The sequence below is a fragment of the Streptomyces aureocirculatus genome (assembly GCF_000720475.1).
Taxonomy (GTDB): Bacteria; Actinomycetota; Actinomycetes; order Streptomycetales; family Streptomycetaceae; genus Streptomyces; species Streptomyces aureocirculatus.
Genome location: NZ_JOAP01000028.1, coordinates 1 through 115,343, shown reverse-complemented (window position 1 = coordinate 115,343; position 115,343 = coordinate 1). Strand labels below are relative to the sequence as shown.

At 71.0% G+C, this 115,343-nt stretch carries 100 protein-coding genes, 5 tRNA genes and 5 pseudogenes (1 of these 110 running past the window's edge); 33 read left to right on the top strand and 77 right to left on the bottom strand.

What is annotated here, in order from left to right:
• The 5 genes from IG78_RS0125190 to IG78_RS0125170 all read right to left on the bottom strand — a co-directional run.
• Positions 1-221: the beginning of an ABC transporter permease gene (locus tag IG78_RS0125190; RefSeq protein WP_030567029.1), read on the bottom strand. It extends 592 nt beyond the left edge of the window; only the first 221 of its 813 coding nucleotides appear in the window; it begins with the start codon at positions 219-221; its stop codon lies beyond the left edge, outside the window.
• On the bottom strand, positions 221-1,150 hold the full coding sequence (locus IG78_RS0125185) for an ABC transporter permease (RefSeq protein ID WP_030567028.1): 930 nt from the start codon (positions 1,148-1,150) through the stop codon (positions 221-223). Before IG78_RS0125185 ends, IG78_RS0125190 begins: the two co-directional genes overlap by 1 nt.
• Entirely contained in the window at positions 1,147-2,292 is a 1,146-nt protein-coding gene (locus tag IG78_RS0125180; RefSeq protein ID WP_030567026.1) for an ABC transporter ATP-binding protein, read from the bottom strand. The genes IG78_RS0125185 and IG78_RS0125180 overlap by 4 nt, the downstream gene beginning before the upstream one ends.
• 60 nt (positions 2,293-2,352) lie before the next feature.
• The gene (locus tag IG78_RS0125175) at positions 2,353-3,597 is read right to left on the bottom strand and encodes a polyamine ABC transporter substrate-binding protein (protein WP_030567024.1); all 1,245 of its coding nucleotides are present in this window, start codon (positions 3,595-3,597) and stop codon (positions 2,353-2,355) included.
• Between the two features lie 81 nt (positions 3,598-3,678).
• Positions 3,679-5,184: a gamma-aminobutyraldehyde dehydrogenase gene (locus IG78_RS0125170; RefSeq protein ID WP_030567022.1), complete on the bottom strand. Its 1,506-nt coding sequence runs from the start codon at positions 5,182-5,184 to the stop codon at positions 3,679-3,681.
• Positions 5,185-5,391: 207 nt separating this feature from the next.
• Here IG78_RS0125170 and ybiA point away from each other — a divergent pair, with 207 nt between their 5' ends.
• From ybiA to IG78_RS0125150, 4 genes are all read left to right on the top strand, one after another.
• Positions 5,392-5,976: a riboflavin biosynthesis intermediates N-glycosidase gene (ybiA, locus tag IG78_RS0125165; protein ID WP_051852949.1), complete on the top strand. Its 585-nt coding sequence runs from the start codon at positions 5,392-5,394 to the stop codon at positions 5,974-5,976.
• 180 nt (positions 5,977-6,156) lie between these two features.
• On the top strand, positions 6,157-7,212 hold the full coding sequence (locus tag IG78_RS0125160; protein ID WP_030567018.1) for an adenosine deaminase: 1,056 nt from the start codon (positions 6,157-6,159) through the stop codon (positions 7,210-7,212).
• A 391-nt stretch (positions 7,213-7,603) separates the two neighbouring features.
• Positions 7,604-8,365, top strand: a complete 762-nt coding sequence (locus IG78_RS0125155; protein ID WP_078965493.1) for a glycerophosphodiester phosphodiesterase — start codon at positions 7,604-7,606, stop codon at positions 8,363-8,365.
• Between the two features lie 173 nt (positions 8,366-8,538).
• Positions 8,539-9,732: a serine hydrolase domain-containing protein gene (locus IG78_RS0125150; RefSeq protein WP_030567015.1), complete on the top strand. Its 1,194-nt coding sequence runs from the start codon at positions 8,539-8,541 to the stop codon at positions 9,730-9,732.
• 126 nt (positions 9,733-9,858) lie between these two features.
• Here the strand turns inward: IG78_RS0125150 and IG78_RS0125145 are convergent, their stop codons facing one another.
• The gene (locus IG78_RS0125145; protein WP_030567013.1) at positions 9,859-10,605 is read right to left on the bottom strand and encodes an SDR family NAD(P)-dependent oxidoreductase; all 747 of its coding nucleotides are present in this window, start codon (positions 10,603-10,605) and stop codon (positions 9,859-9,861) included.
• Between the two features lie 190 nt (positions 10,606-10,795).
• On the opposite strand from IG78_RS0125145, the gene IG78_RS0125140 reads away from it, so the two are divergent.
• The gene (locus tag IG78_RS0125140) at positions 10,796-11,410 is read left to right on the top strand and encodes a TetR/AcrR family transcriptional regulator (RefSeq protein ID WP_030567011.1); all 615 of its coding nucleotides are present in this window, start codon (positions 10,796-10,798) and stop codon (positions 11,408-11,410) included.
• Between the two features lie 198 nt (positions 11,411-11,608).
• On the opposite strand, the gene IG78_RS0125135 is transcribed toward IG78_RS0125140, so the two are convergent.
• The 3 genes from IG78_RS0125135 to IG78_RS0125120 form a co-directional block, all read right to left on the bottom strand.
• Positions 11,609-12,799 carry a polyamine ABC transporter substrate-binding protein gene (locus IG78_RS0125135; RefSeq protein ID WP_030567009.1) on the bottom strand — a complete coding sequence of 397 codons (1,191 nt, stop codon included), beginning with the start codon at positions 12,797-12,799 and terminating at the stop codon, positions 11,609-11,611.
• Positions 12,800-12,997: 198 nt separating this feature from the next.
• Positions 12,998-15,961, bottom strand: coding sequence for a hypothetical protein (locus IG78_RS50645; protein WP_037686158.1), 2,964 nt, complete (start codon positions 15,959-15,961; stop codon positions 12,998-13,000).
• A 415-nt stretch (positions 15,962-16,376) separates the two neighbouring features.
• Positions 16,377-17,825: a gamma-aminobutyraldehyde dehydrogenase gene (locus IG78_RS0125120; RefSeq protein ID WP_030567007.1), complete on the bottom strand. Its 1,449-nt coding sequence runs from the start codon at positions 17,823-17,825 to the stop codon at positions 16,377-16,379.
• A gap of 156 nt (positions 17,826-17,981) precedes the next feature.
• Between IG78_RS0125120 and IG78_RS0125115 the strand changes: the two genes are divergently transcribed.
• From IG78_RS0125115 to IG78_RS0125090, 6 genes and pseudogenes are all read left to right on the top strand, one after another.
• A complete protein-coding gene (locus tag IG78_RS0125115) occupies positions 17,982-18,491 on the top strand; it encodes an Lrp/AsnC family transcriptional regulator (protein WP_030567005.1) in 510 nt (169 codons plus the stop codon).
• Positions 18,476-19,858 (top strand): aspartate aminotransferase family protein, encoded by a 1,383-nt coding sequence (locus IG78_RS0125110; RefSeq protein WP_030567003.1) that lies wholly within the window; start codon positions 18,476-18,478, stop codon positions 19,856-19,858. The genes IG78_RS0125115 and IG78_RS0125110 overlap by 16 nt, the downstream gene beginning before the upstream one ends.
• Positions 19,859-20,121: 263 nt before the next feature.
• Positions 20,122-20,811 (top strand): annotated as a pseudogene (locus tag IG78_RS0125105) (ABC transporter ATP-binding protein); the annotation flags it as partial.
• Positions 20,812-21,062: 251 nt separating this feature from the next.
• Positions 21,063-22,232, top strand: coding sequence for a hypothetical protein (locus tag IG78_RS0125100; protein ID WP_030566999.1), 1,170 nt, complete (start codon positions 21,063-21,065; stop codon positions 22,230-22,232).
• A 168-nt stretch (positions 22,233-22,400) separates the two neighbouring features.
• Complete coding sequence (locus IG78_RS0125095; RefSeq protein WP_030566997.1) at positions 22,401-22,805, top strand: VOC family protein; 405 nt, start codon at positions 22,401-22,403, stop codon at positions 22,803-22,805.
• Between the two features lie 37 nt (positions 22,806-22,842).
• Positions 22,843-23,973, top strand: a complete 1,131-nt coding sequence (locus tag IG78_RS0125090) for an LOG family protein (RefSeq protein WP_030566995.1) — start codon at positions 22,843-22,845, stop codon at positions 23,971-23,973.
• A 137-nt stretch (positions 23,974-24,110) separates the two neighbouring features.
• Here the strand turns inward: IG78_RS0125090 and IG78_RS0125085 are convergent, their stop codons facing one another.
• The 10 genes from IG78_RS0125085 to rpsB all read right to left on the bottom strand — a co-directional run bounded on the left by IG78_RS0125085 (position 24,111) and on the right by rpsB (position 35,179).
• Complete coding sequence (locus tag IG78_RS0125085) at positions 24,111-24,911, bottom strand: maleylpyruvate isomerase family mycothiol-dependent enzyme (protein WP_030566993.1); 801 nt, start codon at positions 24,909-24,911, stop codon at positions 24,111-24,113.
• An 80-nt stretch (positions 24,912-24,991) separates the two neighbouring features.
• The gene (locus tag IG78_RS0125080) at positions 24,992-26,128 is read right to left on the bottom strand and encodes an ABC transporter ATP-binding protein (protein WP_225882206.1); all 1,137 of its coding nucleotides are present in this window, start codon (positions 26,126-26,128) and stop codon (positions 24,992-24,994) included.
• Positions 26,128-27,738: an ABC transporter permease gene (locus IG78_RS0125075; RefSeq protein ID WP_030566989.1), complete on the bottom strand. Its 1,611-nt coding sequence runs from the start codon at positions 27,736-27,738 to the stop codon at positions 26,128-26,130. The genes IG78_RS0125080 and IG78_RS0125075 overlap by 1 nt, the downstream gene beginning before the upstream one ends.
• A gap of 107 nt (positions 27,739-27,845) precedes the next feature.
• Positions 27,846-28,925 (bottom strand): thiamine ABC transporter substrate-binding protein, encoded by a 1,080-nt coding sequence (locus IG78_RS0125070; RefSeq protein ID WP_030566987.1) that lies wholly within the window; start codon positions 28,923-28,925, stop codon positions 27,846-27,848.
• 246 nt (positions 28,926-29,171) lie between these two features.
• Positions 29,172-30,278, bottom strand: a complete 1,107-nt coding sequence (gene rlmN, locus IG78_RS0125065) for a dual-specificity RNA methyltransferase RlmN (protein ID WP_030566985.1) — start codon at positions 30,276-30,278, stop codon at positions 29,172-29,174.
• Between the two features lie 80 nt (positions 30,279-30,358).
• Positions 30,359-31,489, bottom strand: coding sequence for a phosphatidate cytidylyltransferase (locus tag IG78_RS0125060; protein WP_078965489.1), 1,131 nt, complete (start codon positions 31,487-31,489; stop codon positions 30,359-30,361).
• A 67-nt stretch (positions 31,490-31,556) separates the two neighbouring features.
• A complete protein-coding gene (gene frr, locus IG78_RS0125055; protein ID WP_030566980.1) occupies positions 31,557-32,114 on the bottom strand; it encodes a ribosome recycling factor in 558 nt (185 codons plus the stop codon).
• Positions 32,115-32,271: 157 nt separating this feature from the next.
• On the bottom strand, positions 32,272-33,030 hold the full coding sequence (gene pyrH, locus IG78_RS0125050; RefSeq protein ID WP_030566978.1) for a UMP kinase: 759 nt from the start codon (positions 33,028-33,030) through the stop codon (positions 32,272-32,274).
• A 228-nt stretch (positions 33,031-33,258) separates the two neighbouring features.
• A complete protein-coding gene (gene tsf, locus IG78_RS0125045) occupies positions 33,259-34,095 on the bottom strand; it encodes a translation elongation factor Ts (protein ID WP_030566976.1) in 837 nt (278 codons plus the stop codon).
• Positions 34,096-34,249: 154 nt separating this feature from the next.
• Entirely contained in the window at positions 34,250-35,179 is a 930-nt protein-coding gene (gene rpsB / locus IG78_RS0125040; RefSeq protein ID WP_030566975.1) for a 30S ribosomal protein S2, read from the bottom strand.
• Between the two features lie 267 nt (positions 35,180-35,446).
• Between rpsB and IG78_RS42650 the strand changes: the two genes are divergently transcribed.
• Entirely contained in the window at positions 35,447-36,121 is a 675-nt protein-coding gene (locus tag IG78_RS42650) for a peptidoglycan DD-metalloendopeptidase family protein (protein WP_037686151.1), read from the top strand.
• A gap of 171 nt (positions 36,122-36,292) precedes the next feature.
• Here IG78_RS42650 and IG78_RS0125030 read toward each other — a convergent pair whose 3' ends face one another.
• The 17 genes and pseudogenes from IG78_RS0125030 to IG78_RS0124950 all read right to left on the bottom strand — a co-directional run bounded on the left by IG78_RS0125030 (position 36,293) and on the right by IG78_RS0124950 (position 49,940).
• Positions 36,293-36,850 (bottom strand): TetR/AcrR family transcriptional regulator, encoded by a 558-nt coding sequence (locus IG78_RS0125030; RefSeq protein ID WP_030566972.1) that lies wholly within the window; start codon positions 36,848-36,850, stop codon positions 36,293-36,295.
• A 187-nt stretch (positions 36,851-37,037) separates the two neighbouring features.
• Positions 37,038-37,877, bottom strand: a complete 840-nt coding sequence (gene whiG / locus IG78_RS0125025; protein WP_037686150.1) for an RNA polymerase sigma factor WhiG — start codon at positions 37,875-37,877, stop codon at positions 37,038-37,040.
• A gap of 302 nt (positions 37,878-38,179) precedes the next feature.
• Entirely contained in the window at positions 38,180-39,556 is a 1,377-nt protein-coding gene (dprA, locus tag IG78_RS0125020) for a DNA-processing protein DprA (RefSeq protein WP_107054999.1), read from the bottom strand.
• Positions 39,553-41,172: a YifB family Mg chelatase-like AAA ATPase gene (locus IG78_RS0125015; RefSeq protein WP_030566965.1), complete on the bottom strand. Its 1,620-nt coding sequence runs from the start codon at positions 41,170-41,172 to the stop codon at positions 39,553-39,555. Before IG78_RS0125015 ends, dprA begins: the two co-directional genes overlap by 4 nt.
• Positions 41,172-41,564, bottom strand: coding sequence for a YraN family protein (locus IG78_RS0125010; protein WP_107054998.1), 393 nt, complete (start codon positions 41,562-41,564; stop codon positions 41,172-41,174). The genes IG78_RS0125015 and IG78_RS0125010 overlap by 1 nt, the downstream gene beginning before the upstream one ends.
• A gap of 108 nt (positions 41,565-41,672) precedes the next feature.
• A complete protein-coding gene (locus IG78_RS0125005; protein ID WP_003965949.1) occupies positions 41,673-41,981 on the bottom strand; it encodes a DUF2469 domain-containing protein in 309 nt (102 codons plus the stop codon).
• Positions 41,982-42,036: 55 nt separating this feature from the next.
• Positions 42,037-42,528 (bottom strand): NUDIX hydrolase, encoded by a 492-nt coding sequence (locus IG78_RS0125000; RefSeq protein ID WP_030566961.1) that lies wholly within the window; start codon positions 42,526-42,528, stop codon positions 42,037-42,039.
• Positions 42,529-42,622: 94 nt separating this feature from the next.
• Positions 42,623-43,405 carry a signal peptidase I gene (lepB, locus tag IG78_RS0124995; protein WP_030566952.1) on the bottom strand — a complete coding sequence of 261 codons (783 nt, stop codon included), beginning with the start codon at positions 43,403-43,405 and terminating at the stop codon, positions 42,623-42,625.
• Positions 43,406-43,530: 125 nt separating this feature from the next.
• Positions 43,531-44,442 carry a signal peptidase I gene (gene lepB, locus IG78_RS50640; protein ID WP_030566950.1) on the bottom strand — a complete coding sequence of 304 codons (912 nt, stop codon included), beginning with the start codon at positions 44,440-44,442 and terminating at the stop codon, positions 43,531-43,533.
• Positions 44,432-45,507: pseudogene (gene lepB / locus IG78_RS42645) on the bottom strand (signal peptidase I); the annotation flags it as partial. The pseudogene lepB (IG78_RS42645) and the gene lepB (IG78_RS50640), both read right to left, overlap by 11 nt.
• Positions 45,500-46,222 (bottom strand): signal peptidase I, encoded by a 723-nt coding sequence (gene lepB, locus IG78_RS0124980; RefSeq protein ID WP_030566948.1) that lies wholly within the window; start codon positions 46,220-46,222, stop codon positions 45,500-45,502. The gene lepB (IG78_RS0124980) and the pseudogene lepB (IG78_RS42645), both read right to left, overlap by 8 nt.
• 69 nt (positions 46,223-46,291) lie before the next feature.
• Positions 46,292-46,642, bottom strand: a complete 351-nt coding sequence (gene rplS, locus IG78_RS0124975; protein WP_016638799.1) for a 50S ribosomal protein L19 — start codon at positions 46,640-46,642, stop codon at positions 46,292-46,294.
• Between the two features lie 186 nt (positions 46,643-46,828).
• Positions 46,829-47,650 carry a tRNA (guanosine(37)-N1)-methyltransferase TrmD gene (trmD, locus tag IG78_RS0124970; protein WP_030566945.1) on the bottom strand — a complete coding sequence of 274 codons (822 nt, stop codon included), beginning with the start codon at positions 47,648-47,650 and terminating at the stop codon, positions 46,829-46,831.
• Positions 47,650-48,321 (bottom strand): ribosome maturation factor RimM, encoded by a 672-nt coding sequence (gene rimM / locus IG78_RS0124965; RefSeq protein ID WP_078965487.1) that lies wholly within the window; start codon positions 48,319-48,321, stop codon positions 47,650-47,652. Before rimM ends, trmD begins: the two co-directional genes overlap by 1 nt.
• 84 nt (positions 48,322-48,405) lie before the next feature.
• On the bottom strand, positions 48,406-48,645 hold the full coding sequence (locus IG78_RS0124960; protein WP_030361979.1) for an RNA-binding protein: 240 nt from the start codon (positions 48,643-48,645) through the stop codon (positions 48,406-48,408).
• A 2-nt stretch (positions 48,646-48,647) separates the two neighbouring features.
• Positions 48,648-49,082, bottom strand: a complete 435-nt coding sequence (gene rpsP / locus IG78_RS0124955) for a 30S ribosomal protein S16 (protein WP_030566940.1) — start codon at positions 49,080-49,082, stop codon at positions 48,648-48,650.
• 255 nt (positions 49,083-49,337) lie between these two features.
• The gene (locus IG78_RS0124950; protein ID WP_030566938.1) at positions 49,338-49,940 is read right to left on the bottom strand and encodes a hypothetical protein; all 603 of its coding nucleotides are present in this window, start codon (positions 49,938-49,940) and stop codon (positions 49,338-49,340) included.
• A gap of 612 nt (positions 49,941-50,552) precedes the next feature.
• Between IG78_RS0124950 and IG78_RS0124945 the strand changes: the two genes are divergently transcribed.
• Positions 50,553-51,413, top strand: a complete 861-nt coding sequence (locus tag IG78_RS0124945; RefSeq protein ID WP_051852945.1) for a class I SAM-dependent methyltransferase — start codon at positions 50,553-50,555, stop codon at positions 51,411-51,413.
• Positions 51,414-51,435: 22 nt separating this feature from the next.
• On the opposite strand, the gene ftsH is transcribed toward IG78_RS0124945, so the two are convergent.
• The 6 genes from ftsH to nsdA form a co-directional block, all read right to left on the bottom strand.
• Entirely contained in the window at positions 51,436-53,367 is a 1,932-nt protein-coding gene (ftsH, locus tag IG78_RS0124940) for an ATP-dependent zinc metalloprotease FtsH (protein WP_030566934.1), read from the bottom strand.
• A 340-nt stretch (positions 53,368-53,707) separates the two neighbouring features.
• Positions 53,708-55,270: a signal recognition particle protein gene (gene ffh, locus IG78_RS0124935; RefSeq protein WP_030566931.1), complete on the bottom strand. Its 1,563-nt coding sequence runs from the start codon at positions 55,268-55,270 to the stop codon at positions 53,708-53,710.
• A 512-nt stretch (positions 55,271-55,782) separates the two neighbouring features.
• On the bottom strand, positions 55,783-58,326 hold the full coding sequence (locus IG78_RS0124930; RefSeq protein WP_030566929.1) for a [protein-PII] uridylyltransferase: 2,544 nt from the start codon (positions 58,324-58,326) through the stop codon (positions 55,783-55,785).
• Positions 58,316-58,654 (bottom strand): P-II family nitrogen regulator, encoded by a 339-nt coding sequence (locus IG78_RS0124925; RefSeq protein WP_005311372.1) that lies wholly within the window; start codon positions 58,652-58,654, stop codon positions 58,316-58,318. Before IG78_RS0124925 ends, IG78_RS0124930 begins: the two co-directional genes overlap by 11 nt.
• Positions 58,651-60,015: an ammonium transporter gene (locus tag IG78_RS0124920; protein ID WP_030566926.1), complete on the bottom strand. Its 1,365-nt coding sequence runs from the start codon at positions 60,013-60,015 to the stop codon at positions 58,651-58,653. Before IG78_RS0124920 ends, IG78_RS0124925 begins: the two co-directional genes overlap by 4 nt.
• Positions 60,016-60,249: 234 nt before the next feature.
• Entirely contained in the window at positions 60,250-61,728 is a 1,479-nt protein-coding gene (gene nsdA, locus IG78_RS0124915; RefSeq protein ID WP_030566923.1) for a transcriptional repressor NsdA, read from the bottom strand.
• Positions 61,729-62,632: 904 nt separating this feature from the next.
• Here nsdA and IG78_RS0124910 point away from each other — a divergent pair.
• Positions 62,633-63,268: pseudogene (locus tag IG78_RS0124910) on the top strand (bifunctional DNA primase/polymerase); the annotation flags it as partial.
• 96 nt (positions 63,269-63,364) lie between these two features.
• Here IG78_RS0124910 and ftsY read toward each other — a convergent pair.
• The gene (gene ftsY / locus IG78_RS0124905) at positions 63,365-64,594 is read right to left on the bottom strand and encodes a signal recognition particle-docking protein FtsY (protein ID WP_030566920.1); all 1,230 of its coding nucleotides are present in this window, start codon (positions 64,592-64,594) and stop codon (positions 63,365-63,367) included.
• A 227-nt stretch (positions 64,595-64,821) separates the two neighbouring features.
• On the opposite strand from ftsY, the gene IG78_RS0124900 reads away from it, so the two are divergent.
• Together IG78_RS0124900 and IG78_RS0124895 are read left to right on the top strand one after the other, a co-directional pair.
• Positions 64,822-66,282, top strand: coding sequence for a purine-cytosine permease family protein (locus IG78_RS0124900; protein WP_030566918.1), 1,461 nt, complete (start codon positions 64,822-64,824; stop codon positions 66,280-66,282).
• A gap of 86 nt (positions 66,283-66,368) precedes the next feature.
• On the top strand, positions 66,369-67,340 hold the full coding sequence (locus tag IG78_RS0124895; protein WP_030566916.1) for an LLM class flavin-dependent oxidoreductase: 972 nt from the start codon (positions 66,369-66,371) through the stop codon (positions 67,338-67,340).
• A 121-nt stretch (positions 67,341-67,461) separates the two neighbouring features.
• Here the strand turns inward: IG78_RS0124895 and IG78_RS0124890 are convergent, their stop codons facing one another.
• The 4 genes from IG78_RS0124890 to IG78_RS0124875 all read right to left on the bottom strand — a co-directional run bounded on the left by IG78_RS0124890 (position 67,462) and on the right by IG78_RS0124875 (position 74,139).
• Positions 67,462-68,889 (bottom strand): sugar porter family MFS transporter, encoded by a 1,428-nt coding sequence (locus IG78_RS0124890; protein ID WP_030566914.1) that lies wholly within the window; start codon positions 68,887-68,889, stop codon positions 67,462-67,464.
• Between the two features lie 244 nt (positions 68,890-69,133).
• On the bottom strand, positions 69,134-72,976 hold the full coding sequence (locus IG78_RS0124885; protein WP_030566912.1) for an AAA family ATPase: 3,843 nt from the start codon (positions 72,974-72,976) through the stop codon (positions 69,134-69,136).
• A 292-nt stretch (positions 72,977-73,268) separates the two neighbouring features.
• Positions 73,269-73,472 (bottom strand): hypothetical protein, encoded by a 204-nt coding sequence (locus tag IG78_RS0124880; protein ID WP_030566910.1) that lies wholly within the window; start codon positions 73,470-73,472, stop codon positions 73,269-73,271.
• 385 nt (positions 73,473-73,857) lie between these two features.
• Positions 73,858-74,139 carry an acylphosphatase gene (locus IG78_RS0124875; protein WP_030566907.1) on the bottom strand — a complete coding sequence of 94 codons (282 nt, stop codon included), beginning with the start codon at positions 74,137-74,139 and terminating at the stop codon, positions 73,858-73,860.
• 161 nt (positions 74,140-74,300) lie between these two features.
• Between IG78_RS0124875 and IG78_RS0124870 the strand changes: the two genes are divergently transcribed.
• Positions 74,301-75,398, top strand: coding sequence for a CAP domain-containing protein (locus tag IG78_RS0124870; protein ID WP_030566905.1), 1,098 nt, complete (start codon positions 74,301-74,303; stop codon positions 75,396-75,398).
• Positions 75,399-75,474: 76 nt separating this feature from the next.
• On the opposite strand, the gene IG78_RS0124865 is transcribed toward IG78_RS0124870, so the two are convergent.
• Positions 75,475-76,065: a flavodoxin family protein gene (locus tag IG78_RS0124865; RefSeq protein WP_030566903.1), complete on the bottom strand. Its 591-nt coding sequence runs from the start codon at positions 76,063-76,065 to the stop codon at positions 75,475-75,477.
• 141 nt (positions 76,066-76,206) lie between these two features.
• Here IG78_RS0124865 and IG78_RS0124860 point away from each other — a divergent pair, with 141 nt between their 5' ends.
• Positions 76,207-76,608, top strand: a complete 402-nt coding sequence (locus IG78_RS0124860; protein ID WP_030566901.1) for a winged helix-turn-helix transcriptional regulator — start codon at positions 76,207-76,209, stop codon at positions 76,606-76,608.
• Here the strand turns inward: IG78_RS0124860 and mutM are convergent.
• The 9 genes from mutM to IG78_RS0124815 form a co-directional block, all read right to left on the bottom strand.
• Positions 76,584-77,465, bottom strand: coding sequence for a bifunctional DNA-formamidopyrimidine glycosylase/DNA-(apurinic or apyrimidinic site) lyase (gene mutM / locus IG78_RS0124855; RefSeq protein ID WP_030566899.1), 882 nt, complete (start codon positions 77,463-77,465; stop codon positions 76,584-76,586). The two genes, IG78_RS0124860 and mutM, sit on opposite strands and share 25 nt — an antisense overlap.
• 306 nt (positions 77,466-77,771) lie before the next feature.
• Positions 77,772-78,593 carry a ribonuclease III gene (gene rnc, locus IG78_RS0124850; protein ID WP_199813297.1) on the bottom strand — a complete coding sequence of 274 codons (822 nt, stop codon included), beginning with the start codon at positions 78,591-78,593 and terminating at the stop codon, positions 77,772-77,774.
• Positions 78,594-78,600: 7 nt separating this feature from the next.
• A complete protein-coding gene (rpmF, locus tag IG78_RS0124845; protein ID WP_030361955.1) occupies positions 78,601-78,774 on the bottom strand; it encodes a 50S ribosomal protein L32 in 174 nt (57 codons plus the stop codon).
• 2 nt (positions 78,775-78,776) lie between these two features.
• Complete coding sequence (locus IG78_RS0124840; RefSeq protein ID WP_037686173.1) at positions 78,777-79,457, bottom strand: YceD family protein; 681 nt, start codon at positions 79,455-79,457, stop codon at positions 78,777-78,779.
• 161 nt (positions 79,458-79,618) lie between these two features.
• A complete protein-coding gene (locus tag IG78_RS0124835) occupies positions 79,619-80,806 on the bottom strand; it encodes a F0F1 ATP synthase subunit B (protein ID WP_030566892.1) in 1,188 nt (395 codons plus the stop codon).
• Between the two features lie 60 nt (positions 80,807-80,866).
• On the bottom strand, positions 80,867-81,346 hold the full coding sequence (gene coaD, locus IG78_RS0124830; RefSeq protein WP_037702926.1) for a pantetheine-phosphate adenylyltransferase: 480 nt from the start codon (positions 81,344-81,346) through the stop codon (positions 80,867-80,869).
• A gap of 26 nt (positions 81,347-81,372) precedes the next feature.
• Positions 81,373-81,978, bottom strand: coding sequence for a 16S rRNA (guanine(966)-N(2))-methyltransferase RsmD (gene rsmD / locus IG78_RS0124825; protein ID WP_030566889.1), 606 nt, complete (start codon positions 81,976-81,978; stop codon positions 81,373-81,375).
• 178 nt (positions 81,979-82,156) lie between these two features.
• Positions 82,157-84,382, bottom strand: a complete 2,226-nt coding sequence (gene recG / locus IG78_RS0124820) for an ATP-dependent DNA helicase RecG (RefSeq protein WP_030566887.1) — start codon at positions 84,380-84,382, stop codon at positions 82,157-82,159.
• Between the two features lie 465 nt (positions 84,383-84,847).
• Positions 84,848-86,566, bottom strand: a complete 1,719-nt coding sequence (locus IG78_RS0124815) for a DAK2 domain-containing protein (protein ID WP_030566885.1) — start codon at positions 86,564-86,566, stop codon at positions 84,848-84,850.
• A 303-nt stretch (positions 86,567-86,869) separates the two neighbouring features.
• On the opposite strand from IG78_RS0124815, the gene rpmB reads away from it, so the two are divergent.
• On the top strand, positions 86,870-87,055 hold the full coding sequence (gene rpmB, locus IG78_RS0124810) for a 50S ribosomal protein L28 (RefSeq protein WP_030195073.1): 186 nt from the start codon (positions 86,870-86,872) through the stop codon (positions 87,053-87,055).
• Positions 87,056-87,153: 98 nt separating this feature from the next.
• Here the strand turns inward: rpmB and thiD are convergent, their stop codons facing one another.
• Positions 87,154-87,984: a bifunctional hydroxymethylpyrimidine kinase/phosphomethylpyrimidine kinase gene (gene thiD, locus IG78_RS0124805; RefSeq protein WP_030566882.1), complete on the bottom strand. Its 831-nt coding sequence runs from the start codon at positions 87,982-87,984 to the stop codon at positions 87,154-87,156.
• Positions 87,981-88,952: a thiamine-phosphate kinase gene (locus IG78_RS0124800; protein ID WP_030566880.1), complete on the bottom strand. Its 972-nt coding sequence runs from the start codon at positions 88,950-88,952 to the stop codon at positions 87,981-87,983. The genes thiD and IG78_RS0124800 overlap by 4 nt, the downstream gene beginning before the upstream one ends.
• 215 nt (positions 88,953-89,167) lie before the next feature.
• Here IG78_RS0124800 and IG78_RS0124795 point away from each other — a divergent pair, with 215 nt between their 5' ends.
• On the top strand, positions 89,168-89,401 hold the full coding sequence (locus tag IG78_RS0124795) for an Lrp/AsnC family transcriptional regulator (RefSeq protein ID WP_016642988.1): 234 nt from the start codon (positions 89,168-89,170) through the stop codon (positions 89,399-89,401).
• 20 nt (positions 89,402-89,421) lie between these two features.
• The gene (locus IG78_RS0124790) at positions 89,422-89,919 is read left to right on the top strand and encodes a DUF3515 domain-containing protein (RefSeq protein WP_037686147.1); all 498 of its coding nucleotides are present in this window, start codon (positions 89,422-89,424) and stop codon (positions 89,917-89,919) included.
• 144 nt (positions 89,920-90,063) lie between these two features.
• Here IG78_RS0124790 and IG78_RS0124785 read toward each other — a convergent pair whose 3' ends face one another.
• The 3 genes from IG78_RS0124785 to IG78_RS0124775 form a co-directional block, all read right to left on the bottom strand.
• Positions 90,064-91,254: a D-alanine--D-alanine ligase family protein gene (locus tag IG78_RS0124785; protein ID WP_030566876.1), complete on the bottom strand. Its 1,191-nt coding sequence runs from the start codon at positions 91,252-91,254 to the stop codon at positions 90,064-90,066.
• Positions 91,255-91,388: 134 nt separating this feature from the next.
• Complete coding sequence (locus IG78_RS0124780; RefSeq protein ID WP_030566874.1) at positions 91,389-92,399, bottom strand: NAD(P)H-dependent glycerol-3-phosphate dehydrogenase; 1,011 nt, start codon at positions 92,397-92,399, stop codon at positions 91,389-91,391.
• Positions 92,396-93,226, bottom strand: coding sequence for a lysophospholipid acyltransferase family protein (locus IG78_RS0124775; protein ID WP_037686144.1), 831 nt, complete (start codon positions 93,224-93,226; stop codon positions 92,396-92,398). The genes IG78_RS0124780 and IG78_RS0124775 overlap by 4 nt, the downstream gene beginning before the upstream one ends.
• A gap of 222 nt (positions 93,227-93,448) precedes the next feature.
• Between IG78_RS0124775 and cofC the strand changes: the two genes are divergently transcribed.
• Both cofC and IG78_RS0124765 read left to right on the top strand, forming a co-directional pair.
• Positions 93,449-94,093 carry a 2-phospho-L-lactate guanylyltransferase gene (cofC, locus tag IG78_RS0124770; RefSeq protein ID WP_030566870.1) on the top strand — a complete coding sequence of 215 codons (645 nt, stop codon included), beginning with the start codon at positions 93,449-93,451 and terminating at the stop codon, positions 94,091-94,093.
• A gap of 81 nt (positions 94,094-94,174) precedes the next feature.
• Complete coding sequence (locus IG78_RS0124765; protein WP_030566868.1) at positions 94,175-94,378, top strand: hypothetical protein; 204 nt, start codon at positions 94,175-94,177, stop codon at positions 94,376-94,378.
• 167 nt (positions 94,379-94,545) lie between these two features.
• On the opposite strand, the gene IG78_RS0124760 is transcribed toward IG78_RS0124765, so the two are convergent.
• From IG78_RS0124760 to leuC, 4 genes are all read right to left on the bottom strand, one after another.
• Complete coding sequence (locus tag IG78_RS0124760; protein WP_030566866.1) at positions 94,546-95,253, bottom strand: HU family DNA-binding protein; 708 nt, start codon at positions 95,251-95,253, stop codon at positions 94,546-94,548.
• A gap of 182 nt (positions 95,254-95,435) precedes the next feature.
• Complete coding sequence (locus IG78_RS0124755) at positions 95,436-95,672, bottom strand: SCO5555 family protein (RefSeq protein WP_030566864.1); 237 nt, start codon at positions 95,670-95,672, stop codon at positions 95,436-95,438.
• 290 nt (positions 95,673-95,962) lie between these two features.
• Positions 95,963-96,559 carry a 3-isopropylmalate dehydratase small subunit gene (gene leuD, locus IG78_RS0124750; protein ID WP_030566862.1) on the bottom strand — a complete coding sequence of 199 codons (597 nt, stop codon included), beginning with the start codon at positions 96,557-96,559 and terminating at the stop codon, positions 95,963-95,965.
• Positions 96,560-96,565: 6 nt separating this feature from the next.
• Positions 96,566-97,990, bottom strand: coding sequence for a 3-isopropylmalate dehydratase large subunit (gene leuC / locus IG78_RS0124745; RefSeq protein ID WP_030566860.1), 1,425 nt, complete (start codon positions 97,988-97,990; stop codon positions 96,566-96,568).
• A 176-nt stretch (positions 97,991-98,166) separates the two neighbouring features.
• On the opposite strand from leuC, the gene ndgR reads away from it, so the two are divergent.
• The gene (ndgR, locus tag IG78_RS0124740; protein WP_030566859.1) at positions 98,167-98,883 is read left to right on the top strand and encodes an IclR family transcriptional regulator NdgR; all 717 of its coding nucleotides are present in this window, start codon (positions 98,167-98,169) and stop codon (positions 98,881-98,883) included.
• A gap of 177 nt (positions 98,884-99,060) precedes the next feature.
• On the opposite strand, the gene IG78_RS0124735 is transcribed toward ndgR, so the two are convergent.
• The 6 genes and pseudogenes from IG78_RS0124735 to IG78_RS51600 all read right to left on the bottom strand — a co-directional run.
• Positions 99,061-99,133, bottom strand: a tRNA-Glu gene (locus IG78_RS0124735).
• A 22-nt stretch (positions 99,134-99,155) separates the two neighbouring features.
• Positions 99,156-99,227 (bottom strand) — tRNA-Gln (locus IG78_RS0124730).
• Positions 99,228-99,251: 24 nt separating this feature from the next.
• Positions 99,252-99,324: transfer RNA gene (locus IG78_RS0124725), tRNA-Glu, on the bottom strand.
• 62 nt (positions 99,325-99,386) lie between these two features.
• Positions 99,387-99,459 (bottom strand) — tRNA-Glu (locus IG78_RS0124720).
• 41 nt (positions 99,460-99,500) lie between these two features.
• A tRNA-Gln gene (locus IG78_RS0124715) sits at positions 99,501-99,572 on the bottom strand.
• 87 nt (positions 99,573-99,659) lie between these two features.
• A pseudogene (locus IG78_RS51600) lies at positions 99,660-99,749 on the bottom strand (HAD family hydrolase); the annotation flags it as partial.
• Positions 99,750-99,842: 93 nt separating this feature from the next.
• On the opposite strand from IG78_RS51600, the gene IG78_RS0124710 reads away from it, so the two are divergent.
• On the top strand, positions 99,843-100,118 hold the full coding sequence (locus IG78_RS0124710) for a type II toxin-antitoxin system RelE family toxin (protein WP_030566857.1): 276 nt from the start codon (positions 99,843-99,845) through the stop codon (positions 100,116-100,118).
• A gap of 123 nt (positions 100,119-100,241) precedes the next feature.
• On the opposite strand, the gene gltX is transcribed toward IG78_RS0124710, so the two are convergent.
• From gltX to IG78_RS0124695, 3 genes are all read right to left on the bottom strand, one after another.
• Positions 100,242-101,732 (bottom strand): glutamate--tRNA ligase, encoded by a 1,491-nt coding sequence (gene gltX / locus IG78_RS0124705; RefSeq protein ID WP_030566855.1) that lies wholly within the window; start codon positions 101,730-101,732, stop codon positions 100,242-100,244.
• A complete protein-coding gene (locus tag IG78_RS0124700; RefSeq protein WP_030566853.1) occupies positions 101,725-102,531 on the bottom strand; it encodes a fumarylacetoacetate hydrolase family protein in 807 nt (268 codons plus the stop codon). The genes gltX and IG78_RS0124700 overlap by 8 nt, the downstream gene beginning before the upstream one ends.
• Before the next feature lie 138 nt (positions 102,532-102,669).
• Complete coding sequence (locus IG78_RS0124695) at positions 102,670-102,849, bottom strand: hypothetical protein (protein ID WP_030566851.1); 180 nt, start codon at positions 102,847-102,849, stop codon at positions 102,670-102,672.
• Between the two features lie 571 nt (positions 102,850-103,420).
• Here IG78_RS0124695 and IG78_RS0124690 point away from each other — a divergent pair.
• From IG78_RS0124690 to IG78_RS0124655, 8 genes are all read left to right on the top strand, one after another.
• A complete protein-coding gene (locus IG78_RS0124690) occupies positions 103,421-107,551 on the top strand; it encodes a sensor histidine kinase (RefSeq protein ID WP_030566849.1) in 4,131 nt (1,376 codons plus the stop codon).
• Positions 107,552-107,560: 9 nt separating this feature from the next.
• A complete protein-coding gene (locus IG78_RS0124685; RefSeq protein WP_016641908.1) occupies positions 107,561-107,974 on the top strand; it encodes a roadblock/LC7 domain-containing protein in 414 nt (137 codons plus the stop codon).
• Between the two features lie 148 nt (positions 107,975-108,122).
• Positions 108,123-108,530, top strand: a complete 408-nt coding sequence (locus tag IG78_RS0124680) for a DUF742 domain-containing protein (protein ID WP_030566846.1) — start codon at positions 108,123-108,125, stop codon at positions 108,528-108,530.
• Entirely contained in the window at positions 108,511-109,113 is a 603-nt protein-coding gene (locus IG78_RS0124675) for a GTP-binding protein (protein WP_030566844.1), read from the top strand. Before IG78_RS0124680 ends, IG78_RS0124675 begins: the two co-directional genes overlap by 20 nt.
• Before the next feature lie 341 nt (positions 109,114-109,454).
• Positions 109,455-112,778 carry a nitrate- and nitrite sensing domain-containing protein gene (locus tag IG78_RS0124670; protein ID WP_030566842.1) on the top strand — a complete coding sequence of 1,108 codons (3,324 nt, stop codon included), beginning with the start codon at positions 109,455-109,457 and terminating at the stop codon, positions 112,776-112,778.
• Between the two features lie 10 nt (positions 112,779-112,788).
• Positions 112,789-113,202: a roadblock/LC7 domain-containing protein gene (locus IG78_RS0124665; RefSeq protein WP_030361925.1), complete on the top strand. Its 414-nt coding sequence runs from the start codon at positions 112,789-112,791 to the stop codon at positions 113,200-113,202.
• A gap of 62 nt (positions 113,203-113,264) precedes the next feature.
• Positions 113,265-113,933: a DUF742 domain-containing protein gene (locus IG78_RS0124660; RefSeq protein WP_051852944.1), complete on the top strand. Its 669-nt coding sequence runs from the start codon at positions 113,265-113,267 to the stop codon at positions 113,931-113,933.
• Entirely contained in the window at positions 113,914-114,498 is a 585-nt protein-coding gene (locus IG78_RS0124655) for a GTP-binding protein (RefSeq protein WP_030566837.1), read from the top strand. Before IG78_RS0124660 ends, IG78_RS0124655 begins: the two co-directional genes overlap by 20 nt.
• A gap of 193 nt (positions 114,499-114,691) precedes the next feature.
• On the opposite strand, the gene IG78_RS0124650 is transcribed toward IG78_RS0124655, so the two are convergent.
• Entirely contained in the window at positions 114,692-114,886 is a 195-nt protein-coding gene (locus tag IG78_RS0124650) for an acyl-CoA carboxylase subunit epsilon (protein ID WP_030566836.1), read from the bottom strand.
• A gap of 59 nt (positions 114,887-114,945) precedes the next feature.
• Positions 114,946-115,343 (bottom strand): annotated as a pseudogene (locus IG78_RS46255) (carboxyl transferase domain-containing protein); the annotation flags it as partial.

Below are 115,343 nucleotides of genomic sequence, written 5' to 3'. Positions count from 1 at the left end.
CTCAGCGAGAGCGATCCGCACATGTCGGCGACACCGCAGGGATCTTTCCAGGCGTCCGTCGAGAACTCCTGCCAGGAGTAGTTGAAACGGCCCTTCGGCTTGTTGAAGGAGAAGACCGTGACGACGACATTGGGAAGCAGGAGATAGCCGAGCGTGCCGAGCCCGGCGAGCACGACGAGGTTCCTGCGCAGCCAGCGGAAAAGTGCCGAGAAGACGGCCATCAGACGAGATCCTCCGTCCCCGACTTGCGGATGTAGAAGGTCACCATGAACAGGATCGCGGCCATGAGGATGAAGGAGAGCGCGGCGGCCGTCGGGTAGTCCAGGATGCGCAGGAACTGCGTCTGGATGACGTTGCCGACCATGCGGGTGTCGGTGGAGCCGAGCAGGTCGGCGTTGACGTAGTCGCCCGCCGCCGGGATGAACGTGAGCAGGGTGCCGGAGACGACGCCCGGCATGGACAGCGGGAACGTCACCTTGCGGAAGGTGGTGGAAGGACGGGCGTACAGGTCGCCCGCGGCCTCGTGCAGCCTGCCGTCGATGCGCTCCAGGGAGGTGTAGAGCGGCAGGATCATGAACGGCAGGAAGTTGTACGTCAGACCGCAGACCACCGCGAGCGGGGTGGCGAGGACCCGGTCCCCCTCGGTGGCGCCGAGCCAACTGGTGACATCCAGGATGTGCAGGCTGTTCAGGGCGCCGACGACCGGGCCGCCGTCGGCGAGGATCGTCTTCCACGCGAGGGTCCGGATGAGGAAGCTGGTGAAGAACGGCGCGATGACGAGGACGAGGATCAGATTGCGCCAGCGGCCCGCGCGGAACGCGATCAGATAGGCCAGCGGATAGCCGAGCAGCAGACACAGGACGGTGGCGGCGCCCGCGTACAGGACCGAGCGCAGGAACTGCGGCCAGTAGTCGCCGAGCGCGTCCCAGTAGGTGGCGAAGTGCCAGGTGACCTTGTAGCCCTCTTCGAGGGATCCGGTCTGCACGGACGTCGACGCCTGGTAGACGAGCGGCAGCGCGAAGAACACCAGCAGCCAGAGGATGCCGGGAAGCAGCAGCCAGTAGGGGACGAGACGGCCGCGCCTCGGAGGCTTGGCGGCGGGCGGCGCCGCCTCGTCGGCGGGGGCCGGTGCCTTGCCGGATACGGTCACGCGTCCTCCTCGACCTTCTCGACGCCCGCAGCGGCATCCTGGTCGGCGTCGAGGCCGAAGGTGTGCGCGGGGTTCCAGTGCAGGACGACGTCGGCGCCCGGGGCGAGCCGGGAGTCACGCTCGATGTTCTGCGCGTACACCTCGAACGCGTCGCAGACCGGGCTTTCGACGACGTACTGGGTGGAGACGCCGATGAAGCTGGAGTCGGTGATGCGGCCGGTGATGCGGTTACGGCCGTCGGGGATCGCGCCCGCGTCGTCGGCGTGCGTGAGCGAGATCTTCTCCGGGCGTACGCCGGCCAGGACGGTGCCGCCGGTGGTGGCGGGCGCCGTACAGCGCGCCCTGGGCAGCGTCAGCTTCCCGCCGCCCGCCTTCAGGACCACGTCCTCGCCGCTCACCGCGGCCACCTCGGCCTCGATGAAGTTGGAGGTGCCGAGGAAGTTGGCGACGAAGGTGGTGCGCGGGTTCTCGTACAGGTCGGCGGGCGCGCCCTGCTGCTCGACGCGGCCGCCGTTCATCACGGCGACGGTGTCGGCCATCGTCATGGCCTCCTCCTGGTCGTGCGTGACGTGTACGAAGGTGATGCCGACCTCGGTCTGGATGCGCTTGAGTTCGAGTTGCATCTGGCGGCGCAGCTTGAGGTCGAGGGCACCGAGGGGCTCGTCGAGGAGCAGCACCTCGGGGTGGTTGATGAGGGCGCGGGCGACGGCGACGCGCTGCTGCTGGCCGCCGGAGAGCTGGTGCGGCTTCTTCCTGGCCTGCTCGCCGAGCTGTACGAGGTCGAGCATCTCGCCGACCTGCTTCTTCACCGACTTGATGCCGCGCCGGCGCAGACCGAAGGCGACGTTCTCGAAGATGTCGAGGTGCGGGAAGAGCGCGTACGACTGGAAGACCGTGTTCACGGGCCGCTTGTACGGCGGCAGCGCGGTGACGTCCTGCTCGCCGAGGCGGACGGTGCCGGCGCTCGGCTCCTCCAGGCCCGCGATCATGCGCAGCGTGGTGGTCTTGCCGCATCCGGAGGCGCCGAGCAGCGCGAAGAACGAGCCCTGGGGCACGGTGAGATCGAGCGGGTGCACGGCCGTGAAGGAGCCGTAGGTCTTGCTGATCCCGGTCAGGCGGACGTCGCCGTTGGTGTCGGTCATAGGTTCTTCCCAGAAGTGGTGGCGGACGGGACGGCGGGAACGGCGAGGGGCAAGGCCCGCTCAGGAGCCGGTCAGCCTGGCGAACTTGCGCTCGTACGCGGCCTCTTCCTCGGGGGTGAGGGAACGGAACGCGTGCGACCGCGCGGCCATGGCCTTGTCGGGCAGGATCAGCGGGTTCGCGGCGGCCTCGGGATCGAGCTTCGCCAGCTCGCCGCGGACGCCGTCCACGGGGCACACGTAGTTGATGTACGCGGCGAGGCGGGCGGCGGGCTCCGGCTCGTAGTAGTAGTCGATGAGCCGCTCGGCGTTGCGCTTGTGGCGCGCCTTGTTGGGGATCAGGAGGTTGTCCGTGGAGGTGATGTAGCCGCTCTCCGGGATGACGAACTCGATGTCGGGGTTGGCGAGCTTGAGCTGGACGACGTCACCGGCCCAGGCCACGCACGCGGCGAGGTCGCCCTTGTCGAGGTCGGCGGTGTAGTCGTTGCCGGTGAAACGCCGTATCTGCTTCTTGTCGACGGCTTTCTGCAGTCGGGCGACGGCCGCGTCGAAGTCGTCGTCGGTGAACTTCGCCGGGTCCTTGCCGAGGTCGAGCAGGACCATCCCCATGGTGTCGCGCATCTCGGAGAGGAAACCGACGCGCCCCTTCAGCTCGGGCTCGTCGAGGAGCTGCGACACCGACGTGATCTTCTCCCCGCCGGTCGCCTTCTTGTTGTAGGCGATGACCGCGGAGATACCGGTCCAGGGGTAGGAGTAGGCGCGCCCCGGGTCCCAGTCCGGGGAGCGGAACTGCGCGGACAGGTTGGCGTAGGCGTGCGGCAGTTGGGCGGGGTCCAGTTTCTGCACCCAGCCGAAGCGGATGAGGCGGGCGGCGAGCCAGTCGGTGACGCAGATCAGGTCGCGCCCTGTGTCCTGGCCCGCGGCGAGCTGCGGTTTGATCTTCCCGAAGAACTCGTTGTTGTCGTTGATGTCCTCGGTGTACTTGACCTCGATGCCGGTGCGCTCGGTGAACGCGTCGAGGGTGGGGCGCCGTTTCTTCTTGTCGACGTCCATGTACTCGGTCCAGTTGGAGAAGTTGACGCGCTTCTCCTTGGCGGAGCGGTCGTCGGCGGCGATGCCGCCCTCGCCCTTTCCGGCGGCGGGGATTCCGCAGGCGCTCAGCGCCCCGAGTCCGCCCGCTGCGAGCAGACCGCCGCCCGCGGCACGCAGCACCGAACGGCGGCCGGGCGCGGCGCGGCCGCCGCCCGGGCCCCGGTGCACGGCGGCCGCCCGGGCCGGGTACAGGCTGTCTGGGTCGTGACTCTCCATGCGCGTGGTTGCCCTTCCGGGAGGGTGAGCGGGCGGGCGCCGCCGGTCGCGCGGCGTCCGCTTCCGCGGCCGATCGGCCGACTAACGGTCCCCGAAGACGGTGCGGTGCCAGTCCTTCCTGGCCACCGCGGTGTTGTCGAACATGACGTGCTTGATCTGCGTGTACTCCTCGAAGGAGTAGGCGGACATGTCCTTGCCGTAGCCGGACGCCTTGTATCCGCCGTGCGGCATCTCGCTGAGGATCGGGATGTGGTCGTTGACCCACACACAGCCCGCCTTGATCTCGCGGGTCGCGCGGTTCGCGCGGAAGACGTCCCGCGTCCACGCCGAGGCGGCGAGGCCGTAGGGGGTGTCGTTGGCGAGCCGGATGCCGTCCTCGTCGGAGTCGAAGGGCAGCACCACGAGTACCGGGCCGAAGATCTCCGCCCGCACCACCTCGCTGTCCTGGGCGGCGCCCGCGATGAGCGTGGGCTCGTAGTACGCGCCGGGGCCCTCGGGCGCCCGGCCGCCGGTGACCACGCGCGCGTAGCCGCGGGCCCGGTCGACGAAGCCGGCGACGCGGTCACGGTGCGCGTGCGAGATGAGCGGGCCGAGGTCGGTCGCCGGGTCGAAGGGGTCGCCGAGCCGCACCGTCGCCATCAGGTCGGCGACGCCCGCCACGAAGGCGTCGTACAGGGGCCGCTGCACGTACGCGCGCGTGGCGGCCGTGCAGTCCTGGCCGCTGTTGATGAGCGCACCGGCGACCGCTCCGTGCACGGCGGACTCCAGGTCGGCGTCGTCGAAGACCACGAAGGGCGCCTTGCCGCCGAGCTCCAGGTGGAGCCGCTTGACGGTGGCGGTGGCGATCTCGGCGACGCGCTTGCCGACCCCCGTGGACCCGGTGAAGGAGGTCATGACGACGTCCGGGTGCCCGACGAGGTGCTCACCGGCTTCCCTGCCCGCCCCGGTGACGACGTTGACGACGCCGTCGGGGATCCCGGCGGCGGTGGCGGCCTCGGCGAAGAGCAGGGACGTGAAGGGGGTGAGCTCGGAGGGCTTCAGGACGATGGTGTTGCCGGCGGCGATGGCAGGCAGGACTTTCCAGGCGGCCATCTGGAGGGGGTAGTTCCAGGGCGCGATGGAGCCGACGACGCCGATCGGTTCCCTGCGGATGTACGAGGTGTGGTCGCCGCCGTCGTACTCGCCCGCCGACTGGCCCTGGAGGTGCCGGGCCGCGCCCGCGAAGAAGGCGGTGTTGTCGATGGTCCCCGGCACATCGAACTCGCGGCTCAGCTTGATCGGCTTGCCGCACTGCAGGGACTCGGCCCGCGCCAGCTCATCGGCGCGTGCGGAGAGCTCGGCGGCGAAGCGGTGCATGGCGTCGGAGCGCTCGCCGGGGCTCGCCGCCGCCCAGTTGCCGTAGGCGTGCGCGGCCGCTGCCACGGCGGCGTCCACGTCCTTGGGGCCCGCCAGCTCGTACGTGAGGACCTCTTCGCCCGTGGCCGGGTCGACCACCGCGTGGGTACGGCCCGACGTGCCGGGGGTGAGGCGTCCCGCGATGTGCTGGGCGCCGGCCGCGAACCGGTCCCGCGCCTGGAATGTGTGCATGACGCTCTCCTCCGCCGACCGCCCCGTCCCGGGAGGACCGGCGTCGTTCCAGATCGATTTGAGTGCCGATCCTGGCAGAGGGCCGATAGTCCAACAAGTGATTCCGTAGTTGCCATTTGGTTACGCGACGGAATCTGTCGACCAGGTGTCGAGTCGGCATGGAAAAGCAGGGACGGAATGTCAGTGGTGCGTGTCAGGGTGGCGTGCATGAACGACAAGGCGCCTTCTTCGGCTTCGGACACGGCGGAGATTCGCTCGGTGGAGGCACTGCTCTCCGCGCGGCAGGCGGGACGGCGGCTGAAGCCGCTGTATTTCTGGGGGCACACTCCGCGCCGTGACGGCTCGCTCGGCCCGAGCTGTTTCAGCCAGTGGTGGCCCTCCCCCTTCACGTCCGACGGCGTCACCTACGCCACGGCCGAGCACTGGATGATGGCGGCGAAGGCCCGCCTCTTCGGCGACACGGACGCCGAGCGTGCGGTGCTCGCGGCACGCACCCCCGCCGAGGCGAAGCGGGCGGGGCGCCTGGTGCGGGACTTCGACGAGACGGTCTGGGCCCAGGAGCGGTTCGAGGTCGTGGTCGAGGGTTCGCTCCTGAAGTTCGCGTCGGACGACGCACTCCGCACCTGTCTCGCCGCCACCGGCGACCGCCTCCTGGTGGAGGCAAGCCCCCTCGACCCGGTCTGGGGGGTGGGCCTGGCCGCGGACGACCCCGCCATCGAGAACCCGGAGACCTGGCGGGGCTCGAACTTGCTGGGCTTCGCCCTGATGGAAGCGAGAGCCCGCCTGAGCTGATCCCTTGCATGCGCAGGCCGCCGCCCCCCTGTGGGCAACTGGTCCGCCAGGGGCGAGGGGGTACCTCCCTGCTCGGGGGCAGGGTCACCCCAGGGACCAGAACCCCGCGTCCTACGATGACCCCGACCCCCAGGTGGGTCACCGATCAGCCGATCACACCGCGTTCCCGGGGAGGAACCCATGCCCGACAACCCGCCACCGCCCGCCGCGCAGGCGCAGGCCTTCATCGCAGGCCTGCCCAAGGCCGAACTCCACGTCCACCACGTCGGCTCCGCCTCCCCTCGAATCGTCTCCGCCCTCGCCGCCCGCCACCCCGACTCCAAGGTCCCCACGGACATCGAGGCACTCGCGGACTACTTCACGTTCACGGACTTCGCCCACTTCATCCAGGTCTACCTCTCCGTGGTGGACCTGATCCGCACCCCGGACGACGTCCAGCTCCTCACCTTCGAGGTGGCCCGCGAACTGGCCCGGCAGAACGTCCGCTACGCCGAGCTGACCATCACCCCCTACTCCTCCACCCGCCGCGGCATCGAGGAGCGCGCCTTCATGGCGGCCATCGAGGACGCCCGCAAGGCCGCGGCGACGGAGCTCGGTGTGGTGCTGCGCTGGTGCTTCGACATCCCGGGCGAGGCCGGGCTCGAAGCGGCCGAGGAGACCGTGCGCCTCGCCACCACCGACGGCGTCCGCCCCGAAGGCCTGGTCTCCTTCGGACTCGGCGGCCCCGAGATCGGCGTACCGCGCCCGCAGTTCAAGCCGTACTTCGACCGGGCCATCGCCGCGGGCCTGCATTCGGTGCCGCACGCGGGTGAGACCACGGGCCCCGAGACGGTATGGGACGCCCTGACGCATCTGCGCGCCGAGCGCATCGGGCACGGCACCAGCTCCGCCAAGGACCCGAAGCTCCTCGCGCACCTCGCCGAGCACCGCATCCCCCTGGAGGTCTGCCCGACCTCGAACATCGCGACCCGCGCCGTCACCACCCTCGACGAGCACCCGATCAAGCAGTTCGCCGACGCGGGCGTCATCGTCACCGTCAACTCCGACGACCCGCCGATGTTCGGCACGGACCTCAACACCGAGTACGCCGTCGCCGCCCGCCTCCTCGGCCTGGACGAGCAGGGCATCGCCGCCCTCGCGAAGAACGCCGTCGAGGCGTCCTTCCTCGACCGCGCGGGCAAGGACCGCATCACGGCGGAGATCGACACATACACGAAAACCTGGCTGACCTCCTGACCCACGCAAGGCCGACGGCGCGAGTTGAAGCCCGTCCGGCGCTTGAGGACGAGCGCGCCAGCGCGGTGGTCAGCGCCGACAGCGCGAATTGAAGCCCGCCCGGCACTTGAGGACGAGCGCGCCAGCACGACGATCTGCGCCTCAACGCCGACAGCACGATCCAAGCCCGTCCGGCGTTCGAGGACGAGCGCGCCAGCGCAACGGTCTGCACCTCAACACCGACGGCACGAATTCAAGCCCGTCCGGCGTTTGAGGACGAGCGCGCCAGCGCGATGGTCCGAAGCTCAGCGCCGACGGCGCAGCACCCGGCCGACCGCCCCCGGCCCCACCGGGCCGTCCCCGCCACCCACGGGGGCGCACCGCCACCGCCGCGACCGGCCACAATGACCCCATGCGCACCGTGACTGCCGTGGCCCACCGAGGCGACCCCTACCGCCTCCGCGAGAACACCCTCCCCTCCCTGCGCGCGGCGCTCGAACTGGGTGCGGACGCGGTGGAGATCGATGTCCGGCTGACCCGGGACGGCGTCCCCGTATTGCTGCACGACGCGAGCCTGGACCGGCTCTGGGAGCACCAGCGACCGCTGGCCTCGCTGTCCGCGGACGAGGTGCGCGGGCTCACCGGCGGCGGGGTGCCCACGCTCGAAGAGGCCCTCAGGGAGACGGCGGGGCACCGCGTCCTCGTGGACCTGCCGGACGCGACACCCGAGACGGCACGTACCGTCGTCGGGGTCGTCGCCGACTGCGGGGCCACCGACCGCGCGTACTACTGCGCGGGCCCCGACGCGATGCTCGCGCTCCGCGCCGCGGACCCGGACGCCGAGATCGCCCTGACGTGGCAGACCCTCGCCCCGCCCCGGCCCGCCCTGCTCGCCGCGATCGCCCCGCGCTGGCTCAACTACCGCTTCGGCCTGGTCGGCCGGGAACTCGTCGACCGGGTGCACGCCGAAGGCCTGCTGATCTCCGCGTGGACCGCCGACACCCGGCGCACCATGCGCAGGCTCCTCGCCCACGGCGTGGACTCGATCACGACCAACCGTCTCGACGTCCTCACGGCCGAACTGTCGCGGGGCCCACGGGAACCCCGCGTCCCCCGGGAGGCCCGTAGCTCCCGGGAACCCCGACAGCTCCCGGGCCCCCGACAGCTCCGATAACCCCCGGCGCCCCCTAGGGCCCATCCCCGCAACTACCCTGAATTCCAAGGCCGTTGCCCCCGGGACAGCGTCAGGGCCCGCCCCCTCCCCAGTGACGATCCGCCGTACGACACCCGCCGCCCAGGATGGAAACCGAACCCCGGTACCCCGGTCACCCCACCCTGGAGCAGCCCATGCCTGTCCGCGCAGGACTCCCCGCCGCCGTCGCCACCGCGCTCACCCTCGGCCTCACGGCCACGGCGACGGTACCCGCCCTCGCCGACTCCCCCGGCACCGGCACCGGCACCGCCGCCGTGGCCGATGCCACCGGATCCCGCCCCGACGCCAAGGCCCTGCGGGCGGCGATCGCCGGGCTGCCCGACGCCGACGCGACCGCCGCCCTGGTCCGCGTGGGCGGCAAGAACGGGATCTGGCGCGGAAGTTCGGGCGTGCGCGACGTGGTGACGGGGCGCAAGGCGGACCCCGACGCCCGCTTCCGCGCGGGATCCACCACGAAGGTGGTCACTGCGGCGGTCGTGCTGCAACTCGCCGCCGAGGGAAAGGTCGACCTGGACGCGCCCGTCCAGCGCTATCTGCCCGACCTCTTCGCCCCGAACGCCGACGCCTTCCGCAAGCCCATCTCCGTACGCGAGTTGCTCAATCACTCCAGCGGTCTGCAGCCGGGCCGCTCCCTCGGCGAGAACTTCGCGGAGCTGTACGCGCACCGCTTCGACACGCTCACACCGCAGGAGGTCGCCGCCTCGTCCGTGGCCAAGGGACCCGCGCGCGCCCCGGGGACCCGGCAGGAGTACCTGAACATCAACTACACCTTCCTCGGGCTGCTCATCGAGAAGGTGACGGGGCGTACGTACGAGAGCGAGGCCGCCCGCCGTGCCCTGCGTCCCGCCGGCATGCGGCACACCTCCTTCCCCGGCACCGACCCGTTCATCCACGGCCCGCACCACCGCGGGTACCAGGCCGTACCGAAGCCGGGCGGTGGCGGGACGCGGCTTGTCGACGTCACGGACTGGAACCACCGGGACCGTTTCGCGGCGGGCGACATGATCTCCACGACGGCCGACCTGGAGCGGCTGACCATCCGTCTGTTCAGTGGCAGAATCGTGCCGAAGCCACAGCTCAGGGAGATGTTCACGGTGCCGTCCGGCATCGAGGGCGCGGACATGAGCGCGGGGTTCATGCGGTACCGCGCCCCCGATGGGCGGGTGCTCTGGGTGAAGACGGGCAGCCGCTACGGCTACACCTCCATCGTGGCCGCCACCCGGAACCTGGACACGGTCCTCGTCTACTCGGTGAACTCCACCGACGCCAAGAGCCAGAACCAGAGCCCTGTGACGAAGCGCATCGTAGAGGCGGCGCTCAAAGGCTGATGCGGCACTCAGACGCTGAGGCGGCACTCAAACGCTGAGGCGGCACCCAGACGCTGAGGCGGCACTCAAACGCTGAGGCGGCACCCAGACGCTGAGGCCGCCCCTCGCACGACCGCGGCACGGGCCCTACGCGTTCGACCCGCTGTCCACCGTGAACTCCGCGCCCGTGATGGTCCCCCCGCCAGGACCCACCAGGTGGGCCACCGTCGCGGCGATGTCGTCGGCGTGCGAATACCGGCCGAGGGCGGTCAGGCCGCGCTGGTGGTCGGCGGCCTCGCCGTCGGCCGGGTTCATGTCCGTGTCCGTCGAGCCGGGGTGCACGACGTTGACGGTGATGCCGCGCGGGCCCAGCTCGCGGGCCAGGGCCTTGGTGAAGCCGCTGAGGGCCGACTTGCTCATCGAGTACAGGACGATGCCGGGGAACGGCGCCCGCAGTCCGAGGTTGCTGCCGATGCTCACGATGCGCCCGCCCTCCGGCAGGTGCGCCGACGCGGCCTGGGCGCCGACGAACGCGGCCCGGACGTGGATGGCGAGGACGCGGTCCAGCTCCGCCTGCGTGACCTCCTCGAAGGGCCCGTGCGACCACACGCCCGCGTTGTTGACCAGGATGTCGAGGCGGCCGAGCTCGGCGGCCGCCCGGTCCACGGCGGCGCGCACCGCTTCCGGGTCCTCCGCGTCCGCCTGGACGGCGAGCGCCCGGCGGCCCTGCGCCTCCACATCGGCGACGACTTCCTCGGCCTTCGCCTTCCCCGCCGGGCTCACATAGGTGAACGCCACGTCCGCCCCGTCCCGCGCCAGGCGCCGCACGATCGCCGCGCCGATGCCCCTGCTGCCGCCCGTCACCAGCGCGACCTTGCCCACGACGTCCGTCATCCCCAGCCCCACATCTCTCCGTACGTGACTTCGAAGTACGTGACTTCGAAGTACGTGACTTCGAAGTACGTGACTTCCCACTGATCTCGCGTCGATTTCTGTGCTGATCGACACAGAAACTCTCACACGGGCGTACCGCCACGTCAAGGCCTATATTTGTCAGTCGATACAGAAAAAGGAGGCGAGGAGCGTGGCGGGACGCGGACGGCCGAGGGCGTTCGACCGGGACACGGCGCTGCGCCGGGCCATGGAGGTGTTCTGGAAGCAGGGGTACGAGGCCACGTCGATGATGGACCTCACCTCCGCCATGGGCATCGCGTCGCCCAGCCTGTACGCGGCGTTCGGCTCCAAGGAGGCCCTGTTCAAGGAGGCCGTGGAGCTCTACAACGCGACGGAGGGCGCACCGATGACCCGCGCGCTCACCGAACTCCCCTCCGCCAAGGACGCGGTGGAGTCGGTGCTGCGCCACAACGCCCGCGCGGACGCCCAGGAGGGCGGGCCGAGCGGCTGCATGATCGTCCTTGCCGCGACCAACTGCTCCACCGCGAACGCCCCCGTACGGGACCACCTCGCGACGCGGCGGCGGGCGGGCACCGAGATGATGGCCCGCCGCCTGGAGCGGGCCGTCCGCGAGGGCGAACTCCCCGCCGGTACCGACACGGAGGCGATGGCGGTCTTCTACACCACCGTCATCCAGGGCATGTCGGTACAGGCCCGCGACGGGGCGAGCAGCGCGTGCCTGGACCGGACGGTGGACCGGGCGATGGCGGCGTGGGACGCGGTGGCCGGGGCGTCCACGGCGTGACTCCGGTCGCGCGCCCCGAGGCGGGACGCCGTACGCGCCTTGGCGCGGGTCTCCGTACGCGCCTTGGCGCGGACCTCCGTACACGCCTTGGCGCGGACCTCGGCGCACGCCCCGGCGCGAGTCTCCGTACACGCCCCCGCGCGGGTCTCCGTACACGCCGGTTGCGGACGAGCGTTCTCGATCATGCCGCCGAGCCTGCTACAGCCCGACGATGGAGTTCCAGCGCTTCGCGAACTCCGTGCGCTCCTTGGACGTGATGTCCCTCGCGATCGCGAGTCGTCCGCGCATCCCGCCGTCGGGGAAGATCAACGGCTCCTCGGCGAGCGCCACGAGTTCCTTGTCCTTGGACGAGCCGAGGATGTCGCGGGCCGCGGGCACCGGGCACACGTAGTTGACCCAGGCGGCCAGCTCCGCGGCCACCTCGGGGCGGTAGTAGTGGTCGACGAGGCGCTCCGCGTTGGCCTTGTGGCGGGCGAGGTTGGGGATCATCAGGGACTCGGCCCACAGTTCCGCGCCCTCCTCGGGGACGACGAACTCGATGTCCGGGTCGTCGGCCTTGAGCTGGATGACGTCGCCGCTGTAGGCCTGGCAGGCGAGGACGTCGCCCGCGGCCAGGTCCTTGATGTAGTCGTTACCAGTGAAGCGGCGGATGTGGTGGCCGTCGACCAGCTTCTCGATCCGGTCGCACATACGGTGGAAGTCGTCGTCCTTCCACCGGGTGATGTCGACGCCGTCGCCCTGCATGAGCAGCGCGAACGCCTCGTCGAGGCCGGAGAGCAGGGTGACGCGCCCCTTGAGGTCGTCCGCCCACAGCTCCGACACCTGCCGGATCTCGCGGCCGAGGCGCTTCTTGTTGTACGCGATGCCGGTGATGCCCGACTGCCACGGGACGGTGAAGGCGCGGCCACGGTCGAAGCCGGGCGAGCGCAGCAACGGGTCGAGGTACTTGGCGACGTTGGGCTGGCGGGCGCGGTCCATCTCCTGCACCCAGCCGAGCCGGACGAAGCGGGCGCACATCCAGTCGCTGATGACGATGAGGTCGCGGCCCGTCTCCTGGTGGTTCATCAGGGACGGGCTGATCTTGCCGAAGAACTCGTCGTTGTCGTTGATCTCCTCCGTGTAGCGCACGTCGATGCCGGTGCGCTTCTCGAAGGCGTCGAGCGTGGGCCGCCGCGACTTGTTCCTGTCGTCGGTGTCGATGTACAGCGGCCAGTTGGCGAAGACGAGCCGTTTGTCGCGGGCGGAGCGGTCGTCCGCCGCGCGGTCGCCCGGCTTCACATAGGCGGCGGGCACCCCGCAGCCCGCGAGGCCGCCGAGTGCGGCGGCTCCGCCCAGGGCGCGAAGGAGGGTCCGGCGAGCGGGGCGGAAGGGGGCTCGGTTGGCTGGCACCTGGGCAGGATGCCCCGGCGGCCCCGCGGGAACAATGGACGAGGCGTCGAGTGGCCGGTCCGCGAGCCGAGACACCCTGTCCAGATCACGGGCCCGGGAGACCCGGTACGAGCGGTCCCGGGCACGGTCCAGACGGTCCCGGGCACGGTCCAGACGGTCCCGGGCACGGTACGAACCGCCCGGGCCCGGTCCAGGCGGTCACGGGCCAGGTACGAGCAGTCCCGCCAGGTCCGAAGCCGTCACGCGCTCCAGCGGCGCCGCGTCCACAGGGCCCGGGAACAGGCGGTACGCCAGGCCCGACGTCACGTGTTCCGCGCCGGCCAACTCCCCCTGCACCAGCGCCACGAAGGCCCGCCTGCCCGCGAGGTCCGGCTCCGCGCACAGCACGTCGGGGTCCCAGGCGTCGCGGATGCGGACGGCGAAGTCGGCGCGGGGCTCACCGGGTTCGCGCCGATAGCCCCACAGGACGTGGCCGCGCCCGCGCACCAGGACGTCGCCGTCGGTGCGGGCCGCCGCCGTCCAGCACGCCAGGTCCCAGAGCGTGGCACGCCCGCCGGGCTCGAAGGTGTCGACCAGGTCGTGCCCTGCCCGGCCGAGGACCGCGCGGTAGCGCCAGACGTCGTGCGTGCCCTCGCCCGTGGCGAGCGTGAGGTCGGCCCACCAGGCGCGGCGCGAGCGCAGGTCCACGATCATCGGTACGCGCAGTGCGGCGTCCCCCGCGAGGTCGAAGCGCTGCCGGACGGCGCGCGGGTCGAAGGCCGCGGGGCGCCTGCTCGTCCCGTCCACGGCCATGAACCCGGCGAAGGCGTCGGGCAGTTGGTCGAAGGGCACGTCGTTGTACGACAGGACGGCGGGTACGACGTAGCGCACGCCTGCCTTGGCGAGCCGGGGCAGGTCCAGGTCCAGGTACTCGGTGGCGCCGTGCGGGGCGGGCGCCGCGGTCAGGTCCCCGGAGTGCAGGGCGGCGCCCCCCGCGTACTCGAGCTGGGTGTAGTCGCACAGACCGACGAACCGCCACGCGTCGTCGTAGAGCGCGACGGACAGGTCGAGGTCGACCCGCACGCCCTTGGGCTGCATCCAGTGCAGGAACAGACGTACGCGCTCGCTGTCCCCCGGCATCGGCAGCGAACTGCCGCGCGGCACGGAGACGAGCGCCGCTGCGGAGGCCCGCTCGGCGAACGGCACCGGCAGGTCCCGCAGTCCGGCGTCGATCACCGCGACGCCGTACGGCCCGGCGGCGCCGGCGCCCCCGCCCCGGGTCCCGTCGGCCCCCGTACCGTCGTCGTCCCGCGCACCGGCGCCCGCACCGCCGACGCGTCCGCCGACGCGACGGCGGCGGGTCCGCTCCGCCTTCTCGGCGGCGGCGCTGTCGGGCTGCCCGCCATCACCGTCACCGTCACCGTCGCCGCCGTGCTCCTGACGCCCACTCCCGGTGACATCGCCTTCCGAGCCACCGTCCCGATCACCCTTGTGGACACGCCCACCGGCCCGCCCCCGCTCACCAGCACCGGCTTCGGCACCGGCACCGGCACCGGCACCGGCATCAACACCCCGAGCAAGCCTCCGCACCGCCTCCGCCTCGATGAGTTCGGCCACGCGGGACGCCACCCGCGGCGGCAGCGGTGGACGGATGTCGTCGACGGCGAAGGCCTTGGTCACGCGGCCGCGGGGGAAGAAGACGCGTCGACCGCCGGGCTCCGCGCGGACCTTCATCCGGCCGAACGCTCCGAGCAGCGGCCCCACGCCCGCCTGCGGCAGAGCGTGGGCAAGGGCCTCGGCGATCGCGGCGGGCACCATGGTCTCGCCCGAGCGGGCCAGCAACACGTCGAGGCGGCGCAGCAGTTCACCGGGGCGGTCGCGGAGCAGGGCGGCGGCGGCCGTGGTGTCCCAGGCGGCGAGGGCGGCCTCGACCCGGCTCTGCCGTCCGACGTGCCGCAGCCGGTCGCCGGCCAGGCGGATGGCGTCGTGGTGTGCGGCCTCGGTGAGCAGGACGTCCGTGAGCGCCGGGTCGGTGAGCCGGGTGCCGCGCAGCACGGCGAAGGCGAGGGCCACGCGCGCGTGGCCGCCGTCCCGCCGGGACCGCGCCGCCCTGGTGACTCCTTCGAAGGGGTGCAGGACCTCCCCGGCGCGCTTCCAGGCGGCGGGGTGCCGCGCGAAGTCCTCGCACAGCCGCGGGACGCCGAACGAGCCGAGCAGCGCGAGCAGTTCGCGCCGCACCGGGCGGGAGAGCGAACTCAGCCGCGGCGGGTCCAGCAGGTCGGGGTCGCCGCCCGAGCGCACGACGAGCAGGCGCAGCACGTCCGTCGCGCTGTCGGCGTACCGGGCGACGAGCGGCCGGGTCGCCGGGTCGTCGAGGAGCGGGGCGAGCACGAGGGCCTTGCTCTCGCGCAGCGGTATCTCGCGCGGAAGCCAGTCGGCGGCGTCGGCCTGCCGGTGGACACGGCCGAGCAGCAGCACGAGGTCGTCGTGGTCCTGCGGGTTCAGCGGTGTACGGCGGGCGAGGAGCGCGGCGAGTTCGGCCTTGGCGTCGTCGGGCGCGCCCAGGCCGAGCGCACGCAGCACGTTCCCGCCGGCACCGGGCGCGGAAGCGGCGAGGCGGCCGGTCGCCGGGTCGATCCACGGGTCGGTCGGCCCCGCGGTCTCGTACCTGCTGTCGCAGACCGGGCACTCGTACCAGCCGCAGCACAGCTCACAGCAGCCCTCGAAGGCCGCCACGCAGCCCTCGCAGATCAGGTGCGCGCACGGAGTGAGCGCCCGGACGCGGCGCCCGGGCAGGCCGCAGGCCATGCAGGGCTGGTGCGGCTGGGACGCGAGGTGGTCGAGGACGACGGTGGTGAAGCGGTCGCGGGCGTGCTGGTAGGGGATGACGTCGGGGAAACGCCCGAACAGCGGCGCGTGCGTGCGGTCGGAGCCCATCAGGGCGTCGACGTCGGCGAGCAGCCGCATCCCCGTGGCGGCGAGCTCGGCGGCGGGCAGACCCGTGAGCGCGCGCCGCAGCGGGACGGTCAGCAGATGGCCACGGTCGGCGAGTTCCGCTTCGAGGACGACGACGGCGGCCCGCGCGTCGGCGGTCCCCGCGCCCCGTGAGCCCGCGTCGGCTCCCGGAACCTGCACACTCTGCCGGCGCCGCAGCAGCAGCGCGGCGAGGTCGTCGGCACTCATCGGTCGCTCGCCCCCCTCCCCTGGCTCCTGGAACCCCATGGAGTCCCCGGAGCGGAAAAGCGGGGGCGGAGAGTGCGTGCGCTACGGATCTTTTCGCAGAAGAAGGAAGAAGGAAGCACACGACGGGAGCCGCCCCCGCGTACACAACGGTACGCGGGGGCGGAAGGGGCGTCACGCGGTTTTCGGCGGGCGCGCGGAGCGCCCCTTCAGGGGCGCGGGGAACTGCGCGAGCAACCCCCACGGACCCGGGCGGCGGGCGGTGAGCAACCCCCACGAACCCGGGGCGGCGGGCGGACAGCAACCCCCACGAACCCGGGGCGGCGGGCGGACAGCAACCCCCACGAACCCGGGGCGGCGGGCGGTGAGCGACCCGGTGGACGCGCCCGCCGAACCGCTCACGCCGCGCCCGCGGCGCCTAGCCCTCGATCGACGTCATCACGTGCTTGATGCGCGTGTAGTCGTCGAACCCGTACGCCGAGAGATCCTTGCCGTAGCCGGACTTCTTGAAGCCGCCGTGCGGCATCTCCGCGACCAGCGGGATGTGGGTGTTGATCCACACGCAGCCGAAGTCGAGGGCCTTGGACATGCGCATCGCGCGCGCGTGGTCCTTGGTCCAGACGGAGGAGGCGAGGGCGTACTCGACGCCGTTCGCGTACTCGACGGCCTGCGCCTCGTCCGTGAAGGACTGGACGGTGATGACGGGACCGAAGACCTCATGCTGGATGATCTCGTCGTCCTGCTTGAGGCCGGAGACGACGGTCGGCGCGAAGAAGTAGCCCTTGTCGCCGACCCGCTGGCCGCCCGACTCGACCTTGGCGTGCGCGGGCAGCCGCTCGATGAAGCCGGACACCTGCTTGAGCTGGTTGGCGTTGTTGAGCGGGCCGAAGAGCACGTCCTCGTCGTCCGGCAGGCCGGTCTTGGTGTCGGCGGCGGCCTTGGCGAGCGCCGTCACGAACTCGTCGTGGATGGACTCGTGCACGAGGACGCGGGTCGCGGCCGTACAGTCCTGGCCCGCGTTGAAGAAGCCCGCGACCGAGATGTCCTCGACGGCCTTGGCGATGGCCGCACTGTCGAGGTCTTCGAAGACCACGACCGGAGCCTTGCCGCCCAGCTCCAGGTGGACCCGCTTGAGGTCCTTGGACGCGGACTCGGCGACCTGCATACCGGCGCGCACCGAGCCGGTGATGGAGGCCATCGCGGGGGTCCTGTGCTCGACCATGGCGCGGCCGGTGTCACGGTCGCCGCAGATGACGTTGAAGACGCCGGGCGGCACGATCGAGCCGATGATCTCGGCCATCAGGACCGTCGACGCCGGGGTCGTGTCGGACGGCTTCAGGACGACGGTGTTGCCCGCGGCGAGCGCCGGGGCGAACTTCCACACGCCCATCATCATGGGGTAGTTCCACGGCGCGACCTGCGCGCAGACGCCGATCGGCTCACGCCGGACGAAAGAGGTCAGACCCTCCATGTACTCACCGGCGGCGCGCCCTTCGAGCATCCGGGCCGCGCCCGCGAAGAAGCGGATCTGGTCCACCATGGGCGGGATCTCCTCGGACCGCGTGAGTCCGATCGGCTTGCCCGTGTTCTCGACCTCGGCCGCGATCAGTTCCTCGGCGCGCTCCTCGAACGCGTCGGCGATCTTCAGCAGGGCCTTCTGCCGCTCCGCGGGCACGAGGTCCCGCCAGGCGGGGAACGCGTCGGCCGCGGCCTTCATGGCGGCATCCACGTCGGCCTGACCCGACAGCGGTGCCACCGCATACGCCTCGCCGGTCGCCGGGTTGATCACCTCGGTGGTCCGCCCGTCGGCCGCGTCCCGGAATTCGCCGTTGATGTAGTTGCGCAGACGGCGCAGCTCGGTGGTCACTGCCAAGCCCTCCTGTCCAGTGGATGAGACACCCACACTAGTCGCTACACCGACGCTTTCAACATACCCAGCCGCCCAGAACTGCGAAATCCGTGCACCAGGACATGTCACGCAACGAAATTCATCGCTGCGGCCTTGCGGAACAGACGAGACGTCGTGCACAGTGAAGTCGTGGCAAGTCGTAGCGCAGACCCCAGCAGCTCCCGCGGCGGGACGAATCCGTCCGTCGACGCCGTCTCCCTGGCGATCATCGAGCAGCTCCAGGAGGACGGCCGCCGTCCGTACGCGGCCATCGGCAAGGCCGTGGGCCTCTCCGAGGCAGCCGTGCGCCAGCGGGTGCAGAAGCTGCTCGACCAGGGCGTGATGCAGATCGTGGCCGTGACGGACCCGCTCACCGTGGGCTTCCGGCGCCAGGCGATGGTCGGCATCGACGTCGAGGGCGACGTGGACCCGGTCGCGGACGCCGTGGCCGCCATGCCGGAGGCGGAGTACGTGGTGATGACCGCGGGCTCGCACGACCTCCTGGTCGAGATCGTCTGCGAGGACGACGACCACCTGCTCGAAGTCATCAACAAACGGATCCGCGCGCTCCCCGGCGTGCGCTCCACCGAGAGCTTCGTCTACCTCAAGCTCAAGAAGCAGACCTACATGTGGGGAACCCGATAGCCGTGAGCACCAAGGACCTCAGCCGAACCGCGTACGACCACCTGTGGATGCACTTCACCCGCATGTCGTCGTACGAGAACGCGCCCGTTCCCACCATCGTGCGTGGCGAAGGGACCTACATCTACGACGACAAGGGCAAGAAGTACCTCGATGGTCTCGCGGGCCTCTTCGTGGTCCAGGCCGGGCACGGCCGCAGGGAGCTCGCCGAAGTCGCCGCCAAGCAGGCCGCCGAGCTGGCGTTCTTCCCCATCTGGTCGTACGCGCACCCCAAGGCCGTCGAGCTGGCGGAGCGCCTCGCGCACCACGCCCCCGGCGATCTGAACAAGGTCTTCTTCACCACCGGCGGCGGCGAGGCCGTCGAGACCGCGTGGAAGCTGGCGAAGCAGTACCACAAGCTCACCGGCAACCACACGAAGTACAAGGTCATCTCGCGCGCGGTCGCCTACCACGGCACCCCGCAGGGCGCTCTGTCCATCACCGGCCTGCCCGCCCTGAAGGCCCCCTTCGAGCCGCTGGTGCCCGGCGCCCACAAGGTCCCGAACACCAACATCTACCGCGCGCCGATTCACGGCGACGACCCCGAGGCCTTCGGCCGCTGGGCCGCCGACCAGATCGAGCAGGAGATCCTCTTCGAGGGCCCCGAGACGGTCGCCGCGGTGTTCCTGGAGCCCGTGCAGAACGCCGGCGGCTGCTTCCCGCCGCCGCCCGGATACTTCCAGCGGGTCCGTGAGATCTGCGACAAGTACGGCGTGCTGCTCGTCTCCGACGAGGTCATCTGCGCCTTCGGCCGCCTCGGCACGATGTTCGCCTGCGACAAGTTCGGCTACGTCCCCGACATCATCACCTGCGCCAAGGGCATGACCTCGGGCTACTCCCCGATCGGCGCCGCGATCATCTCGGACCGCATCGCCGAGCCGTTCTACAAGGGCGACAACACCTTCCTGCACGGCTACACCTTCGGCGGTCACCCGGTCTCCGCCGCCGTCGGCCTCGCCAACCTCGACATCTTCGAGCGCGAGGGCCTCAACCAGCACGTGCTCGACAACGAGTCCGCGTTCCTGAGCACCCTGCAGAAGCTGCACGACCTGCCGATCGTGGGCGACGTCCGCGGCAACGGCTTCTTCTACGGCATCGAACTCGTCAAGGACAAGGCCACCAAGGAGTCCTTCACGGACGAGGAGTCGGAGCGGGTGCTGTACGGCTTCGTCTCCAAGAAGCTCTTCGAGTACGGCCTGTACTGCCGCGCCGACGACCGCGGTGACCCGGTCATCCAGCTCTCGCCGCCGCTGATCTCGGACCAGTCCACGTTCGACGAGATCGAGGGCATCGTGCGGCAGGTCCTCACGGAGGCCTGGACCAAGATCTGATCCGCCGCGTGATCCGTTCCACCGCGTGCTCCGATCCACGTGCTCCGATCCACGCGGTGACCGGCCCGCGTGCTCCGATCCACGCGGTGACCGGCCCGGGTGCGCCCGTCCGAGTGAGAATTCGGATGAGACTCGCGCACCCGGGCCGCGTCCTTGTCCGGCCCCCGCCATCGAATCCCTAGCGTGCTCCCCAGTGACCGATCGGCCCAGCCTTCGTTCCCCCGTACAGGGGAGGCATCCTGATCCGAACCGAGGTGTACGCCATGGTGGCCCCGCCGGACAACGACGTGCTGTGGGCACGCGCCCTGCACGTCACATTCAACGGCTCCCCCGCCCTCACGGGCGTCTCGCTCGGTGTCCGCGAGCGCGAGATCCTCGCCGTCGGCGGTCCGCGCGGCAGCGGCAAGACGACGCTGCTGCGCTGTCTGTCCGGTCAGCTCCTGCCCCGCAAGGGCGAGGTCTGGTTCAACTCCACCCCCGTGCACACCATGGGCCCACTGGTGCGCGAGCAACTGCGCCGCGACCGCTTCGGCTGGATCGAACCCGAACCCCGGCTCGTACCGGAACTCAACGCCTGGGAGAACGCCGCGCTCGGCCTGATGCTGCGCGGCGGCCACCGGCGCAGTGCCCGCACCGCCGCCCACGAGTGGCTTGAGCGCCTCGACATCGGCAGTTGCGCCCGCAAGCGCCCCGGCGCCCTCACTCAGGCCGAGCGGCAGCGCGTCGCCATCGCCCGTGCCCTGGCCTGCGCGCCGTCCGTGCTGTTCGCGGACGAGCCCACGGCGCCCCTGCACCGCGCCGACCGCGCACAGGTCCTGCGCACCCTGACGACCGCGGCCCGCTCGCACGGCATCACCGTCGTCCTCGCCACCCACGACGCGGACGTCGCCGCCCTCGCCGACCGCACGGTGACGCTGCTCGACGGGCGACGGGTGCGTACGGTGCGGCTGCCGGAGGACGAGCTGGGCGCCGCCGGTACCGAGGCCATGGACACTCCCCCCGGCACCGAGGCCATGGGTACCGCCGCCGGTACCGAGACCATGGACGCTGCTGAGCACACGGACACCGCTGAACACATGGACACCACTGAACACACAGACACCACGGACGCCACGGGGCCCTCCGGCACAGGCACCGACACCGGCGCCCCGGCCGCCTCAAGTACCCCTGGCACCCCCGACTCCGACACCGAAGGCCGGGCCGCGTGCTCGCTCTCCGTCTAGCGCGCGGCGCTCACCCCCTGGTCCAGTTGCGGCGGCTCCTGGTCGCGGCCGCGTCGGCAGGTACCGGTTTCCTGCTCCTGTGCACCCTCGCGTACGCGCTGAGCCACCCGGCGTCCACCGGGTCCGTCCTGCGGCTCGCCTGGTGTGCCGTCCCGCTCGCCGCCACCGTGTACTTCGCCGTCACCGTGGCCCGTACCGACCCCGGCACCAGACCGCGCCCGGGGCTCGCGGCCATCGGCCTCGGACCGGGACGGCTCATGGTGATCGCCGCGATGACCACGGCCGTGGCCTGCACGCTCGGCTCGATGGTGGCGCTGCTCTTCTTCCTGCACCTGCGCGGCGACCTCACGGGCCTGCCGTTCGACGGCGCGGCACCCGGACTCCTCGCCGCCGACCGGCCGTTGCCGCTGCCCGCGACGCTGACCCTGCTCGCACTCGTACCGCTCGCCGCGTCCCTCGCCAGCGCACTCGTGCTGCGCCCGCGCCCGGCCCGCCCCGGCGCCGCGGCCGAGCCGAGCCCCCCGGGGCGCCCCGCCGCCGTACCCGGCGGACTGCCCTGGGGCGTCGCCCTGCTCACCGCGGGCCTCGCCGCCGAGACCTACGCGACCCGTGGCGGCGAAGAATCGGGCGCACGGATGCCCGGCGGCCTCGGCGGCAGCCCCATCGGTGCCCTGGCGGGCTGGGGGCTCACCGCCGTCGGCCTCGCCCTCGCCGGGCCCGCCCTCACCCACCTCTGCGGGAAGCTGCTTCAGGCCGTGCGGCCCGGAGCAGTGCGGCTGCTCGCGGGGCGCGTGCTCCAGCAGGAGGCACGGCGGATCGGCCGGCCCCTCGGCGTGGTGTGCGCGGTGGCGTCGGGCGCGTACACGGCGAGCACGCTGTACGCGGACGCGGGCCGCGGCGACTCGAACATCGGCCCGCTGACCACACTCGGCGCGCTGCTCGTCGCGGGCTGCGCCCTGCTGACCCTGGCCACGGCCGCCGTCGAGGCCAAACACGCGCGGGCGGACACCACGGCGGCCCTGCTGCGCCTCGGGGCACCCGCGACGCTCCTGCGGGGCTGTGTGGCGCTGCGGGCCGGGGCGCTGTTCGCGGTGTTCGGTCCTGTCACCTGGGCGGTGGCGGAGCTGGCCGCGATGCCGCTGACGCGCTGAACGAACACGCTGAACACGCTGAACGCGCTGAACGGAAATTCGTACAAGAATTTCGGCCGTGGGCGATGAGTTCCGTGTCGCGGGGACGTCTAACCCTCCGTAAGACGCACACACGCGTTTACGCGAGACACACGCACCCCACGCGCAACACACCCCCGGGAGACGCACATGTACCAGCAGATGATCTTCGTGAACCTGGCCGTGAACGACGTCGAGGCCTCGCGGAAGTTCTTCACCGACCTCGGCTATCCGATCAACAAGCAGTTCTCCACGGAGGACTGCGCGTGTGTCGAGATCAGCGACACGATCGTCGCGATGATGCTCAGCAAGTCGCACTACCAGCAGTTCACCACCAAGGAGATCGCGGACCCCACCAAGACCAGCGAGGCGCTGCTCGGCCTGAGCGCAGAGAGCCGCACCGCGGTGGACGAACTGGTCGACAAGGCGGTCGCGGCGGGCGCCACCGCGGGCAAGGTCCAGGACTACGGCTTCATGTACGGCCGTGCCTTCGACGACCTGGACGGCCACACCTGGGAGATCATCTGGATGGACCCGACGCAGGTCGAGGGCTGACCCGAAGGCCTCCACCCGGGGTGCATAGCATGGGCGGATGCTGCCTTCCGAAGCATCCGCCCCGCGGCCCGGCGACCGTGAGATCGAGAGCATCGCCGAATTCGACGAGGTGGTGGCGGTACGGGGCTCGCTCGCCGGACACCGCGTCCAGGCCGTCGACCTGACGGACCGTACGGCCGCGCTGCTCGGCGCCGACACCACGGGCGCCGTGTTCCTCGGCTGCCCGATGACGGAGGAGGCCGCAGCCCATGTGCGGGCCTCGGGGGCGCTGGTCTTCCCGCCCGTGCCGGGCCTGCCGTTCGACCCCTACCGGGCGCTCCTGTACACACCCGACGACCTGTTCGCGGGCCTGGCCGACGGCGGGTACGAGGCGACGCCGGACGCCCGCGCGTACACCTGGTTCCAGGAGACCAAGGCCGACGGGGACGTCTTCGCCTCGATGCTGCGCGCCGTGCACGACGACTCCGTCTCCGACGCGCTCGACGAACTCCTCGTCGGCGCCCGGGTCGTGGGCGTCATGGGCGGGCACGCGATGGCCCGCGGCACCGAGGAGTACGCGGGCGCCGCGCGGCTCGGGCGGCAGCTCGCACGGGACGGCTTCACGGTGGCCACCGGTGGTGGACCGGGCGCCATGGAGGCGGCGAACCTGGGCGCGTACGCCGCCGGGTACGACGACGCGATGCTGGACGAGGCCCTTGTGCTCCTCGCCAAGGCGCCGTCGTTCACCCCTTCGGTGACGGAGTGGGCGCGGGCGGCCTTCGCCGTACGGGAACGCTGGCCTTCGGGCGGTGCGTCCGTGGGCATCCCCACGTGGTTCTACGGCCACGAGCCGCCGAACGCCTTCGCCTCGCACCTGGCCAAGTACTTCGCCAACGCCACCCGCGAGGACGGTCTCCTCGCCCGCTCCAACGCGGGGGTCGTCTTCCTGCCGGGCGCCGCGGGCACCGTCCAGGAGATCTTCGACAACGCGACCCCCAACTACTACGAGTCCCGCGGCGGCCCGACCCCCATGGTCCTGGTGGACACCCACCACTGGACCCACCACCTCCCGGCCTGGCCCCTCCTCAAGGCCTTGGCGGCGCGACGCCCGATGGGGGCGCGCATCGCCCTGATCGACAACGTGACCGAGGCCCCGTCAACTCTGGCCGACCTGTCCCACAAGACCTGACACCCCCACAGCTCCCTCTGCGGACAGCCACTCCGCCGCTCCTGCTGTGGACAGCCACTCCGCCCTGCTCGAGCGGAGCCGAGAGCTTGGGGGAGGGTGGGCACAGCCAACAACGGCGGCGCGGCCAAGATCGACGCTCACCCAAACGAGGCCCGCTCCAGCCAGAACTCCAGCAACTCCCGATCCCCCAGCACCTCAACCCGCCCGGAGTCCAACCCGCGCCTCCGGTAGAAGGCAAGCAACACCTCGGTCAAGGGCCCCCGAAGCGCAACATCGGCCTTCTCGTGCCCCCGCCGCCACACGACCCCTTCCTCGGCCAACTCAACAACCCACTCCGCGTCCACCGCGGCCCCCGCGGCCCCGGCGTCAACCGCATGCAGATGGATACTGCGCCCACCCCCACGCAACTCCCCCGCCTTGTCCGCCAAGCCATTCCGCTGCACGTACCGCACGATCTCCAGCCACTCGTCGATCGCGTCGACAGCCACCTCGGGATCCACCACGTACTCGACGCCCGCGGCGATCGCGGCGTCGGCCCGGTGCACAGCCACCTCGTGCGTCATCCGCCGCGCCCAGAACTCGGCGGTGTGCTCCGCCCCCCACGTCCACACGGCCGTGTCGCCGGAGGCGCCCCGCAACGCGGCGTCGATGAGGTCCGCCGTCTCGGCGAGCCAGGCGTCGAGGCCTGCGGGGTCGTCGTCACCGGGGCCCACGAAACCCGGTACGTCCGCCTCGGGAACGTGCCGCGTCGCCCGCGTCCGCACATGCGCCTCGACCCAGCGCACCGCGCCGCCGGTGTGCCGGGCGAGCTCTCCGAGGGTCCAGTCGGGGCAGGTCGGCACGGTCGCCGTCAGGTCCGCACCGACGAGCGTCTCGCGAAAGAGCCCGAGTTGGGCGGCGACTTCCTGGCGGTACCTGTCGTATCCGAGTCTCGTCATGGCCGAACCATAGATCCGTGCCCCACCCCCCGGCAGCCGGGTTTCCGCCGATACGCACCCACGCGGGAGCGCCCGTACCCTCAGCCGAGCACCACCACGTCACCCGAGTCGAAGGCCACCCCCACCGTCTCCCCCACAGCGGGCGCGTCCCGCAGCGCGCACGCCGCTTCGAGCCTCGGTCCGCCCGGGGGCTCCAACCGCACGGCGACATGCGTACCCCGGAACGTACGCGCCGCCACCGCACACGCGAGCCCCTCCGCCGCGCCCACGAGCCGCACTCCGGCGGGCCGCACGAGCAGCCTGCACGCCCCCTGACGCGTCCCGTCCGGCACGGGGACCTTGCCCCACACCGTGTCCGCGACCTCGCCGCTCACCGTCGCGTCGACCACGTTGTCGAAGCCGAGGAAACGCGCCACGAACTCGTCCGCCGGGTCCCGCCACACCTCAAGGGGCGTACCGGACTGGGCGATCCGTCCGCTCCGCATCACCACGACCCGGTCCGCGAGCGCGAACGCCTCGCCCTGGTCATGGGTGACCGCGAGCACCGTCGTACCCAACTCGGCGAAAAGTTCGCGCAGTTCGACGACCAGGCGCTCCCGCAGCGAGCGGTCGAGCTGGCCGAGCGGCTCGTCGAGCATCAGGATCCGGGGCCGGGGCGCGAGCGCCCGGGCCAGCGCGACCCGCTGCTGCTCGCCGCCCGAAAGCGACGACACGGCCCGCTTCTGCGCGCCCGGCAGACCCACCAGGTCCAGGAGCTCCGCGACCCGCAGGGCCTGCTCGGCCCGGGACGCGCCGTGCATCCGCAGGCCGAAGGCGACATTGCCCGCCACATCCCGCTGCGGGAAGAGCTGGTGGTCCTGGAACATCAGGCCGACGCCCCGCTTGTGCGCGGGCACCCCGCTCTGGTCCCGGCCGCCGAGCACGATCCGCCCGCCGTCGAGCCCCTGAAGCCCGGCCACGGCCCGCAGCAGTGTCGACTTGCCGCTGCCGCTCGGCCCGAGCACACACACGATCTCGTGCCCGGCGACGTCGAGGTCCACGGCGTCGAGGGCGGCCCGCGCCCCGAACCGGACAGTGACGCCGTCGAGGCGCAGCAGCGCGCCGTCCTGCCCGGCGTCGTGCGCGGCATCGTGCGCGGCGACGTGTGCTTCGTCGTACGCGGCTCCTCGCCCGGCGTCCGGCCCCGCACCTCGCCCCGTACCTTGCGCGGCACTCATCAGAACTCTCCCGTCGTCCGTTCCGTACGCAGTTGCTCCAGGAGCAACAGCGCCACCGCGCACACCACCATCAGAATCGTCGACAGGGCCATCGCCTGCCCGTAGTTGAGGTCCCCCGCCCGGCCGAGCAGCCGTGCCACGGCGACCGGCAGCGTCGGGTTGTCGGGTCGCGCGATGAACACCGTCGCGCCGAACTCGCCGAGCGACACCGCGAAGGCGAAGCCCGCCGCGATGAGCAGCGCCCGGCGCACCAGCGGCAGGTCGACCTCCCGCCAGGCCCGCCAGGGCGAGGCGCCGAGCACGGCCGCGGCCTCCCGCAGCCGTCCGTCCACGGCGCGCAGGACGGGCAGCATGGTGCGGACGACGAAGGGTACGCCGACCAGGGCCTGCGCCAGCGGGACCAGGATCCAGGAGGACCTGAGGTCGAGCGGCGGCTCGTCCAGGGTGATCAGGAAGCCGAAGCCGACGGTCACCGCGGACACTCCGAGCGGCAGCATCAACAGCGCGTCGAACCCGCGCACGAGCCGCCCCGCGCGCCGGGTGAGCGCGGCCGCCGCGAGCCCGCCGATCACCAGCGCGATGGCGGTGGCGACGACCGCGTACCGCAGGGAGTTCCCGATCGCGTCGACGACGGGGACGAGGAACGCGCCACCGTCGGCCGACCGCAGCGTCTCGTAGTACAGGAAGCCGTAGCCGTCGGGCCCGTCGAACGACCGCTGCACCAGGACACCGAGCGGCAGCAGGATGAGGAGTGCGACCGTCAGGAGCACGAAGCCGAGCAGGCTCCACTGTCCGGCGCCGCGCGGCCGCCGCACCGCCGCCGCGGAGTCCACCAGCTTCAGCGCGCTCTCCCGCCGGCGCACCGCCCACGCGTGCACCGCGAGGACCCCGCCGACCGCCGCGAACTGCACGATCGTGAGCACCGCGGCCGTCGGCAGGTCGAGGAGCTGTGCCGTCTGCCGGTAGATCTCGACTTCGAGCGTCGAGTACGCGGGCCCTCCCAGGATCTGTACGACCCCGAACGACGTGAACGTGAACAGGAACACCATCAGGGCGGCCGCCGCCACGGCGGGCGCGAGCGCGGGCAGTGTCACCGACCACCAGGCGCGCGTGCGGGAGGCTCCGAGCGTCCGCGCGGCCTCCTCCTGCCGGGGGTCGAGCTGCGACCAGAGCCCGCCGACGGTGCGGACGACGACGGCGTAGTTGAAGAAGACATGGGCGAGGAGGATGGCCCACACCGTGGTGTCCAGACGTACGCCCCACAGCTCGTCGAGGAGGCCGCCGCGCCCGACGAGGGCGAGGAAGGCCGTGCCGACGACGACGGTCGGCAGCACGAACGGCACGGTGACGACCGCCCGCAGCACCTGTTTTCCCCGGAAGTCGAAGCGCGCGAAGACATACGCGCCGGGGAGCGCGATCAGCAGCGTGAGGCCCGTCGAGGCGAGCGCCTGCCAGGTGGTGAACCACAGGACCTGCTGGATGTCGGACTGTCCGAGCACCTCGCCGATCCGCCCGAACTGCCAGCTCCCGTCCACCTTCAGGCCGCGCGCGACGATCGCGGCCACCGGCACGGCGAAGAAGACGGCGAAGAACGCGACGGGCAGCGCCATCAGGGCGAGCCGCGTCGCGCTCCCGCGCCGGTCCCGGCGGCGGCCGGGGCCCCCGCGCCCGGCTCGGGGGCCCCCGGACCTGCCGTCCTTGCCGGCAGGCGCGTCGGTTACTTCAGAACGAGCGAGGTCCACGACTTGACCCACTGCTCACGGTGGTCGGCGATCTTCTTCGGCGCCATGGTCTGCGGCTCGTCGATCCGCGCGCCGAACTTCCGGAACAGTTCGGGTGTCCGTACGCCCTCCCGTACCGGGTTCACGAACATCTGGAGCGGCAAGTCGTCCTGGAACTTCTCGCCGATCATGAAGTCGAGGAGCGCCTTGCCGCCCTTCTCGTTCTTCGCGCCCTTCAGCAGGCCCGCGTACTCGATCTGCCGGAAGCAGGTGCCGGTGGCGACGCCGGTCGGGGCCTCCTTGGGCTGCGGCTTTGCGTAGAGCACCTCGACGGGCGGCGACGAGGCGTACGACACGACGAGCGGCCTGTCGCCCTTGGCCTTCTTGCCTCCGGCCGACCCCGAGAACTCCTCGTTGTAGGCCTGCTCCCAGCCGTCGACGACCTTGACGCCGTTGGCCTTCAGCTTCTTCCAGTAGTCCTGCCAGCCGTCGTCGCCGTACTTCGCGGCGGTGCCGAGCACGAATCCGAGGCCGGGCGAGGAGGTCGCGGCGTTCTCCGTGACGAGGAGGTTCTTGTACTGCGGCTCGACCAGGTCGTCGAAGGACTTCGGGGGCGCGAGCTTCTTGTCGGCGAAGTACTTCTTGTCGTAGTTCACACAGATGTCGCCGGAGTCGACGGGTGTGACGCCCTTCTCACCCCCGGCGGGCCGGTACTGCGAGGCGACCTGGTCCAGGCCCTCGGCCTCGTACGACTCGAAGACCCCGTTGTCGAGCGCGCGGGAGAGCAGGGTGTTGTCGACGCCGAAGAAGACGTCGCCCTGCGGGTTGCCCTTGGACAGGATCGCCTTGTTCACGGCCTGCCCGGCGTCGCCGTCCTCCAGGACGCGGACCTTGTAGCCGGACGTCTTCTCGAAGTCCTTCAGGACGCCCTTGGAGATGGTGAAGGAGTCGTGCGTCACCAGGGTCACGGACGTGGAGTCGGACTTGTCGCCGCCCCCGGAGCCGCACGCGGTGACCGCGACGAGCCCGATGCCCACGGCGATCGCCGTGACCGAGGCCTTCTTGATGGTGCTCACGGAAACATTCCTCCTGGGGTGACCAGGAAGAGACGCGGCCCTGCCCGAGGCGCGGAGGAGCGGAGTCCTCGGCGCCCCGGGCAGGGCGCAACAGCTTGAGTGGTGACCGAACTTCCTACCCAGAATGACCTGGGCGAGGTTCAGAGGGTCTGCGGCCGATACCGCACTCTCAGCGCTGTGGCGCTCCCCTGTCGGAATATGAAGATGTCAGTACGCCCGCCAGGGTACCCCCCGGCCACGCCGGTACTACCTTTCGGCCGCCGCGAGCTGCCCGCACGCGCCGTCGATCTCCTGGCCGCGGGTGTCCCGTACGGTGACCGGCACCCCATGGGCGGCGATCGCCTCGACGAACGCCTTCTCGTCCTCGGGGCGGGACGCGGTCCACTTCGAGCCGGGCGTGGGGTTCAGCGGGATCAGGTTGACGTGCACCGGCTTGCCCCTGAGCAGCCGCCCGAGCCGGTCACCGCGCCAGGCGTGGTCGTTGATGTCACGGATCAGCGCGTACTCGATGGAGAGCCGGCGGCCCGAGCGGTCCGCGTACTCCCATCCGGCGTCCAGGACCTCACGCACCTTCCAGCGCGTGTTGACCGGGACGAGGGTGTCGCGCAGCTCGTCGTCGGGGGCGTGCAGCGAGATGGCGAGGCGGCACTTGAAGCCCTCGTCCGCGAACCGGTGGATCGCGGGCACCAGGCCGACCGTGGAGACGGTGATGCCGCGCTGGGAGAGGCCCACGCCGTCGGGCTCGGGGTCGGTGAGGCGGCGGATCGCGCCCACCACGCGGTTGTAGTTCGCGAGGGGCTCGCCCATGCCCATGAAGACGATGTTCGAGAGCCGGGCCGGGCCGCCGGGGATCTCGCCGTCCCTGAGGGCCCGCATGCCGTCGACGATCTGGTGCACGATCTCGGCGGTCGACAGGTTCCGGTCCAGGCCCGCCTGGCCCGTGGCGCAGAACGGGCAGTTCATGCCGCAGCCCGCCTGGGAGCTGATGCACATCGTGACCCGGTCCGGATACCGCATGAGGACCGACTCCACAAGGGTGCCGTCGAACAGCCGCCACAGCGTCTTACGGGTCGTGTCGTCGTCGCAACTGATGTGCCGCACGACCGACATCAGCTCCGGAAGCAGCGCCTCCTGCAGCTTGCCGCGCGCACCGGCCGGAATGTCCGTCCACTGCTCGGGCTCGTGCGCGTACCGCGCGAAGTAGTGCTGCGAGAGCTGCTTGGCGCGAAACGGCTTCTCCCCGACGGCGGCGACGGCTTCCTTCCGCTCGGCGGGCGAGAGGTCGGCGAGATGCCGCGGCGGCTTCTTGGCTCCGCGGGGGGCGACGAAAGTGAGTTCTCCGGGCTTAGGCATGGCCCTACCAGTGTCGCAGATCCACCGACCTGCTCAGTTCCGGCGGCCGACCGCGGCTCCCCGCGGGTGCGACCCGGGCCTCAGCCGGAACCGACGAACGCCACGAGCAGCAGCCACACCACGGGGGCGGTCGGCAGCAGGGAGTCCAGGCGGTCCATGATCCCGCCGTGCCCGGGGAGCAGGGTGCCCATGTCCTTGATGCCCAGGTCCCGCTTGATCATCGACTCGCCGAGGTCACCGAGCGTCGCGCTCGCCGCCACCGCGAGGCCGAGCAGCAGCCCCTGCCACCAACTGCCGTCGTCGATGAGGTACTGCATGCACAGCGCGCCCGCCGCCATCGCGAAGGTCACCGCGCCGAGCAGGCCCTCGCGGGTCTTGCCGGGGCTGATGCGCGGCGCGAGCTTGTGCCTGCCGAAGCGCCAGCCGATCGCGTACGCGCCGGTGTCGCTGACCACGGTCAGGAGCAGGAAGGTGAGCACCCGCCGCGGGCCGTCGTCCGCGGCGAGCATCAGCGCGACGAAGGTCGCGAGGAAGGGCACGTAGAACGCCGCGAAGACACCCGCCGTGACGTCCTTCAGATAGCCGTCGGGCGGCTCCGTCATACGCCAGACGAGTACCGCGAGGGCGGTCAGCGCCATCGCCACCCAGGCGCCCTCGGGGCCGCGGACATAGCCCGCGACGACCATCGCGGCGCCACCCACCGCGAGCGGCACGAGGGGCGCCTTGATGCCCTTGCGCTCCTCCAGGCGGGAGGTGAGCTCCCAGAGGCCGACCACTACGGCGACCGCTATGACGCCGACGAAGGCCGCCTTCTGGATGAAGAGAGACGCGATGATCACCGCGCCGAGCCCCACGCCCACCCCTATGGCCGCCCCGAGGTCACGGCCCGCGCTCTTGCGCTGCGGGGCTGGGGCGGGCTGTGGTGCGCCGGTCATGGGCTCCTGCGGCTTCTGCGCGGGGTACACGGGCGGCACGGGCGGTGTCTCGTCGCGAAACGGGGGGCCGCTCGGCCGAGCAGCCCCCCGGTCGTCGTCCTGGTCTCCGCTCGCGGCTACGTCGGGCACGATGGGCATGGGCTGAGTCCCTGACGGAGTCAGGGCGTCCTGCGCATCGTATGCGGGACCCGCCGGGGCAGCACCCTGGACAGGACCCTGCTCGGGCGCCCCCCAGTACCCGGCTCTGGGCGGCGCCCCCCAGGAAGTGTCGTTCACGGAATTCGGATTCCTCAGACCTAGATCGGACGTCGAGCGGACTCGATCAGTCGTCGAGTGAGCTCGATCAGACCTCGAGCAGCTCGGCTTCCTTGTGCTTGAGCAGCTCGTCCACCTGGGTGACGTACTTGGAGGTCAGGTCGTCGAGGTCCTTCTCCGCGCGACGGCCCTCGTCCTCACCGATGTCGCCGTCCTTGACGGCCTTGTCGACGGTGTCCTTGGCCTTGCGGCGCACCGAGCGGATCGAGACCTTCGAGTCCTCGGCCTTGCTCTTGGCGACCTTGATGTAGTCGCGGCGGCGCTCCTCGGTGAGCTCGGGGAACGTCACCCGGATGATGTTCCCGTCGTTGCTCGGGTTGACGCCGAGGTCCGAGTCGCGGATCGCCTGCTCGATGTTGCGAAGGGCCGTCTTGTCGAACGGGGTCACCACGGCCATGCGCGGCTCCGGCACCGAGAACGAAGCCAGTTGGTTGATCGGCGTCAGCGCGCCGTAGTAGTCGGCCACGATCTTGTTGAACATCGCCGGGTGGGCACGGCCCGTACGGATCGCGGCGAAGTCCTCCTTGGCGACCACGACGGCCTTCTCCATCTTCTCCTCGGCCTCGAGGAGGGTCTCTTCGATCACCACTTGCTCCTGCGTGTCTTGAGTAGGCCCGGCTTCCAGGGATCGGCCGGCTGCGTCGCGTCTCTTTCCTGCACGGTGTCCGACCGGCAGGGCTTTGTCCATCCCCTCGTGAGGGCCGTCCGGCTCGGACGCCGGCCCCTGGAGGGACGTACTCGGCTCAGGCCCGGGAGTCCTGGTCGCCCACGGTCGTGCCGATCTTCTCACCCTTGACGGCCCGCGCGATATTGCCCTCGGCGAGCAGTTCGAAGACGAGGATGGGCAGCTTGTTGTCCCGGCACAGGGTGACGGCGGTGGCATCGGCGACCTTCAGGTCGCGGGTGATCACCTCGCCGTACCCGAGGGAGTCGAACTTCACCGCGTCCGGGTTGGTCTTGGGGTCGGAGTCGTACACGCCGTCGACGCCGTTCTTGCCCATGAGCAGGGCTTCCGCGTCGATCTCCAGGGCGCGCTGGGCCGCGGTGGTGTCGGTGGAGAAGTACGGCATGCCCATGCCCGCGCCGAAGATGACGACGCGGCCCTTCTCCAAGTGGCGCACGGCGCGCAGCGGGATGTACGGCTCGGCGACCTGCCCCATGGTGATGGCGGTCTGCACGCGGCAGCCGATGCCCTCCTTCTCCAGGAAGTCCTGGAGGGCCAGGCAGTTCATGACCGTGCCGAGCATGCCCATGTAGTCGGAGCGGGCCCGGTCCATGCCGCGCTGCTGCAGTTCGGCGCCGCGGAAGAAGTTGCCGCCGCCGATGACGACGGCGATCTGCGCGCCGTCCCGCACGACGGCCGCGATCTCGCGGGCGATCTTGTGCACCACATCGGGGTCGACGCCGAGGCCGCCGCCTCCGGCGAACGCCTCGCCGGACAGCTTCAGCAGGAAGCGCCCGGCTACTTTGCCGTCGTCACTCTTGTTGTCGGCCTTGGTCATGGAGTTCTCCTTGTGGTGCACATACGAAGAGGCCATTGCCGGTGGGGTGGTGTTCATCCCATGCGCGGCAATGGCCTCCTCGTCAGTTCTTTCGGTCGTCCGCCGCGTGCGCTGGCCCGGGGTCCGGGTTCCTCGCATGCGGCGTCACGCCCGTCGCGTACGCCGCTGCGCGTACGCGGGCGACCGCGGTAGACCCTAGCGGGCCGCACCGTCAATCGTGGTACGGACTCAGATGCCGACCTTGATGCGCGCGAAGCGCTTCAGGGTGACACCGGCCTCCTGGAGGACCTTCTCGACGGACTTCTTGTTGTCGAGGGCGTAGGGCTGACCCAGGAGCGTGGCGTCCTTGAAGAAGCCGTTGAGGCGACCCTCGACGATCTTCGGTAGGGCGGCCTCGGGCTTGCCCTCGGCGCGGGTGGTCTCCTCGGCGACGCGACGCTCGGCCTCGACGACGTCGGCCGGCACGTCCTCCTTGGAGAGGTACTTCGGCGCGAAGGCGGCGATGTGCTGGGCGATGCCCTTGGCGACCTCGGCGTTGGCCTTGTCCAGCTCGACGAGCACACCGATCTGCGGGGGCAGGTCGGGCATCGTGCGGTGCATGTACGCGGAGACATAGCCGTCGCCGAACTGCGCGAAGCGGTCCAGGACGATCTTCTCGCCGAGGTTGGCGTTGGCCTCGTCGACGTACGCCTGGACCGTCTTGCCGGCCTCGATCTCGGAGGCAAGCAGCGCCTCGATGTCGGCCGGGTTGGTCTTGGCGACGTGCGCGGCGAGCGCGCCCGCGACAGCCTGGAACTTCTCACCCTTGGCGACGAAGTCCGTCTCGCACTTGAGCTCGACGATGACGCCGGTGGAGTTGTCGTCGGCGATCAGGGAGACCACGGCGCCGTTCTCGGCGGAGCGGCCCTCGCGCTTGGCGACGCCCTTCTGGCCCTTGATGCGCAGGGCCTCGACGGCCTTGTCGACGTTGCCGTCGGCCTCGTCGAGCGCCTTCTTGCAGTCCATCATGCCGGCGCCCGTGAGCTCACGGAGCTTCTTGACGTCAGCGGCGGTGTAGTTCGCCATGATTCTCGAAAATCTTTCTCGAAGTCGAAGATCTACGGGTGAACGGCGGGGGCCGCGCTCGTGGCACGGTCCCCCGCCGTCAGCAGCCGGTGGACGGGCAGTCGCCGCCCTGCGCGGGCGGTGTGGCCGCCCGGTCGCGCGGCCGGTGCCGGATTCAGGCCTGCTCGGTCTCCGCGGCGGGAGCCTCGGCGGCCGGGGCCTCCTCAGCGGCCGGGGCCTCGGCCGGAGCCTCGACCTCGGCCTCAGCGGCGTCGGCCGGCTTCTCGTCGGCCTTCGGGGCCTCGGCGTCGTCGCCGTCCGCCTTCTTCTCGCCCTCGAGCAGGTCGCGCTCCCACTCGGCCAGCGGCTCGCCCTGGGCCTTCTCGCCCGGCTTCGAGTCACCGGTGGCCACGCCGGAACGGGCGATGAGGCCCTCGGCGACGGCGTCGGCGATCACGCGGGTGAGCAGGGTGACGGAGCGGATCGCGTCGTCGTTGCCCGGGATCTTGTAGTCGACCTCGTCGGGGTCGCAGTTGGTGTCGAGGATGGCGACGACCGGGATGTTGAGCTTCCGGGCCTCGCCGACCGCGATGTGCTCCTTCTTGGTGTCCACGATCCAGACGGCGCTGGGCACCTTCTGCATCTCGCGGATACCGCCGAGGGTCTTCTCCAGCTTGGCCTTCTCGCGGGAGAGGACGAGCAGCTCCTTCTTGGTGAGGCCGGAGGCGGCCACATCCTCGAAGTCGATCTGCTCGAGCTCCTTGAGGCGCTGCAGACGCTTGTAGACGGTCGAGAAGTTGGTGAGCATGCCGCCCAGCCAGCGCTGGTTGACGTAGGGCATGCCGACACGGGTGGCCTGCTCCGCGATGGCCTCCTGCGCCTGCTTCTTCGTACCGACGAACATGACCGTGCCGCCGTGGGCGACGGTCTCCTTGACGAACTCGTAGGCGCGGTCGATGTACGACAGCGACTGGAGAAGGTCGATGATGTAGATGCCGTTGCGCTCCGTGAAGATGAATCGCTTCATCTTCGGGTTCCAACGGCGGGTCTGGTGACCGAAGTGGACGCCGCTTTCCAGCAGCTCCCGCATCGTGACGACGGCCATGGCCGTACTCCTTGAGTTTCTCGGTTATGTCCTGACGCCCGGCACGCGCCGTGCCACGTACTCGCGTACGGGACCGAAAGGCGCTGACACCTTTGGCTGCGAAGCCCGGTGTCGGGGCGTGCGAAGTCGACCCGGTGACCCGGATCGCCACATGAAGTGTACGGGACCCGCGGGGTGCCGGGTGACGCCGCTGTCCACAACCGGCTGGTAGTCCACAGATCCCGGCCATGATCCCCGCGAGGGGGCGCCGGACGGGACCGTTCTCGCATGACGTGTGAACGGGTTTTCCGGGCGCTCCGAGTGCGGAGCGTGCTGAGTGTCACCGTGTGGGTGGCGGTTCTCATCGCCCTGACCTGCGCGTCCGTGCGGGCGGCGGGGCCGGGTCCGGCGCCGCCCGGGGACCTGCCCGCCGGACGGGAGGGTCCGCCGGGGGCCGCTCATGGTCCGGTGCCGGATCGGGTTCCGGCCGTCGGGGGCGTATGGCCGGGTCGGGTTCCGGCCGTCGGGGGCGCATGGCCGGTGGGGGCGCGGCCATCGGTGGTACGGGGGTGGGAGCCGCCGGCGACGGAGTACGGGGCGGGGCACCGGGGTGTGGACCTGGCCGCGCCGCCCGGGGCACCGGTCCGCGCGGCGGCCCCGGGCCGGGTGTCCTTCGCGGGGCGGGTGGCCGGGCGCGGGGTGGTCTCGGTGGAGCTGGCACGTACGGGGGATCCGCCCCTGCGTACGACCTACGAACCGGTGCGGGCCACGGTCGGGAAGGGCGACCGGGTGACCACCGGCGAGACCCTCGGCACGCTCGAACCGGCGGCCCGCTTCCACTGCCCCACGGCGTGCCTGCACTGGGGCCTGCTGCGCCAGGACACCTACCTCAACCCCTTGAGCCTGCTCCCCCCACACCTACTGGGCCGACCCCCGCCCCGCTTGCTCCCACTGCCCACCTGACACGGCCGGACCCCCACTCCGCCCCCCGCCGACACCCGCCAGCCACCTGCCACCTGCCGCTTGCCGTTCCGGTCACCCGGACGTCGGCGGGACGGAACCCGCCCTCCCCGGCACAAGGCACAGGGCACAGGGCACAGGGCACAGGGCACCGGGCACCAAACCTAGAAGGGACTAGCCGCGCACACCCCGCAACGCCATGGCCACAGCGGCCTCGATGATCGCCTCGGGCTCCTCGGCCACGCCGAGTTCAATTCGCCGCACGGCGGCGTCCACGATCCCCTGAAGCAGCATCGCGGCCAGCCGCGGCTCCTGGTGCCCCAGGGCACCGAGCGCCTCCACGATCATGGCCACGAGCCCACCGTGCGCGGCCCGGATCTTCTCCCGGGCGCCCGCGTCGAGCTCACTGGCCGAGATCGCCACCACGGCCCGGTGCCGCCGGTCCCCGACCAGCGCGAGCTGCCGCCGCACATAGGCCTCGACCTGCTGCTCCGGCGAGTCCGCCGCCTCCATCGCCGCGGAGACCTCCGCCGCCCAGAGGGGGAAGTCGACCTCGCAGAGCTCTTCGACGACGGCCGCGCGCGAACGGAAGTACTCGTAGACGGACGAGCGCGCAAGACCCGTGCGCTCGGCGAGCGCCGGGAACGTCAGCGCCTCCGTACCCCCTTCGGACAGCAGGGACCGCGCTGCGTCCAGCAGGGCGCCGCGCTGCATCGACCGGTGCTCGGCCACAGAGGCCGCTCGAATCCTTGGCACCCCCCCACTTTACGGACGCGGCGCCCACCAGGGGAGTCCGCCAAGCGGGCACTCCACCCGGCGGCGGGAGCACCGGCGCCGAGAAGAGGCAAGGCAGAGCCGGGGCGCACCGGCAGCAGGGACGATTCAGCGCACCCTTTGCCCGACTGCGCCCGGCGCCCCCTCACCGGCCGAAACTGGCCAACTTCGCCCGTAGCTGCAGCACCGACTTGGTGTGGATCTGGCTCACCCGGCTCTCCGTCACGCCGAGCACATTGCCGATCTCGGCGAGCGTGAGCCCCTCGTAGTAGTACAGCGTGACGACGGTCTTCTCGCGTTCGGGCAGCGTGTTGATGGCGCGCGCGAGGAGTCGCCGCAGCTCACGGTTCTCGGCGACCTCGACGGGGTTGTCGGCCGCGGTGTCCTCGAGCGTGTCCATCAGGCTCAGCCGGTCGCCCTCGCTGCCGACGTGCAGCAACTCCTCCAGGGCGACGACGTTCGCCAGGGACAACTGGCTGAACACCGCGTGCAGTTCCTCCACGGCGATGCCCATCTCGGCTGCCACCTCCCCCTCGGAGGGGGTGCGCCGCAGCCGCGCCTCCAGGGTGGCGTAGGCCCGCTCCACGTTCCGCGCCTTCTGCCGCACGGACCTCGGGATCCAGTCGAGCGCCCGCAGCTCGTCGATCATCGCGCCCCGGATCCGCGTGATCGCGTAGGTCTCGAACTTGATCGACCGCTCGATGTCGAACTTCTCGATCGCGTCGATGAGCCCGAAGACCCCGGAGGAGACGAAGTCCGCCTGCTCGACATTGGGCGGCAGACCCACGCTCACCCGTCCCGCGACGTACTTCACCAGCGGCGAGTAGTGCAGGATCAACTGCTCGCGCAGCCGTCCGTCGCCCGTCGTCTTGTACGACCGCCACAGCTCGTCAAGCGACGTGGGAGCGGGTGGCCGCTCCCGCTCGCCGCTTCGGGCGGCTGGGGGGACTGCCGCCCGGTCGGACCCTGACGTGTGCTGGGGCATGCGTCGCCTTGAGCCGTTCTGCCGTGAACATGGGAAAGTTACCGGAACCCGCTGCCATGGCGATTTTGCGTGATGTGAATGAGCTTGTCCGTCTGATTGCCTGTCTGCACCGGATTCGTTGTGAGCGTAGCGTGACTGATGTGTCGCAGTGTGCGAAGACTATGGGATCGCGCGTACGCAGATACGTTCCGCTTGACGCCCTACGGGCGGTTCGCCGTCGCTCTGCGTGACTGCCCTAGTGCGCCAACTCCTCCTTTTCCCAAGGGCGTCGGCGTGTCATCCGTCCGGCGCAACACGCACCGTCACCTCCCACCCCCGCCCGGAAAGACCGGGGGAATCGTCTGGCGTGTCAACTGCCAGCCGTCGCCCTGTCGTTCGACGAACCCGAGCGAGCGAAGTTCGTACAGCCGGACGACCGCGTCGTCCGTACTGGTGCCCGCGCTCAGCGCGATGTCCCGCACCCCCGCACTTCCCCGCGCGGGCAGCGCCGCCAGCACACCCGCCGCCTCCGGGTCGAGCAGATCCCGCGGCACCACCGGGCCGCGCCGTCGGGGCGCGACGTCCCCCATGTCCCCCACCAGCTCCACGACTTCGGCGGCATCGCTGACCAGCACCGCGTCCCCGCGGAGCAGCTCGTGCACCCCGGCCGAGAGGCCGCTGGTGGCCGGGCCGGGTACTCCCATCGTGTACCTCCCGAGGTCCTGGGCGCAGCGGGCCGTGACCAGCGCGCCGCTGCGGTGGGCGGCCTCCACGACGACGGTGCCCCGGGTGAGCGCGGCGATGACTCTGTTCCTGAGGATGAATCTGCTCGGCGTCGGATGGTCGCCCGGCGGCAACTCCCCCACGACGAGTCCCTGTTCGGCGATCCGCCCGATCAGTTGTGCGTGACCCCGGGGATAGGGCCTGTCCACCCCGCACGCAAGGACCGCCACCGTGGCGCCGCCCGCGCCGAGAGCACCCCGGTGCGCGCCGCCGTCCACGCCGTACGCGCCGCCGGACACCACAACCCACCCGCGCTCGGCGAGACCCGCGCCCAGGTCCGCCGCCATGTGCGCCCCGTACTCCGTGCAGGCACGCGCCCCCACGACCGCCACCGACCGCAGCGCCCATATCCGCAGGGAGGGCCGCCCCCGCACCCACAGCCCCACGGGCCGCGCGTCCCCCAGGTCGTCCAGTTGGGCGGGCCATTCGGCGTCCCCCGGCGCCACGAACCGTGCCCCTGCCACCGTGGCCGTCTCCAGGTCCCGCTCCGCCCGTACCCGTCCGGCCCGCGCCCTCAGCCCCGCCCACCGCTTCGCCGAGACCCCCGGCAGCCGCGCGCCACCACCCCCTGCGGCCGCCCTTTCCCCCTCGGGCCTCCCGTGTCCCTCACTCCCCTTGCCCTCGAACCACGCGTCCCTCGCGGGTCTCCCGTACCCCTCACCCCTCTCCCGGCCCCCGGACCTCGCATCCTCCTCAGGCCTCCCGTACCCCTCAGGCCTCTCGCCCCCGGACCACGCGTCCCCCGCGGCCCCCACATCACCCGCATCCCCCTCGACCAGCCGCCGCAGCACCTCTACGGCCCCCCACTCCCGGAGCCACCGCCCGCCCACGGCATCCCCCGGCTCCAGCACGCGGGTCAGCGCGACACGGGCCAGCCACTCCTCGCCCCCCGGCCACTCCTCGTCCCCCTGCCTCACGGTCGCGCCCCCACCACCATCGGCACCCCGCGTGGCACCCCCGTGCGCAGTTGCAGGGCGAGGGCCACGTCGCCGGCGTCGGGGCGGTCGTGGCCCGTCAGGTCCGCCACCGTCCACGCCACCCGCAGCACGCGGTCGAGGCCGCGTGCGGTGAGGACACCGCGTTCCAGGCTGTGCTCGGCCTCGGCCATGGCGCCGGGGACCGCCTGCCAGCGGCTGCGCAGTTCGTGGCCGGGCACCTCGCTGTTGGCGCGCCACGGTGTGCCCGTGAGGCGGGTGGCCGCGCGCTCCCGGGCGGCACGCACCCGGGCGGCCACGACCTGCGTGGACTCGCCACGCGCCCCTTGGGCCGTCAGTTCGGAGCGGGTGACCGGCTCTACCTCCACGCGGAGGTCGACCCGGTCGAGGAGGGGTCCGGAGAGCCGTGACTGATAGCGGCGGATGCTGTTGGGTGAGCAGTCGCAGTTGTCGCCGGTCACGCTGAGGCGGCCGCACGGGCAGGGGTTCGCAGCCAGGAGCATCAGGAACTGTGAGGGCAGCCGCACCACTCCGGCGCTGCGGGCGATCACGACGTACCCCGATTCCAGCGGCTGGCGCAGGGCGTCCAGGGCGTGGCTGCTGAACTCAGGAGCCTCGTCGAGGAAGAGCACTCCCCGGTGCGCCAGGGAGACCGCCCCGGGACGGGCGATCCCCTTGCCGCCTCCCACCAGCGACTGCATGGTCGCCGAGTGGTGCGGCGCGCAGAACGGCGGGACATCCACCAGGGGCTTGCCGGGCGGCAGCATGCCCGCGACCGAGTGGACGGCGGTGACCTCCAGGGATTCCGCCCGGGACAGGCGGGGCATGATGGCCGGCATCCGCTCGGCGAGCATCGTCTTGCCCGCGCCCGGCGGGCCTTGGAGGAACACGTGGTGCCCGCCGGCGGCGGCGACCTCCATCGCCGTCCGCGCGGACACCTGGCCGACCACGTCCGCGAAGTCGTGCCGCTGGTCGTGGGCGGCGACACCGCCCATACCGCTGCCGAACGCCGCGCCGGGCAGGTTCAGGCCCGCCATCAGGGGATCCGGGCGGCCGGATTCGTCCGGGGGTTCCTCGGGGACGGGCTCGTCGGTGAGGACCGCGATCAACTGGCGGAGACTGCGCACCCCCAGGACGGAAACCCCGGGTACCAGGGCAGCTTCCGCAGCCGTGCACTCCGGGACGACCACCTGTTCATAGCCCGCGTCCGCCGCCGCGAGGACGGCGGGCAGCACACCGCGCACCGGACGCACCCGGCCGTCGAGCCCCAGTTCCCCGATCATCACGACGTCGGCGAGGACGCGGGGGTCGATCCGCTCCGCCGCTCCGAGGACGGCACAGGCCACGGCCAAGTCGAAGCCGCTGCCTCCCTTCGGCACGGACGCGGGGCTCAGCCCGACCGTGAGCTTCTTCTGCGGCCACTCACCGCCGGAGTTGACCACGGCCGCCCTGACCCGGTCCCGGCTCTCCGTGAGGCTCTTGTCGGGCAGCCCCACCAGCGTGAACGCCGCGACGCCCGGCTCCAGATCGGCCTGGACCTCGACGACGACGCCTTCGACGCCCACCAGGGCCACCGAGCACGTACGCGCGAATCCCATCACGCCACCCCCCGGGCGTGCTCCACCACGGGGGCGCCCCGCTCGGGCACGACGACGCCCACCAGGTCGATGCGCACCCCGCCCGGTGGTGCCCCGCCGTGCTCCTGGAGCCAGCGTTCCGCGAGACCACGCAGCCGTTGGGCCTTGACGGGCGTCATCGCCGCCATCGGGTGCTGGAACGAGGCCTGCCTGCGGGTCTTCACCTCGCAGACGACCAGGGCGTCGCCGTCGCGGGCGACGATGTCGATCTCACCCGTGCGGCCGCCACGCCAATTGCGGTCCAGGACCGTCATTCCGGCTTCGGCCAGCCGCCGTGCGGCCAGTTCCTCGCCGTACCTGCCGAGAGCACCCTGTGCGTTCATGTCGGCACCACCTCCGACACCCACGGTCACGTGGTGGCGCCCCGCTGTTGGATCTTGGTGCGTTACTCGCGGGTTGTGGACAACTCCGTCCCCCGGAAGGGTGACTCACCTGCCGCCGGGCCCAGTGCGGGCGGCGGCTCAGCCGCCCGGAAGCTCCAGATCGCTCTTGTTGAGCTCCTCGATATTCACGTCCTTGAACGTGAGTACCCGCACCTGCTTGACGAACCTGGCCGGGCGGTACATGTCCCACACCCAGGCGTCGGCCATCGAGACCTCGAAGAACACCTCGCCCTGGACCGAGTGCACCTGCATCTCGTAGTCATTGGTGAGGTAGAAGCGCCGCTCGGTCTCGATCACGTATTTGAACAGCCCGACGACGTCGCGGTACTCCCGGTAGAGCTTCAGCTCCATCTCGGTCTCGTACTTCTCGAGGTCCTCGGCGCTCATGGCATGTTCCCCTTCAGCCGTGCGTCCCCCTATTGTGCGCCAGCCCCGGGGGCCCCTACACGATTTCCGTGTCCAGGGTCTCGGGCGAGCTCGGAGGACCCTCGTCGAGCAGCTTGCGCAGCAACTCGGCGAGCCTGGTCGGATACACCGTCTCACGTGCCCGGGCCAGTTCCGGGCACGTCCACCAGCGCGCTCCCGCGACACTGCGCCGCTCGAGCTCGGTCAGCCCCGCCGGGCGCGTCACCGTCTGTGTGGTGCGCGCCAGGTAGTACCACTCGTCCTGGTCCCAGCGCCGTCCCGCGAAGGGAAAGGAACACATCCGCCGCCACAGGACGGGGCCGAGTTCGACGTCTGTGATTCCCGTCTCCTCGGCGAGCTCCCGCAGCGCGGCCTGCGCACGCGTCTCGTCGCCCTCAAGGCCGCCGCCCGGCGTGAACCACCAGTCGTCCGCCGGGTCGCCCGGCTCGTGCCCGTGCAGCAGCAGAATGCGGTCGCGCCCGTCCAGGAGCACGACCCGGGCCACCTTCCGCAGCGGCCGCCCCGCCATCGCGCCGGCCCCAGCGGCACCGGTCACCCCGTCCGCGGGCACCGACGGCCCGCCCACAGCCGCCCCCGGCGACACCTCGTCGGACGCCACCCCGTCAGCCGACACCCGCGGCCTCCGTCGTCCCGCCGGACCTGCCGCCCGCGCCCGCGCCGCCGGTAGACCCGGCACCCCGCCGGGTCCGCCTGGCGATGGGCCCGTACGCGGCCCCGCCGAGGACAAGCACCGCTCCCGTCACCACCGCGGCGAGCTGGAGCCGCAGCGGCCCCGGCTCGGACCCGCCGCCGCCGGGCAGACCGTCGAAGGCCGTGGTGGGGTCGAGCATGCCGTCCAGCGGCCAGGCCACGGCGTCGACGCGGGCCTTCACGGCGCTGCGCGGCACGGTGCCGTGGTTCGCGTCCTCCAGGTGCACGCTGGAGTCCATCGAACCGCTGCGCTCGTCACCGAGCAGGAACAGCCGCCCCTCGGGCACGGTCGTGGCCGGAAGGCCGGTCGCCGCGGCATCTTCCCCCTTGGGGAGATACGGTTCCTCGATCTGCTTGCCGTTGACGGTCAGCCTGCCCTCGGTACAGCAGGCGACCTTGTCGCCGCCGACGCCGACGACGCGCTTGATCATCGGCAGGTCGCCCCAGGACTGCTGCCGGAAGACGACGACGTCACCGCGGCGCACGTCGTCGCCGTCGATGCGCTGGGCGAGGACCCGGTCGCCCGCCCCGATGGTGGGGGTCATCGAGCCCGTGGGAACGGTGTACGGCTGGTAGACGAAGGCGCCCCAGACGAAGCCGCCGAGGAAGAGGACACAGCCGAGGGCCACGGCGACCCCCGACAGTGTGCTGCCGAGCCGTCCGTGGCCCTCGTCCGTACGACGCGTCGTGCTCATCCCAGTGCTCCCCCGGCTCGGAGACGACCCCCGCGGCCCCTCGTACCGAGTATGCGAGCGGCGTACGGCGATGACGCGCGCTGTTCCGGACGGGCCGTGGAAGATCGGCGATCTGGGACGGCAGACTACCCGGCGGTACGTCCGCCAGAAACCCTGGAGCCGGGCCCGGAATCCGGGCGTGCGGCCGCCCGGCGGCGGCGCCACAGGACGATCGGCACCGCGCCCGCGAGGCCGAGGGCGGCCGGTGCGGCGCCCATCGCCTGGCTGATGCCCGGCTGGTCGAAGGTGTCGGGGACCGGCAGCGTCGCCCAGCGGGTGGGGGGCCAGGCGATCACGAAGGCGCGGCCCACGACGTTGTCGACGGGCACGGCGCCGCCACCGGGCTGGTTCTGGTGGTAGCGGGAGTCCAGCGAGTTCTGCCGGTGGTCACCCATGACCCAGATCTTGCCCTTGGGAACCGTGATCTTGAACTGGCCGCCCTGGTCGTCGACCGTGCAGGGGGTGTTGCCCTCGAAGACGTAGTTCTTCTCGTTCAGCGCCTTGCCGTTGACCTTCAGCGGTCCGGTGCCCTTGCACTCCACGGTGTCGCCGCCGACCGCGATCACGCGCTTGATGAGGTCCTTCTCGTCGGCGGAGGGCATCAGGCCGATCCAGCCGAGGACCCGCTGCACCGCGTTGGGCTCGGGGGTGGGTTCGCCGTCCAGCCAGTGGCCGGGGTCCTTGAAGACCACGACTTCGCCGCGCTCGGGCTCCGAGCCGAACCACGGGGTCAGCTTGTCGACAAGGACGCGGTCACCCTGCTGCAGCGTGTTCTGCATGGAGTCCGACGGGATGGAGAACGCCTGGACCAGGAAGGTCTTGATGACCAGGGCGAGGACCAGGGCGATTCCGATGAGGAGCGGCAGCTCCTTCCAGAACGACTTGGGCTTCTTGCCCTTCGCCGGCTTCGGCGGCTCGGCTCCCTGGGGGCCCGGGGCGCCGGTCTCGCCGGGAGCCGCCGCGGGGCCGGGGGCCGCGGTGTCCGGTCCGGTGCTCATCCCGTCCCCCGCGGGTGCGGGTACCGGCCCCGCGGAGTGCCCTGGCTGCTCCTCGGGCCCCTCGTGTCCGGATCGTGCGCCGACCGCCACATCCCCCACATCCACTCCTCAGTCCGTTCCGCTGCCTGCCCCGTGCGCGACGCAGGCCCACCACTCCCTTAACGAGCGGGAGTTCCGCAGGGGTCGGGAGGCCGGTATTTCCGTTGCCACCGCCGGAGGCCACCCTATGCGACGCTCCTGTGACGGTGCCCGACCCGGCGGGCGCGTCGGTCCCGCCGGGTACGTACCGGGTTCCTAGAGTTTGCGCCAGTGACCGAACGGCCAGGCGATGACGAGTGCGCGGCCCACCACCTCGTCCTCGGAGACGGTGCCGCTGAACTTTTCGTTCCGGTGAAAGCGCGAGTCGGCGGAATCCGACCGGTGGTCGCCCATGACGAAGAGGCGTCCCTCGGGGACCTTCACCTCGAACTCGAAGGCGGAGGGCTTGTCACCGGGGTGGAGGTACGGCTCGTCGATCGGCTTGCCGTTGACGGTGACCTTGTCGTTCTTGTCACAGCACTTCACGGTGTCACCGCCGACTCCGATGACGCGTTTGATCAGATCGCGCTCGTCGTCGGAGGGGAGCAGCCCGATGAAGGTGAGGCCCTGCTTGACCTGCTTGACGACGACGGGGTCGTCCTTCTTCTTGCCGCGCTCCTCCAAGAGCCAGTTCCCGGGATCCTTGAAGACGACGACGTCCCCGCGTTCGGGCTTGTTGCCGAACCACGGGGTGAGCTTGTCGACCAGGACGCGGTCACCGATGCGGATGGTCTGCTCCATGGAGCCCGTGGGGATCACGAAGGCCTGCACCAGGAAGGTCTTCAGGACCAGGGCTATGAGCAGCGCGACGACTATGAGGAGGGGTACTTCCTTGATCGCGGAGCGGCGCCTGCGGCGTTTGACCCTCCGGGCGAGCTTGCGGCGGTCGGCGCGGCCCGGCAGTACGGGGCCTTCGGTGGGCCGGGTCCCGGTGGGCAGGCGGGTGTCGGCCTTGTGCGTGGCTTTCGTACGGCCGCGGCTACCCATGCGCGCCGCCTGGTGCCGGCACGCGCGCGTAGGCGTCGGGACGCTTCAGTGAGGTCCAGCGGCCGAGCGGCCAGGCGATCCAGTCGGCCCTGCCGATGACCGCGTCCTCCGGGACCATGCCGCCGCCGGGAGACCCGAGGTGGTCGCGGGAGTCGCTGGAGTCGCTGCGGTGGTCGCCGAGCAGGAAGAGGGTGTCGTCGGGCACGACGACGTCGAAGGGCACCTCCGAAGGGGCGTCCCCGGGGAACAGATGAGGCTCGTCGACGGGAGCGCCGTTCACCTTGATCCTCCCCCGTTTGTCGCAGCAGACCACTCGGTCGCCGCCCACGCCCACGATCCGCTTGACGTAGTCGGAGTCTCCGAAGTAGCCGCTGCCGTCGAAGACGACCGCGTCACCGCGCTGGGGCCCGGAACCGAAACGGTACGCCAACTTGTTGACGAGCACGCGGTCCCCCGGGCGCAGGGCGGGCTCCATGGAGCCGCTGGGGATGGCGTAGGGCTGCACCACGAAGGTGGCGAGCAGGAGCAGGACGGCCATGCCCAGGAGGGCGGTGAGGGTGAGGCGGCCGCCCGGGACCCGGCCGACGACGGACGCGAAAACGGAGCGCGACCGCTCCTCCGTTCCCTCTGTCTCCGGCGCCTCCGCGGTGGCGGGTGCGGGCTCGGAGGAGGGGGAGGAGCGGTCGCGCTCCGTGTGCTGTGCTTCGGTGTCCATCGGGGCCAGATGCTATCCGGCCCCGCTGTGGACCCGTGCGAGAGCTCGGCCCGAGGGCCGTGCGCAAGCTCAGTTCTCGCGCTTCTCCTTGATCTTCGCGGCCTTGCCGCGCAGGTCACGGAGGTAGTACAGCTTGGCGCGACGGACGTCGCCCTTGGTGACGAGCTCGATCTTCTCGACGATCGGGGTGTGCACCGGGAAGGTGCGCTCGACGCCGACGGAGAACGAGACCTTGCGGACCGTGAAGGTCTCGCGGACACCGGCGCCCTGGCGGCGGATGACTACGCCCTTGAACTGCTGCACACGGGAGCGGTTGCCCTCGATGACGCGGACGTGGACGTTGACGGTGTCACCCGGGCGGAAGGCCGGGATGTCGCTGCGCAGCGACGCGGAGTCGACGGAGTCGAGCAGGTGAGACATGATCGTCTGCTTCCTCGTTGATGCCACAGGTCATCAACGGTGATCGTGATGAGTGTTTGGGTGCCTTCTTGAAAAGAAGACCGGGGCTCCGAGGAGTCCGGTCTCTTCCGGAAGGGATGCTGATCGCGTCGGGCGGGCGTCGTCTCCCCCTGTGGCAGGGGCGCACGCTGGACGTACAGCAACGGTCTATTCTTCCACGGCCTTCACCCTGCGCCAAAATCGGCCGTCCGGCTCGGGCTCCCAGCCCAGGATCGAGAGCATTTCCCGGTCCTTCTTGTCGAAGGCCGCCGGGTCGCAGCGCTCGATCAGGTCGGGCCGGTTGGCCGTCGTGCGGCGCAGCGCCTCGTCCCGGCGCCAGCGGGCGATCTTGCCGTGGTGGCCGCTGAGCAGGACGTCCGGGATGTCACGGCCGCGCCACTCGGGGGGCTTGGTGTAGACGGGGCCTTCCAGGAGGTTGGCCATGGCTCCGGGGGCGAAGGAGTCGTCGCGGTGGGACTCGGCGTTGCCGAGCACGCCCGGGAGGAGTCGGGCCACGGCCTCCGTGACGACCAGGACGGCGGCCTCGCCGCCCGCGAGGACGTAGTCGCCGATGGAGACCTCGTAGACCGGCATGCGCGTCGCGTACTCGTCGACGACGCGACGGTCGATGCCCTCGTAGCGTGCGGGCGTGAAGACCAGCCAGGGGCGCTCTGACAGCTCGACGGCGAGTTCCTGGGTGAAGGGGCGGCCACTGGGCGTCGGGACGACCAGGGCGGGGCCCGTGTGGCCCGCTTCGTAACCGTCGGCGAGCAGGGTGTCGAGGGCGTCACCCCAGGGCTCGGTCTTCATGACCATGCCGGGGCCGCCGCCGTAGGGCGTGTCGTCGACCGTGTTGTGCCGGTCGTACGTCCAGTCCCTGAGGTCGTGCACATGGACGTCGAGGCGGCCACGCGCGCGTGCCTTGCCGACGAGTGAGACGTTCAGGGGCTCCAGGTACTCGGGGAAGATCGTGACGACGTCGAGCCGCATCAGGCGTCGCCCTTCACGGCACCGGGCGAGCCCTCACCGGCAGCCTCGGACCCGGCTCCGGCAGCCTCGGCGCCAGCCCCAGCAGGCCCAGCAGACCCAGCAGCGCTGTCACCGCCATCAAGCCCGGCCCCGGCGGCATCCCGCGCGGAGGCGATCTCCGCACCGTCGTCGATCAGGCCGGGCGGCGGGTCGATGACGGCCCGCTGCTCCTCCAGGTCGATCTCGGTGACGATCTCCTCGACGAACGGGATCATCACTTCGCTGCCGTCGGGCCGCTCCACGATGAACAGGTCCTGCGAGGGCAGGTGCGAGATCTCGGTAATCCGGCCGACCTCCGTGCCGTCCTTGGTGACGACATCGAGGTCCATGAGCTGGTGGTCGTAGAACTCCTCCGGGTCCTCCGGGAGCTCCTCGGGGTCGACCTCGGCGATCAGCAGCGTGTTGCGCAGCGCCTCGGCGCCCGTGCGGTCGCGTACGCCCGCGAAGCGAAGCAGCAGCCGGCCGCTGTGCACCCGGCCCGTCTCGATGGTCAGCGGGCCGGTGCCCGCCGGGTCGGTGGCGAGCACGGCGCCGGGGGCGAGCCGCAGCTCCGGCTCGTCGGTGCGCACCTCGACGGTGACTTCGCCCTTGATGCCGTGGGCGCGGCCGATCCGCGCGACTACGAGCTGCACTGTGGTGACTCTCCCTGTTGATACGACTACGGGCCGGGGACGGCCCTGGAGCCCTCCCCGGCCCGAGCCGGTGCTACGTGTGGTTCAGTGAACCTGGTCGACGTCGACGAGGTCGACGCGGACACCGCGGCCGCCGATGGCGCCCACGACCGTGCGCAGCGCGCGTGCGGTGCGGCCGTTGCGGCCGATCACCTTGCCGAGGTCGTCCGGGTGGACCCGGACTTCCAGGACGCGGCCACGGCGCAGGTTGCGCGAGGCGACCTGCACGTCGTCGGGGTTGTCGACGATGCCCTTCACGAGGTGCTCGAGAGCCTCCTCGAGCATGCTCAGGCCTCGGTCGACTCGGCCGCGGACTCGGCCGGGGCCTCGTCCTTCTTGTCGGCCTTCTTCTTCTGCGTGATGGCTTCGCCCTTGGGCCCGCCCTCGGCGTCCTTGGCCACGGCCTCGAAGAGGGCGCGGTGGTCGGCCTTCGGCTCGGGCTGCAGCAGCGGCGCCGGGGCCGGGAGGCCCTTGTGCTTCTGCCAGTCACCGGTGAGCTTCAGGATCGCGAGGACCGGCTCGGTCGGCTGGGCGCCGACGGACAGCCAGTACTGCGCGCGCTCCGAGTTGACCTCGATGCGCGACGGGTTCTGCACCGGGTGGTACAGGCCGATCTCCTCGATGGCCCGGCCGTCACGGCGGGTACGGGAGTCGGCGACGACGATGCGGTAGTGAGGCGAACGGATCTTGCCCAGACGCTTCAGCTTGATCTTGACTGCCACGGAAGTGGTGTCTCCTGGTCTTGACGTGGTTGGGCACAACGGGATGCCGCGTGGGGTTGCGGTACTCGAGATGCCCGATGGACGCGTCAGCCGGAGGAGAGAGGGGTCCTGTGCGACTGTCGAGTACAGCTAGCCATTGTGCCATACGCCCACCCGTCCCCACCGCCGCCCTCGACCGAGACCCTCCGGGCCACTGCTCCCGGAGAGCGGCCGGATTCCGGACGGCCGCACCGGCTCACCGCGGGTGGACCCGGCTCACCCCGCTCCCACGGCCACGCCGACCACCTCCGGGATCCTGAAGGGCTTGCCGCAGCCGCCGCACATGATGGGCGCCTGGGCGAGCACCGACGGCACGACGCGGACATTGCGCCCGCAGTCGCAGACCGCCTTCACGCGCACGCCGCCGCCGGACGAGCCGTGCCGGGCGGCCGGTCCGCGGAAGGTGCGTGAGGTGTCCGTCGTGGTGGCTGCCGTGTGCGCCTTCAGGGCACGCTGCAGCCGCTCCATGGTCGGGCGATAGCGCTTTTTCGCTTCGGGGTTGAGGGTGACCAGGGAGAAACCGCTGCTCGGGTGCGGCTCCTCCGGGTGGTCGAGGCCCAGCTCCTCCGCGATCGAGAGGAATCTGCGGTTGTGATAGCGGCCTGCGCGTGAAGTGTCGCGTACGCCGCGGGCGGCGGCGATGCCGTGGACTGCTTCGTGAAGCAGTCGCTCGAAGGAGAGCTCGGCGCCACAGGCGGACGACGATTCTCCGATCAGGGATTCGGGCGCGGCTAGGTCCGGCAGCTCGGAGTGGTGCCGCTGAATGTCGGCCCACGCCTGTGCCAGCTCTGCGGCGAGAACAGGTGGTGTCGTGCTCACGTCGTGACAACGAGCCGAGGTGCCTCCGGGTTCCATTCCGGGGCATCTCAAATAATTTGCACTTACCCGTCAGTTGCCATTGATGCGTCCGGACGAGGGCGGGTGCGCTGATCTGCGGAGAAGCCTCGCAGCTCACAACAAGCCGGTACGTAGTGACGCGTACGCAAAAGGCCGCGCTTCAGGATCATGCGCTTGTCCGGCGTACGGTCCAACTCCGCGCGCCGGGGGGCGTGTTGCGAAGAACCACCGGTCATCACCCCCACGCCTGCGCCCCGGTCCGGAACCCCGGCTCTCGGTACGCCCGTGCCACGACGCTCAGTACGCGCGTGCCACGACGGCGACGTTACCGGGTGCGTCTCCGGCGTGCGGCACCGCCCCGCCGCGCCCGCGGCGAACGTGGCGCGCATGGTGCGTCCGTGTCGTCAGAAGGGGCGGAAATTCACGCTGCCGGGGGGCGCACGACGGTGGCACGCAAGCATTGCCCCACAACCCCTGGACGCCACGACGGAAGCGGAGTTCCCTGGCATACGGGGGGAGCGTGAACGCACGTCGCGGGGGCGGACGAACCGCAGGAATCGGCACGACAACTCTTGGCGGATTGGGGCGCTTTCGATGACACCAACGCTCGTGCACTCGCACCTCCCGCGCGCGGGCGCCCGCCCCCGTGTGGACCGGTGCGCACGCGCGCGTGACTGGGCGGAGATCCAGGAGAGGATGCTGGTCCCGCTCTACGAGGCGGTGTACGCACGGCTCGACGTGGGCGGCGGCACCCGGCTCCTCGGCCTGGGCTGCGGCTCCGGGCTCGCCCTGCTGATGGCCGCGTCGCGCGGTGCCTCGGTGACCGGCGTGGAACCCTCGGCGCCCGAGCGCCTGGCGCTCGCCCGCGGGCGTCTCACGTCGGACGCGTCCGCCGGGGCGCGGCCACGGGGGGACACACGGCTCGTGGAGGGCACTCCCGGGGACGCCGCCGCGCCGGACAGCCCGAAATACACCTTGGTGACCGCGTTCCAGCCGATCGGCTGTGTGGCCGGTGACTCCGAGGGCCTTTCCGTGCTCCTGGAGAGCGCGGCACCGCTCGCCGAACGGGGTGCGCCGGTGGTCCTGGCCGGCTGGGGCCCGCCGGAGCGCTGCACCACCTCGTCCGTGCTCCGGGTGGCCGCCAAGCTCGCCGACCCGCTGCGCTCCACCCGCAGTTGGCGTACGGCGTGCCGGGACGACCTGGAGGAGGTCGCTCAGTACGCGGGCCTCAAACCGGACGGCTCGGGCCGGGTGGCGTGTCCCTTCGGGTACGCGGACATGGACAGCGCGGTCCGGGGCTTGCTGTCCACCGGGCTTTTCGACGCGGCGGTGGGCGCGACGGACCAGGTGCAGGTCGACAAGGAGCTGACCGAGGCGCTGCATCCGCATCAGCGCCGCGACGGCACGGTGTGGATGCCGAACGTCTTCCGCTACCTGATCGCACGCGTTCCGTAGCCCCCCCCCACGAGGCGCGGCCTCAGGTCTCCTTGCCTAGGCGGGGGATCCCGGCCACGCGGTAGGCCTCGGCCTCCTCCAGCGTCTCGCTCCGCAGGAGGGCGGCGGCCAGGGCGTCCAGGCGCTCACGGTGGTCGCGCAGTTGACGGCAGGCGCTCTCGTAGCACTCGTCCACGATGCGGCGCATCTCGCCGTCGATGGTGTCGAGGGTCCCTGGTGCGGCGGCGAGACCGTAGGCCTGCTGGGCGTCGTTCGGCAGGGCGGAGAGACGGCCGACGCGCTCGCTCATGCCCCAGCGTGCGACCATCCCGCGGGCGATGTTGGTGACCTGTTCCAGGTCGTTCTCGGCGCCGGTGGTGATGACTCCGTAGACGACGTGTTCGGCCGCCATGCCGCCGAGTGCGCCGATGATGCGGCCGCGCAGATACTCCTCGGTGTACGCGTACTTGTCGGCGTCCGGCGTCGACAGGGTGACGCCGAGGGCGCGTCCGCGCGGGACGATGGTGATCTTGCGGACGGGGTCGGCGCCGGGCTGCAACATGCCGAGCAGCGCGTGCCCGCTTTCGTGGTACGCGGTGCGGCGGCGCTCCTCGTCGGGCATCACCAGCGGCCGCTCGGCACCGAGCTGCACCTTTTCGAGGGCTTCGGAGAGGTCGGACTGCGTCACCGGGCGCTGTTTGCGCTTCACGGCGAGCAGGGCGGCTTCGTTGGCGAGGTTGGCGAGGTCGGCTCCGGTCATGCCGGGGGTGGTGCGGGCGACCTGGGCCAGGTCGACGCCGTCGGCGAGCGGAATGGTCCGGGTATGGATCTTGAGAATGGCCTCGCGGCCGCCCCGGTCCGGCGGGGACACATTGACCACCCGGTCGAAGCGGCCCGGCCGGGTCAGAGCGGGGTCGAGGATGTCGGCGCGGTTGGTGGCGGCGATGACGATGACACCTTCGGAGCCGGAGAAACCATCCATCTCGGTGAGAATCTGGTTGAGCGTCTGCTCGCGCTCGTCATGCCCGCCCATGCCGCTGCCGCCGCCGCGGGCCCGCCCGATGGTGTCGATCTCGTCGATGAAGATGATGGACGGCGCGACCTTGCGGGCCTCGGCGAACAGCTCACGTACCCGCGAAGCGCCCACGCCCACGATCATCTCGATGAACTCCGAGGCGGAAGCCGAGAAGAACGGCACCCCGGCCTCACCGGCGACGGCCCGCGCGAGCAGCGTCTTCCCGGTCCCGGGCGGTCCGGCGAGCAGCACACCGCCGGGCATCCGCGCCCCCATGGCCCGGTAGTCGTCAGGATTCTTCAAGAAATCAACAACGTCGTTCAACTCCCCCTCGACCTCGTCGATACCGGCGACGTCCGCGAAGGTCGTCCGCTTCTTGCCTGGTTCGAGCTCGACGGGTTTCGGCGGCTGCTTGCGCCCGAGCATGCCGCCCGCACCACCCATGCGCGAGGCCATGCGCCGAGCGATAAAGATCCACAGGACCACCAACAACAGCATCGGCGCCAACGAGATCAACAGATTGGAGAGAAAACTGCGCTCCTGCACCACCGGCTCGGCGGTGACCGTGACGTCGTGCTCGGTCAGGTCACTCCACAGCTTGTCGTCGGCGAACTCGGGCCGCTGGGTGGTGAATTTGGTGTAAGAGTCACCGCCGTCGGGCTCCTTCCGTTCCTCCTTCAACTGCCCCTGAATGGAGTCGCCCTTGGAGTAGATCTTCGAGACGTTCCCGGAGTCGACCTGTTTACTGAATTCCGTGTACGAGATGGTCGGCTCGTCGCCGTCACCGAAGAACGAGAGCACGAGGTTGGCGACGAGATAGACGACCAGAGCGGCAAGAACGAGCCCGCCCCAGCCCCCCGGCGGCCTGCGCCTTGACGGCGGCGTGGGAGCGGGCTCCGGAGCGCCCTCGGAGCGCCACGGCTGCTCGGGCTTCTGACGCGGCGGCACGGGGTTGCTCATATCCGGACGCTACGACACAAAAAGCCCAGCGGCACGCGGTAAGCCCCCACGCACCACCCCAGCCCTACGCCCCCTCGGCAGCCCGCACACACGACAACCCACACACGACAACCCACACATGGCGCGCCCGCACACAAGGCAACCCCAACCACACCCAAGACAAGCCCAACCACACCCAAGACAAACGCAGCAACACACAAGACAAACGGATGGGTGCCACACACGAGACAAGTCCAGGCACACAAACACCTGGGGCGCCCCGCCGAACGGCAGGACGCCCCAAAGGCGATGGCAGGACACCAGAGGCGCCGGACGGACGGACGCGACGCCCGAGCCGCACTCAGCCCATGAACTTCTTGAACTCGTCCGGCAGCTCGAAGTCCTTACCGGCCTGCCCGGGCGGCAGCCCGAACGCACCGCCCGCGGCGGCTTCCTCGGTGGCGGCGCGCCGCGCGGCGGCCTCCTCCTCCTGCTGCTTGCGCTTCATCGGGTTGCCGGAGCGCTGCTTGCCCTTGGCCTGCTTCTGCTTCTTCTTCTGCTTGCCGGGGCCGCCACCCATGCCCGGCATCCCGGGCATACCCGGCATCCCGCCGCCCTGGGCCATGCGGGACATCATCTTGCGGGCCTCGAAGAACCGCTCGACCAGGTTCTTCACGGCGCTGACCTCGACGCCGGAGCCCTTGGCGATACGAGCCCGCCGCGAGCCGTTGATGAGGGTCGGCTCCTGGCGCTCGGCCGGGGTCATGGACTTGATGATGGCGGCAGTCCTGTCGACATCCCGCTCATCGAGATTGTTGATCTGGTCCTTGATCTGCCCCATGCCGGGCAGCATCCCGAGCAGCTTGCTGATGCTGCCCATCTTCCTGACCTGCTCCATCTGGGCCAGGAAGTCATCGAGCGTGAAGTCCTTCCCGCCCTTGCTGCTCGCCAGCTTGGAGGCCATCTTCTCGGCCTCTTGCTGCGAGAAGGTCTGCTCGGCCTTCTCGATGAGCGTGAGCATGTCGCCCATGCCGAGGATGCGGGACGCCATGCGGTCCGGGTGGAACGCGTCGAAGTCGTCCAGCTTCTCGCCGTTGGAGGCGAACATGATCTGGCGCCCGGTGACGTGGGCGATCGAGAGGGCGGCACCGCCGCGGGCGTCGCCGTCGAGCTTCGAGAGGACGACGCCGTCGAAGCCGACGCCGTCGCGGAAGGCCTCCGCCGTGTTCACGGCGTCCTGACCGATCATCGCGTCGACGACGAACAGGACCTCGTCCGGGCTGACGGCGTCGCGGATGTCCGCGGCCTGCCGCATCAGCTCCTGGTCGATGCCGAGGCGGCCCGCGGTGTCGACGATGACGACGTCGTACTGCTTGGTCCGCGCGAACTCGATCGAGTCCTTGGCGACCTGGACCGGGTCACCGACGCCGTTGCCAGGCTGCGGGGCGTAGACGCCGACGCCCGCGCGCTCGGCGACGACCGACAACTGGTTCACGGCGTTCGGACGCTGCAGGTCACAGGCGACGAGCAGCGGGGAGTGGCCCTGGCTCTTCAGCCAGCGGCCGAGCTTGCCGGCCAGCGTGGTCTTACCGGCGCCCTGGAGGCCGGCCAGCATGATGACCGTCGGCGGGTTCTTGGCGAACCTCAGCCGTCGCGTCTCGCCGCCCAGAATGCCAATGAGCTCCTCATTGACGATCTTGATGACCTGCTGGGCGGGGTTGAGGGCCGCGGAGACCTCGGCGCCGGTCGCGCGCTCCTTGATCTGCTTGATGAAGGCGCGGACCACCGGGAGGGCGACGTCTGCTTCCAGCAGGGCGATGCGGATCTCGCGCGCCGTGGCGTCGATGTCCGCCTCGCTCAGGCGACCCTTGCCGCGGAGGTTCTTGAATGTCGCTGCGAGGCGATCGGAAAGAGTGTCGAACACGGCGGTCGCGAATCCTCGGGATCGGGGGCGGGCGGACGGGTCGCCCTCCAGGGTATCTGCCTCCCCCGCCCGGGGACCCCCTCCGCCCCCGGTTCACCCTGACCGCCCGCACTCTCTGCCCCATCCGGCCACGCGCGGCACGGGGCCGCAGCAGCGTGCCCCCTCTACCCACATGACGGCTGCCGTCGCCATGGGCTACACCCCTCCGCCCACAGAACGGGCACCCGGCACATGGGCTGTGCCCACCCTCCCCCAAGCTCTCGGCTCCGCTCGAGCAGGGAGGTACCCCCCTCGCCCCTGGCGGACCAGTTGCGAGCGCAGCGTGCCAAGCAACACACTTACGGCGCGATGAAACCAGGCAGTGTCCACTACGCGAGCACGGCCATACCGCCACGACCCCGCCACCCCCACAGACGGAAAGGCGAAAACCGTCAGCGCAGGCGGCGCCACGACCCGCCACCCCCACAACCGGAAAGGCGAAAACGACCGTCAGCACAGCCGGCGGCCAGCCCTCACCGCCGCAGAGCCACCTCCACAGCCCGAGCCACCTCCGCAGCCCGCTCCCCCGCCAACGGCCCCCCGTCCACCCCTGTCACGTAGAAGGCGTCCACCGCATTGGCCCCCCACGTAGACACATGCGCACTGCGCACCCACACCCCGGCCGCCTCCAACGCCCGCCCGATCCGATGCAGCAGCCCCGGCGCATCCTGGGCCCGCACCTCGATCACCGTCGCCCGCCGCGACCCCACCGAGGCCACGGCCACCCGAGCGGGCGGCGCCACGGCCCCGCGCCGCCGCGGATAGGCGGCATCCCGCTCGGCGAGCCGCGCGGCGATGTCCAGCGACCCGTCCAGAGCACGGACAAGATCGGCCCGCAGCCGTGAGGCCTCCGGCAGCGACCCGTACTCCGCGGCGACCCGCCACTGCAGCATCAGCACAGCCCCGGCCACCCCCTCCGGCAACTCGACGACCCGCAGCTCGGCGGTCCGCACGGTCAGCCGATGCACGGCAAGCACCCCGGCGACGGCGGGCAACACCCCACCCTGCTCAGGCACGGCAACGAGCAACTCCACACCCAGCACCTCAGCGGAGGAGGCCCCACCACCGGAAGCCCCGCCACCGGAGACCCCGTCACCGGAAGCCCCACCACCGGAGACCCCGTCATCGCCCTCGGCCCGCAGAGCCACCACAGGCCCCCCGGTCCGCAGCGCCTCCACGGCAAGCCGCTCCTGCTCCGCACCCCCAGCGGCCACACCCGTCCCGTAAAGCTCGTCGGAGGCAGAGCCCCCGGCCAGCACACCCCCCACCCGCTTCACCAGATCGGCGACCAGCGCCCCCCGCCAGGACGACCAGGCAGCGGGCCCGGTGGCCAGCGCGTCCGCCTCGGTGAGGGCGTGCAGCAGCTCAAGCGTGCCGACCGAGCCCACGGCCTCGGCGACGGACCGCACGGTGGCGGGATCGTCGAGGTCACGCCGGGTGGCGGTCTCGACCAGCAACAAGTGATGGCGTACGAGACAGGCGATGACGCCGACGTCCGTACGGTCGAACCCGATCCGCCCGGCCACGTCGCGGGCGATGACTTCTCCGGCGACGGAGTGATCCCCGGGCCACCCCTTGCCGATGTCGTGCAGCAGGGCGGCGACGAGGAGGAGGTCGGGCCGCCCGACGCGCCGGGTCAGCGCGGCGGCGCGCACCGCGGTCTCGACGAGGTGCCGGTCGACGGTCCAGGTGTGGACGGCGTTGCGCTGGGGCCGGCACCGCACCCGCTCCCAGTCGGGCAGCAGTTGGGTGATGAGGCCTTCGGCCTCCAGGGCCTCCCAGACGAAGACGGTCGGCGGCCCGGCCCCGAGCAGCGTCACGAGCTGCTCACGGGCCTCGGCGGGCCACGGGGTGGGCAGCGGCCGCACGGCGGCGGCCATCCGCCGTACGGCGTGCAGGGACAGGGGAAGCCCGGCCTGCGCGGCGGCGGCCGCGGCACGCAGGGGCAGCACGGGATCGCGCTCGGGCCGCGCGGCCCGGGCGAGGACGACCTCACCGTCCTGCTCGACGACCCCCTCGGCGAGGGGCGACCGCTCGACGGCGCCCCCTCTACCGCCACCGCCGAGCAGCCCCCGCAACCGCGGCCGAGCCCGCCGCGCCCGCAGCACCCGCCCGACCTCGCGCCAGGTCACATCACTGGCGTACGAGACGGTGCGCGCCGCCTCGTACACCTGCCGGAGCAGGGCGTCGGCGTCGAGCAGGCCGAGTTCGGCGGCGACCTGGTCCTGTTCCTGGAGGGCGAGGCGGTCGGTGGCGCGCCCGGTCGTGAGGTGCAGCGCGTCGCGTACGTCGAGCAGGGCGCGGCGGGCGTCGGCGAGGCCCTCGCGGGGTGCGTCGGCGAGCCAGGACGCGGCGACGGCGCGCAGCGCGGTGGTGTCGCGGAGGCCGCCCCTGGCCTCCTTCAGGTCGGGTTCGAGGAGGTGGCTCAGTTCTCCCTGCCGCGCGGCCCGCTCGTCGCACAGTTCGCGCAGTTCGGGCAGCCGTTTGGGGGCCTGGTTGCGCCAGTCGGCGAGGACGGTGGTGCGCAGGGCGGCGGTGAGCCCGAGGTCACCGGCGATGTGCCGGGCGTCGAGGAGACCGAGCTGGACCTTGAGATCGTCGGCCGCGGTCTTCCGGGCCTCGCCGGGGGTGCGTACGGAGTGGTCGAGCGTGAGGCCGAGGTCCCAGACGGGGTACCAGACGCGGTCGGCGAGGGCGGCGATGACGTCGGCTCCGGCGGAGCCGTCGTGCAACAGCAGCAGATCGAGATCGCTACGGGGCGAGAGCTCACCGCGCCCATACCCACCCACAGCAACAAGAGAAACCCCCCGAAGCCCACCGGCACCGGTACTCGCACCAGCACCAGCACCAGCACCAGCACCAGCACCAGCACCAGCACCAGCACCAGCACCAAAGAGCCCCCCGAGCCACCCATCCGTCAACTCGGCGAGAGCCGAACGCCGCGGCGCCCCGGACCGCGCCTCCTCCTGGAGGAGGCGCAGCCGGGCCGCCGCGTAGCCGCTGGGACTACAGAGCATCCGGCCCCCGCTCACCGGTACGCACCCGCACCGCCGTGTCGACGGGAACGCTCCACACCTTCCCGTCGCCGATCTTGCCGGTGCGGGCCGCCTTGACGATGACGTCGACGAGCTGTTCGGCGTCGTCGTCCTCGACGAGGACCTCGATGCGGATCTTCGGTACGAGGTCGACGGTGTACTCGGCGCCGCGGTAGACCTCGGTGTGCCCGCGCTGCCGCCCGTAGCCGCTGGCTTCGGTGACGGTCAGGCCCTGGACCCCGAAGGCCTGGAGGGCTTCTTTGATCTCGTCGAGCCGGTGCGGCTTGACGACAGCGGTGATGAGCTTCATGCGTCCACCTTCTTGTTCTTCGGCGCCACCGACGAGGCGTCCTTGACCGGTCCTGGCACGGCGGGTGCGGTGCGCGGAAGGGTGCCACCGCCCGCACCACTGAAGTCGTACGCGGTCTCGGCGTGCTGGAACTGATCGATGCCGCCGACCTCCTCGTCCTCGTCGACCCGCATCCCGATGGTCTTGTCGATCAGGAGGGCGAGGACGGCGGAGGCGACGAAGGAGTACGCGAGGACGGCGCCGACACCGGCGGCCTGCTTGCCGAGCTGCTCCAGGCCGCCGCCGTAGAAGAGGCCCTGTGCCGTGGACTGGCCGCCGCCGGTGGCGAAGAGGCCGACGAGGAGGGAGCCGACGATGCCGCCGACGAGGTGGACACCCACCACGTCCAGGGAGTCGTCGTAGCCGAACCTGAACTTCAGGCCGACGGCCATGGCGCACAGCAGTCCGGCGACAGCACCGATGGCGATCGCGCCGAGGGGCGAGCAGGAGCCGCCGGACGGGGTGACGGCGACGAGTCCCGCGACCGCGCCGGAGGCGGCGCCGAGGGTGGTGCAGGCGCCGTGCCGGAACTTCTCGTACGCGAGCCAGGCGAGCATCGCGGCGGCGGTGGCGATCTGGGTGTTGAGGAACATCAGCGCGCCGACGCCGTCGTCGTTGCCGAGCCAGGATCCGGCGTTGAACCCGAACCAGCCGAACCACAGCAGTCCGACGCCGAGCATCACCAGGGGCAGGCTGTGCGGGCGCATCGGGTCCTTCTTGAAGCCGACGCGCTTGCCGATCACGAGGATCACGCCGAGGGCGGCGGCTCCGGCGTTGATGTGCACGGCGGTGCCGCCGGCGAAGTCGATGACGCCGAGTTCGAAGGCCCAGCCGCCGGTGCCCCACACCCAGTGGGCGACGGGGAAGTACACGATCGTCGCCCACAGCGCGACGAACAGCGCCCAGGCGGTGAACTTCACGCGGTCCGCGAGGGCGCCGCTGATCAGCGCGGGGGTGATGACGGCGAACATGAGCTGGAACACGGCGAAGACGTAGACCGGGATGGTGTACCCGTCCCACAACTGGTTGATGCCGATGCCGCCGAGGCCGACGTAGTCGCCCTCCCAGCCGATGAGGCTGCCGTGGTCGGTGCCGAAGGCGACGGAGAAGCCGTAGAGCACCCACAGGATGGTGACGATCCCGAGGCTGATGAAGCTCATCATCAGCATGTTCAGGGTGCTCTTGACGCGGACCATGCCTCCGTAGAAGAAGGCGAGACCCGGCGTCATGAGCATCACCAGGGCGGAGCAGATCAACATGAACCCGGTGTTGGCGGCAGACAGCTCCGGGGCGTCTGCGGCAAGCGTGATGCCTGGGGGCATCGGCGTCTCCTCGTCGTCGGATACGGCCCGTGCGGCTCGATGCCTCTGCGGTGCGAGGACGGTGGGCCGGTTATGCGGCACGACATTGGCGGAGCGCGGTTTCGGCCAGTGCCGCTCGATGTTTCGCCGCAGTGACGAAGGAGTCGTACGTGTTACGCGCCGATGAACGAGGTGTCATACGGGTGGTGGCGCGTACCGGGGGGAGAGAGACGGCCGGCGGAGGGGGCCGAAACCTCAGCCGGCCTCCGCGGTTTCCGGCATGTCGACGGCGAGCCTGTCGGTGAGCTGGACCACTTCCGGCACGTCCCCGAAGTCCCGCAGGGCGTTGGCGACGGTCTTGCGCAGTCGGGTGTTGACCCGCTCGGAGCGCACCTTCTTGGCGATGTCCAGGGCCTCGCCCGCGAGCAGCGCGCTCTGCTCGGGCTCCTGCTGGAGGAGGTGGACGGTGGCCATGCCGATCAGGTTCAGTGCGTACGACCGCTGGTGCTCGGGGTCGTTGCCGAAGAGTGTGACGGCGCGGTCCATGACGGGCTCGGCCAGGGAGGCGTACGTGGGGCTGCGGCCCGCCACATAGGCCAGGTCGCGGAAGGAGTGGGCGTTCTCGCCGTTGAGTTCCGCCTCGGAGAAGAAGCGGATCCAGTCGGGCTCGGGCTCGTCCCAGTCGTCCGCGTCGGCGAAGGTCTCCTCGGCCATGCGGACGGCGCGTTTGCAGCGGCCCGGCTGGCCCATTCCGGCGTAGGCGCGGGCCTCCATCGCATACAGCATCGACTGGGTGCGGGGGCTCGCGCAGTCGCGGCTGCCGTACTGCGCGAGGTGGATCAGCTCCAGGGCGTCGTCGGGCCGGCCGAGGTGGATCATCTGACGGCTCATGCTGGACAGGACGTACGACCCGAGGGGCTTCTCACCGGCTTCCTTGGCGGCGTGCAGGGCCAGGACGAAGTACTTCTGGGCGGTGGGTTGCAGCCCCACGTCATAGCTCATCCAGCCGGCCAGTTCGGCCAGCTCGCCCGCGACCCGGAACAGGCGCTTGGCGGTGGCTTCGGGCTGGGGTTCCTGGAGCAGGTCGGTCACCTCGTGCAACTGGCCGACGACGGCCTTGCGGCGCAGCCCGCCGCCGCACTGGGCGTCCCACTGGCGGAACATCACCGTCGTGGACTCCAGGAGGTCCAGCTCCGGTTTGGAGAGGCGGCCCGGGCGGCGCGGCGCGAGCTGCGCCTCGGGCTCACTCACGACGGGGGCGGAGTGGCCGGGCACGAGCCAGCGCTGCATGGGCTCGATGAGGGCGGGGCCCGCGGACAGGGCGAGCGAGGTGCCGAGGAAGCCGCGCCGCGCCAGCATCAGGTCGCTGCGGCTGAACTCGCTGATGAGCGCGACCGTCTGGGGGCCCGTCCAGGGCAGGTCGACGCCGGACACCGAAGGCGACTGGTGGGCGGCGCGCAGGCCGAGGTCCTCGACGGCGACGACGCAGCCGAAGCGCTCGGAGAACAGCTCGGAGAGGATGCGCGGGATCGGCTCGCGGGGGTTCTCGCCGTCGAGCCAGCGGCGGACGCGGGAGGTGTCCGTGGAGATGTGGTGCGCGCCCAACTGGCGCGCTCTGCGGTTCACCTGCCGTGCCAGCTCGCCCTTCGACCAGCCGCTGCGCACGAACCAGGAACCGAGCATCTCATTGGGGCGTTTCTCGGCGTTCGCACCGCTACCGCTACTGCCGCCCACTGGAACGCCCCCATCCCTCAAGCCACTTGTCCGCGGTCCACGTCAAGCCCTAACAGAATGCCGTGCGTTGCGGCGGCCCGTCATGTGAATGTCACCCTTCGAACGGGATACCGACTTGCCTCCGGCATACCCACGGGTGCGTCAATCCCCGGGCCGTGTACTCAACGTAATCCTACGATCACCCTTCCGGCGAGGGCCGATGCGGAAACGCCACCATTCGCCACCCCTTCGAATGAACTCCCGGCCCGCCGCACACGATTGACTTGACACTCCACAACCGAAAGTGGGCGGAGCGGAGCACGCAGGGGCGCGGACCACGGAGTGCACCACCCGTAAAGCCTCCAGACGCCGGTACGGGCCGACGACCATGGACGGCGCATGGCGGCGAATGTCGGCGAGAGTCGAGTTGAACCGGCTTGAACCGGCTTGAGATGTGCACAACGCACTTCAGAGCGGAGAGTCACGGTCCGAATCCCTTACGTAACCATCGCAGAATCGACCCGTTGGAGGGGGCATGGGCTTCACGATCGGCGGCATCCGGGGGACCAAAGAGCCCCGGTCCGGTGTCCGGGGGACGAAGGAGACAGACGCGGCGCCGCGTGCGCCGCGCGGCGCACGGGACCCGCGAGGCGCACGGGGTCTACCGGACCCTCGGGAGCAGAAGGTCCCGAGGGTCACCGAGGAGCCGAGGGCCACCGAGAAGTCCACGGGGTCGACGGAGTCCGCGGAGTCCAGGGAGTCCACGGAGCCGGGAGCCGTCGAGAAACCCGCGGAGCCGAGGGCCGCCGAAGCGTCCACGGAGCCCGGAGCCGTCGAGAAACCCGCGGGACCGAGGGCCGCCGAAGAGGCCGCAGAGCCGAAGCCCGCCGAGGCGGCCAAGGACGCCAAGGACGCCAAGGAGGCGAGGGAATCGCGCTCGGCGTCCTGGCGCCGCTGCCGTGCGGGCACCCCGGAGTGCACGGCCGTCGCCGAGTACACCGGCCTGTGGGGCTGGGCCGCGGTGCCCGGCGCACGCGCCCAGGACGGCCGCTGCTCCTGCGGCAGGGCGGACTGCACGGCCCCCGGCGCCCACCCCCTCGACTTCGCCCCCGAGATCCCGGCCGGCGCCACGCTCGACGAGGTGTCCGCCGCCTGGGCACAGTTCCCCGGCGCGGCGGTGCTGCTGCCGGTCGGCCGTGCCTTCGACGTCCTGGAGGTGGCCGAGACCGCGGGGCGCCGCGCGCTGGTGCGCCTGGAACGCATGGGCGTGCCGCTCGGCCCGGTGGCCGCGACGCCGGACGGCCGCACGCATTTCTTCGTCGCCCCCGGCGCCGCCGCCGAACTCCCCCAGTTGCTCTACCGCATGGGCTGGGACGACGCCGCCCTCGACCTGCACGGTCTGGGCCCCGGCAGCCACATCACGGCACCGCCCTCCGACCGCGGCGGCCTCGGCCCGGTCCGCTGGCTGCGCTCCCCCGACCCGGCCTCCGCCTCGGGCCCGCCGCCCGCCCGCCTCCTCCTCGGCACCCTGGCCTACGTCGCCCACCGCTCACCCGCGTGAGGGATCACCCGCCCGCACCGCTCACACGGAAGGGCCCCGCTCCCAGTCGCACCCTGGGGCGGGGCCCTTCTCCCGTGCCGAGGCGCGGGCCGCGGCTCAGTCGCCGAGCAGCGCGTCCACGAACGCCTCCGGCTCGAACGGCGCCAGATCGTCCGCGCCCTCGCCGAGGCCGACGAGCTTGACCGGCACACCGAGCTCGCGCTGGACCGCGACCACGATGCCGCCCTTGGCGGTGCCGTCGAGCTTGGTGAGGACGATGCCGGTGATGTCGACCACCTCGGCGAAGACGCGGGCCTGCACGAGGCCGTTCTGGCCGGTGGTGGCGTCGAGGACGAGCAGGACCTCGTCGAGCGGCGCGTGCTTCTCCACGACGCGCTTGACCTTGCCGAGCTCGTCCATGAGGCCGGTCTTGGTGTGCAGTCGGCCCGCGGTGTCGATGAGGACGACGTCGGCGCCCTCGGCGATGCCCTCCTTGACGGCGTCGAAGGCGATCGACGCCGGGTCGCCGCCCTCGGGCCCGCGGACCGTGCGGGCGCCGACGCGCTCGCCCCAGGTCTGCAACTGGTCGGCGGCGGCCGCGCGGAAGGTGTCGGCGGCGCCGAGGACGACCGAGCGGCCGTCGGCCACCAGGACCCGGGCGAGCTTGCCGGTGGTGGTGGTCTTGCCGGTGCCGTTCACGCCGACGACCATCACGATGCCGGGGGTCTCCAGGCCGGACTCGGTCTTCACGACGCGATCGAAGTCCGTGCCGACGAGCGCGAGGAGTTCCTCGCGCAGCAGGGCGCGCAGTTCCTCGGGGGTGCGCGTGCCGAGCACCCGCACACGCTCGCGCAGCCGCTCGACCAGTTCCTGGGTGGGGGCGACCCCGACGTCGGCGGTCAGGAGCGTGTCCTCGATCTCCTCCCAGGTGTCCTCGTCCAGGTGCTCGCGCGAGAGGAGGGTGAGCAGGCCCTGACCGAGCGCGTTCTGGGAGCGCGAGAGCCGGGCGCGCAGGCGCACCAGGCGGCCCGCGGTGGGCTCGGGGGTCTCGATCTCGGGGGCCGGGGGCGCCGCGGGCGGCTCCTCGACGACGGGCGCGGACGCCGACGGCTCGGCGACCGGCAGATCGACTTCGTCGATCGTGCGGCGCGGCTCGTCGCGTGGCGTCTCGGCCTCGTCGCCGACGTGCGGTTCGGCCGGCGGGGCGGTGATGGTGGGCGTGACAGCAGGGACAGAGGGGGCCTTCGTACCGGGCAGCCGCTTCTTCTTGCGACTGCCGACGACAAGCCCGCCGATCGCACCGACCACGACCACGGCGATGACTACAGCAAGGATGACGATTTCCATAACCCACCCAGTATCAGTCATGGGCCCTTCCGGCAGCTCTCTTGTACTTTCCTCCAAAGGACATAGGCCACTAGCCGCCATTACTCGGACTAAAGTACGATGGAAGAGGCTGCGTCAACGCGCGTAGAGTCCCCTCTGATTCATCAGCCGTTCCATCGGGCTGATCTCCCCCACCGGCCGGCGACGACGTCGACGCAAGCCGAGCGAGAGGCACGGAACCACCCCTCATGAGCACCACCGCCGAAACCGCCGCACACGAAGGCGCCCTGGAGACCCGCGGTCTTGAACCCGTGCCGGACTCCGAGCGCCACGGCAAGACCCGTGAGCTGTTCCCCACCTGGGTGGCCGCCAACATCAGCGTTCTGCTCCTGACCATGGGCGCCGGCCTCATCGTCTCGAACGAGCTGAACTTCTGGCAGGTCCTGGTCGTCGCCCTCGTGTCCCCCGTGCTGAGCTACGGCCTGGTGGGCCTCGTCTCGATCGCGGGCAAGCGCGGCGGCTCGCCCGGCATGACCCTCTCGCGCGCGGTCTTCGGCCAGCGCGGCAACCTCTTCCCCGGCGCGCTGATCTGGGTCGCCCGCTGGGGCTGGGAGACGATCAACGCGGTCACGGGCGCGTACGCGATCCTCACCGTCCTCGACATCTGCTTCGGGGTGAAGGCGAACACCGCCCTGAAGGTCGTCACGCTTCTCGCCTTCGTCGCCGCCACGTTCCTCATCTCGGGTCTCGGCCGCAAGGTGCTGCACGTGTGCAGCACGTGGTCGACGTATCTCTTCGGCGCGTTCAGCGTCCTGGTGCTCGTATATCTGCTCACGGACACCGACTGGTCCAAGGTCTTCGACCAGCCCGCGGGCTCCACGGCGATGATGATCGCGGGCATCGGGACGATCGCCGCGGGCGGCATAAGCTGGGTGCCCACCGGCCCGGACTTCACCCGCTACCTGCCGCGCACGGCGCCGAACAAGCCGCTGGTCGGCCACGCCGTCGGCGGTGCCGCGATCGTCGTGGTCCCCATGGTCCTGATGGGCGCCGTCATGGCCGTCTCCACGCCGAGCCTGTCCTCCGCCCAGGACCCGGTCGCCTTCCTCGGCGACCTGCTGCCGACCTGGATCGCCGTGCCGTATCTGATCATGGCGCTGATCGGCATGCTCCTGATCAACTCCATGTCGATGTACTCGGCGGGCTTCACCGCGATGACCCTCGGCATCAAGGTCCCGCGCGCGTGGGCGGTCAGCGTGAACGCGATCATCAGCCTGATCTTCGGCTATCTCCTGATGAACGTGGCGACCAGCTTCATGGGCTCGTTCATCTCCTTCCTGACCCTGCTCGCCGTCGCCTTCTCCGCCTGGATCGGCGTCTTCGGCATCGACATGCTGCGCCGCAAGACCTATGACGGCGAAGGCCTGATGGACACGGGGCGCACCAGCGTCTACTGGTACAAGGCGGGCTTCGCCTGGCAGGCCATGACGGCCTGGGCGGTGGCGCTCGTCGTGGGCCTGCTGTTCACGAAGGTCGACTGGTTCACCGGCCCGCTCGCCTCGTCCTGGATCGGGCGCAACGGCCTCGGCTGGCTCGTCACCATCGTGGTGGCGGCGGTGCTGTACGCGGTCCTGCCGCGGCAGCCGCTCGTCGAGACCTCGGCGGTCGCCCCGGCCGCCCGGCCGGACGCCACGCCCACCAAGGTCTGAGCCCGAGTCCCCCTGCGGCCCTGGCTATCTGACGCTTCGTCAGTTAACGTCCCCCTCCACCGTCCCGGTGAAGGGGGACGTTTCGTATGCCCGTCTCAGTCGTTCGCTTCAACCTCGTCGACCCCGTCGCGGACGCCCTCGGGGAGCGCTGTCGCGCCGCCGTTGAGATGGCCGCGTACGCCGACGAACACGGCGTGAGCACCGTCCAGACCGAGGAGCACCACGGAGCCGCCAACAACTGGCTGCCCTCGCCGTTCGCCTTCGCGGGGGTGGTGTTCGGGGCGACGCGGCGGATCGCGGTCACCGTTTGCGCGGTCATCGGGCCGCTGCACGATCCGCTGCGGCTCGCCGAGGACATCGCCGTACTGGACCTGCTGAGCGGCGGCCGGCTCGTCACCGTCGTGGGGATCGGCTACCGGCCCGAGGAGTACGCGGCCTTCGGCGTCGAGTGGACGCGGCGCGGGCGGCTCCAGGACGAACTCCTCGACACCCTGCTCAAGGCCTGGACCGGCGAGGAGTTCGACTACCGCGGCCGCACGGTGCGCGTCACCCCGCGCCCGGGGACCCGGCCGCACCCGCTGCTCCTGGTGGGCGGCTCCTCGAAGGCGGCGGCCCGCCGCGCGGCCAGGTTCGGCCTGCCGTTCTTCCCGAGCGCGCACCTGCCAGAGCTGGAGGCGTACTACAACGCGAAGCTCGCCGAGTACGGCACCGAGGGCTGGACGCTGATGCCCGCCGCCGAGACCCCGCTCCTGCACCTCTCCGAAGACCCCGACCGCACCTGGGCCGAGCACGGCGAGCACTTCCTGCACGAGGCGCGGACCTACGCGTCCTGGCAGTCCAAGGACATCCGCTCAGCGGTGCGTTCGGCGGCGACCACGGTCGGGGAGCTGCGCGCCGAGGGCGTGTACCGGGTCCTCACGCCCGACGCCTGTGTGGCGTTCGCCGAGGGCGGGGCCAGCCTCGTGCTGCATCCGCTGGTCGGCGGGATGCCGGTGGACGAGGGCTGGCGGAGCCTGCGCCTTTTCGCCGAGCAGGTGCTGCCGCGCGTAAAGGAGTAGCGCCCTTCTTTTGAAGAGGGCGGATGAAGAGGGCGGATGAAGAGGGCGACAAACTACTGCCCCGGCTCGGGCATGGGCCCGGGCCGGGGCAGCTTCCTCAAGAGAAGAGGGGCAGCGGGGTTTAGCCCATCTCCTCCAGGGTCTTGCCCTTGGTCTCCTTGACGAACTTGGCGACGAAGGGGATCGAGAGCGCCGCGAAGGCGCCGTAGATGATGTACGAGCCGGTCAGGCTCCACTCCGACATGCTCGGGAAGGTCTTGGTGATCGCGAAGTTGGCGAGCCACTGGGCGGAGGCCGCCACACCGAGCGCCGCGGCACGGATCCGGTTGGGGAAGATCTCGCCGAGCAGCACCCAGACCACCACGCCCCAGGACAGCGCGAAGAAGAGCACGAAGGCGTTGGCGGCGATGATCGCGACCAGGCCCTGGCCGTGCGGCAGCGAGACGTCGTCACCGGATCCGGAGCGGTAGGAGAACGCCCAGGCCATGGTGAACAGCGCCACGGCCATGCCCGTCGAGCCGATCAGGGCGAGCGGCTTGCGGCCGATCCGGTCGACGAAGATCATCGCGATGACCGTACCGACGATGTTCACGATCGAGGTCTCGAAGGAGTACAGGAACGAGCTGCTCGGGTCGTGTCCGATGGACTGCCACAACTGGTTCGAGTAGTAGAAGATCACGTTGATGCCGACGAGCTGCTGGAAGACCGACAGGAAGATGCCGATCCAGACGATCGGCAGGAAGCCGAACTTGCCGCCGAGCAGGTCCTTGAACGTCGACTGGTGCTCGCGGTGCATCGCCGTCTCGATCTCGGCGGCGCGCGCGTCCACGTCCACCGTGGTGCCCTCGACCTCGGCGAGCACCTTCTTGGCCTCGGTCATGCGGCCGACGGAGATCAGAAAGCGGGGGGACTCGGGGATCGCGAAGGACAGCAGGCCGTAGAGGAGGGCCGGGATCACCATGACGCCGAGCATCCACTGCCAGGCCTCCAGGCCGCCCAGCTTGCCGCGCTGGTCGCCGTCCGCCATGTTCAGGATGCCCCAGTTGACGAGCTGGGAGACGGCGATGCCGGTGACGATGGCGGCCTGCTGGAAGGCGGCGAGGCGGCCGCGGTAGGCGGGCGGCGCGACCTCGGCGATGTACGCGGGGCCGATCACGGAGGCCATGCCGATGCCGAGGCCGCCGATGAAGCGCCACATGGTCAGGTCCCACGCGGCGAACGGCAGCGACGAGCCGATGGCGCTGATCGCGAACAGGGAGGCGGCGATCTGCATCACCCGGATGCGGCCGATGCGGTCGGCGACGCGGCCGGCGATGGCGGCACCCACGGCGCAGCCGAGCAGGGCGGTGGCGATGATCCAGCCGAGCGTGTCGGCGTTCACATCGAACTTGCCCTGGATGGCGACGGTCGCGCCGTTGATCACGGAACTGTCGTAACCGAAGAGGAATCCGCCCATCGCGGCTGCCGCCGTGATGAAGATGACATGGCCGAGATGGTCCGGGTGGGCCTCCCTGGCCCCGGGCTGCGGCGGCTGCGCTGTGCTGGTCACGTGTTCTCCTCGGGCCACCGGCTGCGTTGCCGGTGTGGGGGTGAGAGCTCTTCAAGTGGCGCACAACTTCACGCCGCCCACCACCTGAAGGTAAAAGCAACGTTGCAGAGACTATGCCTTCAAGTTTCTAAGTCAATAGGGGGTCTGCTGTGAATTTGGCGCACTCTGAGTGAGATCAGTGTTCAGGGTTTGAACGCAAGGGGAGCCGGATGGGTGAACAGGCTGGGCACAGCGACAGCGGGCTTTAGCGGAGCCGCTGGCTGATCACCTTGGAGACGCCGTCACCCTGCATGGACACGCCGTACAGCGCGTCCGCGACCTCCATGGTCCGCTTCTGGTGCGTGATCACGATGAGCTGCGACGCCTCCTGCAGCTCCTGCATGATGCGGATGAGGCGCTGGAGGTTGGTGTCGTCGAGCGCCGCCTCGACCTCGTCCATCACATAGAACGGACTGGGCCGCGCCTTGAAGATCGACACGAGCATGGCCACGGCCGTCAGCGACCGCTCCCCGCCGGAGAGCAGCGAGAGCCGCTTGACCTTCTTACCGGGCGGCCGCGCCTCGACATCGACACCCGTGGTGAGCATGTTGTCGGGATCGGTCAGGATCAGCCGGCCCTCACCACCCGGGAAGAGTCTGCTGAAGACCCCTTCGAACTCCCGTGCCGTGTCGCGGAACGCCTCGGTGAAGACCTGCTCGACGCGCTCGTCGACCTCCTTCACCACCTGAAGCAGGTCGGCCCGCGTCTTCTTGAGGTCCTCCAACTGCTCGCTGAGGAACTTGTGCCGCTCCTCCAGAGCCGCGAATTCCTCAAGGGCGAGCGGGTTGACCTTTCCGAGCTGCTGATACGCCCGTTCGGCTGACTTGAGGCGCTTCTCCTGCTCCGAGCGTACGTAGGCCTTCGGCTTGTTGCGGGGGTGGTCCGGGTCGTCGGGCAGCTCCTCGCCCTCGGCGGGCGGTGCGGGCGGCACGAGCTGGTCGGGTCCGTATTCGGAGACGAGCCCCGCGGGTTCCACACCGAGTTCCTCCAGTGCCTTGGTCTCTAGCTGCTCGATCCGCAGCCGCTTCTCAGCACCTAGTACCTCGCCGCGGTGAACTGAATCCGTCAACTTGTCCAGTTCGGCCTTCAGATCACGGCCCTGGGTGCGCTCGGCGGCGAGCTCCCGCTCCCGCACCTCCTTGGCGCGCTCGGCGGCGGCACGCTCCTGCTCCGCCCGGACCAGGGAGATCTCCACGTGGGCGAGGAGCTGACGCGTGCCGGAGGCGACGGCCTCGGCGACGGCGGCCTCGTGGCGGAGTTGGGCGCGGCGCTGCTCGGCACGCGCGCGTGCCTCGCGTTCGGCGCGGGCGGCGCGGTCGAGCGAGTCGGCACGCCCGGCGAGGCCCTTCACGCGCTCCTCGTGCGTACGCACCTGGAGCCGCGCCTCCATCTCGGTCTGGCGGGCGTTGGCGCCGTCGGCCGCGAGCCGGTCGCGCACGGCGGTGTCGGGCTCCTCCTCGGCCGGCATCTCCTCGGCGACGAGCAGCCGCTCGGCCAGTTCCTCGGCCTCCGCGAGGGCCTTGTCCAGGGCGTCCTGGGCCTTGGCGGCGGCGCCCGCAGACCGTTCGGCCTCACCGGCGGCTCCGCGCGCCTGCCCCGCGAGGGACCCGAGGCGCTGGGCGACGGCAGACTTCTCGCGGTCGGCGGCGCGCCGTCGCTCCCCCAACTCCTCGACGAGCGCGGCACACTCCCCGCGCCGCTCCCCCGCACGTTCCTGATCCGCCGCCAACTTCTCGCACCGCACACCGAGTTCGGTGAGCTCGGCCGCCGCCTCGTCGACGGAGGCCTGCACCTCGAGGAGGCTGGGGGCGCCCGCGGACCCACCGTGCGCGAAGTGCGCCCCGAGCAGATCGCCCTCGGCGGTGACCGCCGTCAGCTCCGGGTGCGCGTACACCAGGTCCTCGGCGTCCTCCAGCGTGCCGACCACCACGACGTCCCGCAGCAGCCGCCGCACGGCGGGCATCAACTCGTCCGGCCCGCGTACGAGTTCGGCGGCACGGGGCGGCCCTTCGCCGCGCGGGTTCGAGGGATCTTCGCCGCGCGGGTTCGAAGGGCCTTCACCGCACGGGTTCGAGGGATCTTCGCCGCACGGGTTCGAAGGGCCTTCACCGCACGGGTTCGAGGGATCTTCGCCGCACGGGTTCGAAGGGCCTTCACCGCGTGGGTTCGTTGGCCCCTCGCCGCGTGGGTTCGAGGGGCCTTCGCCGCGTGGATCCGGCGGTACGTCGCCGTGGGCCCCGTTCGCCGCACCCTTACCGGTGGCCCCGTGCGCCGCGCCCGCCACGGCACGACCCGCCACCCCTCGGCTCCGGTCGGGGTCCCCACAAGGCGCCCCCGCCAGCAACAGCGACGCCCGCCCCCCGTCCTGCTTGCGCAGCAGGCGGATCGCTTCCGCGGCCGAGGCGGGCGTCGTCACAGCGACGGCGTCCGCGGCGGCGCCGAACGCCGCCGCCACCGGCACCTCGAAGCCCGGCGCCACGGAGAGCAGCTCGGCGGCGGGTCCGAGCAGCCCGGCGAGCCGGTCCTTGGCGGCGAGCAGCGCACCGGAGCCGTCCTTGCGGCGCAGCCCGAGGGCGAGGGCGTCGTGCCGGGCGGCCACGGCGGCCCGCTTCCGCTCGGCCGCGGTGGCCGCCTCGCGGGCCGCGGTCAGCTCCGCCTCGGCCTCGGCCAGCCCACGGCGGGCCTCTTCGTGCCGCTCGCCGAGCTCGGCGTCGCCCGCGTCGAGCCCATCGACCTCCGCCTTGAGCTGCTCGTACTCCTCCTGTGCCGTGACCGCGCGCTCCTGCGCCTCGTCCCTGGCCAGGGCGAGGCGGTCGATCTCGGCCTGCGCGGACGCGGCCCGGGAGCGCGCCGCGTTGACCTGCCCGTCGAGCCGCGCGAGCCCTTCGCGCCGGTCGGCGATGGCCCGTGCCGCGTCCTTCAGGCGCCGCTCCTCGGCGGCGAGCTCGCGTTCGAGGTCGGCGCGGTGGGCGACGGTGTCGTCGAGGGCGTGCTGGGCGGCTTCGAGGGCGGCTTCGAGTTCGGCCTCCTGCTCCCGGACGCGCGCGGCCTCCCGCTCCATGTCCTCGGGGTCGCGTCCGCGCCGCTCCTCGGCCGGGGCGGACCGGGCGCTGGTGACGCGGGCGTCCGCGAGTGAGATCGTGCCGCGCACCCGCTCGGCGAGCTGTGACAGTTCGTACCAGGTCTGCTGGGCCCGCTGCAGGCGCGGGCTGAGCCGCCGCACCTCGTCCTCCAGGGCCGCCTCGCGCTGGAGCGCCGTCTTCAGCTCGGCCTCCGCGGCGTCCTTGCGGGCCTTGAGCGCGGCTTCGTCGGCGACCTCCGCGTTCAGGGCCTGACGCATCCGTACGAGGTCGTCGGCGAGCAGCCGAAGGCGGGCGTCGCGCAGGTCGGCCTGGATCACGGCGGCGCGCCGGGCGACGGCGGCCTGCCTGCCGAGCGGCTTGAGCTGACGCCGCAGCTCGTCGGTCAGGTCCTGGACACGCGCGAGGTTGGCCTGCATCGCGTCCAGCTTCCGCAGCGCCTTCTCCTTGCGCTTGCGGTGCTTCAGGACGCCCGCGGCCTCCTCGATGAAGGCGCGGCGGCCCATGGGGTCGGCGTGCAGGACGGAGTCGAGCTGGCCCTGGCCGACGATGACGTGCATCTCGCGGCCGATGCCGGAGTCGGAGAGCAGCTCCTGGATATCGAGCAGGCGACACGTATCACCATTGATCTGATACTCGCTGCCGCCGTTGCGGAACATGATCCGCGTAATGGTGACCTCGGCGTATTCGATCGGCAGGGCGCCGTCGGAGTTGTCGATGGTCAGGGAGACCTCGGCGCGGCCGAGCGGCGGCCTGCCGGTCGTCCCGGCGAAGATGACGTCCTCCATCTTGCCGCCGCGCAGTGATTTGGCGCCCTGCTCCCCCATGACCCAGCTCAGCGCGTCCACGACATTGGACTTGCCGGATCCGTTCGGTCCGACGACGCAGGTGATGCCCGGCTCGAACTTCAGCGTCGTCGCCGACGCGAAAGACTTGAAACCACGCAGTGTCAGGGCCTTGAGGTGCACGCCGCGTGACTCTACCTTTCGCCAGGAGTTCACCGAGGAACGTGGGAGCAGTTTTACGGCGGAAGGTGCAGGGCACATCAGGTGTAAGGCCTTACCGGCCCGGGAGGGAAAGAAAGAAGGGACGCCGAAGCGTCCCTTGCGGATCTCTCAGATCTTATTCGATCAAGCAGATCTCTCTGTTTCAGCGGCTGGTCACGGGCATCCTGACTGCGCGGTCAGTGCGATCAGAGGCATCGCGGTCCAAGACGTCGCGGTCCAGGACATCCGTGTCGCCGGGTTGGGGTGGCGTGGGTCAGGTGAGCGCAGGCTCCGCCTGGGGTACGTCGATGCTCTCCAGGAGCGCGTCGTGAGAAGCGGCAGCCGCCAGCACGTCGTTCTCCGCCTGGATCCTGCCGAGCTCGGATTCCAGGTCCTGGACGCGCTGCTGGAGCCGTCGCATCTCGGCGAGGAGTCGCGGGTCGCTGCCGCCGACGTAACCGAGAAGCGCCTTTGCCATGATGAGTGGTCCTCCACACTGAGTAACCGACCGAATCGGTGTGGGTCGTGAGGGAATCGCACCCGCGGTGCTTGGCACTCTTCAGTTCTTGCTGGGTGTTACTTGGCCGTTCTCACATGCCAAACAGCTAAGGTGCGCGGGGCTTCCAGAGTCTCACCAAAAAGTTTGACGGTCAACACGATCACGCCCCGTATTGGCGGGCGACCCGGCGGCGCGCGGCGGTGGAACCTGCGGCGCGGCCTCGGCTTCGGGGCCCTGGGGGCGGTGAGATCATTCTTCATCGCGGAGCCTGTCACGGCAAGCGCTTCTTGGCAATCACCAGGCCTTTCCTGCCCCCGGCAACTGCCGCCGCCCCATCCGCAGGGGGCTCCCGGGCGGGCCCGGGTCAGCGGATGGCGAAGGTTTCGTAGCCGCCTCGGGGCGTGTCCCAGATCTCAGTCACACCGTCGACGCGGCCGGGTGTGTCGCCGTTGTGCAGCCAGTCGAGGAGCTCCTGGCAGCCGCCGCGTGAACCTTCGGCGACCACTTGGACGCGGCCGTCGTCGAGATTGAGAGCAAAGCCACAGAGGCCGCCGATCTCCAGTGCCCTGGCCCGGGTGAACCAGCGGAATCCCACGCCCTGCACGCGGCCGCGCACCCAGGCGACTAGCCGGACTTCTTCGTTCATGAGATGCACGCTAACGGGCCAATCCCTCAGGGAGCACTTCGCCCCCTTGCGTCATCGCGTACAGTCCCGACACGACGAGCCTCACCCGTACGGGTGAGTCACGTTGACCGTCACGACGACGCCGGGGCCGACACCGGGCGTCAGGACGAAAGGCCCACGAGATGGGACGCCACCGACGCTCCGCCGCCGGCCGCGCCGCCACCGGCCGCGCCGCTCACGCCGCGACAACCCCGCCCGACAGCCACCCCGCCGGTGAGCCTTCCGCAGGCACCATGGGCACGTCCGGCACGTCCGGCACGTCGTACGACATCGTCTACCGCGCCGAAGGCCATCGGCGCGCGGCGTCGCACCGGCGCGGGCGCCGGACGGCCAAGCCCGTGCGCACGGGTCTGCTCGGGGTCTCCGCGGCCGTCGCGATGGGCGCCGTCGCGGTCGCCTCCGGACTGGTGCCCGGCGGTGGCTCGTACTCGCTGGGCGGCGACGACCCGGGCGCCATCCGCTCCGCGAGCTCCCCCTCCGGCCTCGACGTCCAGGGGGACGACGGCTCCGCGGAGCGCGGCGAGGCCACGCCGAGCCGCGGCAGCGGCCGCATCGACGCCCCGACGCCGTCGAAGTCCGCCGCCGAGCCCTCCTCGAAGCCGTCGGACAGGGCGCCGTCCGCTCCGTCGAAGCCGAAGCCGCCCGCCGAATCCGCCGCCGACGACTCCGGTGCCCACGACTCCGGTGACGCCCGCGACAAGGGCGGTGACGGGAAGAAGGAAACCGGCGGGGACAAGGGCAAGGGCGGGGACAAGGCGCGGCAGACCCCCGCTCCTGAGCCCACACGGACCGAGAAGCCGAAGCCGAAGCCGCCGCCGGTGGCGCGGACGCCGGTGTCCGGCGAGACCGCGGCCGAGGCCGAGGTGCTCACGCTGGTCAACGAGGAGCGGGCCAAGGCGGGCTGCCGCCCGGTGCGCGCCGACACCGCCCTCGCCGACCTCGCCGGTGCCTTCAGCGCCGACATGGCCACGCGGGACTTCTTCGCGCACACCGACCCCGACGGCGCGACGCCGTGGGACCGCGCCGAGAAGGCCGGCATCGCGGACCTTGGCGGTGAGAACATCGCCCGCGGCCAGGTCGACGCCCGGTCCGTGATGGCCGCCTGGATGGACAGCCCCGGCCACCGCGCGAACATCCTGAACTGCGACTACAAGACGATGGGCGTCGGCGCGCACTTCGCGCCCGGCGGCCCCTGGTGGACGCAGGACTTCGGCTTCTGACCCGGTCCTGACCCTGACCCGGTCCTGACCCTGACCCGGCTCTGCTCCGGTCCTGTTCCGCCCGACCTGCGCGGGCTCAGGCAGCGACCGCCGCCCGGCCCGCGGCGACGACGCGCGCGGTCTCGGTGACCCTGCGGCCGAGGTGCTCGGCCGTGGCGATGTCCGCCTTGTGCACGGCCTCCGGGCCCTCGTCCGCGTTGGTCTGGGCGGCGGCTCCGGCGAAGAAGCCGAGGCGGTTGAGGTCGTTCTCGGAGCCCTCGGTGGAGTTCCAGCCGGGCAGCAGGCCGAGGCTCACCCAGTGCATGCCCTGCTGCGCGGCGAGCGTCTGGAAGTACTGGAGGGTGTGCAGCTTGTCGCCGCTCTTGGACGCGGAGTTGGTGAAGCCCGCGGCGAGCTTGTCCTGCCAGGCGCGGGTGGACCAGCGCTTCGACGAGGCCTCCGCGAAGACGTGGAAGGCACCCGAAGCGGTGCCCATGTAGGTGGGCGAGCCGAAGACGATGGCGTCCGCCGCGTCCAGGAGTTCCCACTGGTCCTCGGTGATCTCGTCGACCTTGATCAGGTGCGCGGTGGCACCGGCTTCCTCGGCACCCGCGCGGACGGCTTCCGCGACGACGGCGGTGTGGCCGAATCCGGAGTGGTAGGCGATGGCGACGACGGGACTGGTCATGGGGAGTACTCCTCGGTCGGGAGAGCGGATCGGGACGGGGAAGGGCGCGGCTCGGCGGACCGAGCAACAAACAGAAGGAAAGCACTAACTTTTGGTTAGCGCAACCCTATGGATAGCGCTGCGGGCGAGTACGCTGGGACCATGGACTCTGAAGCGCTCCCCGCCGGGGACGAGGCGGATCTGGCGTACAACGTGTTCGCCCGCAACTGCCCGTCGCGGACCACGCTGGAGCACATCACGGGCCGCTGGGGCGCGTTGACGCTCGGCGCGCTGCACGACAGCTCGTTCCGGTTCAACGAACTGCGCCGCCGGGTCGACGGCGTGAGCGAGAAGATGCTGTCGCAGACGCTGCACGCGCTGGAGCGCGACGGCCTGGTGCACCGGGACGCGCAGCCGACGAACCCGCCGCGCGTGGACTACCGGCTCACGCCGCTGGGGCGGCAGATCGCCGAGCGCCTGCTGTCACTGATCCGGTTCGTGGAGGCGAGCCAGGACGACGTGGCGGCCGCGCAGGAGCGCTACGACAGCCTCGGCGGGCGCTGACAGCGCGGGCAGAAGTAGCTGGAGCGGTTCATCCAGGGCCGCCGCCGCATGGGCGTGCCACAGCGGCGGCAGGGCTCGTCCTCGCGTCCGTACGCGTCCAGGGACCGCTCGAAGTAGCCCGACTCGCCGTTCACGTTGACGTAGAGGCTGTCGAAGCTGGTGCCGCCGACCGCGAGGGCCGCGTTCATCACGTCCCGTACGTGGCCGAGGAGTTGGGCCGTACGCGGCCGGGTGAAGGTGGCCGTCGGGCGTTCGTAGTGCAACTGGGCGCGCCACAGCGCCTCGTCGGCGTAGATGTTGCCGACACCGCTGATCAGGGACTGGTTGAGCAGGGCGCGTTTGATGGTGCTGCGGCTGCGGCGCAGGGCCTGATGGAAGGCCTCGTCGTCGAAGAGCGGGTCGAGCGGGTCACGGGCGATGTGGGCGATGACGTCGGGCAGACCGTCCGGGGTGTTCTCGTGCAGGGAGAGCCCGCCGAAGGTGCGCTGGTCCACGAAGCGCAGCTCGGTGCCGGGCGCGGCGCCGGGATTGTCGCCCTCCTGGTCCGTGAAGCGCACCCGGATCCGCAAGTGCTTCTCGTCCGGGGCCTGTTCGGACTTGACCAGGAGCTGGCCGCTCATGCCCAGATGGGCGAGGACGGACGTGCCGCTGTCCGCGAGCGGCAGCCACAGGTACTTGCCGCGTCGCATGGGGGCGCCCATGCGGCGGCCCTTGAGGCGGTGCGCGAAGTCTTCGGCGCCCGCGAGGTGGCGGCGGATCGCCCGCGGGTGCAGGACCTCGACATCGGCGACGGTCCGGCCTCCGATCCAGCGCTCGAGGCCGCGCCGTACTACCTCGACCTCGGGCAGTTCAGGCACGGGGGTCCTCCCGGACGGGGGCGGGGTTGGGGCACCGGCAGCGTGACTCTCGGCGTCCGCCGGGGCTTGGGTTCTGTCGGCGCTGCGCGCCTCGTCCTCAAACGCCGGGCGGGCTGAATTCAGCCCGCCCGGCGTAGATACAACCCGCCCGGCGTAGATGCGGCCTGTCCGGCACCGGTCCAGCCAGGGACCGGCACGGATACAGCCTGGCCGGTGCAGATAAAGCCTGTCCGGCGATTGAGGACGAGGCGCGCAGCGCCAAAAAAGGGATCTGGGGGCGAAGCCCCCAGGGACGACAAGTGCCGCTCAGGCGGACTCGGCTTCGTCGTCCGGCGGATTCGGCTGCGCCGAATTCGCCTCCGCCTTGGCCCGCGCGTCCGCCGCCGCGCGAATGGCGCGCCATGCGGACTCCGCGGCCTGCTGCTCCGCTTCCTTCTTGCTGCGGCCGGTGCCGGTGCCGTACGAGACGCCTCCGACGCGGGCGGCAGCAGTAAAGGTCTTCTCGTGGTCCGGGCCGCTCTCCGATACGAGGTACTCGGGCACGCCGAGGCTCTCCGTCGCGGTGAGCTCCTGGAGGCTGGTCTTCCAGTCCAGGCCCGCGCCGAGGTTCGAGGACTTCTCGATGAGCGGGTCGAAGAGCCGGTGCACCAGCTCGCTCGCCGCTTCCAGACCCCGGTCCAGATAGACCGCGCCGATCACCGCTTCCAGGGTGTCGGCGAGGATGGACGCCTTGTCCCGGCCGCCCGTGCCCTCTTCGCCCCGGCCGAGCCGGATGAAGGAGCCAAGGTCGAGCCCGCGGCCCACCTCCGCCAGCGCACGCGAGTTGACCACCGCGGCCCGCAACTTGGCCAGTTGGCCTTCGGGCAGGTCGGGGTGGGTGCGATACAGCGTGTCCGTGACCACGAGGCCGAGCACGGAGTCCCCGAGGAACTCCAGACGCTCGTTCGTGGGCAGACCGCCGTTCTCGTACGCGTACGAACGGTGGGTGAGCGCACGCACCAGAAGGGCGGACTCGAGCTGATACCCGAGCCGCCCTTCAAGAAGCGTGTGGGACGAGGCTGCGTTGTTGCTGTCTGCCTGCATCTTGGCGTCATCCGCCTTCTTTGGGCTAGACACAGCGCCTCTCACCAGCCGCTCAGACCTCGAGGACCTGGCGCTTGTTGTAGGTGCCACAAGCGGGGCACGCGATGTGCTGCAGCTTGGGCTCCTGGCAACGCTCACACGAAACCAAGGTGGGGACCGCAGCCTTCCACTGCGACCGGCGGTGGCGCGTGTTGCTGCGCGACATCTTCCGCTTCGGAACAGCCACGGCTACTTCTCCTGCTTCTCGTCGACGCTCGGTTCAGCGCCGCTCAACTCGTCCTTCTCGCCGTCCTGGATGGAGTCAGCGAGTCCCTGCAGTGCCGCCCAACGGATGTCGACGGCGTCATGGCGGTGGTCCGGGTCGTCCGTGAGCCGCACTCCGCACTCGGAGCACAGACCCTGACAGTCTTCCTGGCACACCGGCTGCATCGGCAGTGCGAGCACCACCGCGTCCCGCAGCACGGGTTCGAGGTCGAACATGCCGTCCTCGAGATAGAGCCTGTCCTCGTCGTCCTCGGCGTCGTCGGCCGGTTCCGCGCTGCGGCCCCGGTCGTCGGCGTCAGGGTACGAGAACATCTCCTGGAAGCCCGCTTCGAGCGCGAGCTCTAGCGGCTCCAGACACCTTACGCACTCCCCCTTGGCCGATGCACGGGCGGTGCCTGTGACAAGCACCCCTTCCATGACCGACTCCAGACGGATCTCCAGCTCCACCGGTGCGCCGTCCGGCACTCCGATGACTCCTTCGACGCCGAACGGAGCCGGCGAACCGGGGGCGTCGATGGTGCGGGTCACCCGCAGCATGGCACCAGGACGCCGACCCAGCTCATGCGTGTCGAACACAAGCGGGTTTCGGTGGTCGAGGCGCGTGCTCAGGGCTTTTCCTGCTTTCGATTCCTGGGAGTTCCACAAGGCGGCCACCGCGCCGACACCGCGGAAACGCGGCTCGAGCGGGCAGCCCGGATCGCGGACATACGCGCGACCGAAGAGCCAGGATACTGGACCTTTCGCTCACGGCCCAATCGGCCGGGGCCCCGCACCGGAGGGCCCCGTCGCCGCGGCGCGCGCAGGCCCTAGCGGCCCCGCTCGTACTGGCGCAACTGCTCCGCGCTGATCATGGTGGTGTCGAAGAGGCTGGTCTCGTCGAGCACGGCGGGCGCGGGGCTCGGCCGGGCGTAGTCCTGCTGCTGCGTCCCGTCGTCCGCCTGCTGCTGGTGCGGGTCGTAGCCCTGCTGCTGACCCGGGTCGTAGCCCTGCTGCTGGTAGGCGTAGGGGTCCTGCTGGTAGGCGTACGGGTCCTGCTGGCCGTAGGGCTGCTGATAGGCGTACGGGTCCTGAGCGCCGTAGGGGTCCTGGGCGCCGTACTGGTCGCCACCCTGGCCGTAGCCGGTCTCGGCGGCCGGGGCGGTCCCGTACTGGTCCTGCTGGTACGCGTAAGGGTCCGGCTCGTGCTGCGGCGGCGGGGGCGCGTAGGGCTGCTGTGCGGGGATCGGCGGGGACTGCGGTGGCTGCGCGGCGCTCTGCCGGGCGGGGCGCTCGCCGCGCTCGGGGGTCTCGGCGAGGCCCGACAGATAGTCGGCGTCCGAGGTGTGCTCCGTGGCACCGCCCGCGCCGAGCTCGCTCAGCTCGTCGGCGGGGGCACGGCCGTGCAGGGTCTGGCGGCCGCGGCCGACGGCCTCCAGGGTCTTGGCGAGCACCGCCTCGAAGGCGCCGAGCTTCACGTCCACGTAGGCGTCGGCGTTACGGCGCAGGGTCTCCGGGTCGTGGCTGCGCTCGGGGGCGTCGTCGTCCTCGTAGCCCTGCTCGTCGACTCCGGGTCCGGTGCCGAGGAGCTTCTCGCGGCCGCGGCCGACGGAGCCGAGCGTCTTGGTGAGGACGACCTCGAAGTTGGCGAGCTTGCTGTCCACGTAGTCGTCGGCGTCGGCGCGGACCTCCTCGGCCTCCCTGCGCGCCTCGGCGAGGATGCGGTCGGCCTCCGCCTGGGAGCGGCGGGCGACCTCCGTGTCGGAGATCAGCGAACCGCGTTCGGCGTGCGCGCCCTCAATGATCCGCTCGGCCTCCTGGCGGGCCTGCTCGACCAACTGCGCCCTGCCGCCGATCAGCTCCTGGGCCTGCGCGAGCGAGCCCGGCAGGGCCTGGCGCACCTCTTCGAGCATCGCGAGGAGTTCGGCGCGGTTGACCACGCACGAGGCGGACATGGGCATGGACTTGGCGCTGCCGACCGTGTCGACGATCTCGTCGATCTTCTTCTGCACGTCCACCGCGGGCTCGCCACTCTCTACAGCTTGTTGGGAGACGGACGGGACGACTGTAGCCCTTGGTCAGCCCTGGGCGTGGCGCTTGTTGAGGGCTTCGAGCACCACCGGGGGAACCAGGTGCGCGATGTCGCCACCCCAGGCCGCGACCTCCTTCACCAGCGAGGAGGACAGGAAGCTGTAGGCGGGGTTGGTGGGCACGAACAGCGTCTCGACACCGGAGAGACCGTTGTTCATCTGCGCCATCTGCAGTTCGTAGTCGAAGTCGCTGACCGCCCGCAGGCCCTTGACGATGGCCGGGATGTCACGCTCCTTGCAGAAGTCGACGAGGAGGCCGTGGAAGGACTCGACCTCCACGTTGCCGAACTCGGCGGTGACCTGGCGGATCAGCTCGATCCGCTCGTCGACCCCGAACAGGCCCTGCTTGGACTTGTTGATCATCACCGCGACGTGCACGACGTCGTAGAGCTTGGAGGCGCGGGCGATGATGTCGAGGTGTCCATTGGTGATGGGGTCGAACGACCCCGGACAGACGGCGCGGCGCAACGGAAGTCCCTCGCTCTCCGGTCGGGTCATGGCGCGATCTCTTGTTCGTCTTGGTGTTCGTCGCACGTAGAGGCGGCGCGACCGTACCAAAACGTGCCTTCGCCGTAGCGACGGGACCGCAGTCCCTCGAAGCCGTCCGGCCAGCCGAAGTCCCCGCCCCTCGTACTGCGTTCAACGGTGACGAGGGCGTCGTCGGTGAGCCAGCCTCCCGAGCGGAGTGTGAGCAGGATCTCCTGAAGATCGTCGTCGCCCACCGCGTACGGCGGGTCGAGAAAGACCAGGTCGTAAGGGGTGCCGGGGGTGGTATCGGCGATGACCTGGGCGGCTTTGCCCGCCCGGGCCTCGGCGCCGGGCAGGCCGAGGGCCTTGATGTTCTCGCGGATGGTGCGGGCCGCGCGGGCGTCGGCCTCCACCAGGAGGGCGTGCGCCGCGCCGCGGGACAGGGCCTCCAGGCCGACGGCGCCGGAGCCCGCGTACAGGTCGAGGACGCGGGCGCCGTCGAGCGTGCCCTGGAGGGCCTGCCAGGTGGAGAACAGGCCCTCGCGGGCGCGGTCCGATGTGGGCCGGGTGCCGTTCCCCGGCGGGACGGCGAGGCGGCGTCCACCGGCCTTGCCGGCGATCACGCGGGTCATCTGGGTTTCTGCGTCCTTCGGCTGCGGGTGGGGCCCGGAGTGGACCTTGTCCTCACGATAGGACGTATGCGCGCGTCCTCCCATGTCACCCCGTGCCGGGGGCTGTCCGGTCACGCCCGGCCTGGGGCTGCCCGGCGCCCCATGCCGGGGGCACAGGGCCTTGCCGCGCGCTGCCCGGTCACCCCTTGTCGAGGTACTGCTCGCGCTCGGCGTCGAGGAGGGCGTCAAGGGCCATGCGCAGCTCCGGCAGGTGTTCAAGATCGGGGTCGCGGGAGACCACGGCGGTCGCCTCCTCCCGGGCGGCGGCGATGACCTCCTCGTCCTCGATGACGGCCAGCATGCGCAGCGAGGAACGCACCCCGGACTGGGCCTGGCCGAGCACATCGCCCTCGCGGCGCTGCTCCAGGTCGATGCGGGAGAGCTCGAATCCGTCGAGCGTCGCGGCCACGGCGCCGAGGCGGGCGCGGGCGGGGCTCGCCTCCGGCATGTCGGTGACGAGCAGGCACAGACCCGGCGCGGAGCCACGGCCGACGCGGCCGCGGAGCTGGTGCAACTGGGAGACGCCGAAGCGGTCGGCGTCCATGATCACCATGGCGGTGGCGTTCGGTACGTTCACCCCGACCTCGATGACGGTCGTGGCGACCAGGACATGGGTCTCCCCCGCGGCGAAGCGGCGCATCACCGCGTCCTTGTCGTCGGGCTGCATGCGGCCGTGCAGGACTTCGACCCTGAGGCCGAGGAGGGGGCCGTGGGCCAGCTCTTCGGCGACGTCGAGGACGGCGAGCGGAGGACGCTTGTCGCCGTCCTCGTCGGCGGCGGCCTTCTTCTTGCCCTTCCCGCCCTTCTTGGGCTCCGCCGACTCGTCGTCCGTGTCCCCGATGCGGGGGCAGACCACGTACGCCTGGTGGCCGTTCTCCACTTCCTCGCGCACGCGCTCCCACGCGCGGGCGAGGAAATGGGGCTTGTCCTGGGCCGGGACGACATGGGTGGAGATCGGTGAGCGGCCCGCGGGCAGTTGGTCGAGGACGGAGGTCTCCAGATCGCCGAAGACCGTCATCGCGACCGTACGCGGAATGGGCGTGGCCGTCATGACGAGGAGGTGCGGGGGCTGCTTGCCCTTGCCGCGCAGGGCGTCGCGCTGCTCCACGCCGAAGCGGTGCTGCTCGTCGACCACGACCAGGCCGAGGTCGTGGAACTGCACCTTGTCCTCGATCAGCGCGTGCGTGCCGATGACGATGCCTGCTTCGCCGGTGGCGAGGTCGAGCAGGGCCTTGCGGCGGGCGGGCGTGCCCATGGAGCCGGTGAGCAGCGTGACCTTCGTGCCGTGCTCGGCGCCGCCGAGCAGGCCTCCTTCGGCGAGCTCGCCCATCATCTCCGTGATCGAGCGGTGGTGCTGCTGGGCCAGGACCTCCGTGGGCGCGAGCATGGCGGCCTGGCCGCCCGCGTCCACGACGGCGAGCATGGCGCGCAGCGCCACCATCGTCTTGCCCGAGCCCACCTCTCCCTGGAGCAGGCGGTGCATGGGGTGTTCGGTGGCCAGGTCGTCGAAGATCTCCTTGGAGACCCGGCGCTGGCCGTCCGTGAGCTCGAAGGGGAGCTTGGCGTCGAAGGCGTCGAGCAGGCCGTCGGGGGACGGCCTGCGGGGCACCGCGGGCAGTTGGGCGTCCGCGAACCTGCGCCGGGCCAGGGCGACCTGGAGGACGAACGCCTCGTCCCACTTCAGCCGGTCGCGGGCGGCGGCGATGTCCGCCTTCGTGTGCGGGCGGTGGATCTTCAGGAGCGCTTCGGGGAGCGGGATCAGGCCGCGGCCCTCGCGCAGGGCGGGCGGCAGCGGGTCCAGGGCCTCCTGGGCGCTCGGCAGGACCGCGTCGACGGACTTGGCGATCTTCCAGGACTCCAGCTTGGCGGTGGCCGGATAGAGCGGGATGAGGGCTCCGGCCCAGGAGTCCACGGCCTCCGCGGCCGAGTCGGCGTCGCCTTCGCCGCGCAGCAGTTGATACGCCGGGTGGGCGAGCTGCATCTTGCGGTTGAACACCCCGACCTTGCCCGCGAACATCGCCCGGGTGCCGGGCAGCAGGTCCTTGTGCGGCTTGTGGATGCCGCGGCCGAAGAAGACCAACTGGAGCTGGCCGCTGCCGTCCGTGATCGTGACCTCCAGGCGCTGGCCGCTGCCGCCGTTGAACCGCAGGACGCGGGCGGTCGCCACCTGGGCGACGACCGTGACGTGCTCGTCCAGCGGGAGGTCGGAGAGGCGGGTCAGCTCGCCGCGCTCCGCGTACCTCCGGGGGTAGTGGTGCAGGAGGTCTCCGACCGTGTGCAGGTCGAGGTGCTCGGCCATCACCTTGGCGGTGGCTTGGCCGAGAGCGTTCTTCAACGGTTCTTGGAGCGCGTGCACGAGATCCATTGCACACCACGGCACTGACATCCCGGGGCACCCCCCGAAGATCTCCCCCTCCGGAACCTGCCCGGGCCCACCGCCTCCCGACACCCTGGCCGCCGCTCCTGGGCCACCACACCCTGGCCGCCCGGCCTCGGCCGCCGCACCTCAGCCGCCGTTCCCTGGCCGACGCTCCCGGTCGCCGCTCATCGGCCTGCGGCCTCGTCCTCAATCGCCGGACGGGCTTTTTTCCCACCCGCCCGCCCTTTTGCCCTGCGGGCGGCTGGGGTGGTGCGGCGGGCGGGGAATCGAGCCCGTCCGGCGATTGAGGGCGAGCGCGGAGCGCGGCCACGGCTCCGGTGGGTGGGGAAATGAGCCTGTCCGGCGATTGAGGACGCGCGCGGAGCGCGACAGGCGGGGAGGTGCGGCCACGGCTCCGGCGGGTGGGAAGGGCGGGCTGGTGGGGGAAAGAGTTTGGTTGGCGGGTGGGGGCTATTCCACGCCGATGAGGAGCAGGGGGGATTGAGGGCCGCCCCGGTACAGGACCGTGTCCACGGCCAGGTGGCCGTCGCGTACGTGTTTCTCCAGGCGCTCCGCCACCCCATCGGTGACCGCGTCCCCAAGGACGAGGGTCACCATCTCACCCCCCGCGGCCAGCATCCGGTCGAGCACCGCGCCGGCGGTCCCCGCGACCTCCCGGCCGATCACCGCGACATCCCCGTCGATCAGGCCGAGCACGTCCCCGGCCTGGCAGATTCCCGCCGTCGTCCACGACTGCCGTTCGGCGACGACCAGTTCGGCGTAGCGGGCCGCCCCCGCCGCCGACGTCATGGCGACGACGTCCTCGTCGAAGCGGCGGTCCGGCTCGTGCACGGCGAGGGCCGCGATGCCCTGCACGGCGGAGCGGGTGGGGATCAGGGCGACGCGCACGCCCTCTGAGCGTGCCTGCTCCGCGGCGGCCGCCGCGGTGTGCCGCAGCTCCGCGTCGTTCGGCAGCAGCACCACCTCGCGCGCGTGGGCGCGCCTGATGGCCTGGACGAGTTCCCCGCTGGCGGGCGGCTCCCCCGCGCGCGCGGGCACCGTGGTCGCCCCGGCCTCCGCGTACAGCGCCGCGAGGCCGTCGCCCGGCACGACGGCCACGATGCCCCGCTGGACCCGCTCCCGGGGCGGCCGCGTGCGCGCGGTGTGGGCGTCACCGACGCCGAAGTGCGTGATGCGGATGCGGTGCGGCCGCCCCGCCTCCACGCCCGCCTCGACGGCCGCCCCCGCGTCGTCCACGTGCACGTGGACGTTCCAGAGGCCGTCGCCGCCGACGACCACGAGCGAGTCGCCGAGCGGGTCGAGCCGGGCCCGCAGCCGGTCGACGGCCGCGTCGTCGGCCTCCAGGAGATAGATCACTTCGAAGGCGGGCCCGGCGGCGCCGACCGCCCCGGGGACAGCACATTCCTCGGCGCCCTCCCCGCCCTCCCCGCCCGCCGCGTCCTCGGCGTCCGCCACGCGCGCGTGGACCCCTGTCGCCGCCCGCGGCCGCACCGTCTCCCCCGACAGCGCGCCGACCAGCGCGCCCAGGACTGCCACGAGGCCGCGTCCCCCGGCGTCCACGACGCCCGCGCGGCCGAGTGCCGCGAGCTGCCCGGGGGTGGCGTCGAGCGCCGTGCAGGCGCCCTCGTACGCGGCGCGGGCGACCGTCGCGCAGTCGCCGTACGGGCGCGCGTCCCCGGAGGCGGCGAGCGCGGCGTCGGCCGCGGCCCTGGCGACCGTCAGGACCGTGCCCTCCACGGGGTGCGCCACCGCCTGGTACGCGGCGTCGGCGGCACGGCCGAGCGCCAGCGCGAGCCGGGCGCCGTCAGCGTGATACGCGTCACCCTCGGGACCTTCGGGACCCTCGGGGCCGCTCGGCAGGACCTGCGCCATCCCCCGCAGGAGCTGCGCCAGAATCGTCCCCGAGTTGCCCCGGGCCCCGATCAGTGCCCCGTGCGCCATCGCGCGCACCACCTCGGCGAGAGCGGGTCTGGCCGGGTCCAGGCCCGCGAAGGCCGCTTCGACCGCGCGGGCAGCCGACTCCATCGTCAGATAGAGGTTGGTCCCGGTGTCCGCGTCCGCGACCGGATAGACGTTGATCGCGTCGATCTCCTCGCGGGCCTGTCCCAGGGCTTCCAGAGCGAGAGCGCTCCAGGCGCGGGCTGCGACAGCGTCGAGGTTCTGCGGCAAGTGTCGCCTCCTAGGAGCGTCACAGGGCGGTACGGGGCGGTACGGGGCGGTACGGGGCGGTACGGGGCGCCTCCGTCGTACGTCACGGGACGGGACGCAGCGTAGACCCGGGCGGGAGGGGTGGCCGGGGCGGGGAGGGGCCCGGACGTGGTAGTTTCGTTGTACCGAAGCAGTCGTTGTATGCTGCTCCGGTTGCCCGATACTCATCGGGACATTCCTCCTGGCAACGCCACTTCGATCATTGCACTGATCCCGGCATGCCGGGATTAACCGTAAGTGCATCTGAAGTCTTTGGAGTGACCCGTGGCTGCCAACTGCGACGTCTGCGGCAAGGGGCCGGGCTTCGGCAACAACATCTCGCACTCGCACCGCCGTACGCCCCGTCGCTGGAACCCGAACATCCAGCGCGTGCGTGCCGTGGTCGGCGGGACGCCGAAGCGCCTCAACGCCTGCACCTCGTGCATCAAGGCCGGCAAGGTCTCGCGCTGACGCTTCTGCGCGGCACCTGGCCGGTTGCTGAAAATGCCGGTCCACCTTCGGGTGGACCGGCATTTTCACGTATCCGGGGTGCCACGTACCCCGGGACGCTAGGAACCCCCCACGCCGTCCCTGAACTGCCAGCCGTGATCCACGGGCCCGATCCCGCCGCCGAGCGCGAAACCGGCGGCGATCGCGCCGGTGACGTACGCCTTGGCGGCCGTGACGGCCTCCAGGACGGTCTGGCCCTTCGCCAACTGCGCCGCGATCGCGGCGGCCAGCGTACAGCCCGTGCCGTGCGTGTGGCGGTTGTCGTGGCGCGCGGCGCGCAGCCAGTGCTCCTCGGAGCCGTCGGTCAGCAGGTCCACCGCCTTGGCGGCGCCGATGCCGCCCGTGAGGTGTCCGCCCTTGACGACGACCCACGCGGGCCCGTACGCGAGGACGGCCGCGGCGGCCCGCCGCATGCCGTCCTCCGAATCGACGCGCACTCCGGTCAGTTGCTCGACCTCGTCGAGGTTGGGCGTGGCGACGGTGGCGACCGGGAGCAGCTTCTTCCGTACGGAGTCCAGGGCGGAGGCGGCGAGCAGCGCGTCGCCGTGCTTGGAGACGCCGACGGGGTCGACGACGGCGGGGGCGTCCGTGGCCGCGAGCAAGTCCGCGACCGCCTCGACCAGTTCGGCGGAGGCCAGCATGCCCGTCTTGACGGCCGCGACGCCGATGTCGTCGACGACGCTGCGGTACTGCGCCCGCACCGCTTCCACCGGCAGCTCCCAGGCGCCCTGAACGCCGACGGAGTTCTGCGCCGTGACGGCCGTCACGACGCTCATCCCGTGCGTGCCGAGGGCGAGCATCGTCTTCAGGTCGGCCTGGATGCCGGCTCCGCCACCGGAGTCGGACCCGGCCACGGTGAGCACCCTGGGGGGCGCGCTGCGCGGGCTCACGCGTCGTCGCCCCCGTTCTCGCCGAAGTGGTCCCAGCCCTTGCTGGTCCAGGGGGCGCCGTCCACGGTGACCTGCGGCTGCGCGGAAGGGTTGAGGATCTCGCCGATGACCTTCCAGCGGGCGGGCAGCTTCACGTCCTGGGGGAAGGTCGCCACGATGGCGTGGTCCTCGCCGCCGTTGAGCACCCATTGCAGCGGGTCGACGCCGACGGCCTGCCCGATGTCGTTCATCTGCGTGGGCACGTCCACGTCGCCGGAGCGGATGTCGATGCGCACCTTGCTGGCCTCGGCGATGTGCCCGAGGTCGGCGATCAGGCCGTCGCTGACGTCCGTCATGGCGGTCGCGCCGAGCCCGGCGGCGGCGGGGCCCGCGTGGTACGGCGGCTCGGGCCTGCGGTGGGCCTCCACGAAGGCGCGCGGCGAGCGGAAGCCGCGGGACAGGACCGCGTGCCCCGCCGCGGACCAGCCGAGCCAGCCGGTGACGGCGACGACGTCGCCGGGCTGGGCGCCCGCGCGCGTGACGGGCTCGTGGTTGCGCAGGTCGCCGAGCGCGGTGATCGAGACGGTGATCGTGTCGCCGCGTACGACATCGCCGCCGACGACGGCCGCGCCCGCGACCTGGCACTCGTCCCGCAGGCCGTCCATCAGCTCGATGGGCCAGCTCGCGGGGAGTTCGGCGGGCACGACGAGGCCGAGCAGGATGGCGGTGGGCACCGCGCCCATGGCCGCGATGTCGGCGAGGTTCTGGGCGGCGGCCTTGCGGCCCACGTCGTAGGCCGTGGACCAGTCACGGCGGAAGTGGCGGCCCTCCAGGAGGATGTCGGTGCTCGCCACCACCCTGCGGTCCGGGGCGGCCACGACCGCGGCGTCGTCGCCGGGGCCGAGGCGTACGGCCGGAGTGGAGGTGAGCCGCGAGGTGAGTTCCTTGATGAGCCCGAACTCGCCCAACTCGCCGACGGTGCCCTTCATGCGCGTGCTGCTCCTTCTGCCACGGTTGCCGCGGTTCGCTTGCGGTCGCGAGCCGTCTTGGTCGTCGGTACGGTCGACGTGACCGTCAACCTCTGTTGTCCGTCCGCCGCGATGTGCACGCCACAGCTCCCCCGGGTCTCCCCGTGGCGAGCGGCGACGCGGTACCGTGGCGTCCCTTCTCCCCACATGATCCTCGTGGCCGCCCTGGAGGTTCCGTGGTACAGGCGTACATCCTGATCCAGACCGAGGTCGGCAAGGCGTCGACCGTCGCCGAGCTGATCGGCAAGATCCCGGGAGTGATCCAGGCCGAGGACGTGACCGGTCCCTACGATGTCATCGTGCGCGCGCAGGCGGACACGGTCGACGAACTCGGCCGCATGGTGGTCGCCAAGGTCCAGCAGGTGGACGGCATCACCAGAACCCTGACCTGCCCGGTCGTGCACTTGTAGCCCCCGTCTACCCTGGCCCGGTGAATCTCCCCCGTCTCCGGCGCCGCCGCTCCACCGGCATGTCCGCTGTCGCACTCCTGCTCGCCACAGCGGCCTGCTCATCAACGGACGACACAGCCTCGGTGGTGGTTCCGTCCCCGGCCGCGAAGGTCGCGGGACTCTGCCGGGATCTGCACGCACAGCTCCCGGACAAGGTCGACGGGCTCGAGCGCTTCGACCCCCGGCCGAAGTCGGATCTGACCGCCGGGTGGGGAGACCCGGCGATCATACTGCGCTGCGGTGTGGAGCGGCCCCCGGAGATGTTCGACCCCGAGGTGGCCGAGTCGGACGGCGTGAAGGTGAACGGCGTGGCCTGGCTGCTGCAGAAGCGCGACGACGGGTCGTACGTCTTCACCACCGGGCTGCGTCTGGCCTACGTGGAGGTGACCCTGCCGAAGGAGCGGACAGGGGGCGGCCTCGGCCCGCTCACGGACTTCGCCGCCCCCATCAAGAAGACGATCCCCGAGGGCGTCGCCTAGCGGACTGCGTGCGGCGGACTGCGTGAGCGCGTGCCCCAAAGGGGCGCGGGGCCGCATCGACATGCGGCTCCGCCGCGGGGCGCGACCAGCCACCACGGCGCCGCAGCCGGACGACGGCACCGCGCGGCACATCCAGCGAAGCGCCTAGCGCAGGCCCGTGGACCGGTTGAGCGCCGCCTGGATGAGGCGGTCCACCAGCTCCGGATAGCTCACGCCGCTCTTCTCCCACATCTGCGGGTACATGGAGATCGGCGTGAAGCCCGGCATGGTGTTGATCTCGTTGATGACGAACTGCCCGTCCTCGGTGAGGAAGAAGTCCGCGCGCACCAGGCCCTCGCAGGACGCCGCCTCGAAGGCGGCCACCGCGAGCCGCTGCACCTCCGCGGTCTCGTCGGGCGTCAGCGGGGCGGGCACGAGACCGGGCGTCGAGTCGATGTACTTCGCCTCGAAGTCGTAGTAGTCGTGGGCCTGTACGGGCGGGATCTCGGCGGGCACGCTCGCGCGCGGCCCGTCCTCGAACTCCAGGACGCCGCACTCGATCTCACGGCCGCGGAGCAGCGCCTCGACGATGATCTTCGGGTCGTGGCGCTGTGCCTCCGCGATGGCCTCGTCGAGGCCTTCGAAGGTGTCGACCTTCGTGATGCCGATCGACGAGCCCGCGCGCGCGGGCTTGATGAACAGCGGCCAGCCGTGCTCGCCGGCGAAGTCCGCGACGCGCTGCCTGGCCTGCTTCTCCTCGCGCTGCCACTCGCGCGGCCTGATCACCAGGTACGGGCCGACGGGCAGCCCGAAGGAGGTAAAGACCCGCTTCATGTACTCCTTGTCCTGGCCGACCGCCGAGGCGAGCACGCCCGCGCCCACGTACGGCACGCCCGACAGCTCCAGGAGGCCCTGGAGGGTGCCGTCCTCGCCGTAGGGGCCGTGCAGCATCGGGAAGACCACGTCGACCTCGCCGAGCGCCTTGGGCACGGCGCCGGGCTCGCTGTAGACCACTTCGCGGTTGCCGGGGTCGACGGGCAGGACGACACCGCCCTCGGCCGACTCCGCGAGGTCGGCCACGCTCGGCACCTTGCGGTCGGCGATGGCCATGCGCTCGGGCTCGTCGGTGGTCAGCGCCCAGCGCCCGTCCGTCGTGATGCCGATGGGCAGCACGTCGTACTTGGTGCGGTCGATGGCACGCAGCACGGCACCGGCGGTGACGACGGAGATGCCGTGCTCCGAGCTGCGGCCGCCGAACACGACGGCCACGCGCGGCTTGCGGGGCTGCCCGGACGGGTCGGTACCGGGACGCGCGGTGCTCTGCTCAGGGCTCTGGGGGAGGTTCTCGCTGCTCATATCGCGTTGAGCGTACCCGGTGGCCCGAGCCGCGTCAGTGTGCGGCCGGTGACCCGCGGGTCAGGCGTGGCCCCCCGCGGTGCCGGGGGGCGCGGCCCGCGGTGCCGGGGGGCGCGGCCGTCGACCGGCCCGGTTCAGTGCCGTTCCGGCTTCGCGCTGCGCGACATCAGCTCCTTGAGCGCCACCATCGGCGGAGTGCCCTCGTGCACGATGCCCACGACCGTCTCGGTGATGGGCATGTCGACTCCGTGCCTGCGTGCCAGATCGAGCACGGACTCGCAGGACTTGACGCCCTCGGCGGTCTGGCGGGTGACCGCGATGGTCTCCTCCAGGGTCATGCCCTTGCCGAGGTTGGTGCCGAAGGTGTGGTTGCGCGAGAGCGGCGACGAGCAGGTCGCCACCAGGTCGCCGAGGCCCGCGAGCCCGGCGAAGGTCAGCGGGTCCGCGCCCATGGCGAGGCCGAGCCGGGTGGTCTCGGCGAGCCCGCGCGTGATCAGTGAGCCCTTGGCGTTGTCGCCGAGCCCCATGCCGTCCGCGATGCCGACGGCGAGGCCGATGACGTTCTTGACGGCGCCGCCCAGTTCGCAGCCGACCACGTCGGTGTTGGTGTAGGGCCGGAAGTACGGGGTGTGGCAGGCGGTCTGAAGGCGTACGGCGACCGACTCGTCGCGGCAGGCGACCACGGCGGCCGCGGGCCTGCGGGCGGCGATCTCGCGGGCCAGGTTCGGCCCCGTGACCACGGCGACGCGCTCGGCGGGGGCCTTGGTGACGTCCTCGATGACCTCGCTCATGCGCATGGCGGAGCCGAGCTCGACGCCCTTCATCAGGGAGACGAGCACCGTGTCGGGGGCGAGCAGCGGTGCCCACGCGGCGAGGCCCGCGCGCAGCGTCTGCGAGGGCACGGCGAGCACGGTGAAGTCGGCGGCGTCCGCGGCCTCGGCCGGGTCGGTGGTGGCGCGCACGTTCCGCGGCAGCTCGACGCCGGGCAGATAGTCCGGGTTGGTGCGCGTGGAGTTGACCGCGTCGGCGAGCTCGGCGCGGCGGCCCCACAGGGTGACGTCACAGCCGGCGTCCGCGAGGACCATGCCGAAGGCCGTCCCCCACGAGCCGGTTCCGAAGACGGCGGCCTTCAGGGTTCGGGTCACTTGCTCTCCTCAGAACTGCCTTGCTCCGTACGGCTGCCGGCGCCACCGGAAGTCTTCGCGGACCCCGTGTCCCCCACCGCCGTGGCGCCCCTGGGCTGCGTCGCCCTGCGGCGCTGCGCGAGACGGACCTCACGCGGGTCGTAACGCTTCTGCGGGGCCTTCTCGCCGCGCAGCTCCTCCAGGAGCTCGGTGATGGCGACCATGATGGCCTCGGTGGCCTCCTTCAGGAGGTCCGGGGTCATCTCCTTGTCGTAGAAGCGCTCCAGGTCGACCGGCGGTCCCGCCAGCACGTGGTGCGTCTTGCGCGGCAGCAAGGCGGGCTTCTTCGCGTACGGCGCGAGGACGTGGTTGGCGCCCCACTGGGCGACCGGCACGACCGGGCACTTGGTCTGCAGCGCGACGCGCGCGACGCCCGTCTTGCCCGTCATGGGCCACAGGTCGGGCTCACGGGTGAGGGTGCCCTCGGGGTAGAAAGCCACGCATTCACCGCGCTCGACCGCGTCGATGGCGGCCCGGAAGGCGCTCAGCGCGTTGGCGGTCTCGCGGTAGACCGGGATCTGCCCGGTGCCCCTCATGAACGCCCCGACGAAGCCCTTTTTGAAGAGCCCGTGCTTGGCGAGGAAACGCGGGACCCGGCCGGTGTTGTACTGAAAGTGCGCGTACCCGAGCGGGTCGAGATGCGAATTGTGGTTCACGGCGGTGATAAAACCGCCGACAGCCGGAATGTGCTCCATTCCACGCCAGTCCCGCTTGATCAGAACCAACAGCGGCGGTTTAGCGATGACCGCCGCCAAGCGGTACCAGAAGCCGATTCTGCGGCGGGGCACTCGGACACCTTCCTCCATGAGCCGGTTCGGCCGCACAAGTGTCGCTTCAGGCTGCCGTCCTGTCGAGAACACCGTACGCCCACCCGTCCACCGCCACTCCCTTCGCGCCCCCCGGTGCCCGGGGACCCGGACCCGGCTCCGGTGCGGCCCCGCGCACCCCGCGCCCCGGCCGCCTTCTTCCCGCAGGTCACAATGGGCCCCACGCGAAGGACGGAGCCCGGTGTGCAGTGGACCCTGGTGATACCGCTCAAGCCGCTTGAACGGGCCAAGAGCCGGCTCGCGGCCGCCGCCGGGGACGGCCTGCGGCCCGCACTCGCGCTCGCGTTCGCGCAGGACACGGTGGCCGCGGCGGTGGCTTGCCCTTCGGTACGGGATGTGGTGGTCGTCACGGACGACGCCCGGGCGGGCCGCGAACTGGCGGCGCTCGGTGCCCGGGTCGTCCCCGACACCCCGGCGGACGGCCTCAACGCCGCCCTCGCCCACGCGGCGCTCCAGGTGCGCGCGGCGCGGCCGGAAACGGCCGTGGCCGCTCTCAACGCCGATCTGCCCGCACTGCGCCCGCCGGAATTGGCCCGGGTACTCGACGCGGCCGCGCACTTCACCCGAGCTTTTCTCCCGGATGCCGCGGGAATCGGCACGACCTTGCTGACCGCGGCCCCCGGCGCGGAATTGCAGCCACAATTCGGCGGGGCCTCCCGTGCCCGCCACCGGAAATCCGGCGCCAGGGAACTCGGAGCCGCCGAAGCGGGAGCCGCACCTTCCGTGCGCCAGGACGTGGACACCGGCGACGACCTGCGGACCGCGCTCGCCCTCGGCGTGGGCCCGCACACGGCCGCGGCGGCCGCCGGGCTGCTCATCCCGGACTGAGGAGCTGAGCGGCTGAGGAACTGAGGGGATGAGGAACTGAGGGCCCGGAGACCGGGACAGGGAACTGAGTACGCTTCCCCCATGCAGGCCACCGCGTACACGTACGACTCCGAGACCCGCACCGGCAGCGTGCTCCTCGACGACGGCACCCCGGTGCCCTTCGGCGCCCCGGCGTTCGACGCGGGCGGCCTGCGCCTGCTCAGGCCCGGTCAGCGGGTGCGCATCGAGGTGACGGGTGAGGGCGAGGGCCGCCACATCACGCTGGTCACGCTCCAGACGTTCTGAACGTTCTGGACGTCCTGAACGTCCTGAGTGGCCGCACCCGAACGGCCCCGCCTCGCCGTGATCCCCCGACGTAGTCCCCCCAGGCAGTCCCCCGAACAGCCCCGCACACGCCGCGGGCCGGGCTCCCCTGCGGGAGTCCGGCCCGGCGCGTGAGTGCCCTGCAGCCCTTACTTCTTGCGGGCGGTGGCCTTCTTGGCGGTGGTCTTGCGCGCCGTGGACTTCTTGGCGGGCGCCTTCTTGGCCGTGGCCTTCTTGGCGGGCGCCTTCTTGGCGGCGGCCTTCTTGGCGGTGGTCTTCTTCGCCGTGGCCGCCTTGGCCGTCTTCTTGGCGGTGGCGGTCTTCTTCGCCGTGGCCGTGTTCGCCGTCTTCTTGGCGGTGGTGGCCTTCTTGGCCGTGGTCGCCTTCTTGGCGGCTCCCGTGGTCTTCTTCGCCGGGGTCGCCTTCTTGGCGGTGGCGGTGACCGATCCGGTGGTCTTCTTGGCCGCGGACTTCTTGGCGGTGGCCTTCTTGGCGGCCGCCTTCTTGACCGTCGCCGAAGCGCCGCCGGTCAGGCTGCCCTTGGGCGCCTTCTTCACCGCGACATCGTTCTTCGGGAGCTTCTTCGAGCCGCTCACCAGGTCCTTGAAGCCCTGTCCCGCGCGGAAGCGGGGCACCGAGGTCTTCTTGACCCGCACGCGCTCCCCGGTCTGCGGGTTGCGGGCGTACCGGGCCGGGCGGTCGACCTTCTCGAACGAGCCGAACCCGGTGACCGAAACACGGTCACCGCTGACGACGGCACGGACGACGGCGTCCAGGACCGCGTCCACGGCGTCGGCGGCCTGCTGACGGCCACCGACCTTGTCGGCAATCGCTTCTACGAGCTGCGCCTTGTTCACGTCTTCCCCTTCGGAGACATTGCCTGAGCGCGAATACGCCAGGCTTTTTCGCACGTTAGGCAGATATATACCGCAAATCAAACACGAAACGGGCTAATCACCCTTGTGCCGCAACAACCTGAGCTCTCGGGAAGTTCCCCGAAGGTCCGTTGGGGCACGGAAGGCCCGTTGAGGCCTGCCGCTCAGACGTCTTCGGGGATTCGGCCCTCGTCGCCCTCGTCGAGGTACGCCATCAACCGCTCCAGACGCCTTGCCGCATCGGCGAGATCGTGTTTGGCCGCGGCCGTAATGACCAGCAGCTTCCGGGTCAGCGCCATCCGTACGCCCTCCGGGACTTGCAGTGCTCGCACTCGGGAGTGCGCTTCCTTCAACTGGTCCGCAACGAGTCCGTAGAGCTCGAGTTGGTCGTCGCGTCCCATGCACCGATTGTGCCATCTGGGGCGAGTTGTCGCCTCCGCAGGGGGTAACTACCCTCGTCCGGCGCCCTTCTGAGGATACCCGCACCCGCCAGGTGCAAGTGGATTTCCGGCCTCTTCTCCCCTTCAGATCAAGGCAGTTGAGACCACCCGTTCAGGTCATCGCGGGACATACGGGGCCCGACACAGATGTACCCCCAACCGTCCACGATTGGGGGTACATCGGGTGCCTGGCGGCCCTGGAGCCGGTCGGCGACGAGGTGGCGGCGATACCGCCACCCCGGTGAACCGGGTCAGCCGACCTGCACGGTGCGCGGCTTGTGAGCGGGGCGGCGCGATTCGTACGCGGCGATGTCCTGCTCGTTCCTGAGCGTGATGCTGATGTCGTCGAGACCGTTCAGGAGCCGCCAGCGGGCGTTCTCGTCCAGCTCGAACCCGGCCGTGACGCCAGGGGCGCGGACTTGGCGTTCGTGCAGGTCGACGGTGATCTCGACCTGCGGGTCCGCCTCGGTCAGGGCCCACAGCTCGTCCACGACGGACTGTTCGAGAACCACGGTGAGCAGGCCGTTCTTGAGCGAGTTGCCCCGGAAGATATCGGCGAAGCGGGCGGAGATCACGGTCTTGAAGCCGTAGTTCTGCAGCGCCCAGACGGCGTGCTCACGGGAGGATCCGGTGCCGAAGTCGGGCCCGGCGACAAGCACGGTGGCTCCCTGCCGCTCCGCTTTGTTGAGCACGAAGTCGGGGTCCTTGCGCCAGGCTTCGAAGAGCCCGTCCTCGAAGCCGTCCCTGGTGACCTTCTTCAGCCAGTGGGCGGGGATGATCTGGTCGGTGTCGACGTTGCTGCGGCGCAGCGGGACGGCCCGTCCGGTGTGGGTGGTGAAGGCTTCCATGGCTGATCAGACTCCGGCGGTGGTGGGGGCTTCGACGAGGTCGGCGGGCGAGGAGAGCCGGCCGGTCACCGCGGTGGCGGCGGCGACCTGGGGCGAGACCAGATGGGTGCGCCCGCCCTTGCCCTGGCGGCCCTCGAAGTTGCGGTTGGACGTGGACGCGGAGCGCTCGCCGGGGGCGAGTTGGTCGGGGTTCATGCCCAGGCACATCGAGCAGCCCGCGTGCCGCCATTCGGCGCCCGCCGCGGTGAAGACCTTGTCGAGCCCCTCCTCGACGGCCTGCAGGGCGACCCGCACCGAGCCGGGCACCACCAGCATCCGTACGCCGTCGGCGACTTTGCGGCCCTCGATCACGGCGGCCGCCGAGCGCAGGTCCTCGATACGGCCGTTGGTGCAGGAGCCTACGAAGACGGTGTCCACATTGATGTCGCGCAGCCGCTGTCCGGCCGTCAACCCCATGTACTCCAGGGCCTTTTCGGCGGCGAGCCGCTCCGAAGCGTCCTCGTACGAAGCCGGGTCGGGGACGTGCCCTGACAGCGGCAGGCCCTGGCCCGGGTTGGTGCCCCAGGTGACGAAGGGCGACAGGGCGGTGGCGTCGATGTAGACCTCGGCGTCGAAGACCGCGTCGTCGTCGGTGCGCAGCGTCTTCCAGTACGCGACGGCCTCGTCCCAGTCCGCGCCCTGCGGGGCGTGCGCGCGGTCCTTGAGGTAGGCGAAGGTCGTCTCGTCCGGGGCGATCATGCCCGCGCGGGCACCGGCCTCGATGGACATGTTGCAGATGGTCATGCGGGCCTCCATCGAGAGCTTCTCGATGGCCGGGCCGCGGTACTCCAGGATGTAGCCCTGGCCGCCGCCGGTGCCGATCCTGGCGATGATGGCCAGGATCAGGTCCTTGGCGGTGACGCCCTCGGGCAGTTCGCCGTCGACGGTGATGGCCATGGTCTTCGGGCGGGCCAGGGGCAGGGTCTGGGTGGCGAGGACGTGCTCGACCTGGGAGGTGCCGATGCCGAAGGCGAGCGCGCCGAAGGCGCCGTGCGTGGACGTGTGGGAGTCGCCGCACACCACCGTGGTCCCCGGCTGGGTCAGTCCGAGCTGCGGGCCCACCACGTGGACGACGCCCTGCTCGATGTCGCCGAGCGGGTGCAGCCGGACGCCGAAATCGGCGCAGTTCTTGCGCAGCGTTTCGAGCTGGGCCCGGGAGACCGGGTCGGCGATGGGCTTGTCGATGTCGAGGGTCGGGGTGTTGTGGTCCTCGGTGGCGATGGTGAGATCGAGCCGCCGCACCTGCCGGCCGGCCCCCCGGAGGCCGTCGAACGCCTGCGGGCTGGTCACTTCGTGCAGCAGGTGCAGATCGATGAAGAGGAGGTCGGGCTCGCCTTCGGCGCGCCGGACGACGTGGTCGTCCCAGACCTTCTCCGCGAGAGTCCTACCCATCGCTTTCCCTCCGACCGGCGGCCGTGCCGGCCCAACTAGAGAATCGGTACGCCGACGCCCGTCCCCGTACGCGCGTAGGCAGCGGGACCGTTGGTCCGCGGTCCGCTTCTCCAGAGTGGCGGGTTCCCGGGAAATGTGAACTTGCGTTTCACAGAGTGAGACGCGAATATCGTTGCATGGACAACTCTAGCGGCGTTGGCGTCCTCGACAAGGCAGCCCTTGTCCTGGGCGCCCTGGAGTCCGGTCCCGCCACCCTTGCCGGGTTGGTCGCGGCCACCGGGCTCGCTCGACCCACGGCCCATCGTCTCGCCGTGGCTCTGGAACACCACCGGATGGTGGCGCGGGACATACAGGGCCGTTTCATCCTCGGCCCGCGCCTCGCGGAGCTGGCCGCGGCGGCGGGCGAGGACCGCCTCCTGGCGACGGCGGGCCCTGTGCTCACGCATCTGCGGGACGTGACGGGCGAGAGCGCGCAGTTGTACCGCCGCCAGGGCGACATGCGCATCTGTGTCGCCGCGGCGGAGCGGCTCTCGGGTCTTCGGGACACGGTCCCGGTGGGTTCGACCCTCACGATGAAGGCGGGTTCGTCGGCGCAGATCCTGATGGCCTGGGAGGAGCCGGAGCGGCTGCACCGCGGCTTGCAGGGCGCGCGCTTCACGGCCACGGCGCTCTCGGGTGTACGTCGCCGGGGCTGGGCCCAGTCCATCGGTGAGCGGGAGCCGGGGGTGGCGTCGGTGTCGGCGCCGGTGCGGGGCCCCTCGAACCGGGTGGTGGCCGCCGTGTCGGTGTCGGGGCCGATCGAGCGCCTGACCCGGCATCCGGGCCGGATGCACGCCCAGGCCGTCATCGACGCGGCGGGACGCCTCTCCGAGGCGCTGCGCCGCACGAGCTGAGGCGCCCCACCCCTCATCTCCGGCCCGCGGCTCCAACGCCGCAGCGGCGGGCGGGAGTTGGGGGGTGTCGTACGTCCGCAGCCGACGTGTCGCACGTCCGCACCCGGCGCCTCGCATGCGCACACTGCGCACACACGAGGAAGCCCTCCCCGACCGGGGAGGGCTTCCTCTTCGCTGTACCCCCGACCGGATTCGAACCGGCGCTACCGCCTTGAGAGGGCGGCGTGCTAGGCCGCTACACAACGGGGGCTAGCTGGTACTGCCGTACTGCGCTGGGCTACCAGGACTCGAACCTAGAACAAAGGAACCAGAAACCTTCGTGTTGCCAATTACACCATAGCCCATGGATGGTCTAGACCAGACCACAGTACCCCCGACCGGATTCGAACCGGCGCTACCGCCTTGAGAGGGCGGCGTGCTAGGCCGCTACACAACGGGGGCCCTAGCGATCCTGCGTTGAAGTCAGTGGGTGCGACCCGAACTGTCCTCACGGGAAGGATCTGTACCCCCGACCGGATTCGAACCGGCGCTACTGCCTTGAGAGGGCAGCGTGCTAGGCCGCTACACAACGGGGGCTTTGCGGATCACGATCCGCGGTTGCAGAAAAGCTCTGCGAGCTGGCCTACCAGGACTCGAACCTAGACTAACGGAACCAGAAACCGTCGTGCTGCCAATTACACCATAGGCCACCGGAACGCAATCCCCTGGGGAGATCCTGTTCGGCTTACGCTTCCCTGCCGGACCTTTCGGCCCTCTCGGGCGGCGCAGGAAGAACATTACCCGAAGGTGGACGGCGCTCCAAAACGGGTATCGGCCAGCAACAGCGCGGGCAGCTCGGCGAGGCCACCGATGCGGTGCACGCCAGGGGCGGCATGCCCCGCGTGCTCCCGGAAGCACGCGCCCGGCGCGGCACCGGTGGCGTAGCGTGAGGGAACCGACGAGCGAGAGACCGAACCCCCATGAGCGAGTACCGCGTCCAGTTCACCGTCGAGGCCCGCGCGACGTACGACGGCCTGCCCGCCGAGCGTCAGGCCCAGTTGGACAAGGCACTGCGTGTGCTGGCCCGTGACCCGTTCCACAAGTCGGCGACCGCCCAGCTCGGTCCCGACGAGCACCTGCGCAAGGCCTACGTGGCCCCCGGAGTCGTACTGGAATACATGGTGGCCGGTGCGATCATGGTGGTCGTCGTCCTGGAGATCTTCGACGAGAGCCACTACCTCGTCGACGAGGCCTGAGCGTCTCGCGGACGGCGGACGGACAGCGCGAAGGGCCCGGGAGCCGTGACGGCTTCCGGGCCCTTCGCGTGTGCTGGGCGCGGGCGGCTTGCGCACCGCGCGCGGGCGACTACCGAACGGTGACTACTGAGCGGTGAGCTTCGCCAGGGCCGCGTCGATGCGGGTCAGGGTCGCGTCCTTGCCCAGGATCTCCAGGGACTCGAAGAGGGGCAGGCCGACCGTGCGCCCTGTGACGGCGACGCGGACGGGGGCCTGGGCCTTGCCGAGCTTGAGGCCGTGGGCCTCACCGGCGGCCAGGACGGCCTCCTTGAGGGACTCGGGGGAGGTCCAGTCGGCCGCCTCCAGCTTGGCGCGGGCCGTGCGCAGGAGGGCGTCGGAGCCCTCCTTCATGGCCTTCGTCCAGGAGGGCTCGTCGAAGACCGGCTCCGGGAGGAACAGGAAGTCCACGTTGTCGGTGATCTCGGAGAGGACCTTCAGGCGGGTCTGCGCGTGCGGCGCGATGGCCTGCCAGGCGGCCTCGTCGAAGTCCTCGGGGGCCCAGTTGGCGTGCGGGGCCTTCAGCCAGGGCTCGCAGGCCTCGGCGAAGGTCTTCACGTCCAGCAGGCGGATGTGGTCGGCGTTGATCGCCTCGGCCTTCTTCAGGTCGAAGCGGGCCGGGTTCGGGTTCACGTCCGCCACGTCGAACTTCGCCACCATGTCGGACATCGAGAAGATGTCCTGGTCCGCGGAGAACGACCAGCCCAGGAGGGAGAGGTAGTTCAGCAGGCCCTCGGGGAGGAAGCCGCGCTCGCGGTAGATGTTCAGGGACGACTGCGGGTCGCGCTTGGAGAGCTTCTTGTTCCCCTCGCCCATCACGTACGGCAGGTGGCCGAACTCGGGGATCCGCTGGGCGACGCCCAGCTCGATCAGCGCCTTGTAGAGCGCGATCTGGCGCGGGGTCGAGGAGAGCAGGTCCTCGCCGCGCAGGACGTGGGTGATCTCCATCAGGGCGTCGTCGACCGGGTTGACCAGCGTGTACAGCGGGGCGCCGTTGGCGCGCACGATGCCGTAGTCGGTGACGTTCTCGGCCTGGACGGTGATCTCGCCGCGGACCAGGTCGGTGAAGGTGGTGGCCTCGTCGGGCATCCGGAAGCGGACGATGTGGCTGCGGCCCTCGGCCTCGTACGCCTCGATCTGCCAGGCGGTGAGGTCGCGGCAGTGGCCGTCGTAGCCGGAGGGCTTGCCTGCGGCGCGGGCGGCCTCGCGGCGGGCGTCCAGCTCCTCCGTGGTGCAGTAGCACGGGTAGGCGTAGCCGCCGTCGAGGAGCTTGGCCGCCACGTCCTGGTAGATGTCCATGCGCTGCGACTGGCGGTACGGCGCGTGCGGGCCGCCGACCTCGGGGCCCTCGTCCCAGTCGAATCCCAGCCAGCGCATGGAGTCCAGGAGCTGCTCGTAGGACTCCTCGGAGTCACGGGCCGCGTCGGTGTCCTCGATGCGGAAGACCAGGGTGCCGCCGTTGTGCCGGGCGTAGGCCCAGTTGAACAGGGCGGTGCGGACCAGGCCCACGTGGGGGTTGCCGGTCGGGGAGGGACAGAACCGTACCCGGACGGTGCCGTCGGGAGTCGCGTTAGCCACGCTTGATCACCTTGTTGGTGAGAGTGCCGATGCCTTCGATGGTGACGGCGACCTCGTCGCCGACGCTGAGCGGGCCCACCCCTGCCGGGGTGCCCGTGAGGACGACGTCGCCGGGGAGCAGCGTCATCGCCTCGCTGAGGTGGACGATGAGGTCCTCGATGGGACGGATCATGTCCGTGGTGCGGCCGAGCTGGCGCTGTTCACCGTTGACCGTGCACTGGATGGTGAGGTCGCCGGCGCGGGCCAGGTCGATGCCGGTCTCCACCCAGGGGCCGAGCGGGCACGCGGTGTCGAAGCCCTTGGCGCGGGACCACTGCTTCTCGCGCTTCTGTACGTCACGTGCGGTGACGTCGTTGGCGCAGGTGTAGCCGAGGATGACGTCGGCGACCCGCTCGCGGGGCACCTCGCGGCACATCCGGCCGATGACCACGGCCAGCTCGGCCTCGTGGTGCAGCTCCTGCGAGAAGGAGGGGTACTCGATGGCGGCGCCGGGGCCTGTCACCGACGTGGACGGCTTGAAGAAGGCGACCGGGGGTTCGGCGGGGTCGGGGACCTCGTTGCCGAGCTCCGCCACGTGCTCCGCGTAGTTGCGGCCGATGGCCACGACCTTGCTGGGGAGCACGGGCGGGAGCAGCCGGACCTTGCTCAGCGGGACCTTCGTGCCGGAGAGCTCGAAGTCCGCGAACGGGATGCCCTTGATGATGTCGAGGACGAGTCCCTCGGTGCTTCCGGGGGGAGCTTCGCCCTCGACCGCGCCGAAGGCGACGTTGCCGTCGATGGAGAACCTGGCGATGCGCACGGGGCCCCTTATTACGTGGGTGGAGATTGCCGCCCCAGTCTATGGGGCCGCGCCCCTGTCCCCCCTTGTCGCCGCTTCGCGGCTCGTCCTCGAACGCCGGACGGGCTGATCAGGCTCGGCGGACGCCGGTGTCCTGGCTCACGGTGCTTCCATCAGAACCGTGCGGCGCGGGTTGGCCGTCTGGGCCGGGAGTACTACGGGGTGCTCGGGCTGCTCGGGCTGCTCCGGCGCGGGCTGTGTGCCCTGCGCGTCGTCGAGGTGCGCGAGGGTGGTGCGGCGCGGGTTGGCTATGTTGCGGAACATCAGCGTGGACTTCATCTGCGGTTCGGACCCTGTCGGTTGGGGCGCCGCTGGCTGGACGCCGGTTGTCGGTTTCGCCATCCCTGTAAAGCGTCAGGCTAAACATTCAATTCCCGACGAAAGTCCAGAAGAGGCCATGATCTTCATGTGAGTTTGCTCACGAAGGACTGGGCAAAAGGGTCAATTCCGGCTAGTGGTCCACCCAATGAAAACGGACAATGCCTCCCTGAAGACCCCATTCCGCTCCTGATCATGAACACTGGGACACCCACCCCGTCGGGCAATCTCGTACGGAAAAGTCCGTTATGGGGAGTTCACTTTCTACGTCTCGTAACCCGTCCATCACATGCGGTCACGGAGTTCATGGCCTGACTCACGGGCCTTGTTGGAGATCCGGCACTGTGCTGGAATTCCCGGGACCGCCGCGGGATCGAACCGGCGCGCAGGGGCGCAACGCAGCGCCGATTGGCGGCGGGGAGGGGGAGCAGCGCCGGTCTCACGACCACCAAGGGGTGCCTGGCGCCCCGAGACGCCGACACCGTCCCGCCGTCAACGCGGCAGGACGCCTGGTCCAGAGGTTGCGACGCTAGTGCAGGGACGTTTCAAGAGGGATGGCAAGGGGTCTCCCCAGGCCGACCGCGGTCGCGGGGATGCTGCGGCTGAGCCGGAGCGCGGCGGAGGTGACCGCGGCTCCTCGGCCAAGGACGCCCAGAGCCCCGGGCCGGTGCAGTCCGGTGACGGCGGCACGGGTGCCGGCCGCGCGGGCTCGGGCCCGGCCGCGGGCGGAGCCTTGCCGCAGGGGGCCAAGACACCCCCGGGTCCCGGCCCCCGAATAGCCCTGCGCAACTGGCGCATCTCCACCCGTCTGGTCTCGCTTCTCGCGCTGCCCGTCATCGCGGCGACCTCGCTCGGCGCGCTGCGCATCAACTCGTCGATGGACGAGATCGAGCAGCTCGACAACATGAAGCTGCTGACCGACATGACCAAGCAGGCCACCGAGCTGGCCGCGGCGCTCCAGGAGGAGCGCGACCAGTCGGCGGGTCCGCTCGCGCACGGCGCGAAGGACACGGACTTCGTCGTCAAGGGCTCCCGGGACAAGACGGACCGGGCCTACAAGAACTTCCTGCGCGGCACGCAGCAGTTGGACGACAGCGACAGCGACAAGGGCCTGCTCGGTGTCCGGCAGAGCACCATCCAGATCACCCAGCAGCTCCAGAAGATCAACGACGTCCGCCGGAACGCGTACGAGGACCCCAAGTCCGTCTCGCAGACCGTCGACGCCTACAGCCAGCTCATCGAGCAGCTCCTCGCACTCTCCGAGGACATGGCGCAGGCGACCAGCAACCCGGACATGATCCAGCGCACCCGTGCGCTTGCCGCGTTCTCGTCCGCCAAGGAGTACGCCTCCGTGCAGCGCGCCGTCATCGCGGCCGCGCTGCCCGCGAACAACCGCGAGTTCGGCAAGCTCACCGAGACCGACCGCCGGTACGCCTTCTCCGCCCTGGACAAGGAGGGCTCGGAGCTCCAGTCCTTCAACCGGATCTACTCCGGCGACCCCGAGAAGCTCCTGAAGCCCATCAGCGAGGGCAACGCCTCCATCGAGGCCGCCAACTCCTACGCCAAGCGCGTCCTGGAGCAGGAAGGCGGCATCAAGCTCCGCGGCAAGCGCTCCTACAAGGACTGGGTGGACGCCGACTCCACCAAGATCTCGGAGATGTCGAAGATCGAGCTGACGCTGCTCGACGAGATGGAGCAGAAGGCCCGTTCGCTCAGGAACGAGTCCGAGCAGCAGGCGATCCTCAACGGTGCGCTCATCCTGGTGGTGCTCGGCGTCTCGCTCGTCGGCGCCTTCGTGGTGGCCCGCTCCATGATCCGCTCGCTGCGCCGGCTCCAGGACACCGCGACCAAGGTCGCCCAGGACCGTCTGCCCGAGCTGGTCAAGCAGCTCTCCGAGTCCGACCCGCAGGACGTCGACACGTCCGTGGAGTCCGTCGGTGTGCACTCCCGGGACGAGATCGGCCAGGTGGCCGCGGCCTTCGACGACGTGCACCGCGAGGCCGTCCGCCTCGCCGCCGAGCAGGCCCTGCTGCGGGGCAACGTCAACGCGATGTTCACCAACCTCTCGCGCCGCTCCCAGGGCCTCATCCAGCGCCAGCTCTCGCTCATCTCCGAGCTGGAGTCCCGCGAGGCCGACCCCGACCAGCTCTCCTCGCTGTTCAAGCTCGACCACCTCGCGACCCGCATGCGCCGTAACGGTGAGAACCTCCTCGTTCTCGCCGGTGAGGAACCTGGCCGCCGCTGGACCCGCCCCGTGCCGCTCGTCGACGTGCTGCGTGCCGCGGCGTCCGAGGTGGAGCAGTACGAGCGCATCGAGCTCTCCGGGGTGCCATCGACCGAGGTCGCGGGACGCGTCGTGAACGACCTCGTGCACCTCCTCGCCGAGCTGCTCGAGAACGCGACCTCGTTCTCCTCGCCGCAGACCAAGGTGAAGGTCACCGGTCACGCGCTGCCCGACGGCCGTGTGCTCATCGAGATCCACGACACCGGCATCGGCCTCTCCCCCGAGGACCTCGCCGCGATCAACGAGCGGCTCGCGTCGCCGCCCACCGTGGACGTCTCGGTCTCCCGGCGCATGGGTCTGTTCGTGGTCGGCCGCCTCTCGCAGCGCCACGGCATCCGCATCCAGCTCCGCCCCTCCGACTCCGGCGGCACGACCGCCCTTGTCATGCTGCCCGTCGATGTCGCCCAGGGCGGCAAGAAGGTCCCGAGCAAGCCGGGCGCGCCCGCCCCGACCGGCGGTCCCGCAGCCGCGCAGGCGGCGGCAGGTGCCGCGGCCGCGCGACGTGGCGGCGGTGTGGCGGCAGGCCTCGGCGGCGCCCAGCGCGCCCGTGGCGGCCAGGTCGGCCCCGGCGCCGGGGCCCAGCGCGGCCAGGTGACCGGGCAGGGCCCGCGGGCCGCACTGCCCGCGCGCGGCGGTGCCCAGGGTCCGGCGTCAGGTTCTCCGTCGGCCGGTGCTCCGTCCGCCGGGTCCCCGGTGGCGCCCGGTGGTCTCGCGGGGACCGGGGCGCCGGGTTCCGGTGGTTTCACGGGTACCGGTGCGTCCGGTGCCGGTGGTGGCGCGGGGGCCAACGGGCCCGCCGGCCTCGCCGGTCCCACGGGTTCGGGGCCGCAGCGTCCCGGTACCCGGCAGCCCGGGTTCTCGCAGGGCAGCCGCCCCACCGCGGGCATGCCGCAGCCGCCGGTGCCGCAGCAGCGCACGAACGAAGCGGGTGCGGGCGCCGGTTCCGGCGGTGACCAGGGACGCAGGCCGCAGTTGCCGCCGCGTGGCGGACCGCGTGCGGAGCTGCCCGGCGGCTCCCCGCAGTTGCGTACGCCGAGCTGGAGTGACGAGAACGCGCAGCCGCAGGTCTCGCGGGAGCCGTTCGACACGCCCCGAGGCCACGAGGAGCCCGAGTCCACCGGTCAGTTCCCGTCCCCCGCGGGACTGGCCGACGACAGCCAGGGCCCCGGTTCCACGGCGCAGTTCGACCGCCCCGACTTCGACGGACCGCCCCCGGGCTCGTCCGGCCGCAACGCGGAGAGGAGCGGCGCGTCGCAGGCCCCGAACATGGGCACCACCGGCGAGTTCGTCCGCTCCGACGTGTTCGGCGGGCCCGACCGGGGCACCCCGCGGAGCGGCCAGGCCCCGCACGGCACCGGCGAGTTCACCGTGCCGCGTCCGCCTGCTCCACGCTGCGGCCAGGGCCCGGGCCAGGGTCAGGGCCCGGGTCAGAGCCCGCGCGACGACCGCAACCAGGGCGCTCCCCAGCAGCCCCAGAACCAGCAGCCGCAGGGTCAGCAGCCGCAGAGCCAGCAGCCCCACAACGAGCAGCCGGGTTCCCCGCTCCCGTACGACCAGCAGCCGCAGCAGGCCGATCTCGACTCGCTGCCGCCGGCGTCCGGTCCGCTGGACGGTCGTACGCCGCTGTACGACACGCTGGAGACCAACTGGTTCTCCCAGCAGGCGCAGGCCGAGCAGGACCGCCAGGCCCAGCAGAACCCGCAGGCCCAGCAGCCCCAGCACGACCAGCAGCAGCCGCACACCCAGCAGGCACCCCACCAGGGGACCCCGCAGCAGTACCACCAGCAGCCCCAGCACCAGCAGCCCCCGCAGAACCGGCAGGCCGAGCAGGGGCTGCCCACCGACCTGCCGCAGCGGCCCCAGCGCCCGCAGCGTCCGGGGGCCCCGCAGCGCGGCAACGGCACCGAGCCGGGCCACCGTCCCGAGCCGGGCAGGACCGAGGCACCGCAGCAGCCGCTGCCGCGCCGCGACCAGCCGCAGCGCCCCGCGCCCGCGCAGGGCCACCAGGCAGGCACTCCCCCGCTGCCCCAGCGCCCGGGTGCGGGCGCCCCGGCCGCGGGCGGTGCCCACGCGAACAGCACCACCGGCACCACCTCTTGGCGTGCGACGCCGAACGACGAGCTCGGCCGCCAGGCCGAGCGCGTCCGGCAGCCCTCCGCGGGCGGCGTCACGACCTCCGGCCTGCCGCGCCGCGTGCCACGGGCGAACCTCGTGGCGGGCACCGCGCAGCAGGCCCAGGACAGCACGGGTCCGCAGGTCTCGCGCGCACCCGACGACGTGCGCGGCCGGCTGACCAATCTCCGTAGGGGCATTCAGCAAGGTCGTCAGGCCGGCACCGGCCAGACCGGCAGTTTCCCCACTCACCAGCAGGAGCGTTAGTTGAGTCCGATGAGCCAGGCGGCACAGAACCTGAACTGGTTGATCACCAACTTCGTGGACAACACCCCCGGGGTGTCCCACACGGTCGTGGTCTCCGCCGACGGCCTGCTTCTCGCGATGTCCGAGGGCTTTCCGCGCGACCGCGCCGACCAGCTCGCGGCCGTCGCCTCCGGCCTGACCTCCCTCACGGCCGGGGCCTCCCGGATCTTCGAGGGCGGCGCGGTCACCCAGACCGTGGTGGAGATGGAGCGGGGCTTCTTGTTCCTCATGTCCATCTCGGACGGTTCGTCGCTCGCGGTGCTCGCGCACCCGGAGTGCGACATCGGCCTCGTCGGCTACGAGATGGCCCTTCTCGTCGACCGCGCGGGCACCGTACTGACCCCGGACCTGCGCGCTGAACTGCAGGGCAGCCTGTTGCACTGACCCGGCCACCCGGGCTCGTCCCACTCGGCCGCCCCACCGTCCGAGCCAACCGACCGTACGAACCGACCACCGTCCGGCCGCCAGTCATGCCCCCACCCCGGCTCTGTCAGACGGATCGCAGACAACTGCTGTCCCGCCCGGAGGATCCATGAACCCGCCCACCGCCTCTCACGACCCGTACGGTGCTTCCCATGCCGGGTACGGGGTCGAGGGCGACCAGCCGCTGGTGCGTCCCTACGCGATGACCGGCGGCCGGACCAGGCCCCGCTACCAGCTCGCGATAGAGGCCCTCGTCAGCACCACGGCCGACCCGGCCCAGTTGATGGGGCTGCTCCCCGAGCACCAGCGGATCTGCCACCTGTGCCGTGAGGTCAAGTCGGTGGCCGAGGTCTCCGCGCTGCTTTCGATGCCGCTCGGCGTGGCCCGCATCCTCGTCGCCGACCTGGCCGAGGCCGGGCTCGTCGCCATCCACCAGCCGGGCGGCGACGAGAACGCCGGCGGCCAGCCCGACGTGACACTGCTCGAAAGGGTGCTCAGTGGACTTCGCAAGCTCTGACGGAGGCGGCTCCGTGGGCTCCGACGCCGGTGGCCGGTCCACCACATCCGCCAAGATCGTGGTGGCGGGCGGCTTCGGCGTGGGCAAGACCACGTTCGTGGGGGCGGTCTCCGAGATCAATCCGCTGCGCACCGAGGCCGTGATGACGTCCGCGTCCGCGGGCATCGACGACCTCACGCACACGGGCGACAAGACCACCACGACCGTGGCGATGGATTTCGGCCGTATCACGCTCGACCAGGATCTGATCCTCTACCTGTTCGGCACGCCGGGACAGGACCGCTTCTGGTTCATGTGGGACGACCTGGTGCGCGGCGCCATCGGCGCGGTCGTGCTCGTGGACACCCGGCGGCTCGCGGACTGCTTCCCCGCGGTGGACTACTTCGAGAACTCCGGGCTTCCCTTCGTCATCGCGCTCAACGGCTTCGACGGGCACCAGCCGTACACCCCCGACGAAGTGCGCGAGGCACTGCAGCTCGGCCCGGACACTCCCATCATCACCACCGACGCGCGACACCGTGCGGACGCAAAGAGTGGCTTGATCACGCTGGTCGAGCACGCACTTATGGCACGACTCAAGTAGGCGGGACCATACGGAAGTTGTCGTAGAGCGCACGGAACGATCTGTGTCCTTTGACACGGACGGCTGCCGTGTTCATAACGTTTCGACAGAGAATTGCACTGGCCCCGCGACACATCGCGGTCGGTCGGTGTCGCTGTGCGCACAAGAGCCCCGCCTTTTGGCGGGGCTCGCTCTTTATGACCGATTTATCTGAGGCTTACACCACTCGGAACTCTTCTTTCCTACTGTTTGGAAGAGCACAGCCTGACGTGCTGGAATGCGCTGAACTGCCCAGTAGCACGGGCCTTTGGAGACGACAGCGGCACCAGCGCAGGAGCCGCCGCCGAGAGGTTGTTGGTCGAGTGAGGCGAAGCAAGACGAGCCCCGCGTCCCCGGACCGGGACACGCGGGGCAACTTCACCCCGCCGCCGCGCACAGCGGCACCGTCCGCGGACGTACCGGGCAGCGAGCCGCAGGCCGCCTCCGGCGGTCGGCTCTCGCCGAGAAACTGGCGGGTGCCGACCCGGCTGAACGCGATCCTCCTCATACCCGTGCTCGTCGGCCTCGTCATGGGCGGCTTCCAGGTGAAGGGCGCCATCGACACCTGGGACGAGGCCCGCGATGCCGAGGCCACGGCCCGTCTGGTGCGCGCGTCGCTCGACTACGGCAACCGCCTCATCGAGGAGCGGGACGTCTCCGCCGCTCCGCTGCTCAGGGGTAAAAAGAACGATTCTGCAGTGGTCCGGACCCGCAAGGCCACCGACGCCGCGGCCGCCGCCTTCGACGACGCCGTCAAGGACATGCCGAACAAGGAGGGCCTGGAGCGCCGGCTCGCCGCCTTCCACAAGGTCGAGCCGAAGCTGGCGGGCCTGCGTGAGGCCGCTTACACCAGCAAGCTGCCCGGCGTACAGACCGAGGAGTCGTACGTCGCCATCCAGCACCCGCTGATGGAGTTCGCCAACGAGCTCGGCCTCGGCACCGGCAACATCACCTCCTACGGCCGCACCGTCTACGCCGTCTCCCTCGCCAAGGCCGCCCTGTCGCTGCAGCGCTCCATCGGCACGCACCTCCTGGTGGAGCCGGGTCCGACCGCGGCCGAACTGTCCAAGCAGCGGATCGCCTTCTCCTCGTACGCGTACCTGGAGAACATCGCCATCGAGGAGTACACCGGCGGCGGCACCCCCGAGGACGTCAAGAAGCTCCAGGACGCGCGCAAGGGCCTCGCGGCCAAGGGCAAACAGCAGTCCGACGAGGCCGAGGCCGCCGCCCGCGCCAAGGGGGAGAAGTACGTCCCGCTGCCGAGCGGCGAGAAGACCCTCGCCCTGATCGCCGGCCTGTCCTCGACCCAGCCGAGCGCCCGGGTCGAGCTCGCGGGCAAGGGCATCACGGCGCCCGCCCTGTGGGGCGTCACCACCCTCAAGTTCGACGCGTACCGCACCATCGAGTCGGACCTCGCCGACAAGGCCGTGAACGAGGCGTCCGGCATCGCCGACGACGCCAGGACCGACGCCTTCATCACCGGTGCGATCGTCGTGGTCGCCCTGCTCGCCGCCTTCATCCTGGCCGGTCTCATGGCCCGGCAGATGAGCCGCTCGATGCGCAGCCTGCGCACCGCCGCCTTCGGCATCGCCGAGCAGCGCCTGCCGATGCTCGTCGACCAGCTCTCGCGCACCGACCCCGGCCGGGTCGACACCCGGGTGCAGCCCATCCCGATCACGTCCACCGACGAGATCGGCGAGGTCGCCCGCGCCTTCGACCAGGTGCACCGGGAGGCCGTCCGGCTCGCCGCCGAGCAGGCCCTGCTCCGCGGCAACATCAACGCGATCTTCACCAACCTCTCGCGCCGCAACCAGTCGCTGATCGAGGGCCAGCTCACCCTCATCACCGACCTGGAGAACAACGAGGCCGACCCGGACCAGCTCGCGTCCCTCTTCCGTCTCGACCACCTCGCGACCCGGATGCGCCGCAACGGCGAGAACCTCCTCGTTCTCTCCGGCGAGGAGCCGGGCCGCCGCTGGGACCAGCCGGTCCCGCTGGTCGACGTGTTGCGCGCCGCGTCATCCGAGGTGGAGCAGTACGAGCGCATCGAGCTGTCGGGCGTCCCCGAGGCCGAGATCCACGGCCTCGCCGTGACCGACCTCGTGCACCTGCTCGCCGAGCTCCTGGAGAACGCCACCACGTTCTCCTCGCCGCAGACCAAGGTCAGGGTCACCGCGACCCGTCTCCCCGACGGCCGCGTGATGATCGAGATCCATGACAAGGGCATCGGCCTGACCGCCGAGGACTTCGCGGACATCAACCACCGGCTCGCCAACCCGCCGACCGTGGACGCCGCGATCTCCCAGCGCATGGGCCTGTTCGTGGTCGGCCGTCTCTCGGACCGGCACGGCATCCGCGTCCAGTTGCGCCCCTCCGGCGAGCAGGCGGGCACCACGTCCCTCGTGATGCTGCCGGACAACATCACCCACGGTGGCGGTGGCGACCAGGCGCCGCACGACGAGTTCACGGTCTCCTCGATCATCCCGGAGCAGCAGGTCCGCGAGGTCGAGCCGCTGCGCACCGCCGCGGAGCTGGGCTTCGACGACAGCCAGTACGCGGGCCAGGGCGCCGACGGCGCCGAGACGGGCGACCAGCTCGACCCGGTGGGCCGTTCGCTGATGCGCGAGGAGCGCCGGGCCGCCCTTGAGGCACAGGCCCAGACCGGTCCGCCCGCCGAGGGCGACCGCCCGCTGTTCCGTGACGAGGTCCGGGGCGGCGCGCAGGAGACCTACGAGCAGCCCACGGGTTACCCGGAGACGCAGAACGCCTTCGACGGTACCCAGGGCTCGCCGGTCATGGGATACGACCAGGCGCAAACCGGGTACGACGGCCAGTTGGTGGCCGGGTACGACCAGGGTCAGGCGGGCTACGACCCGCAACCGACCTACGACCAGGGTGCGCAGGCGTACGACGATTCGTACTACACGACCCAGGACGGCTATCAGGACGGCGCGTATGCGGAGCCGGGGCACGACGGCCGCGAGGCCGGGGCGGGCGGTGCCCAGGAGTCCTTCGCCGCCTACCCGGAGCGGTCCCACCAGGACGACTGGCCGTTGCGCGACAGTTACCAGGACGGCTACCAGGGTGAGTACGCTCCCGAAGCGGAATCCGCTCCGGCGCCTGACGCGGGTGAGTACGACCGCGTAGGCTTCGACCGTCCGGGACCTGCCCCCTCCTCCGCGGCTCCGTCCGCCGTCTCGCACGAGCTGACCGACGCGGGTCTTCCGCGCCGCGGCGGCCCCGCGGCGGACGGCAACGGAAGCGCACCCGCACAGCGCCAGGAGAGCCCGAACGGCGAGAGCCGCGACGGCGAAGGACCGGCGGGCGACGCCTCGCAGGGCGAGCGGCAGGGCACCGGCTGGCGTACGGCCAACGACGACCGCTGGCAGCGCGCCGAGCAGTTGCGGGAGCCCAAGGCGGGCGGGGTCACCCCGTCCGGTCTGCCGCGGCGGGTGCCCAAGGCCAACCTGGTCGAGGGCACCGCGGAACAGAACCCGCAGGGCGGCCCCCAGGTCTCCCGCGACCCCGAGGAAGTACGGGGCAGGCTGAGCAACCTGCGCCGCGGCGTCCAGCGGGGCCGCAGCGCGGGCAGTGACACGAATGGCCAGGGCTTCAGCCCTGATAGCACCTACAACCAGGAGCGTTAGTGTGAGCCCGATGAGCCAGGCGGCGCAGAACCTGAACTGGTTGATCACCAACTTCGTGGACAACACCCCCGGGGTGTCCCACACCGTGGTGGTCTCCGCCGACGGACTCCTTCTGGCGATGTCCGAAGGCTTCCCGCGTGACCGGGCCGATCAGCTCGCGGCCGTCGCGTCGGGCCTGACCTCCCTCACGGCCGGGGCCTCCCGGATCTTCGAGGGCGGCTCGGTGACCCAGACCGTTGTGGAGATGGAGCGAGGATTTCTCTTCATCATGTCCATCTCCGACGGATCGTCCCTCGCCGTACTCGCCCACCCAGAGGCGGACATCGGTCTCATTGGGTACGAGATGGCACTTCTCGTCGACCGAGCGGGCACCGTCCTCACTCCGGACCTGCGCGCGGAGCTTCAGGGGAGCCTGCTCAACTGACAGACAGACGGTGCGTATTCGCATCCCGGGGCCGTAAGGTTTCGGGACGCGGCTCCACAGTGATGGCGCCGAGCACAGTTTCGGAGGAGGAGTACGTGGCTGCAACACCCCCAGACGGTTCGTCTTCGGCCAACTGGCCTGCCGGCCACGGCCAGGGCCAGGGTGACGGTTCGCAGAACCGGTACAACTTCCCCTCCGCGCCCAGCCATCGCCGGCAGCCCCAGTACCGGCAGCCAGGCCAGCAGGCGCCCGGCCCCGGTGCGCCCGGCTCCGGTCCGTACGGCCAGCCGTACAACCAGCCGTACGACCAGCCCTACGCACCCCGGATCCAGCCGGTCCAGTCGCACCGCCGCTCCCCGGAGCAGGCGCCCGCGCCCGCACCGGTGGCGTCCAACCCGCTGGTGCGGCCGTACGCCATGACGGGCGGACGCACCAGGCCCCGCTACCAGCTCGCCATCGAGGCGCTGGTGCACACCACCGCACAACCGCATCAGATGCAGGGCCAGTTGCCGGAGCACCAGCGCATCTGCAACCTGTGCCGCGAGATCAAGTCCGTGGCGGAGATCTCGGCCCTGCTCTCCATCCCCCTCGGCGTTGCCCGGATCCTCGTCGCCGACCTGGCGGAGGCCGGACTTGTCGCCATCCATCAGCCCGGCGGCGACGAGACCGCCGGCGGCCAGCCAGACGTGACACTGCTCGAAAGGGTGCTCAGTGGACTTCGCAAGCTCTAGCGGCGGAGCAAAAGACCGCTCCACCACCAGCGCGAAAATCGTGGTGGCGGGCGGCTTCGGCGTGGGCAAGACCACGTTCGTCGGGGCGGTCTCTGAGATCAACCCGCTGCGCACCGAGGCCGTCATGACGTCCGCGTCCGCGGGCATCGACGACCTCACCCACACCGGAGACAAGACCACCACGACGGTGGCCATGGACTTCGGTCGCATCACCCTGGACCAGGACCTGATCCTGTACCTGTTCGGCACCCCGGGGCAGGACCGCTTCTGGTTCATGTGGGACGACCTGGTCCGTGGCGCCATCGGCGCGGTCGTCCTGGTCGACACGAGGCGGCTCGCCGACTGCTTCCCCGCCGTCGACTACTTCGAGAACTCCGGCCTCCCCTTCGTCATCGCCCTCAACGGCTTCGACGGCCACCAGCCGTACACCCCTGACGAAGTGCGGGAAGCCCTCCAGATCGGGCCGGACACCCCCATCATCACCACCGACGCCCGCCACCGTGCGGACGCGAAGAGCGCGCTGATCACTCTGGTCGAGCATGCGCTGATGGCTCGCCTCCGGTAGCTCCTCGGCCGCGGGCCCGTCGTGGTTTCCCGCCGCTGCCGCGGCGGGGTCTCCCACCCACCCGCCCGTGACTCCCGACCTCGCCGGGTGGGCACAGCCCCGGCCCCGAGCAACTGTCGAAGCCGAACGCACTGTGGGCCCCCGTACTCGAGCAAGTACGGGGGCCCACAGTGCGTTCAGGGAGCGGGCGGGCTCAGCCCTGCCAACTGTGCGGCGCCCGGAAACCCGGGGTGCGCTCCAGGCGGCGCCAGCCGGCCTTGTCGCGGCCTCGGCGGGCGGGCGCGGCCTCGGGCTGTGCGGCGGCGCGGGCGAGGAGGATGGCGGTGAGGGCCGCGACCTCCTCGGGCTCGGCGTGGCCCTTCTCGACGCGGATGTCGGGAGTAGTCATGTGCAGCGTTCTCCTTGTGGGTACTGCAGGTGGGACAAAAGAGGTCCGGGGGTCCGCCGCTACTGCGGGGGGTTGCCGTGCTTGCGCGAGGGCAGGTCGGCGTGCTTGTTGCGCAGCATGGCCAGGGACTTGATGAGGACCTCGCGGGTGGCGGCGGGGTCGATGACGTCGTCGACCAGGCCTTCGCGCCGTGGCGGATGATGCCGCCGTGCTCCTGGTCGACACCGGGCAGGAAGCCGGGGACGTCCAGGAGGGTGAGGATCGGGATGTTGAAGGCGTCGCACATCTGGACGAAGCGGGCCGCCTTCTCGGAGGCCTCGATGTCCAGGACCCCGGCCAGGGCCTGGGGCTGGTTGGCGACGATGCCCACGACCTGCCCGTCCAGGCGGGCCAGAGCACAGATGATGTTGCGCGCCCAGCGCTCGTGGACCTCCAGCACCTCGCCGTCGTCGACGAG

Excerpts from the sequence above, each read along its gene's own strand:
- IG78_RS0125180 (WP_030567026.1), bottom strand. The coding sequence starts at position 2,292 with ATGACCGACACCAACGGCGACGTCCGCCTGACCGGGATCAGCAAGACC.
- IG78_RS0125175 (WP_030567024.1), bottom strand. The coding sequence starts at position 3,597 with ATGGAGAGTCACGACCCAGACAGCCTGTACCCGGCCCGGGCGGCCGCC.
- IG78_RS0125170 (WP_030567022.1), bottom strand. The coding sequence starts at position 5,184 with ATGCACACATTCCAGGCGCGGGACCGGTTCGCGGCCGGCGCCCAGCAC.
- ybiA (WP_051852949.1), top strand. The coding sequence starts at position 5,392 with ATGAACGACAAGGCGCCTTCTTCGGCTTCGGACACGGCGGAGATTCGC.
- IG78_RS0125160 (WP_030567018.1), top strand. The coding sequence starts at position 6,157 with ATGCCCGACAACCCGCCACCGCCCGCCGCGCAGGCGCAGGCCTTCATC.
- IG78_RS0125155 (WP_078965493.1), top strand. The coding sequence starts at position 7,604 with ATGCGCACCGTGACTGCCGTGGCCCACCGAGGCGACCCCTACCGCCTC.
- IG78_RS0125150 (WP_030567015.1), top strand. The coding sequence starts at position 8,539 with ATGCCTGTCCGCGCAGGACTCCCCGCCGCCGTCGCCACCGCGCTCACC.
- IG78_RS0125145 (WP_030567013.1), bottom strand. The coding sequence starts at position 10,605 with ATGACGGACGTCGTGGGCAAGGTCGCGCTGGTGACGGGCGGCAGCAGG.
- IG78_RS50645 (WP_037686158.1), bottom strand. The coding sequence starts at position 15,961 with ATGAGTGCCGACGACCTCGCCGCGCTGCTGCTGCGGCGCCGGCAGAGT.
- IG78_RS0125095 (WP_030566997.1), top strand. The coding sequence starts at position 22,401 with ATGTACCAGCAGATGATCTTCGTGAACCTGGCCGTGAACGACGTCGAG.
- IG78_RS0125090 (WP_030566995.1), top strand. The coding sequence starts at position 22,843 with ATGCTGCCTTCCGAAGCATCCGCCCCGCGGCCCGGCGACCGTGAGATC.
- IG78_RS0125085 (WP_030566993.1), bottom strand. The coding sequence starts at position 24,911 with ATGACGAGACTCGGATACGACAGGTACCGCCAGGAAGTCGCCGCCCAA.
- IG78_RS0125080 (WP_225882206.1), bottom strand. The coding sequence starts at position 26,128 with ATGAGTGCCGCGCAAGGTACGGGGCGAGGTGCGGGGCCGGACGCCGGG.
- IG78_RS0125075 (WP_030566989.1), bottom strand. The coding sequence starts at position 27,738 with ATGGCGCTGCCCGTCGCGTTCTTCGCCGTCTTCTTCGCCGTGCCGGTG.
- rlmN (WP_030566985.1), bottom strand. The coding sequence starts at position 30,278 with ATGCCTAAGCCCGGAGAACTCACTTTCGTCGCCCCCCGCGGAGCCAAG.
- pyrH (WP_030566978.1), bottom strand. The coding sequence starts at position 33,030 with ATGACCAAGGCCGACAACAAGAGTGACGACGGCAAAGTAGCCGGGCGC.
- tsf (WP_030566976.1), bottom strand. The coding sequence starts at position 34,095 with ATGGCGAACTACACCGCCGCTGACGTCAAGAAGCTCCGTGAGCTCACG.
- rpsB (WP_030566975.1), bottom strand. The coding sequence starts at position 35,179 with ATGGCCGTCGTCACGATGCGGGAGCTGCTGGAAAGCGGCGTCCACTTC.
- IG78_RS42650 (WP_037686151.1), top strand. The coding sequence starts at position 35,447 with ATGACGTGTGAACGGGTTTTCCGGGCGCTCCGAGTGCGGAGCGTGCTG.
- whiG (WP_037686150.1), bottom strand. The coding sequence starts at position 37,877 with ATGCCCCAGCACACGTCAGGGTCCGACCGGGCGGCAGTCCCCCCAGCC.
- IG78_RS0125015 (WP_030566965.1), bottom strand. The coding sequence starts at position 41,172 with ATGGGATTCGCGCGTACGTGCTCGGTGGCCCTGGTGGGCGTCGAAGGC.
- IG78_RS0125005 (WP_003965949.1), bottom strand. The coding sequence starts at position 41,981 with ATGAGCGCCGAGGACCTCGAGAAGTACGAGACCGAGATGGAGCTGAAG.
- IG78_RS0125000 (WP_030566961.1), bottom strand. The coding sequence starts at position 42,528 with ATGGCGGGGCGGCCGCTGCGGAAGGTGGCCCGGGTCGTGCTCCTGGAC.
- lepB (WP_030566952.1), bottom strand. The coding sequence starts at position 43,405 with ATGAGCACGACGCGTCGTACGGACGAGGGCCACGGACGGCTCGGCAGC.
- lepB (WP_030566950.1), bottom strand. The coding sequence starts at position 44,442 with ATGAGCACCGGACCGGACACCGCGGCCCCCGGCCCCGCGGCGGCTCCC.
- lepB (WP_030566948.1), bottom strand. The coding sequence starts at position 46,222 with ATGGACACCGAAGCACAGCACACGGAGCGCGACCGCTCCTCCCCCTCC.
- rplS (WP_016638799.1), bottom strand. The coding sequence starts at position 46,642 with ATGTCTCACCTGCTCGACTCCGTCGACTCCGCGTCGCTGCGCAGCGAC.
- trmD (WP_030566945.1), bottom strand. The coding sequence starts at position 47,650 with ATGCGGCTCGACGTCGTCACGATCTTCCCCGAGTACCTGGAGCCCCTG.
- IG78_RS0124960 (WP_030361979.1), bottom strand. The coding sequence starts at position 48,645 with ATGCTCGAGGAGGCTCTCGAGCACCTCGTGAAGGGCATCGTCGACAAC.
- IG78_RS0124945 (WP_051852945.1), top strand. The coding sequence starts at position 50,553 with ATGACACCAACGCTCGTGCACTCGCACCTCCCGCGCGCGGGCGCCCGC.
- ftsH (WP_030566934.1), bottom strand. The coding sequence starts at position 53,367 with ATGAGCAACCCCGTGCCGCCGCGTCAGAAGCCCGAGCAGCCGTGGCGC.
- IG78_RS0124930 (WP_030566929.1), bottom strand. The coding sequence starts at position 58,326 with ATGCTCTGTAGTCCCAGCGGCTACGCGGCGGCCCGGCTGCGCCTCCTC.
- IG78_RS0124925 (WP_005311372.1), bottom strand. The coding sequence starts at position 58,654 with ATGAAGCTCATCACCGCTGTCGTCAAGCCGCACCGGCTCGACGAGATC.
- IG78_RS0124920 (WP_030566926.1), bottom strand. The coding sequence starts at position 60,015 with ATGCCCCCAGGCATCACGCTTGCCGCAGACGCCCCGGAGCTGTCTGCC.
- ftsY (WP_030566920.1), bottom strand. The coding sequence starts at position 64,594 with ATGGAAATCGTCATCCTTGCTGTAGTCATCGCCGTGGTCGTGGTCGGT.
- IG78_RS0124900 (WP_030566918.1), top strand. The coding sequence starts at position 64,822 with ATGAGCACCACCGCCGAAACCGCCGCACACGAAGGCGCCCTGGAGACC.
- IG78_RS0124895 (WP_030566916.1), top strand. The coding sequence starts at position 66,369 with ATGCCCGTCTCAGTCGTTCGCTTCAACCTCGTCGACCCCGTCGCGGAC.
- IG78_RS0124880 (WP_030566910.1), bottom strand. The coding sequence starts at position 73,472 with ATGGCAAAGGCGCTTCTCGGTTACGTCGGCGGCAGCGACCCGCGACTC.
- IG78_RS0124875 (WP_030566907.1), bottom strand. The coding sequence starts at position 74,139 with ATGAACGAAGAAGTCCGGCTAGTCGCCTGGGTGCGCGGCCGCGTGCAG.
- IG78_RS0124870 (WP_030566905.1), top strand. The coding sequence starts at position 74,301 with ATGGGACGCCACCGACGCTCCGCCGCCGGCCGCGCCGCCACCGGCCGC.
- IG78_RS0124865 (WP_030566903.1), bottom strand. The coding sequence starts at position 76,065 with ATGACCAGTCCCGTCGTCGCCATCGCCTACCACTCCGGATTCGGCCAC.
- IG78_RS0124860 (WP_030566901.1), top strand. The coding sequence starts at position 76,207 with ATGGACTCTGAAGCGCTCCCCGCCGGGGACGAGGCGGATCTGGCGTAC.
- rsmD (WP_030566889.1), bottom strand. The coding sequence starts at position 81,978 with ATGACCCGCGTGATCGCCGGCAAGGCCGGTGGACGCCGCCTCGCCGTC.
- recG (WP_030566887.1), bottom strand. The coding sequence starts at position 84,382 with ATGGATCTCGTGCACGCGCTCCAAGAACCGTTGAAGAACGCTCTCGGC.
- IG78_RS0124800 (WP_030566880.1), bottom strand. The coding sequence starts at position 88,952 with ATGAAGGGCACCGTCGGCGAGTTGGGCGAGTTCGGGCTCATCAAGGAA.
- IG78_RS0124785 (WP_030566876.1), bottom strand. The coding sequence starts at position 91,254 with ATGAGCAGCGAGAACCTCCCCCAGAGCCCTGAGCAGAGCACCGCGCGT.
- IG78_RS0124765 (WP_030566868.1), top strand. The coding sequence starts at position 94,175 with ATGCAGGCCACCGCGTACACGTACGACTCCGAGACCCGCACCGGCAGC.
- IG78_RS0124755 (WP_030566864.1), bottom strand. The coding sequence starts at position 95,672 with ATGGGACGCGACGACCAACTCGAGCTCTACGGACTCGTTGCGGACCAG.
- leuD (WP_030566862.1), bottom strand. The coding sequence starts at position 96,559 with ATGGAAGCCTTCACCACCCACACCGGACGGGCCGTCCCGCTGCGCCGC.
- leuC (WP_030566860.1), bottom strand. The coding sequence starts at position 97,990 with ATGGGTAGGACTCTCGCGGAGAAGGTCTGGGACGACCACGTCGTCCGG.
- ndgR (WP_030566859.1), top strand. The coding sequence starts at position 98,167 with ATGGACAACTCTAGCGGCGTTGGCGTCCTCGACAAGGCAGCCCTTGTC.
- IG78_RS0124710 (WP_030566857.1), top strand. The coding sequence starts at position 99,843 with ATGAGCGAGTACCGCGTCCAGTTCACCGTCGAGGCCCGCGCGACGTAC.
- IG78_RS0124695 (WP_030566851.1), bottom strand. The coding sequence starts at position 102,849 with ATGAAGTCCACGCTGATGTTCCGCAACATAGCCAACCCGCGCCGCACC.
- IG78_RS0124685 (WP_016641908.1), top strand. The coding sequence starts at position 107,561 with ATGAGCCAGGCGGCACAGAACCTGAACTGGTTGATCACCAACTTCGTG.
- IG78_RS0124680 (WP_030566846.1), top strand. The coding sequence starts at position 108,123 with ATGAACCCGCCCACCGCCTCTCACGACCCGTACGGTGCTTCCCATGCC.
- IG78_RS0124665 (WP_030361925.1), top strand. The coding sequence starts at position 112,789 with ATGAGCCAGGCGGCGCAGAACCTGAACTGGTTGATCACCAACTTCGTG.
- IG78_RS0124660 (WP_051852944.1), top strand. The coding sequence starts at position 113,265 with ATGGCGCCGAGCACAGTTTCGGAGGAGGAGTACGTGGCTGCAACACCC.
- IG78_RS0124650 (WP_030566836.1), bottom strand. The coding sequence starts at position 114,886 with ATGACTACTCCCGACATCCGCGTCGAGAAGGGCCACGCCGAGCCCGAG.